Here is an 87,065-nt window from a genome sequence, read left to right on the forward strand (position 1 = left end):
GCGGTGGCTGTCACGTCCGGGATGGGAACGGGTCGGTGGCTGTCACGTCCGGGATGGGAACGGGTCGGTGGCTGTCACGTCCGGGATGGGAACGGGTCGGTGGCTGTCACGTCCGGGATGGGAACGGGGCTGATGGCCGTCACGTCCGTGATCGAGACGGGGCGGTGGCGGTCCTGTCCATGATCGAGACGGGCCCGTGGCGGTCATGTCCGTGATGGTGACGGGTTGGTGGCCGTCGCGTACGGGATGGTGACCGTCACGTACAGGGTCGCGCTCACCTGTCGGCCGGTGCCGGCGTCTGTTGCGGGGCTCGGCGGATCGTACGCGGCGCCACTTCGGACAACCCCTGGCTCGTACGTGATCACTGTCGGCGTGGATGACGCTGGGTGGGGCGGCGTGCGGGGCTGAGCGGTGCTGGGCCTGAAAGGGGTGGTCGGGCGGAGGGGGGATCGGCCGACGGTGCTCAGGCACCGGGGGAGCGGCCGATGGGTGCTGCCCGAAAGCTGGCCAGGGCATCTATCAGGTCCAGGTTACGCCCCGCACGATGAGTGCTCCTTTCCGAACGGTTGCTCGCGGATTGAGCAATGTCCCGTAACTAACCACATCACGTATGTGGTCGCTCCGCCCAACGTATCGTTTCCCTTCGCACATCGCACACTCCGCAATTATTGTGTTACACATCGTTAGTCAGGGAGGAGACGAGATGGCGGCGACCAGTCACACCTCGACGAAGCCTCGCGGCGGTGTGTCGAGTCTGGTCGGCCGATGGCCGCTGCTGGGCCAGGGGCGGCTGCTCGTCGCCTACGTCAGCGCCATCGTCCTGCTCGACCTCGCGGCGATCGTGTTCTTCGCCGCCTCCACCGCGATTCGCTGGCCCGACGTGCTGACGTTCGCCGCGCTGATGAGCTGCGGGGCGGTCTGCATCGAGGCGACCCGGCGGCTCGGCATGCCGGCCGGAGTCTCGCGTGACCTGCTGTCGGCCTGGTGGCTGCCGGTCGCGCTGCTGCTGCCGCCGCTCTACGCGTTGCTGGCGCCGATCGTGTTGCAGGCGTTGCTCCAGTTCCGGGTGCGGGCGACCGTGCTGCACCGGCGGGTGCTGAGCTCGGCGGCGATCGGGCTGGCCGGGGGCGCCGCGTCCCTGACGTACCACCGGCTCGTGCCTGATCCGCTGCTGCTGGCCCAGGGGAGTGGGAGCGCGATCATGCTGGCGGTGGCGGCGGCGCTGGTGTTCGCGCTGCTCAACACCGGATTGGTGGCCGTCGCCGCGCACACCGCCAATCCCGACTCGCGCTGGCGTGAGGTGCTGTGGGATCGGGAGAGCGCGCTGCTCGACGTCGTGGAGCTGTGCCTCGGCGTGATCGTCGCCATCGCGTGCGCGCTCAACCTCGCCCTGCTCCTGCTGGCGCTGCCGCCTGTCGTCCTGCTTCAGCGCAGCCTGCTGCACGCCCAGCTTCAGGCGGCCGCGCGTACCGACCCGAAGACGGGGCTGCTCAACGCCGCCGCCTGGCAGCGGGAGGCCGACACCGAGATCGTCCGGGCCCGGCGCACGGGTGAGACGCTGGCGCTGCTCATCGTCGACATCGACCACTTCAAACGGGTCAACGACGCTCATGGGCACCTGGTCGGCGACCAGGTGCTGATCGGTGTGGCGGGCATGTTGCGCAGCCAGCTGCGCGACTACGACGTGGTGGGGCGTTTCGGCGGCGAGGAGTTCGTCGTCCTGCTGCCGCGTGCCGACCTGCTGGAAGCCCGGCAGGTCGCCGAACGCCTCCGCACCCGTATCGGCCGCATGTCCGTCCCCGTGGACGAGGCTCTCATCACGGTGACCATCTCGGTGGGGGTGGCGCTCATGAACGTGCACGGTGACGACCTCATAGACCTGCTGGCCGCCGCCGACCTCGCCCTCTACCGCGCCAAGGAGCTGGGCCGGAACCGCGTCTGCATCCCGGCCGCACCTCCACGCCCCCGCCTACCGGGAGAGACGTCGGCCTGACGGCCGGTGGGCGTGTGGTTGGGAACCGGCCCGCCTGAGTGTGGTGCGGGCCGGGTCGTGGCCGGGGCTGGGCGGTTCGGTCGTGGCGCTGGGGTGAACGGCTGCCGGGGGTGAGCACGGGGTTGGTGCCGACCCAGGTGTGCGGGGCCGGAGCGTGCCCTCCGGCAGGGTGCTGGCCGGCGAGTGCCGACCGGCAGGAGTGTGCCCGGGGTGTGCCGACCGGTGCAGTGTGCCCGAGGGTGTGCTGACCGGGCGGGTGCTGACCGGCATGGGGCGACCGGAGGCGCCGTTCCATGCCGGCCCAGAACGGTTCGGCGCGCATCGGGGCGACGGCCTCGGCGGGGAACCCGGCGGCCTCGACGAAGAACTGGGCGAGCGCGTCGCCGGGGCGCGCGACCGGCTGCGCCGATGGGGAGGGGGCGCGACCGGGGGCGCGACCGGGGTGTGCCGGCGGGGAGGGGTGCGATTGGGGCGCGCCGACCGGGGAGGGGTGCAATCGGGGCCCGCTGACCGGGGAAGGGTGCGAACGGGTGTGCCGCCCGGAGAGGAGCGACCGTGGGGTGTGCCGACCGAGTGGGGGTGACCGGGGTGCTGCTGGGGTGTGGGTGGGGGATGGGGGTGCTGGGCGGCGGAAGTGTGGGGCGGGAGCCCCTAAGCTAGGTGGCATGCCGGAGTACATCTACACGCTGCAGCGCGTGCGCAAGGCGCATGGCGACAAGGTTGTCCTTGACGACGTCACGCTGTCGTTCCTGCCTGGAGCCAAGATCGGTGTCCTGGGGCCGAACGGCACCGGGAAGTCGACGCTGCTCCGGATGATGGCAGGCCTGGAGCAGCCGTCCAACGGTGAGGCCAAGCTGATGCCGGGGTTCACGGTGGGGATGCTCCAGCAGGAGCCGCCGCTGAACGAGGAGAAGACCGTCCTCGGCAACGTGCAGGAAGGCGTCGCGGAGACGGTGGCGATGCTCCAGCGCTACAACGACATCGCGGAGCAGATGGCCACCGACTACAGCGACGAGTTGCTGGAGGAGATGGGCAAGCTGCAGGAGCAGCTTGAGCACCGTAACGCGTGGGATCTCGACAGCCAGCTTGAGCAGGCGATGGACGCGCTGCGCTGTCCGCCGCCGGACGCCGAGGTGACGAAGCTGTCGGGTGGTGAGCGCCGCCGGGTCGCGCTGTGCAAGCTGCTGCTGGAGGCGCCCGACCTGCTGCTGCTCGACGAGCCCACCAACCACCTCGACGCGGAGAGCGTCCAGTGGCTGGAATCGCACCTGGAGAAGTACGCGGGCACCGTGCTGGCCGTCACCCACGACCGCTACTTCCTCGACAACGTCGCCACCTGGATCCTGGAGCTCGACCGGGGCCGCGCCTACGCCTACGAGGGCAACTACTCCACCTACCTGGAGGCCAAGGCCCAGCGGCTCAAGGTCGAGGGCCAGAAGGACGTCAAGCGCAAGAAGCGCCTGGAGGACGAGCTGGAGTGGGTTCGTTCGAACCCGAAGGCCCGCCAGACGAAGAGCAAGGCCCGTCTCCAGCGCTACGAGGAGATGGCGGCCGAGGCGGACAAGCACCGCAAGCTGGACTTCGAGGAGATCCAGATCCCGCCGGGCCCGCGTCTGGGCACCACGGTGATCAAGACGGACGATCTCACCAAGGGCTTCGGCGACCGGCTGCTCATGGAGGGCCTGACGTTCGACCTGCCGCGTAACGGCATCGTCGGCATCATCGGCCCCAACGGCGTCGGCAAGACGACGCTGTTCCGCATGATCACTGGCAGCGAGACGCCTGACAGCGGGTCGATCGTCGTCGGCGACACCGTCAAGATCTCGTACGCGGACCAGAGCCGGGGCGGCATCGACCCGGCCAAGAACGTGTGGGAGGTCGTCTCCGACGGGCTCGACCACATCAAGGTCGGCAATGTCGAGATGCCGTCGCGCGCCTACATCGCCGCGTTCGGCTTCAAGGGGCCGGACCAGCAGAAGAAGGCCGGCGTCCTGTCGGGCGGCGAGCGCAACCGGCTCAACCTGGCGCTGACCCTCAAGCAGGGCGGCAACGTGCTGCTGCTGGACGAGCCCACCAACGACCTCGACACGGAGACGCTGTCGTCGTTGGAGAACGCGCTGCTGGAGTTCCCGGGCTGCGCGGTCATCACCTCTCACGACCGGTGGTTCCTCGACAGGATCGCGACCCACATCCTGGCGTGGGAGGAGGGGTCCAACTGGTTCTGGTTCGAGGGCAACTTCGCCGACTACGAGAAGAACAAGATCGAGCGGCTCGGCGCCGACGCGGCCCGTCCGCATCGGGTGACGTATCGGAAGCTGCACCGCGACTGATCGGCTGACGGCTGGCATCGCGCCGCACGGCAGGTCCGTAAAGGGCCTGCCGTGCGGCGTTTTCGCGTTCGGCCAGGGGTGGGCCGATCGGCAGGGCGGTAGACCGGTTCGTGCTGGATCACGCGGGCATGACTAGAATGCAGTTCTAGGATTGGCCCGAAGGGAGTCCGCATGGAGCTGGAGCTCGACGGTATCGAGATCGCGTTCGACCACACGGCGGTGGCCGCCCCCCGCATCAGGGACCTGCTGCCCATCTACCGCGACCTGCTGGGCGGCCGCCATCTGGGCGGCGGGGGCGACAACCGGGTGGCCGGTTACCGCACCTTCCAGCTGACCTACGCCAACGGCAGCAAGGTCGAGCTGATGGAGCCGCTGGCCGGGTCCACGTTCTTCGACAGCTTCTTCGAGCTCACCCGCGGCCGGGGCGGCGTGCACCACCTGAACTTCCACGTCAGCGACCTCGACGCGGCCGTGGCCCGGCTGACCGAGCGGGGTTACCGGCTGCACGGTCTGAACGTGTCCGACCCGCGCTGGCGGGAGGTGTTCCTGCATCCGAAGGAGGCGCACGGGGTGCTCATCCAGCTCGCCCAGCCGGGGTCGCGCGAGCCGGGTGAGCCCCGGCCGTCGCTGGAGGAGGTGCTGGCCGGCAACGGCAGGAACGGCAACGGCATCCCCAGCCCTTGAGCGCCCCGCCCCACGCCCGCCCACCGTCCGCCCCGCCCTGCCCCACGCCCGTCCATCGTCCGCCCCGCCCTGTCCCACGCCCGTCCATCGTCCGCCTGGGCCCACCGCTTGTGCCGCCCAACGCCGCCCAATGCCGCCCCGCCCGGCCGCCCGCCGCCACGGCGCCCGCCGCCCACCGCGCCCACCGCCCGCCCCGCCCCACCGCGTGCGTCGGGCGGGCGATGTCAGGCTCTTGAGTCCGAGTAGAACGCCCGCCCCGCCCCACCGTGTGCGCCGGGCGGGCGGGCGTCGGGCTCTTGAGTCTGAGCAGAACCAAAATCTAGAATAGGGTTCTAAATCCGACGAGATTGGGGACCCCATGAAGGCGGTACCGAAGCCGACTCCGGACACCCAGCCGTTCTGGGACGGCACGGCGGCCGGGGAGCTCAGGATCCAGCGCTGCCGGACCTGCGAACGGCACTACTTCTACCCCCGCCCGAGCTGCCCCCACTGCGGCTCGGGCGCCGTCGAGTGGGTGCGGGCCAGCGGCCGGGCCAGCCTCTACTCCTACGTGATCAACCACCGCCCGGCCCCCGGCTTCGAGGAGGGCGGCCCGTACGCGATCGCGGTGGTGGAGCTGGAGGAGGGGGTGCGGATGATGACCAACATCGTCAACACCGGGATCACCCCCGAGAACCTGCCTCTCGACCTTGACCTGAGGGTCGTCTTCGAGCGGCGCGGCGACGTGCACGTGCCGCTGTTCGAGCCCGCCGGAGGCGCCGCGTGAGCACCGGCGGCATCGTCATCGCCGGCGCCGCCGAGACCGACGAGGTCGGGCGGCTGCCGCAGCACTCCACGCTGTCCCTGCACCTGGAGGCGGCCCGCAACGCGCTGGCCGACGCGGGCATGACCAAGGACGACATCGACGGCATCGCCACCGTCGGCACGCCCGGCCCGATCCAGGTGGCGCACGCGCTCGGGATCACGCCGTCGTGGCTGGACGGCACGGGCGTGGGCGGCTCGTCGTTCCTGTTCCACGTACGGCACGCGGCGGCGGCCATCCGGGCGGGCCTGTGCACCACGGTGCTGATCACGCACGGCGAGTCCGGCAGGTCGCGGGTGGGGGCGGGCAGGTTCGGGCTGGGCGCGGACTCGCTGATGGGCCAGTTCGAGCTGCCGTACGGGGTGGTGGGGCCGCCGTCGACGTTCACGCTGACGGCGTTGCGCTACATGAAGGAGACCGGGCTCACTCACGAGCAGCTCGCCGAGGTGGCGGTGGCGCAGCGGCGCTGGGCGCACCTGAACCCGCGGGCGATGTACCGGGATCTGATCACCGTGGACGACGTGCTGGCCTCGCGGCTGGTCGCCTACCCGTTCCACCTGCTGGAGTGCTGCCTGGTGACCGACGGGGGCGGGGCGCTGGTCGTCACGTCGCGGGAGCGGTCGCGGCGTGACCCGGTGCACCTGCTGGGCGCCGGTGAGGCGATGGACGCGCCGATGATCTCCCAGATGGAGGACTTCACCCGTCGAAGGGGTTCCGGCTGTCCGGGGAGGCGGCGTTCGCCGAGGCGGGTATCTCGCACGACGACGTGGACCATCTGATGGTGTACGACGCCTTCGCGCACGTGCCGATCTACGGGCTGGAGGATCTCGGGTTCGTCAAGCGGGGCGAGGCGGGCGCGTTCATCGCGGAGGGGCACACCTCGCCGGGCGGGCGGCTCCCGCTCAACACGAACGGCGGCGGCCTGTCGTACACCCATACCGGGATGTACGGGATGTTCGCCATCCAGGAGGCGGTCAGGCAGTTGCGCGGCGAGGCGGCGGCGCAGGTGCCGGGCGTGGAGGTGAGCGTGGTGCTGGGCAACGGCGGCATGTTCGCCTCGGCGGCGACGCTGGTGCTGGCCAACCGCCTGCCCTGATCCGCTGGCCGGGCATCGATCTTTCGTTCACGATGGGGGCGCGGATCCCCCATCACACGGAAGGTCGATGCCATGCGTGCACGCGCGTGGGCGGTGCTGGTCGCCGCCCTCCTGATGGCCCTGCCCGTGACCACCCCGGCGGCGGCGCAGGCGGAGGTGAGGTTCCACGCCGACTCCGGTGACTCCTGCCCGCACGGAGTCACCGCAGGCGTGCTGGACTGGCTGGAGGGCCCGGTGGTCAAGCCGGCCGTCCGCGTCGAGGGCACCCTGTCCGACACCGGGCCGCTGTCGTGGTGCACCGCGGACGGCCTGTACTCCCGGGCCACGTTCACCGCCTACGACGGCGCCGCCGTGGTCGACACCGAGTCGGTGAAGGCCGACGACGGCGAGGTGTCGTTCACCTTCGAGCTGGCCGACCCGGCCGGGGTCGCCGGGATCGACCAGGTGGTGGTGCGCGTGTGCCGCTTCAGCAACACGCCGATCGGGATCAGCTACTGCGGCCCGGCCGCCACGTACCAGATGCCCTGAGGCGAGGGCTCGGCGCCGTCACTCGCCGATGGCGCCGAGCCGGGCGTGGCCCTTGAGCAGGTTGCGGGCGATGGTGCGGCGCTGGATCTCGTCGGTGCCCTCGAAGATGCGCAGCAGCCGCAGCTCCCGGTACCACCGCTCGATCGGCAGCTCCTTGGTGTAGCCCATGCCGCCGTGGATCTGCAGCACCCGGTCGACGACCTGGTTGGCCATCACGGCCCCGTTGAGCTTGGCGATCGAGGAGGCGTGCCGGGCGTCCATGCCCTCCTGCACCCGCCAGGCGGCGTACAGCGTGAGCCACTTGGCCGCCTCGATCTCCACCTGCGAGTCGGCGATCATCCACTGGATCGCCTGATACTCGGAGATCGCCTGCCCCATCGACTTGCGGATCTTGGCGTAGTCCACGGCCATGCCCAGCATGCGCTCGGCCGAGCCGATGGCCCGCGCCGGGATCATGTACCGGCCCTGCCCGATCCACTGCATGGCCAGCTCGAACCCCTTGCCGAGCTCGCCCAGGACGTTCTCCTCCGGCACCCGTACGTCCTCGAACACCAGGGAGGCGGGACCCCATTCGCCCATGGTGGGGATCGGCTCGGACTTCCAGCCCATGTCGCGGTCGACCAGGAAGCACGTCACCCCGTACGGCTCGGCCACGGCGAAGACCATGACGAAGTCGGCCTCGCTGCCGCCGGTGATGAACGTCTTCTCGCCGCTGATCAGCCATTCGGAGCCGTCGCGCACGGCGCGGGTGCGGATGTTGCGGGCGTCGGAGCCGGCGCCGGGTTCGGTGATGGCGAAGCAGGAGCGCCGCTCGCCCTCGATGGTGGGGATGAGGTAGCGCCGTTTCTGCTCCTCGTTGCCCGCGTAGAGGATGTTGTCGGCGCTGCCGCCGAAGCTGAACGGCACGAACGTCCGGCCGAGCTCCATCGCGATGATCGCGGACATGATCGGCCCGAGCGCGGCCCCGCCGTACTCCTCGGGCGTGTTGATGCCCCAGAAGCCCATCCGCTTGGCCTTGAGCCGCAGCTCGCGCAGCACGTCGGCGGGGACTCCCGGCAGGCCGGCGCGTTCGTTGCGCAGCACCTCGGGCTCCAGCGGCATGACCTCCTTCTCGACGAACGCCCGCACGGTGTCCCTGATCTGCCGTTCCTCGGTGCTGAGCGAGAAGTCCACGCCGCCTCCACATTTCTAGAACCGTCCTCTAGGAAGAGGTTCCAACGCCGGTCCGCGACGTGTCAAGAACATGATTCTAGAATTCGACGGAGTACGATGTCCTCCATGGCACGCAAGTCCTCCTGGGAGTGGAGCCGCACCGCCCAGACGCGCAAGAGCATGCTGCAGGCGGCGCGCGAGGTGTTCGGCGAGCACGGCTTCGCCGAGGCCAGCGTCTCGGAGGTGGTGGCCCGCGCCGGATTCAGCGTCGGCAGCCTCTACCACCACTTCGGCGGCAAGACCGAGCTGTTCCTGGCTCTCTACGAGGACCACCAGGCCGCCCACGAGCAGGCGTCGGCCACCAGCGTGTCGCGGGCCAAGCAGTCGGGCGTCTGCGACCCGGTCGAGCTGCTCATCGCCGGCGCCCGCGCCTACCTCGACGGCGCCTGGGAGCGCCGCGACCTGGTCAGGCTCTTCATCGACGGCGACGGCCCGCCCGGCTTCGAGCTGATCCGCCGCACCCGGGGCCGCGAGTGGGTGCGGCAGAACGCCGTGCTGCTCGGCGCCGGCGGCGACCCGCTCGACAGGTTCACGGTCGCGGTGCTGACCAGCATCATCGGCGAGGCCGCCCGCGAGGTCGCCACCAGCGACACCGAGGAGGAGGCGCGCGAGGTGGCCGAGGCGGCGATGGCCCTCATCCGCCGCCTCGACCCGCTCAAGCCCCTGAGCTGATCCCGGGGCTGATCACGGGCTGATCACTGCCCGGCCCCGGTCGATCACCACGGTCCCGTCGTCCTTCGCCGTGCGGAACAGCACGGCGGGCCCGTCCACCCAGATCGACACCGTCAGCGACTCCCCGGGCAGGACCGGGCTGCTGAACCGCCCCGACATGGCGCGGAACCGCGCCGGGTCCGAGCCCGCCACCGCGTGCAGCAGCGCACGCCCGGTGATCCCGTACGTGCACAGCCCGTGCAGGATCGGCCGGTCGAACCCGGCCCGCGCGGCGAACTCCGGGTCGGAGTGCAGCGGGTTGTAGTCGCCCGACAGCCGGTAGAGCAGCGCCTGGTCGGGCCGCGTCGGGTAGGTCACCTTGTGGTCGGGCGCCCGGTCCGGCGCCGCCCACTCCTCGCGGGGACCGCGCTCGCCGCCGAAGCCGCCTTCGCCCCTGATGAAGACGGCGCTGCGGCTGGTGACGACCGGCTCGCCGCTGCCGGGGTCGACGGCCAGCGCCTCGGTGGTGACCAGCGCGCCCGACCCCTTGTCGTAGATGCCGGTGACCTTCGACGTCGTACGCACCGCGCCCGCCGCCGGGAGCTCGCGGTGCAGCTCGAAGGACTGCTCGGCGTGGACGAGCATGGCCGGGTCGTAGTCGCCGAGCCGCCGCCCGGGGGCCTGGGCCGCGAGCACCGCGAACGTGGGCAGCACCCGCTGGCCCTTCTCGGTGGCGAAGGCCAGCTCGTCCGTGCCCGCGCCGACGCCGAGCGCGTACAGCATGGTGTCCTTGGCGGTCCACCTCCGCTCGTGGGGCTCGCCCTCGACGCCGACGACGGAGTGGTCGAGCGGCATGTCAGGCCTCCCGTCCGGGGATCTGGCCGTTGGTCAGCGCGTTCGGCGCCGCCTTGTCGACCAGCGCCGGGATGACCGCGCCGAGCTCGGCCGGGTCCCAGCGGCCGCCCTTGTCCACGGCCGGGCCGGCGTGCCAGCCCTCGGCCACGCTGATCACCCCGGCGCGCACGTTGAACACCCGGCCGGTGATGCCGCGCGCCTCCGCGCTCGACAGCCACACGACCAGCGGCGCGATGTCGTCGGCGTCGGCGTTCGCGCCGCTCGGGATGAGGCCCTCGGTCATGCGGGTCAGCGCGGCGGGCGCGATCGCGTTCACCGTGACGCCGTAGCGCTCCAGCTCCCTGGCGGCGATCACGGTCAGCCCGGCGATGCCCGCCTTGGCCGCGCCGTAGTTGCCCTGGCCGGGGTTGCCGTAGATGCCGGAGGACGAGGTGGTGTTGATGATCCGGGCGTCGACCGCCTCGCCCGCCTTGGCCCTGCCCCGCCAGTAGGCGGCCGCGTGCCGCAGCGGCGCGAACGTGCCGCGCAGGTGGACCCGGATGACCGCGTCCCACTCCTCGGCCGACATGTTGACCAGCATGCGGTCGCGCAGGATGCCGGCGTTGTTGACCAGCACGTGCAGGTCGCCGAAGCGCTCGATCGCGGCCCGGACCAGCCGTTCGGCGCCGTCGAAGTCCGAGACGTCCTCGCCGTTGACGATCGCCTCCCCGCCAAGGGCCTCGATCTCGGCGACGACCTCGGCGGCGGCGCCGGACGAGCCGGTCCCGTCCACCTCGGCGCCCAGGTCGTTGACCACCACCTTGGCCCCCTGCCTGGCGAACTCCAGCGCGTGGCCGCGCCCGATGCCCCTGGCCGCGCCCGTGACGATCACCACGCGGCCGTCAACGATCCCGCTCATGTGTCTCCTCGCTCCTTCGCAGACGATGCGAACAAAATTCTAGTAAGCAAATCTAGAAATGGTAGGCCCAGGCCACGACGGACCTCACGCACCGACCCGGTAGCGTTTGTCCCGTGGTTCAACACTCCCTCGCACAGCGGCACGTCTTCCTTCGCATGGTGAGATTCGCGGACATCGACTCCCAAGGACATGTGAACAATGTCCGCTTCCTCGACTACCTGGAGGACGCCCGCTGGGGGATGTTGCACGTCGACCCGTTCAAGGCGGGCGAGGTTCCGTTCAAGGGCCTGGTCGTGTCCCGCCACGAGATCGACTACCGCCGCCCGCTCGGCTACCGCGCCGAGCCCGTCCGCGTCGAGACCTGGGTCACCGAGATCCGGCCGGTCCGCTTCACGCTCAGCTACGAGATCCGCGACGACGACGACCTGTACGTGACCGCGAGCTCGGTGCTCGTCGCCTACGACGTGGAGCGCGAGGCCCCGCGTCGGCTCACCGCCGACGAGCTGGCCTACCTCAAGCGCTTCGCTTGAGCGAGCCGACCCCGCGGCGCTGGCTGATGCTGGCCCTGGGGGTCAACGCGCACGCCGGCGTCACCCTGGGCCTGTCCGGGCTGCCCCTGGTCATCCCGGACATCCAGCGCCATTTCGGCGTCTCCCTGCCGGTCGCCGGCATCATCGGCAACGCGCCGGGCATCGGCGTGCTGTTCGCGCTGGTGGCCTGGGGCTGGCTGGCCGACCGGCACGGCGAGCGGCTCGTCCTGGGCGTCGGCGTCGGGCTGGCCGGGCTGCTGTTCGCCGCCGTCTCACTCGCCGAGCGGACCTGGGCCGTGGTCGTGCTGCTCGCGCTGGCCGGGGCCGCGGGCTGCGCCGCCCTGGTCGGCGGCGGGCGGATCGTGCTGGGCTGGTTCGAGCCGCCCGAACGCGGCGTCGCCATGGGCGTGCGCCAGGTGTCCTACACGCTCGGCATGGCCGTCGCCGCGTTCCTGCTGCCGCCCGTGGCGCGGGCCCACGGGATCTCCGGCGTCCTCATGGTCTGCGCGGGCGTGTGCCTGCTGGCCGCCGTCCTGGCCGCGCTCTTCCTGGCCGAGCCGCCGCACGCCCGCACCCGCGTCGTCGCCGCGCCCGCCGGCTCCCCGTACAGCCGGCCCGGGCTCTGGCGCGTGCACGCCACCAGCGCGCTGCACGCGGTGCCCCAGGTGATCGTCGGCACCTACGGCGTGGCCTGCCTGGTCAACCTGTACGGGTGGGGCGGGGTGGACGCCGGGTGGCTGTTCGGCTTCGCGGCCATCGGCGGCGCGATCACCAGGGTCGCCGTCGGCCGCTGGTCCGACGTGAGCGGGCTGCGCATGGCCCCGCTGCGGCTGCTCACCTACGCCACGGTCGCCGTGCTGGCCCTGCTGGTCCCGGCCACGCTCACCGGGTCCTGGCTGGGCTCGGCCGCGCTGGCCGCGGGCGCGGTGATCACCGTCGCGGGCAACGGGCTCGCCTACCTCAAGGCGGGCGAGCTCGCCGGGCCCGCGGCGGCCGGCCGCGTGCTGGGCCTGCACAACACCGTCCAGAACGTGGTCCTGCTGGCCGTGGCGCCGCTGGCCGGACTGCTGATCACCAGCTCCGGCTACTGGGCGGCCTTCGCGGCCGGCCTCGCGTGCGCGCTGCTCTCCATCCCGGTCATCCCGGTACGCGACGAGAAGAGGGAAACTAGCTGACCTGGCGCTGCAGCCACACCGCGTGATCCGGAGGCAGCAGGCCGCCCTCGACCGGGCCGGTGGCCAGCAGCACGTTCTCGTGGGGCGGCAGCCGTACCGGACGGGTGCCGCAGTTGAGCGCGCACACCAGCGGCCCGCGCGCGAACACCAGCGCGTCCTCGTCCGAGGCGAGCCACTCCAGCTCGTACGGGATCGTGCGGACCAGCTCGCGGCGGCAGGCCAGGGCGCGCCGGTAGAACTCCAGCGTCGAGCCCGGGTCGCCGGTCTGGCTCGCCACGCTGAGCGCCGCGAACGAGCCGGGCTGCGGCAGCCACGGCGTCACGCCCTCGGGCGAGAACCCGTAGGAGTCGCCGCCGGGGGACCAGGGCATCGGGACCCGGCAGCCGTCCCGGCCCGGCAGCTTGCCCTCCGACTGGATGAACACCGGGTCCTGCCGCGCCTCCGGTGGAATGTCCTGCACCTGAGGGAGGCCAAGTTCCTCCCCCTGGTAGAGATATGCCGACCCGGGCAGCGCAAGCATGGCGAGCAATGCGGCTTTCGCCCGGGAAAGTCCGGTCCCGGGGTCGGCGGTCTCGTACCGGGTGACGTGCCGCACGACGTCATGGTTGGACAGCACCCAGGTGGCGAACGGCACCGTCGCCAGCGTCTCGTCGATGACCTTCCGGAACGCCGTCGCCGACCAGGGAGCCTGGAGCCAGGCGAAGTTGAAGCTCTGCTGCAGCTCGTCCGGCCGCACGTACAGCGCCAGATCCTCCAGGGTGTCGGTCCACACCTCGCCCACGGCCATCCGCTCGCCCGGGTAGCTGTCGAGCAGCTCGCGCCACTCCCGGTAGACGCCGTGCACCTCCGGCTGCCCCCACACCGGCGAGTCCGACATGAACGACTGGTCCTCGACGTCCGGCAGCCCCTCGGCCTTGAACAGCCCCATCGCCACGTCGATGCGGAACCCGTCGACGCCCCGGTCCAGCCAGAACCGCAGGATGTCCAGGAACTCCGCGCGCACCTCGGGGTTGCGCCAGTTGAAGTCGGGCTGCCCCGGGGCGAACAGGTGCAGGTACCAGCTCCCGTCCGGCAACCGCGTCCACGCGGGGCCGCTGAAGGTCGACTGCCAGTTGTTGGGCCGGTCGCGGAAGATGTAGCGGTCGCGGCCCTCGCCGCGCAGCGCCGCCTGGAACCACGGGTGCGCCTCGGAGCTGTGGTTGGGCACGATGTCGACCAGCACCCGCAGCCCGAGCGCATGCGCGTCGGCCACCAGCGCGTCGAAGTCGGCCAGCGAGCCGAACAGGGGATCGACGTCGCGGTAGTCGGCCACGTCGTAGCCGCCGTCGGCCATGGGGGAGGTGTAGAAGGGGGTGAGCCAGACGGCGTCGACGCCCAGCTCCTTCAGATGGGTCAGGCGCTCGCGCGCGCCGGCCAGATCGCCGACGCCGTCTCCCGAGGCGTCGGCGAAGCTGCGAACGTAGATCTCATAGACGACGGCGTCGCGCCACCAGGGGATGTCCATGTGGCGTGTCATGCCCGTTATGCAGGGGAGTTCACCAAGCTCTGCGCCGCGTACACGAGGTAGTCCCACAGGCGCTTGTCCTGGTCCTCGGGCAGCTCCAGCGAGTCGACGGCGTCGCGCATGTGCTTGAGCCACGCGTCACGCTCGGCCTCGCCGATCACGAACGGCACGTGTCGCATCCGCAGCCGGGGGTGGCCGCGCTGCTGGCTGTAGGTGTTGGGGCCGCCCCAGTACTGGATCAGGAAGCCGCGCAGCCGGTCTTCGGCGCCCGTGAGGTCTTCCTCCGGGTAGAGCGGGCGCAGCAGCGGGTCGTCGGCCACCCCTTCGTAGAAACGGTGGACGAGACGCCGGAACGTCTCCTCACCCCCGACGGCCTCGTAGAAGGAGATCTCAGTCACGTCTCCAGCCTATGCGTTGGGGACCATGGCGATGCCCGCGGAGTCGAGCGCCGCCTTCACCCGCACCCTCAGCTCCCGCGCCACCGGAGCCTGCTGCGCGGGCAGCGTCTTGGCCGCCAGGCGGAACACCAGCATGCTGTCGGAGAGCTGCTCCACGCCGAACACCTCCGGCGGCTCCACGATCTTCGACTCGCGGAACTCGGAGTCGGCCCAGATCTCCTCGGCCACCTGCTCCAGGATCAGCCGGACGGTGGTGATGTCGCTGTCGTAGCCGACCGGGACGTCCATGTAGGCGCGCGACCAGCCCTGTGACTCGTTGCCGACGCGGGTGATGGTGCCGTTGCGCACGTACCAGACCCGGCCGTCGGCGTCGCGCAGCCGGGTCACGCGCAGGGTGACCGCCTCGACCGTGCCCACCGCGGCGCCCGCGTCGATCACGTCGCCGACCCCGTACTGGTCCTCCAGCAGCATGAACATGCCGGCGATGAAGTCCTTGACCAGCTCCTGGGCGCCGAAGCCGATGGCCACGCCGAGGATGCCGACGCTGGTGAGCAGCGGCGCGATGGGGATCGTCAGCCGGTCGAGCACGGTCAGCACCGTGGTGCCGAGGATCACGATGGTCGCTACGTGCTTGAGCACCGAGCCCATCGTCTCGGCGCGTTGCCTGCGGCGCTCGTGCAGCAGGGCGTCGATGCCCTCGGGCGCGGGGCCGCGCCGGAAGCGGCTGGCCAGCGAGCTGCGGGTGGCGGCGCGGTTGACGACCCTGGTGATCAGCCGGTGCGCGATGTTGCGGATCACGAAGCCGATGATCAGGATCAGCGCGATCGTGATCGCGCTGGCCACGAACGGGGCCCAGGTCGCGTTCTGGAACCAGCCGACCAGGGCCTTGCAGAGGAACGTGTCCGCGTTGCAGATGTCCGCCATCTGGCTGCCTACCTTGTCCAAATCGGGCAGTCCGGTCGATTCCGGAGTCTTTGGCGGCGGGGACAGCACGAGCACGGAGGGGCCCTCCTAGGAAGCGGTTCGGTCGGCGGCATAGGGCCGATTCGCCCCAAAAGATACCGCCGACCGAACCGGCCGCCGTCACATCACGCCGGGGAAGACGGGGTCGCCGGGCACCTGGGCCGCGGAGGGCGGTGCCTGACGCTCCGATGACGGACGGCTCGGACGGGACACGCACCCGGAAGCGCGTCCCGTTCCGTTTCCGGGGAGGGGGTCCCCGACGTCTCCCGGCACTGCCCGGGAGACGTGGTCTGGTTACTCTCTGTGATGGCCGGAGCCGACGGGGTGGCCAGAGGCCCCCGGAACCGGGGACCCTCCGCACCGGCCGCCCCGCCGGCTCCGTGGAGCCGCCGTGGGGACGGTGAACCGCGGTGGCTGCGCTCCACCGGGATCACCGCCCTGTCACTCCCCCACGGCGGCGAGCACGCGGGCGACCTTGGTCGCCGCGCCGGCCGGATCGTCGACGGTGTGCATCCGCTCCCCCCAGGACCAGCAGTACCACCAGTCCGGCAGGTCGGCGGCCTGCGCCGGCCGACAGGTGACGTTCTCGGTCAGGCTCGTCGCGTTCGGATTGATCACGCGGACGAAAACGCGTCCACTCTGTGTTCTGACCACTCGCGCGAGCAAGCCGCGGGCGTCGAGTTCGGACACCAGACGCTCCAAATGCCCGAAGTTGTCGTCCCCCACCTTTCGTCCCTCCCTGTGATTCCGGAGCCGGTGCGCCAAAGATGACTCATGGCGGCGGACGGCGCAACGCGGCCCCCTGCTCACAGGGAGTTGCCTTCTCACTCGGGGGATGTAAGAAACAGTCCGCGGTAGGACGATCCTTAACCGTAAGCTTCAGAAGAGCGTTTTCTTCCTGTCATCAATAGTCCATAGTCGTGGTTAGGCGGACTGCAACCTAGACGCTACTCAGAGTGACTAGGCTGTGAGCCGGTCAGGACTCAGCGTGAGAGGGGCCGGGATGTCCGGCAGACAGCACAGGGAAACGGAGCAGGCACGGCGGATCAGGGCCAAGGGCCTTGCCGTCGGGCGCACCGCTGCCCAGATCGCTGAAGAGATCTACGAGGCGTGCAGCGCCCAGTACGGCACGACCCGGGTCAAGGCTCAGCGGCTGGCGTGCGGCATCGCGCTGGCCGACGTCATCGAGCAGATCCGGGCGCTGTTCCAGCGTGACGACAAGGCGGCGCCGGGCATCGGCGAGACGCTGCTGTCGGCCTACGAGAGCGGGCTGAAACGCCCCGGCCCCGAATACCTGCACTACCTGTGCACCGTCTACCGGGTCGAGCCGGCCGCGCTCGGCTTCGACGGGCCGTGCATCTGCGGCCACAACCACCGGATGCCCGGCACGGTGGCCCTCGATCTGGAGGGGCGGCACGGCGCCGCGCTGGCGGTGCCGCCGGATCTGCCGAAGCCATCGGCGCATCCGGACCGGATCTCCGACAGCGAGGAGGATGAGAACATCCTCCGGCGCACGCTTTTACAGCTTCTGTCCAGCGATCCGGGTGAGGCCAAGCTCGACGGGCCGGTGCTCGGCGCCTGTGAAGGCATCCGGCGGCGGATGGACTACACGCTCGTGTCGGCCACCGTCTCCCCGGCGATGCTCGACCAGTGGGAGGAGGCGACGCTCGCGTTCGGCCGGCAATACACGACCACGGCTCCGCTCCGGCTGCTGTGCGACGTGCTGCTGGAGCTGAGCGCCGTGCGCAACGCGATGTCGCGGCGGCAGCCGATCGACCTCCAGGAGCGCCTGTGCCGCATGGCCGCGCAGCTCGCCGGGCTGAGCGGCATGATCATGATAAACCTCGGTGACCAGCGGCTCGCCCGCTCGTTCTTCCGCACCGGGCGCACGGCCGCCGACGAGACCGGCGACCGCGCCCTGCGCGCCTGGGTGACCGCCCGCGAAGCGCTCGTCCCGCTCTACTACGGCGACGCCCGCGAAGCGCTCACGCTGGCCAAGAAGAGCCGCGACCTGGCCGGCCAGACGCCCTGCGTCGCCCAGGCGATGGCGCCGGTCGTCGAGGCCAGGGCGCTGGCCATGCTGTCGGGCACCGACAGCAAGAAGGAGGTCGTCGACCAGGCCAAGCGGGCGCTGGCCCGGGCCCGCAGCGCGTTCGCCCACATGAAGACCGACGACCAGGAGGACATGGCGTTCGGCTACACCGAGAAGCAGCTCTACTTCTACCAGGGCGACGTGCTCACCAAGCTCGGCCAGACCCTGGAGGCCGAGGTCGTCCTCGACCAGGCCCTCGACAAGTATCAGGACCACATCCTCGACCAGACGCTGATCAGGTTCGACCGGGCGCAGTGCCGCGTCATCGAGGGCGACCTCGACGACGCGATCAGGATCGGCCGGGAGGCGCTGCGGCTGCTCGGGCCCGAATACCGCACCGACTTCATCATGCGGCCGGCGCTGGCGCTGGAGCAGGCGATCGTCGCCAAGAACCCCAACCACCCGGACCTGCCGGCCTTCAGGGAGGAGCTGCGGCAGCCCCGCCAGCTCCACAAGGAAGGGAGTGGCGGTGCATGAGTCTCCGGATACGCCGCTACCGCTGGTCTGACCTCGACACCATCCAGACCCTGCACAAGATCTGCCTCGCCGAGGTGGGCCTGACGCCGGGCGACGGTGTTTACTACGACGACGACTTCCCCCGCATCCAGGAGCTCTACCTGGCGTGCGGGGGCGACTTCCTCGTCGGCGAGGCCGACTCGCACGTGGTCGCCATGGGCGGCCTCAAGCCGGTCGACACGGAGACGGCCGAGGTGTGCCGGCTCCGTGTCCACCCGGCGCACCAGCGGCGCGGTTTCGGCGCCGCCATGCTGTCGGCGCTGGAGGCCCGGGCCGTCGAGCTCGGCTTCCGCTGCCTGCGCGGCGACACCACGCTCAACCAGGGGGCCGCCCTGGCCCTGTATGCCCGTCAGGGCTGGCGTGAGACCTCCCGCCGCCAGATCGGCCCGCTCACCGTCGTCTACGGTGAGAAGCGCCTCGTTCCGGCGACCGTCGAGCTGTAGCTCCGGTCCGCCCCTCCCGGACGCGCCACCTGCCTTGTTCCCCGCCTCTCCGGACGGTGCCGGAGGGGCGCGGCGATATGGAGGGGAATCGGCGTTTCGGCTGAGCCAGAGGATAAGGTTGCCCGGTCCTTCGAGTGAGGGTCTTCACTCCAGGTGGTAGAGGAACATCACCAGACGCTGGCTGTACTCCGGCGGCTTCACATCGTAGTGGCATGCTTCCTGGCATGGCAGTCGTGCCCGCTCCCCGCCCCCTTACGGGAGCCGTGCTTCTGTTGTTCGTCAGCGCCGCATGGGGGTCGGCGTTCCCGCTGATGAAGGATCTCATCGAGCGGTTACCGGTGGACGACCTGCTCGCCGAGCGCTACTCGCTGGCGGCCGTCACGCTGCTGCTCATCCGGCCCCGCTGCCTGCGCGGGCTGTCACGGGGGACGTGGGTCAACGGGATCGTCCTGGGGGTCATGTTCGGGGTCGGGCAGGCGGCGCAGGCCGTCGCGCTGGACAGCCTGTCGGCGTCCGTGTCGGGGTTCGCCGTCGGCTGCAACGTGGTGATCACGCCGCTGATGGCGCTGGCGCTGTTCCGGGTCCGGGTGCCGGTGCGGGTCTGGATCGGGGTGGGGCTCGCGCTGGCCGGGATGACCGTGTTCACGCTGCTGCGCAACTCGGAGGACCACCCTGTCGAGATGCTGGCGCTCGGCGTGACGCTCTCGGCCGCGGCGCTCTACTCGGGCCACACGCTGATGCTGGCGCGGCTGTCGAGGAAGGGCGAGGGCTTCAACGCCTACGCGCTGACCGTCATCCAGCTCGGCTCCATCGGGGCGCTGACGGGCGTGCTGGCGGTGCGCGACGGGGTCTCGCTGCCGGCGTCCGTGCCCGACTGGGCGGTGCTCGCGCACCTGTCGGTCATCTCCTGCGCGCTGGGCTTCCTGGCTCGCTCGTACGGCCAGGCGCACGTGCCCGCGGTGCCCAGTGCGGTGCTGATGTCGTCGCAGCCGTTCTGGGTGGCGGCGATCGCCGTCATCTGGTTCGACGAGGCGCTCGGCTGGAGCATGGTGGTGGGCGGCGGGCTGATGGCGGTCTCGATGCTGCTCGCGGTGCCGTCGTCCGGCGCGGTCGACGAGACCGACGCCGAGCGCCGCCGTCTGCTCGTGGTGTCGCGGCGGGCCTCGCGGGTGCTGGGCGAGCTCAAGGTCAAGCGCGGCGACCCGCTGAACCTGTCGGGCGAGGTCGCCCCGGTGCTCGTCAAGCGCTCGTGCGCGAGCATCGGGCAATGTCCGCGGACCGAGCATTCGCTCAAGGGCGTGCGCGAGCCGAGCCTGGAGCGGCTGATCGAACGCGCGACTTTGATCGTGCGTTCCAAGAACCTTTCGCCTCCCGGCTGCTGCCAATCGGTGACCTTGCTGGGCCGATGCCTGTGCGAGCTGATGGCGGAATCTGAAGAAAGGGGATCTTCTCAGCCTTTGCCCGGCTGGTTTCGTCCCCAATAGGCACAAATCACCACAAAACTAAGAGCACAAATGGCTATTATGCCCTCACTTATTCATCGTTAATCTTGATAATCGGTGGAGTGTCCGAATAATAGAATTACCCCCAGTGGAGAGGTGCACCATGAAACGCATCGCCGTCCGCAAACCCGGTACCGCGCGGTTGGGTGGGACCTCCAGCGTCATTCACAAGGGGTGATCGAGGAAAGGTCCCACCTCGAGGTCGTGGGCGGTCCGTCCGCCCGCACGCGAGAGGCGCGGCCGCTGATGCCGATGATCGACGGGCATCGGCGGCCGCGCGGTCCTTACACCGTGGGAGCGGCGCTGCTGGCCCACCTGGTCCCGGCCGTTGTGGAACGGTCCGCCGACCTGGTGGCCCGCCACGACATCGAGATCCGCGCCGTCGCGCCCGAGCTGCGGCGCCTGGTACCCGCCCGGCGGGTGACCGTCGACGCGGGCCTGCCCGAGGACGAGCGCATCCTGGTGCCCGCCCCCCGCCGCACGCTCCGGCTGGCCAACGGGATCGCCGAGTTCGTCCGTACGGCCGTGCCGCCCGGCCATGACCTGGCCGTCTGCAACGGCGACCAGGCCGACCCCACCGATGTCGAGCTGATCGGCGTGCTGATGCGCCGCGTGCCGCCCGCCACGCTGGCCATCACCCTCTACTCCGGCGGCCCCGAACCGCCTCCCGACACCCGTGACGCCGCCGAGCTGTGGACCCTCGTGGACCGGTGCGTACACGAGGGGTTCCTGCACGCGGTGGCCGAGCTCGCCGGGCGCGGGCTGACGCTGAGCGAGCCGGGCGGCGAGCAGTGGTGGCGGTTCGCGCAGCGGGCCGCGACGGCGCTCGGCGGGCTCGGGCGGCGGGAGGAGGCGCGGGAGCTGTGGGAGCAGGCCCGCCGCGCCAGCCATGACCCGGCCGTGCACGCCGCGAGCGCGTACGGCCTGGCCATGCTGGACGCCCGCGACCCCGACCCCGAGCGGCGCGACCTGGGCCGGGCCCGGGGCTGGATCAACGAGGCGATCGCCATCTCGACGCTGCTGCCCGACCCGGCGCAGCGGGCGTTCAAGCTCGGCTTCGACCGCAACGGGCTGGCGCTGATCGAGTTCAGGCAGGGGCGGCCCGACCGGGCGCTGGCGCTGGTCGAGTCGGCCATCGAGCTGGCCCGCGAGCTGGGGGAGCGGCATCCGGTGCACCGCATGGTGCTGCTGGCCAACCGGGCGCAACTGCTGGCGGCGACGGGCCGGGCCAAGGAGGCGCTGGAGGACTACGCCGCCGCGATCGCGATCGACCCGATGTTCCCCGACCACTACCTGGACCGCGGGAACCTGCTGGCCAGGCTGGGCCGCGACGCCGAGGCGCTGGCCGACTACGAGACGGCGCTGCGGGTGGGGCCGCCGCTGCCGGAGGCGCACTACAACCGGGCGGAGCTGCGCATCGCCGCCGGTGACGTGGAGGGGGCGCTGGCCGACCTGGGCCGGGTCGTCGAGCTCGACCCGTCCTTCGTGGACGCCTACGTCAACCGCGCCGGGCTGCTGGCGGCGCTCGAACGCGACGACGAGGCCAGGGCCGACGTCACGGCGGGGCTGGCGCTGAAGCCGGACAGCCCGCACCTGCTCACGGTGCTCGGCCAGCTCGAGACGGCCGCCGGGCGGCTGCCGGAGGCCAGGCGGGCGCTCGACGCGGCCATCGGCCTGGCCCCCGGGCTGGCCGCCGCGTGGGGCAACCGGGGCGTGCTCCGCTACGAGGCGGGCGACCTCGCGGGCGCGATCGCGGACCTGACCCAGGCGATCACGCTGGAGCCGCAGCCCGACCTGTACGCCAACCGCGCCGTCGCGCTGCGGGCGCTGGGCCGCACGGCCGAGGCCGAGGCGGACGACGAGCGCGCCTCCCGGTGACATCATGGCCGCATGGCAGGACGAACCGGGCGATCCGCAGGGGTGTACGCGGCACTCGGGCTCCTCTGGTGGGCCACGATCCGGCTCGCCCGGAGGGGGATGTCCTGCGGCGACTGGCCGTGCCTGGCTCCCAGCGTCGCCGCGCTCGTCCTCATCACCGCGGCGTTCCTGGCCGGAGCCGCCTGGGTGCTGGGCCGCGTGGGCGTGGCGCACGGCCGCCGGGTGGCGGTGCGGGCCGCCTGGACGCTCGCGGTGCTCCGGCTGGCCGGCGAGGCGCTGCCGTCGTGGACCGCCTCCTGGCCGCAGGCCGTCACCGCGGCGGCGGCGTTCGCGGTCGCGGGCGGCGCCGCCGGGTTCGCCACCACGCCCGGCCTGGCCGCCCGGTGGCGGCGGCTGACCGCGCTCGGGGTGCTGGCGCTGGTGCCGCTCGCCCTGATGGCGATCTGGCTCCGCGCGCCACTCTGAATGCCGCCGGAATCCGGTTACGGTGGGCGGGTGGGCTTCAACGCGCTGCTACGTGATCTGCAACGAGGAGCCGGCGCCCAGGCGGCCGGCATCAGCCGGGGCCACGGCGGCCCGCCCGCGCGCACCGTCGCCGTCAGGTCGGGGCCGCACCGGCTGCGCTGCGCCTCGCTGCTCAAGCCGCTGTACGCCTGGGTGACGGCCGGGCGCATCCCCGACGCCGAGCGCTGGCGCCGCCACGCCGAGCCTGCCGTGGTGGTCTCGTCCAACGCCGACACCCGCAGCCTGTGGCTCGCCGTCGGGCCGCTGGTCATCCTCGACGACATCTACCAGCGCACCGGCGTCGCCTGGTCGATGCACAACGGCGACCCGTCGCGGTTCGGCTCCGTCGAGGTGGCCGCCGAGGAGGTCGCTACCGCCTACGCCGCGCTCGCCCAGGCGGCGCTGGCCGGCGACCCGGTCGCGGGCGACGTGCTGGAGTGGATGCGCCGGGTGGAGGGCTCGCAGGCGTTCGGCGCGCGCGAGGTGCTGGAGGCGCCGGAGGCCGGGGTCAAGTGCGGCTGGTTCGGCGAGCCGGACGAGACGTGCCTGCGCACCCACGCGGTCGCCGTGCTGCCCAGCGGCGGCACCCGGGCCACGGTCGTGGTCGCGCTCACCGCCCAGCCCTACACCGACGCGCACGAGCGCGAGACCTACCACGCCAGGGCGGCCGACGGGCAGCCGGTCGAGGGCGAGCACGAGCGGATAGCGGGGCCGCTGCTGCGCGCCCTGATGGCCGAGACGCTGGCCGAGCTGGGCTACCGCGACACGCCCTGACCCAGCTCGGCGACCACCGCGGCCAGCGTGGGCGGGTCGACCCGCTCGGGCAGCTCCCGGGCCCACAGGTGGCCGAGGTAGGCCTCGCGCTCCTCCGGGGTGAGCCCGCGCGGCTCGACCGGGGGCCGGGCGGCGTCGAAGCGCGCCAGGAAGAACGCCTCGGTTTTGACGTAGCGCACGCCCAGCCAGGTGAAGTCGCGCTCCACGGGGACGTGCCGGTCCAGCACGGCCGAGCCCGGCAGCCCGGTCTCCTCGGTCAGCTCCCGCCTGGCCGCCTCCAGCGGCGTCTCGCCCGGGTCGAGCCCGCCGCCCGGCGGCTCCCACACGTCCTGGCCGCTGACCTTGTCGTACCAGTGCATGAGCAGCACCCGGCCGTCGCGGTCGAGGCAGACGACCCGGGCGGCGGGGCGGTCGCTGGTGAGCTCCATCCGGTCAGCGTTTCATGGCTCCGTCCGCTATGGCATCGGCAGCCTCGCTGATCGCGATGCCGACGATCTCCAGCCGGCGGACGAGCTCGCGCTCCTTCATCGCCTCGGCCGTCAGCTCGCCGGAGAAGATGCGCGAGATCTCGTACTGGTACATGCGCCGGATCGCGCTGCCCGTCTTCTTGGCCTCCAGCGCGTCCTGCACCACGGCCGACGGGCTGGAGACCAGGTCGCGCACCGCGTTCTCCAGCGCGTCGATGCCGACGATGACCTGGTCGAGCAGGGGCGTGAAGCGAATCTGGTCCTTCACCTGGTACAGGTGCGACTCGCGGACGAAGTCGCGCAGCGAGTCGAGCACGTCGTCGATCGAGCGCGACAGCCGGAACAGGTCCTCCCGGTCGATGGGCGTGACCAGGGCTGACTTGAGCTCCTCTACCAGGCGGCGGCGCTCCTCGTCGCCCAGGTGCTCGATCGAGCGCATCTGCTCGTGCGCGCCCGTCCTGCCCACCTCGCCGCCGATCATCGCCATGGCCAGCCAGGCGCCCTCCTTGGTCGCCGCCAGCTGGCCGAGCAGCGCTTCGGACAGCGCGCTGTCCATCCGCCCGGCCAGCAGGTCCCGGATCCGGCGCAGCCGCCTCACCCCGCAACTCCCTTCGCCGCGTACGCCGCCAGTGCCGCGAGCGCCGCGCTGGCCGGCAGCGTCAGCAGCCACGCGGTCACGATCTTGACGGCGGCGTACCAGCGGACCCGGCCGCCGCCGTGGTTGACTCCGGCGCCGATCAGCCCGCCGGCGATGGCCTGGGTCATGCTCACCGGCATGCCGAGGGCCGAGCAGCCCAGCACCGCGGCCCCGGCCGACAGCTCCGCCGACACCCCGTGCAGCGGGCGGAAGGCGATGATCTCCCGGCTGAGCGTGCGGCCCGCCTTGGGCAGGCCGTACAGGGCTCCGAGGCCGAACAGGACGGCCACCAGCGACGTGTACGGCAGTGGCGCGCCGGAGAAGCCGAGCGCGATCATGAAGACGGCCAGCATCTTCTGCCCGTCGTTGGCCGCGTACGCGACGGTCTGGAGCAGGAAGCCGGCCCGGTGCCAGTTCCACAGGCCGCGCGCGGTGGTGAGCTTGAGCAGCACCACGGTCATCGCCCAGGCCAGCAGCCCGCCGACGACGGGGGCGGCCAGGCCGAAGGCGAGCACGAGCGCGACGGACCCGCCCGAGACCGGCAGCCCCCAGCCGAGCCCGGCCCCGGTGAGGCCGCCGACGACGGCCAGCGTGAGGCTGGTCGGCCGGCCCTTGGCGCTGAGCACGAGCACCACGGTCAACGCGCTGAGCACGGCGATGATGGTGGCGATCCGGCCGCCGGGGCCGTCGAAGGTGGCCAGCCGCGTCACGAACGTCAGCGCCACCTGGTGCGTGACGAGCGGGACGAGCGCGACGAGCACGACAAGCGTGAGGATGCCCGTGACGGGCCGGACCGTGGGCAGCTTGAGGCCGGTGGCCAGCAGCGCCCCGCCGTCGTTCATCCCGGTCACGACGGCGAACAGGCCCGCGATCGCGACCAGCACCACCGCGTCGAGCGGCACACACACCCCCTGGCAAGAAACGTCCGTAATGTCCTAATACCTACCCAAGATCGGGTGGATCAGCGCACCCGCCCGGCCGGTAGGCTCTGACCACCATGAACGCTGCCGAATACGTCCTCACGCTGTCCTGCCCGGACCGCCCCGGGGTGGTGGCCGCCGTCGCCGGCCTCCTGGCGCGGCACGGCTGCAACATCACCGAGAGCCAGCAGTTCGGCGACCGGGAGCAGGCGCGCTTCTTCATGCGCGTGCAGTTCACCGCCACGCTGCCCGGCGACGAGGTGCGCGCCGCGTTCGCCGCGCTGGCGCCGGAGTTCGGCATGCAGATCCAGCTCCGCGACACGGCCACCAGGCCGCGCGTGCTCATCATGGTCAGCAAGTTCGACCACTGCCTCAACGACCTGCTCTACCGGGTGCGCTCCGGCAGCCTCGACATCGAGATCGCCGCCGTCGTGTCCAACCACCCCGACCTGCGCCCGCTCACCCAGTCGCACGGCATCGACTACCACCACCTGCCCGTCACCCCCGACACCAAGCCCAGGCAGGAGGCCGAGGTGCTGGCGCTGGTCGAGCACTACCGGATCGACCTGGTGGTGCTGGCCCGCTACATGCAGGTGCTGTCGGAGGACCTGTGCGCCAAGCTCGCCGGGCGGGCGATCAACATCCACCACTCGTTCCTGCCGTCGTTCAAGGGCGCCAGGCCCTACCATCAGGCCCACGGGCGCGGCGTCAAGCTCATCGGCGCCACCGCCCACTACGTCACCTCCGACCTCGACGAGGGGCCGATCATCGAGCAGGAGGTGGCCAGGGTCAACCACAGCCACTCGCCCGAGGACCTGGCCGCCATCGGCCGCGACGTCGAGTGCACGGCCCTGGCCAGAGCCGTGAAATGGCACGCCGAGCAGCGGGTTCTTCTTGACGGACACAAGACCGTCGTCTTCCCCCGCTGACGTTAACCGGCCGCCGGAGGGGGCACGGCGACGGCATGCCAGAACAACCGAACTCCACGCCGCCGGCCCAGGACCAGCCCTACCCCGGACACACCGGGCAGATGGCGCCCGAGCCGCGCGACGAGATGCGCGGCTACACCGGCCGCGGCCTGCTCGACGGCAAGCGCGCGCTGGTGACCGGGGGCGACTCCGGCATCGGCCGGGCGGTCTGCGTCGCCTTCGCCAAGGAGGGCGCCGACGTCGCCATCGCCTACCTGAGCGAGCACGAGGACGCCAACCACACCAGGAAGCTCGTCGAGGAGGCCGGGCGGCGCTGCGTGCTCATCCCCGGCGACCTCGCCGACCGCGACAACTGCCTGCAAGCCGTCGAACGGGCCGTCTCCGAGCTCGGCGGCCTGGACATCGTCGTCAACAACGTCGCCTACCAGGCCCCGGTCGACTCGCTCGACGAGCTGACCGACGAGCAGTGGGAGCACACGTTCGCCGTCAACATCCACAGCTACTACCGGGTCACCAAGGCCGCCCTGCCGCACCTGCGCGAGGGCGCCGCCATCATCAACACCTCCTCCATCAACGGGCTGCGCGGCAACAAGACGCTCATCGACTACGCCGCCACGAAGGGGGCGATCAACGCCTTCACCTACTCGATGGCCCAGAACCTGGTCGAACGCGGCATCCGGGTCAACGCCGTGGCTCCCGGCCCGGTCTGGACCCCGCTCATCCCCGCCACGTTCCCGCCGGAGAAGGTCGACGAGTTCGGCAAGCAGGTGCCGATGAAACGGGCGGCCGACCCCGACGAGATCGCGCCCTCGTACGTCTTCTTCGCCGCCGAACGGCTCTCCTCGTACTACACCGGCGAGATCCTGGCGCCGATCGGAGGGGAGACGCTGCCCGGCTGATGAGAGTTTTCTCATCAGAGCCTCAGACTCGTCTCCTCGGAAGACGGCATGCTCGGTGCCATGAAACGTCGAGCACCCCTGGTCATGATCGTGGCCGGCGTGGTCCTGGCCGGGTTCATGGTGTACGGGTTCACGCTGGCCGCGGGCAGCGGGCCGGAGCTGGGCGGTCCCGTCGTCGTGTCGCGCAGCGCCGGCTCGGAGGGCGCCGCCACCCCGGAGCGGACCGCGGCGCCGCAGCCGGCCCCGGAAACCACGCCGGAAGCCACGCCGGAGGCGACCCGGGAGACCACCCCGGAGGCCACGCCGGAGGGGACCCCCGCCGGGACGCCCGAGCCGGCGGCCTCGCCGTCCAAGCGCAAGACCAAGGCCGAACCGGTCAGACCGCCGTCACCCAGACCAGGGGGCGACGACGATGACGATGACGACGGCGGCGATGACGACGACTGATCAGGCTCCGGCATGCGCGTGACCGCCAGGGGCCGGATCGTGGGCTGGATGCTCGCGGTCGTCGGCCTGGCCCTGTTCGTCTCCATCTTCGCCACCTGGACCATCCTGCTCAACCGGCTCGACGGCCGGATGGAGTCCGAGCTCAGCAACGAGGCCGAGAAGCTGCGCCGCTACGCCGTCACCGCGCTCGACCCGCAGACCGGGCGGCCGGTCGACGACGTGGCCAAGCTGATGTCCGGCTACCTCGCCTACAACCCGCCCGACCGGTGGGAGACGTTCTTCAGCATCGTCGACGGCGCCCCCGACAAGGCCAGCGGCGTCACCCCGCCCGCCACGCTCGACAACGACGCCGCGCTCGTCGCCAAGCTGGCCACCGCGACGGAGCCGGTCGACGGCAGGTGGGAGAGCGCCGCGGGCGCCGTCTGGTACGCGGTCATCCCCGTCACCGTGGCCGGCGACCCGCGCCAGGGCCACTTCGTCATCGCGCTCTTCTACGACCAGCACCGCGACGACACCATGGACGCCATCCGGGTGCTGTCGCTGACCGCGCTGGGCGCGCTCGCGCTGGCCGGCACCGCCGGCTGGTTCGTCGCCGGCCGGGTGCTCGCCCCCGTCCGGCTGGTGCGCCAGACCGCCGAGCAGATCAGCGACTCCTCCGACCTGACCCGGCGGCTCGACGTGCCCGGCAACGACGACGTGGCCGCGCTCGCCGCGACCTTCAACCACATGCTCGACCGGCTTGAACAGGCGTTCGCCGTGCAGCGCCACTTCGTCGACGACGCCGGGCACGAGCTGCGCACCCCGATCACCGTCATCCGCGGCCACCTGGAGCTCATGGGCGACGACCCGGCCGACCGGGCCGAGACGCTCGCCCTGGTCACCGACGAGCTCGACCGCATGAACCGCATGGTCGACGACCTGCTCACCCTCGCCAAGGCCGAACAGCCCGGCTTCCTCGACGTCGACGAGGTAGAGCTGGCCGACCTCACCGTCAGCGTCGTCGCCAAGGCCCGCGCGCTGGGCGAGCGGCGCTGGCGCGTCGACGAGGTGGCCGAGGCCCGCATGCCCGCCGACCGGCAGCGGCTCACCCAGGCCCTGATGCAGCTCGTCGCCAACGCCGTCCGCCACACCGGCGACGGCGATCTCATCGCCGTCGGCTCGGCCGTCCGCGGCTCCTCGGTGGAGCTGTGGGTACGCGACAGCGGGCCCGGCGTGCCACCCGCCGACCGCGAGCGCATCTTCCGCCGGTTCATGCGCGGCTCCGGCCGCACCGGCGGGCACGACGGCGCCGGGCTCGGCCTGGCCATCGTCACCACCATCGCCGAGGCGCACGGAGGCACCGTCAAAGTGGTGGACGCCCCCGGCGGCGGGGCGTGTTTCGTCATGACCATTCCGCTCCGGGAGATGCTGTGAACCGCATTCTGATCGCCGAGGACGAGGCCAGGATCGCCTCCTTCCTGGAGAAGGGGCTGCGCGGCAACGGGTTCGTCACCGCCGTCGTCGAGGACGGCGTCGCGGCCTACGACGTCGCCAGCAGCGGCGCGTTCGACCTGCTCATCCTCGACATCGGGCTGCCGCTCAGCGACGGGTTCACCGTGCTGCGGCGGCTGCGCGAGGCCAAGGTCGCCATCCCCGTCATCATCCTGACCGCCCGCGACAGCGTCACCGACACCGTCGCCGGGCTGGAGGGCGGGGCCGACGACTACATCGCCAAGCCGTTCGCGTTCGAGGAGCTGCTGGCGCGGGTCCGGCTGCGGCTGCGCGCCGACCGGGCGCCCGAGGTGACCGTGCTGCGCGTCTCCGACCTGGCGCTCGACCTGCGGACGCGGCGGGCGTACGTGGGGGAGCGGTCGGTGGACCTGTCCACGCGCGAGTTCGCGCTCGCGGAGGTGTTCTGCCGCCACCCCGACCAGGTGCTGACGCGCGAGCAGCTGCTGAGCCACGTGTGGGGGTTCGACTTCGACCCCGGCTCGAACGTGGTCGACGTGTACGTGCGCTACCTGCGGCGCAAGATCGGCGCCGACCGGATCGAGACCGTCCGGGGCACCGGCTACCGGCTGCGGGCTTCGTGACAGGTCTCTCATGTGGTGCTCACGGTGGGCCAACCGGTGCGCCGGAAGGTGGAGACGTCCACAGGAACGGCTCCACAGGAGGCACCGATGGTACTGGCACTACGGCGGCTGATGCTCGCCATCGCGATCGTGTCCGGGCTGGGCATCGCGGGCATGTCGCTCGCCGCTCCCCACGCGCTCGCCGCGAGCACCGCGTACGTCGCCGCTGACGACGGCGACGACGACGGCGACGACGGCGGCGACGACGACGGCGGCGACGATGACGACGGCAGCCGTCCCCGTGGCGGCGTCGACACCGGGCAGGGCGGCACGGTCCGCGACGACGATGATGACGACCGGCCGCGCGGCGGGGTCGAGACCGGGGCGGGCGGCACGGCGAAGGCCGATGACGACGACGACCGGCCGAGCGGGGGCGTGGAGACCGGGGCGGGCGGCACGGCGGCCGTCGAGGGCGACGCCACCTGGTCGATCGACCAGCAGCCCGTGTCCGCGCAGAGCGCCGACGGCTCCGACGTCACGACCGTCCTGCTGGCCCTGGGCGGCATCAGCCTCCTGCTGGGCGGCGCGTACCTGGCGTCCCGGAAGCTGGGTGGGAGCTGAGGTGGCGGCGCGACGGACGCGGGCCGCACTCGCCGCGGGCGTCATCGCCGTGACGGCCGCCGCCTCGCCCGCCGGTGCGGCGGGCACGACACTCCCACAGGCCGGTCCGGTGGTCGCCGTGGCGGACGCGGCGAACCCGGTCCGGTTACGCATCCCGGCCATCGGCGTCACCACCCCGGTCGTCCCGCTGCGCCTCGACGCAAGAGGGCGGCTGATGGCGCCCGAGCGGTTCGACCGGGCGGGCTGGCACCGGGCCGGGCCCGAGCCGGGGGAGAAGGGCGTGTCCGTGATCGCCGGCCACGTCGACTCCCGCACCGGCCCCGCCGTCTTCTACCGGCTGCGCGAGCTCAGGCGGGGCGCGCGCGTGCACGTCGACCGGGCCGACGGCACCACGGTGACGTTCACGGTCACCGGCCAGGCCCGCTACCCGAAGAACCGCATCCCCGACGCGAAGGTGTACGGACCGGGCAAGGGCGCCGAGCTCCGCCTGATCACCTGCGGCGGCGCGTTCGACCGCGAGCGCCGCAGCTACCGCGACAACGTGATCGTCTTCGCGTCCTAGACATCCGCCGTGCCGCCGGGGCAGCCCCCGGCGGCACCCGCATGAGAACACCCTCACCATCGCCTCACTGACGCTTCACCGCCGCTCGCCAGGCTGTTCACCGACAGCTCAGAAAGACGGAGGAACACCTTGCGGGCGACCACGATTCTCGGGTTCGCGATGGACCTGGCGGCGATCATCACGCTCGCCTACGGCCTGTACTTTCGCCGGCATCACCGGCGCGACCTGCTGTTCGCCTACGTGGCGCTGAACGTGGGCATCTTCGCCGTGGTGTCCCTGCTGCTCGTGCAGCGGGTGGACCTGGCGGTCGGGTTCGGCCTGTTCGGCGTGCTGGCGATCATCCGGCTCCGCTCGGACGAGATCACCCAGGAGGAGATCGCCTACTACTTCGTGGCGATCGCGCTCGGCCTGGTGAACGCCATCGCCGCGACCTGGCCGCTGACCGCGCTCTTCCTGGACGTGGTGCTGCTGACCGTCATGTACGTGGCCGACCACCCCAGGCTGCTGGGCCGCACCCGCCACCAGGTGGTGACGCTGGACGTCGTGCACTCCGACCCGGCCCTGCTCCGCGCCGACCTGGAGAGCCGGCTCGGCGCCCAGGTGCTGCAGTGCTCCGTCACCCAGGTGGACTACGTCAGGGACGTGTCCGTGGTCGACGTGCGCTACCAGGTGCCGCAGCCGCGCGGGACGAAGGCGGGGGCGTGGCGATGACGGACGCGGGGATCGTGCTCGCCGGGGTGGCCGCGGGGCTGCCGCCGGTCACGCTGGAGGAGGTCATGGCGACCTCCCGGCTGATGTCCCGGGTGGACCGCAAGTATCTGGTGAGCGCCGCCACGATGGCCCGGCTCGCGGCCGAGCTCGGCGACCGGTTCGCGGTGCTGCGGATCGGCGGCCGGCGCCAGTTCCGCTACACCTCGACCTACTTCGACACCCCCGACCTGCTCACCTACCGCCAGCACCGGCAGGACCGCCGTCTGCGCTACAAGATCCGTACGCGCACGTACCTGGACGGCGGCGGCCGGTGGCTGGAGGTCAAGCTCAAGGGCGTCTCGGGCAGCACCGACAAGCACCGCATCCCGTACGACACGGGCCCGTCCGACGCGCTCACCCAGGAGGCGCTCGACTACGTCGCCGACACGCTGGCGGGCGGGCTGCGGCTGGCCAGGCCGGAGTCGCTCGGGCCGGTGCTGTCCACCGACTACCGCCGGGTGACGCTGGTCGACCGCTCCGGCTCGGCCCGGCTCACCTGCGACACCGGCCTGGTCTGCGGCGACGGGCGGCGCGCCCTGGCCACCCGCCACGACCGGGTGCTGCTGGAGTCGAAGTCGGCGGGCGGCGACGCGGCGGCCGACCGCATCCTGCGCCGCCTGGGCGTGCGGCCGGTCAGCGTCAGCAAGTACTGCCTGGGCGTGGCGGCGCTGCACGGCGTCACCGCCAACCCGTGGCACCCGGTGCTGCGCCACTACTTCCCCAGGCAGCCCGCCCGTCAGGGACGGTAGCGGGCCTGGGCGTCCCGGCTACAGGCGCAGGTGCTTGGCCAGGAACGTGAGCGTGTCGGCCGACAGGTCGACGCTGCGGCTGATCGAGCGGGCGCCGTGACCCACCTCGGTCTCGTTGCGCAGCAGGATCGGCCGGTCACCCGTGGACGCGTGCTGCAACGCCGCGCACATCTTCCACGCGTGAAGGGGATGCACACGCGTGTCGGACTGGAAGACCGTGAACAGCGTCGCCGGATAGTTCACCGACTCCACGACGTGATGGTAGGGCGAGTAGGCCAGCAGCCAGCGGAACTGCTCGGGGTCCTCGGCGGACCCGTACTCCACGTTCCACGTCGCGCCGAGGCCGAAGCGCTCGTACCGCACCATGTCGAGCAGCGGCGCCGAGCAGACGGCCGCCGCGTACAGCTCAGGACGCTGCGTCAGCGCGGCCCCCACCAGCAGGCCGCCGTTGGAGCCGCCCGAGATGCCGAGCCGGTCGGCCGTGGTCACCCCGGTCGCGATCAGGTGCTCGGCCGCCGCGTGGAAGTCGTCGAACACGTTCTGCTTGTTGCCGAGCATGCCCGCCCGGTGCCAGTCCTCGCCCTCCTCGCCGCCGCCGCGCAACTGGGCGATGGCGTAGACGCCGCCCGCCTCCACCCAGGCCAGGATCGAGGCCGAGTAACCAGGCGTCATCGACAGCCCGAACCCGCCGTAGCCGTACAGGATGGTCGGGCGCGGACCCGAGCCGGACACCGGCGAGATCACCAGCATGCGCACGTCGGTGCCGTCCTGCGACCGGTAGACCACCTGCTCGGTGCGGACCGGCGGCACCTCGACCGCGCCCGGCGAGGCCGCCCACAGCGTCGTCTCGCCCGTGCGGGCGTCGTAGCGCTGGATCGACGGCGGCGTGGTGTTGTCGGTGTAGCCGAACCACGCCTCGTGGCCGCCCTCCGGCCGCTCGGCCAGGCCGCCGATCGTGCCCAGGCCCGGCGTCGGCACCTCGCCCAGCCGCTCGCCCGTCTCCAGGTCGTGCACGGTGATCTCGCTGATCGCGTGGCGCGTCCAGCTCACCAGCATGACCGGGCGCTCCAGGTCGTCGAGGATCGCGAAGTCCGCCAGCACCGCCTCCGGGTCCTGCGGGATCAGGTCACGCCAGCCCTCGAACCCCGGCTCGGCCGGATCGGCGACGCACACCCGGGCACGCGGCGCGTCACGGTCGGTGTGCACGTACAGCCGGCCGTCGCGGCCGAACACCAGCCCCGTCTGCGCGTCGACGCCCTCCTGGACCACGCGCAGCTCCGGCCGCTCCGGCGGCGAGAGCGTCAGGTCGGCCACCCACAGGTCGTTGCGCGGCGCCGTGCCCTCGCTGGCCGACACCTGCAGCCAGCGGCCGTCACGCGACACCGAGACGCCGTAGTAGTTGGTCATCTTCATGCCCTCGCCGAAGATCAGCACGTCGTCCTCGGTGGACGTGCCCACCCGGTGCAGGTAGACGCGGCGGTGGAACTGCCGCTCGTTCTCCGGCACCTCCGTGGCGGGCAGCCGGCGCACGTAGTAGTAGGCCTCGCCGCCCGGCAGCCACGCCACCGGCGAATAGCGGCACCGGTCGATCGGCCCCTCGACGCGCTCGCCCGTCGCCACGTCCAGCACGTACAGGACCGACTCCTCGGTGCCGCCCACCGAGATCTGGTAGGCCAGCAGGCGGCCCTCCTTGTCGGGCTGCACCGTGTCGAGCGTCGTCAGCCCCGTCGGGTCCAGCGCCATCGGGTCGACCAGCGCCCGCTCCGCGCCGTCGCCGTCGGCCACGTAGTAGACGGCGTGCTCCTGGTCCGGCGTGCGGCGGCTGAAGAAACGCCGCTCGCCCCGCCACGCGGGCGTGCCCACCGACCCCGAACGCAGCAGCTCCCCGATGCGCTCCTTGAACCGCTGCGGCTCCGCCTCCCGCTTGAACAGCTCAGCCTGCGCGAGCAGCCATCTCTCCGTCTCCGGGCTGTCCGGATCCTCCAGCCAGCGGTACGGGTCGGGCACCGGCGTGCCGTGGACCAGATCGACGGTCTCCTCGCGGGGGGCGGCTGGATAGGGCTCTCGCGTCATGCTCGAACCCTACGGCAACGGCGAACGCTCCGGGGATGGCGTAAAGCCCAGGTGATGCGGGCATAAAACGTACCGTGCGTCCCTCTGGTCATTCCGGCTGGAGGTTAAGGGGTGGCGGGGACCACGCGGGAAACGCCAGACTGCTGACAGGACGGTGCCGTGGTGTCCATCCGCTGGACCGTCCGGCGGAGGTCCACGTGACGGTAACGTCCAAGCCCCAGGAGGGGCGAATAGCCGGGACATGCCACGGCATGTCTCCTCTGGTTCGCGCGCAGCGGGGAGAGGCCCGATGATGCGCCAGGTTCTGCTGCTGAACGCCACCTACGAGCCCCTGACCACGCTCTCGCTGCACCGCGCCATCGTGCTCGTGCTGCGGGAGAAGGCCGACGTCGTGCACCGCGACGGCCGCGGCGCCGTGCTGCGCTCCGCGACCTGCACGCTCGACGTGCCCTCGGTGATCAGGCTCAGACGATACGTCCGCATCCCCTACCGGTCCCGGATCCCGCTGACCAGGGCCGCCCTCATGCGGCGCGACGACTACCGCTGCGCCTACTGCGGGCAGCGGGCCGAGACCATCGACCACGTCATCCCCAGGTCCAGGGGCGGACCCCACTCGTGGGAGAACTGCGTCGCCTCGTGCTCGCAGTGCAACCACCGCAAGGCCGACAAGTTCCTGGAGGAGCTGGGGTGGACGCTCCGCGTCGCCCCGGCGGTGCCACGGGGCGCCCACTGGAGGCTCATCGGCGCCTCGCTCGTCGGCGACCCCCAATGGGCGCCCTACCTGGAAGCGGCGGCATGAGCCCCCTGCGCGCCCTCGCCCCGCCCTGACGGCTTGCACTGACGGCTTGCACTGACGGTCTGCACCGGCGCCCTGCACTGACGGCTTGCCCTGCGCCCTGGCACCATGCACGCATGTGGACCATCACGACCGACGTCGAGGCCTACGCCCGCGAGGCCGAGCCGTTCCTGCTGACCGACCCGGTCGGCAACACGGTGCTCCTCACCGTGCTCGCCGACCTGAGGCAGGGCATGCCCGCCGACGGCGCCCGCTTCGGCTGGTGGACCGACGGCGGGCAGGTGCGGGGTGCGGCCTTCCACACCCCGCCCCGGCCCGTCTGCCTCGGCCTCATGCCCGCCGAAGCCGTCCCCCCGCTGGTCGAGGCGCTCGGCGGCGACATCCCCGAAGTCGTCGGACCCCTCGAACTCACCCGGGCCGTCGCCCGCGCCCTCGGCCGCACCGGCGACGTGCTCGCCGAACGCCTCTACCGGCTCGGCACCCTCACCACCCCCGGCGTGCCCGGCGCCGGCCGCCTCGCCACCGGCGCCGACCTGCCCGTCCTCATCGCCTGGACCCAGGCGTTCTTCGCCGAGGTGCGGCTCAACGCCGGCGAGGACCTCGTCACCCACACCGCCCGGCGGCTCGCCGCCCGCGAACTGTTCCTCTGGGAGGACGACGGCGCCCCCGTCTCGCTCGCCGCGCTCTCACCCGCCGCCGGCGGCGTCTGCCGCATCGGCCCCGTCTACACCCCGCCGTCCCGGCGCAGACGAGGGTACGGCGCCGCCGTCACCGCCTTCGCCAGCCGCACCGGCCTCGCCGAACGCTGCGACCAGGTCGTCCTGTTCACCGACCTGGCCAACCCCACCAGCAACGCGATCTACCGCTCGATCGGCTTCGAACCCGTCTCCGACTACGCCCAGGTGACCTTCCAGGCTTAACCTGGTGGCATGCCGCGATACGACTACCGCTGCCGCGCCTGCGGCTCCACGTTCGAGCTGTCCCGCCCCATGTCGGCCGCCGACGACCCGGCCACCTGCCCCGACGGCCACGCCGACACGGTCAAGCTGCTGTCCACCGTCGCCATGACCGGCTCCGCCGCCACCCCCCGCCCCACCGGCGGAGGCGGCGGCTGCTGCGGAGGCGGCTGCTGCGGGTAACCCCCACGGTCACAGCGCCGACGCCGTGACCGCCCCCACGGCCAGCTCGGCGACATGCTCCACCGTCGCCACCCCCGTCTCCATCGTGGGGCTGCGCTCCGACAGCACCGCCACCAGCACCTCGTGCCCGTGCACCACGAGCCGCCCCACGCTGTTGACCGTCCACAGGCCGTCGTGCGCGTCGGCGGGCAGCCAGCCGTTCTTCAACGCCACCCGCTTGCCCGCCGCGCTCACCCCCCACGCCTGCGACGGCTCCACCGACGACATCAGCCCCAGCGCGTACCGCCGGTTCGCCGCCGACACCGGCCCCGCCGGATCGGTCAGCCGCTCCAGCACCCGCACCTGATCCGACGCCCGGCTCAACGTCGCCCCCCAGTACAGGCCCGCGCCCGGCGTCGTGTGCCGCACCCCCTGCGCGTGCAGCATCCGGGCCAGGCCCCGCCGCCCGCCGATCGTCAGATACAGCTCGTGCGCGCAGTCGTTGTCGCTATAGCGGATCATGCGCGAGGCCAGCGTCCGCTCGTACGCGTCGAGCCCGCGACGCTCACGCTGCCGCCGCAGCAGCAACGCCAGCAGGATGTCCACCTTCGCCACGCTGGCCAGCATGAACGGCTCCCGGTCCCGGAACGCGTACCGCACGTTCGCCGTCCGGTCGAACACCGCCACCGCCACCCGGCCCGGCCGGCCCGCCACGTACCGGCCCAGCGCCCGATCCAGTCGCTCCCGCTCCCGCGCCGGCAACGCCCCCTCGGCCACCACCACCCGGGGGACCTGCTGCGCCACCACCCCCTGCGCGACGGCACGCGGCGCCCCGGCCCGCCCCTCGGCGCAACCAGACACGACGACCAGCAGGACGCCTATCAGCGAGATCCCCCGAGCGCGCATGCACGCGAGCCTGCCACCCCCGATGCCAACCCCCGGGGTCCCCAACGGTCAAGCCACCCCCACGTTTCCCCCCACCCGTCTTCTTCCTCGACGGGCCCCACCCCCCGTGCGCCCGGCCCGGACGACCACCGGAGAGGGAGCCCGAGCCTCGGACGGGGCGGCACTTACGGCAGAGGGCTGGCAGGGCGACCGCCTCCAGAGAAGCCCACTCGGAGGGGCGTTCCGGGGAAGGGCCGCTCCCCGGGAAAGGACCGCCTCCGCGGCCCGCGCCCCGGGCGGGGGCGGGCGCTCTCGACCGAGGGCCACGGCAGGGTTGCCGCCTCCGAAGGGCCCACGCGAAGGGACGCGCGCAGCAGGGCCGTTCCGGGGCAGGGCCGGTTTCTGGGGGAGTGCCGCCGTCTGCGGTCCCCGCCTCGGGCGGGGGCTGCGCTCACGGCAGCGGGCTGACGGGGAGGCCGCCTCCGCAGGAGCCCGTGCGCCGGGAGCCGCGCGGAGGAGCCCGCGCGGACGGGGCCGCACGGACGGGCCGCACGGCGGGGGACCGTTCCGGGGCAGGGCAGTTCCCCGGGGCAGGGCCGCTCCCCGGGGAGCGGCCCTCGTCTGGGGCCGGGCCTGTGGGGGCGGGTGGCGCGGACGGCGGGAGGCTCCGAGAGGGAGGGGCCACCCGAGCGGGACCATCCCAAGGGGTCCAGCAACGGCTGCCCCGGCTGGGCGTCACGTCCGAAAGGCTGCGGCGCGCCTGAGGTGGGCGCGCCGCAGCACAAGGCAGGACCGTCAGGCCGGGATCTGGGTGGGCCTGGGGCGCTTGCGGCGCTGGAAGGGGAGGAAGCGGTCGGCGAGGTGGGGGCGGGAGGGGGTCAGGGTGGGCTCGACGGCGATGATGCGGTCGAAGCGGAACGCCCTGATGCCCCGGCGCATCCGGCAGACGCCGACGAGGTACCAGTGTTCGCGGTGCACCAGGCAGGTGACGGGCTCGACGTCGCGGCTGGTGACGGTGCCGGAGGCGTCGCGGTAGTGGAGGCGGACCATCATCCGGCTGGTGATGGCGTCGGCGATGAGCCGGGCGCGGGAGGCGACGTCGACGGGGAGCGGGTCGGTGAGGGTCGCGAGCGTGGTCGCGATGACGGCGTCGTCGAGGTCCAGATGGTCGAAGGCGTGCTGGAGGCCGCGCCTGGCGGTGACGGCCTGGGGGCCCGATCCCAGGTGTGCGAGGGACAGGGCGAGGGCGGCGATCTCGGCGGTCGTCAGCGGGCGGGTCTGGGGCTTCACGACTGTAGCCATACCCCAAGAATAGGTAACGCCACCGACAGTTTTCGAAAACCTGTACGGCATCGCCGTACAGGTTGACGAGGTCAGCGGGAGAGCTGCGACAGGTCGCGGGACGCGCCGGTGGAGGCGGACGTGGTCATGGCCGCGTACGCCTGGAGAGCGGCGCTGACCGGACGCTGGCGCTCGCGCGGCCGGTAGCCGCCGAGGTCGGCGAGCAGCCGTTCGCGGCGGGCGGCCAGCTCGGCCTCGGGGACGCGCAGCTCCAGCTTGCGGGCCGGGATGTCGATGTCGATCAGGTCGCCGTCCTCGACGAGCGCGATCGCGCCGCCCTCGGCGGCCTCGGGGGAGGCGTGGCCGATGGACAGGCCCGAGGTGCCGCCGGAGAAGCGGCCGTCGGTGACGAGCGCGCACGCCTTGCCCAGGCCCTTGCCCTTGAGGAACGAGGTCGGGTAGAGCATCTCCTGCATGCCGGGCCCGCCCTTGGGACCCTCGTAGCGGATGACCACCACGTCGCCCTCCTTGACGCGCCCGCCGAGGATGCCGTCGACGGCGTCCTCCTGCGACTCGAACACGACCGCGGGCCCGCTGAACTTCCAGATCGACTCGTCGACCCCGGCGGTCTTCACGACGGCGCCGTCGCGCGAGATGTTGCCGTAGAGGACGGCCAGGCCGCCGTCGGCGGTGTAGGCGTGCTCCAGGTCGCGCACGCATCCGGCGGCGCGGTCGAGGTCGAGGTCGTCCCAGCGGTTGTCCTGCGAGTAGGGCTTGACGGTGCGGACGTTGCCCGGCGCGGCGTGCCACAGCTCGACGGCCTCGGGCAGCACGGTCGGGGAGGCCGGGTCCCAGGCGGCGAGCGTCTCGCCGAGGGTGCCGCCGTTGACCGTGGGCACGTCGCGGTGGAGCAGCCCGGCGCGGTCGAGCTCGCCGAGGATGGCGGGGATGCCGCCGGCCCGGTGGACGTCCTCGATGTGGTACTTGTTCGTCGCCGGGGCGACCTTGCACAGGCACGGCACGCGCTGCGAGATCTCGTTGATCTCCTTGAGCCCGAAGTCGACCTCGGCCTCGCGGGCGGCGGCCAGGATGTGCAGGATCGTGTTGGTGGAGCCGCCCATCGCCACGTCGAGCGCCATCGCGTTCTCGAAGGCGTCGCGGGTGGCGATCGAGCGCGGCAGCACCGACTCGTCGTCGTCCTCGTAGTAGCGCCGGGTGATCTCCACGAGCGTGCGGCCGGCGTCCTCGAACAGCTGCTTGCGGCGCTTGTGCGTGGCCAGGATCGTGCCGTTGCCGGGCAGGGCCAGGCCCATCGCCTCGGCCAGGCAGTTCATGGAGTTGGCGGTGAACATGCCGGAGCACGAGCCGCAGGTGGGGCAGGCGTTCTCCTCCAGCTCCAGCAGCTCGGCGTCGGACACCGACTCGTCGGCGGCGGCGATCATCGGGTCGATGAGGTCGAGCTTGCGGCCGGGCGTCTTGCCCGCCTCCATCGGCCCGCCGGAGACGAAGACCGTGGGGATGTTGAGCCGGAAGGCGGCCAGCAGCATGCCCGGCGTGATCTTGTCGCAGTTGGAGACGCAGATCAGCGCGTCGGCGCAGTGGGCGTTGACCATGTATTCGACGGCGTCGGCGATCAGCTCGCGCGACGGCAGCGAGTAGAGCATGCCGCCGTGGCCCATCGCGATGCCGTCGTCGACGGCGATCGTGTTGAACTCGCGCGGGATGGCCCCCGCCTCGCGGATCGCCGCGGACACCACGTCACCCACGTCGCGCAGGTGCACGTGACCGGGGACGAACTGGGTGAAGCTGTTGGCCACCGCGATGATCGGTTTCCCGAGGTCGCTCCCGGCTACGCCGGTCGCCCGGAGCAGGGCCCGGGCACCGGCCATGTTCCTGCCGTGGGTGACTGTACGTGACCTGAGGGCGGGCATCGGCGTTCTCCCATCGCTAGCGTCTACACATGGTACGGCCAACCGCTCGGTAGCTGAGACGGTTGTCCACAGCGCGGACACCAGCGACGGGTGGAGTGTCAGCCCTCGCCGTAGCGCGGAGGCAGCACCTGCTCGGCGATCTCGTAGATCCGGTCGATCTCCGTGTCGGTCAGCGCGCGCTCCCGCTTGGTGATCCACCTGCGGGCGCGGCCGCCCTCGTAGACGTCGACGCCCCGGATCGTCATGATCTTCCAGGGCACGGGCGGGCCGTAGATCGCCAGCGACGGCGTGACCGAGACCTCCCGGCCGTAGGACTTGCTGATCAGCTCGCTGGCCTGGGCGGCCTCCCACTTGGCCTCGGTGATGCGGGGCTTCATGTCGAACGGGCCGTGGAAGAGCTTCTTGCCCATCTGGACCCGTACGGGAAGGCGCTTGTCCCACTTCTCCGAGTCGACCGCGTAGACGCCCGTGGGGCCGACCACGAGGTGGTCGATCTGCGCCTCGCTGCCCGGGATCGCCCTGGCGTGGAGCGTGCGGTAGCCGCCGCGCTCCAGCTTGCGCAGCTGGGCCTCCGTGCGGCGCTCGGCCACGGAGGACCGCCGCCACGCCGGCACCGTCGAGTTGGAGCGGGCCCGGTAGACCGTCTCCAGGATCGCCGCGACCACGGCCGCGGTCGCGCCCGCGCGCCAGTCGCTCACCAGGAAGCCCACGACGACGCCGACCGCGAGCGCCACCAGCGCCCTGTTGCGCAGCCGGCGGAACCTCGGCTGCTGCAGCAGGCTGCGCACGGACGCGCGCTCGACCGGCGCGAACGTGGAGGTGGGCGCCGAAGGTTTGGCGGCGGCGGTCTGCTCGCTTTCGGGTCTGTCGCTCACCCAGATGGGAGAGGTGCTGTGACCGTCTTCACGCTGAGGGTCGGAGTCCACGCAACTCACCGTAGCCCGAGGTTTCGATCGATTCCTAGTGTTGCCTTGTCCATAGTTTTATGGCCCAGCTCACCGTGTTCTACGCCCGATTTCCGGGTACTTATACCTTCCTCTCTAGAGAGGTGCGCCCCGGCTCCTGCAAGATTACAGGTGGCCGTGCGACAAGCGGAGGGCGTACAACCATGCGCATGCGTACGGTGCTCATCCAGACCGACACCAGCGTGGCCGCCGAGCTCGCGCCGGGCGAGACCGCCACGTTCGGCCGCGGCGCCCAGGACGTCCCCGTGGACATCGTGGTGGCCGACCGGGCCGTGTCCAGGCTCGCCGGGCGCATCCAGGCCGTCGAGGACTACTGGCTCATCAGCAACCTCACGCCCGACCGCACCTACGTCGTGGAGAACCCCGAAGGCGGCGGCGAGTTCGTCAAGGTGCCGCCGCGCCGCCTGTCGATGCCGGTGCCGTTCGAGTTCTCACGGGTGATCCTGCCGGGCGAGCACGGCACGACCGGCTTCCTGGTGTTCGCGCCAGAGCACCTGTACGGGACGGCCGCCGCGCCCGCGGCCACCGGCGAGGCCACCCGGGGCGTCTACCCCCTGGACAGGACCGCCAAGTACTTCCTCATCCTCGTCGCGCTCTGCGAGCCCCGGCTGCGCGACCCGTCCAGCACCGTCGTGCCCACCGTGCCCCAGCTCATCGAACGCCTGGCCGGTCACGGCCTGACCAGGAGCGGCGTCAACTTCCACATCGACTACCTGGCCAGGACCAAGCTCCGCGTCAAGCAGGCCGACGACGCAGGCAAGGCCGACTGGCAGCGGGCCGCGCTCATCAACCTGGCGCTCCGCTTCGACCTGGTCAGGGACGCCGACCTGCGGCTGCTGCCGGGGCCGTCAGCGGCGGGCGGTCACTTGTCCTGATACTGGTCGCGGTAGCGCAGGACCTCCTCGACGTGCTTCTTCCACTTCGACGGCACGCCCATGTCGCGGCGCACCGGGTCCACGCCCGTCACGAACAGCGCCGAAAGCCGCGCCGCCGGGTCCATCGGCACGTCGGCGACCTTCGGGCCGAGCGCGCAGAAGAACCGGCCCATCGCCGGGATCGACAGCTCGGGGCTCAGCGGCGGCTTCGGGATCGGGTCCTCCAGGCCGCCCGGCTGCCAGTGCTGCAGCACCGAGGGCGTCCAGCGGGCGATGCCGTACTCGTTGCTTTCCGGGTCGTTCAGGTCGGGGTCGAAGTCGCTCTGCACCTTGAGGATCGCGGCGATCAGCGCGGGGGAGAGCCCGTCGACGTCGTGGCACCAGGTGCCGGCCTCGATGATCAGCTCCCGGTACTGCGGCGGGATGCCGGCGTCGGTGCGCAGGCCCGCCGCCACCGTGCTGCCCGTGCTGCCGCTGCTCACCGTGCCGCCCTGGGGTGTCCCGCCGCCCGGGGTGCGCAGGGCGAGCACGGCGGCGGTCACCGCCACGGCCAGCGCCAGCGCCGCCCCGGCGACCGTGACCGCGCGCATCCGGTCGACCGGCTGCTTCTCCAGGATGTCGGGGGCGGGGGGCTCCGGCGGCTCGCCGGCGGCGGGCCGGAACGGCGGCACGGTGTGCTCCGGCCCCGCGTGCTCGTCCCCGGGGCGGGGCTCGTGGAGTCCGTGGATGGCGGACGGGGTCGTGGGGGAGCCGCGATCACCTGACGGCTCGCTCGCGACACCCGGGGGGATCGTCTCCACGGGCGGCTGGACCTCGGCGGCGCCGTGGCCCTCCGCCGGCCCGGCCGGGAGCTGGCCGGCCGGAGGAGGATCGACCGGGAGCGGATCGGCGGCGAGCGCGGCGGCGAAGGCGGCGGCGGTGGGCCAGCGGCGCTCGGGGTCCGGGTCGATGGCCTTCATCACGGCAGCGCCCACGTGCTCGGGGACGTCGGGCCGCAGCCGGTGGGGCGCGAGGCGGACCGCGCCTGAGCCGGGGATCCGGCCGGTGAGCAGGTGGTAGGCCATCGCGCCGAGCCCGTGGACGTCGGCGCGCCGGTCGGGGGAGCCGTCCATGCGCATCTGCTCGGGCGCCATGTAACCGGGCGACCCGGCCGCGATGGTGTGGCTGGTGGCGTCGGCGAGGGAGCGGGCCACGCCGAGGTCGGCCACCATCAGCCGCTCGCCGCCTCCGGCCAGCGAGCGGAACAGCACGTTGGACGGCTTGAGGTCGCGGTGCACGATGCCCATCCGGTGCAGCACCTCGACGCCCTCGGCGACCTCGCCGATGATGCGGACGGCCTCGCCGACCGGCAGCGGCCCGTCACGCAACCGGCCAGACAGTGAGCCCATGTCGGCATAAGTCATGACGAAATACGGCCGCCCGTCGGGCAGCTCGCCGATGTCGTGCACCTGCACGATGCGCGGCGAGTCGGCCTGCCGCAACAGCCGCGCCTCCTTGACGAACCGCTCGCGCACCTCCGGCTCGGCCGCCCAGTTGTCGGCCAGCACCTTGATCGCCACGTACGAGTCGAGCCGCTCGTCCATGGCCAGCCAGACGGTCGCGAAGGCGCCCGAGCCGAGGGGGCGTTCGACGGGATGCCGGCCGATCGTCTCTGGAGCTACCACCGTGATGTTGACCTCGTCTTGGGGATCTTGTGTCAAGACTCTCATGGGAGGGTCTGGCCGGACAGACGAACCGGGATTACGGTCTTGGTGTGGACAGCGCGCTGGAGATCCTGCTCTTCCTCGTCGGGATGTCGCTGGCCCTGTTCCTGCTGATCAGCCTGCTGGTCATGGTGCCGGGCCGGGGCTCGGCACGCAGGGCGGAGGCGGCGCCGGTGTGGTTCGGCGGGCCGGGGCGCGGCGAGCACGGCGTGAGCACGTCCGGCCTCGTGCTGGTCGACCGGCCGCCGAGCTGGCTGCCCGAGCCCGGCGCCGACTGGGCGACGGCCGCCGAGACGGCCGAACCCAGCAGACGGGTCGGCGGCGCGTCGGCGGGCTGGTGATCGCGATGCGCACGCTCACCGCCCCGCAGGCCGACGACGTCAGGCGCGCGCTGCACGCCGCCGAGCGGCGCACCGGGCTGCGCTTCGGCCTCTACCTCGGCCCGCCCCGCGGCGGCCGCCGCCACTTCGCCGAGAAGCTGCACGCCGCGCTCGGCGCCGAGTCGCCCGACGCGGTCGTCGTCCTCGTCGACGTACGGGGCCGCGCCCTGGAGATCGTCACCGGCGAGAACGCCCGCCGCCGCCTCCCGGACGCCGCCTGCCGGCTCACTGGCATGTCCATGGCCACCGCCTTCGGCGCCGGCGACCTCGTCGGCGGCATCCTGTACGGCATCGGCGCGCTCGCCGAACAGGCCACCGCCAGACGGTAGGCGGAAGGCGCCACCTGCGCCCCCGCGGAAGGCGGCGCCCTCACGCTCCTTCCTAGCCGAGGGGGCCGCCGGGGTCAGCCTGGAGGGTTTCAGGGGGTCTGCTGTTCCAGCAGCTCGACGATGTGCCGGCTGACCCCGGCCAGCAGCGTGGCCGGGCCGAGCGGCGCGGCGGCCACGGCCGAGAACAGCGACGGCAGCCCCGGCAGCGGGAAGCCGTCGTCCTTGGCCGCCGCCGCGCCGACCGGGTTCTTGTCCAGGACGGCCCGGCTGCGCTCCCACGCCTCCAGCACCTCCTCCGGCGACGGCACCCCGAAGCCGTGGCCCACCGGTGCCGCGTGGCGCAGCCGTACCAGCGGGGTGTCCGCGAACGCCAGCGCGGTGCGGGCCCGCACGTGCAGGTCGGCACGCGGCTCCGGCTCGATCCAGTCCATGGCCGTGCAGGGGTTGCGGCAGCCCGCCACGCAGACGGCGAGCGCCCCGGCGACCTGGCTGTGCTGCCGGTCGAAGTACGCGCGCCAGCCCTCGGCGGGCTCACCGGCGACGCGGAGGGTCCGGTTGGTGGCGGACTGCTCGGACTTGGTGTGGTCGCAGTCGCGGTCGCCGATCACGCCGAACCTGCTGCCCGTCGCGCTCAGCCCGGCCGGCCAGCGCGCCGGGTCGCCGGCGTGGCCGAGATGCGGCTCGAAGGCGAGCAGCGGCAGGTATTCGGCCGCGATGTGCACGGCGGCGATCATCGGGCTCAGCTCGCGCCGGTGCCACCGGACGGCGATGACCTCGAGCAGCAGCTCGTAGGCGGGGCGCAGCGACTCCAGCGCGCCCCTGGGCTGCTCGCGCGGCGTCTGCGGCATGTGGCAGGCGCGCGCCTGGCGCCGCAGCCCGGCGGGAACCGCCTTGGCGTCGGCGGCGAAATCCTCGGCGTCGAGTGACAACAGCCGCTGCCCGAACTCGCAGACCTCGGCGATGCGCTCGCCGGGCGCCAGCGCGCCGAGGTCCGCGAAGGCGTAGCGCCTGGCCAGTGCGATGAACAGGTCACGGGTCGTCTCCACTTGATCACCCTCTCACGGTGCGCGAACCATCCTGAAACCTTAGAGATGGCCGCGGACGCACCGGCACGCTGGACTGTCAGCCATGGACATGCATTGGACTGTGTCAAGTTACGTGCACCTCGACGACGAACGCGACGGGAGCTGATCACCACGTAGTCTGGGCAGGGTGTCCGTTGCGTCGCGTGGAGTCCTGTTCGGTGTCGCGGCGTACGTCCTGTGGGGGTTGTCGGCGCTCTACTGGCCGCTGGTCGAGCCGACCGGGCCGATGGAGATCCTGGCGCTGCGGGTGGTCTGGTCGCCGGTCGCGATCGGCCTGCTCGTGCTCGCCCTCGGCCGCGCCCGCCGGGTGCTGGAGATCCTGCGGCGGCCCCGCGACGTGGCGCTGCTCACCCTGGCCAGCCTGCTGACCTCGGTCAACTGGGCGCTGTTCATCTGGGCGACGATGAACGGGCACGTGGTCGACGCCTCGCTCGGCTACTTCATCACGCCGCTGGTCAGCGTCGCCTTCGGGGTGATCGTCTTCCGGGAGCGGTTGCGGCCGTGGCAGTGGGCCGCGATCGTGCTCGCCGCCGTCACGGTCGTCGTCCTGACGATCGAGTACGGGGGGCCGCCCTGGATCGCGCTGGGCCTGGCGGTGACGTTCGGCAGCTACGGCCTGATCAAGAAGCGGCTGGCCGTGGGCTCCATCGAGGGGCTCATGGTGGAGACCGCGGTGCTGTTCCCGTTCGCCCTGGTCTGGACGGTGTGGCTGCAGGCGTCGGGGCAAGCAACGTTCGGGCACGTGTCGTGGGGCAACACGCTGCTCGGGATCGGCTCCGGGTTCGTCATGATGGTGCCGATGCTGCTGTTCAGCGCCGCCGCGACGAAGATCCCGCTGAGCGTGACCGGCATGCTGCAGTACATCGAGCCGATCGTGCAGTTCCTCGTCGGGCTGCTGGTCTTCCGCGAGCCGATGCCGGCCACCCGCTGGCTGGCGTTCGGGCTGCTGTGGGTGGCGCTGGCGGTGCTGACGGCCGACGGGCTCAGGCCACGGGGTCGGGGTCGCGGCGCTCGCCCACCTCGAGCGCGCTCCGCTCGATCATCTCGAACTGCCGCATCAGACGTTCGAGGTCAGGAGGGGACACCGTGAACGTGTCGTGCACGGCCTCGCCCGCGGCGGTGTAGCTGAGCTCGTGGCCGCACGCCCCGTCCCACACGCCGGTGATCACCCGCATGGCCGGGGGCAGCCGGTCGACCTGCACGCGGCGCACCTTGACCCCGGCCTCGATCTGCTCGCGAGCCAGCGCGTCGAGCGCGTCGGTCCACTCGTGGTAGATGAACACCCGGCGGATCTCCACGCCACGCTTGAGCGCCTCGACCTGCGCCTGCCAGTATTGCCTGCCCACGGGCTGGAGCCACCACGACAGGTCGACCGACGGCACGCTGGTGACGCACATCGACTCGCGTGACTGCTCGATCAGCTTGAGGAACACCCCGGCGTCGCCGTAAGGGGCGCGGAAATGGCCGCGTTCCAGGTCGGCGAGCGTGCGCAGGCACTCCTCGAAGGCGTTGCGGCAGGCGTCCTCGGCGGGGGTGCCCTTGTACTCGCGCTCGACGTGCTTGGCGGCCCGGAGCATGGGCTCCATCAGGTCTGGCAGCCAGGGGATCTTCTCGATGGTGGAGACCATGTGGCCGACCCGGGTCTCGTGGTCGATGCGGCGCTTCTCCCGCAGCAGGGTCTGGATCTGCAGGGTGATGACGCCGCCGATGAGCCCGGCCACGGTGCCCAGCGCCTGCGCGGCGTCCTCACGGACGTAGAAGATCACCGCCAGGAGGACCGACAGGCCGGTGCCGATGATCAGGACGGGGTCGACGATGATCGAATGCCTTTTGGCGGGCCTCTTCACCAGGGGGCTCCCAGGGCAGGGCGTGGGGGGACAAGGCGCAAATATAGTCGATCATGGTGAGAGTCACGGGCAGGGTGCCCGGATGCACTGTATGTCGCCCGGCGGCTCCGACACGGTCGGTTCGCTGGTCGGCTCCTCGGACGGCGGAGTGGTCGGCTGCTCCGTCGGCTCCGGCTCAGGCTCGGGGTCGGGCGGCGGAGTGGGCGTCGTGGTGGGCGTGACGGTCGGGCCGGTCGTCACGGTGGACGTGGGCGTCGGGGTGGGCGTGGCCTGGCTGGGCCGCGTGCCGGGGGAGCGCTTGGACGGCGGCGCGAGCTTCGTGCCCGGCGACGGCGCGGCGCCGGTGGTGACGCCCGCCGACGCCTGCTGGGTGAGCGCCGGGACGACGCCCTGCTCGCCGCCCGCGGTCTGGGCCGGGCGCAGCCACACCCCGCCCGCGACGGCGGCGCTGACGATCACGGCGGCGGCCACGGCCAGCACGGCCGGGGCCAGGCGGCGGCGGCGCGGCTCTGCGAACGAGGCGGGCGCGTCGAAGGCGCGGCGGGCGGCCTCGGCCATCTGCTCGGCCGACTCCCAGCGCCGCTCGGGCGCCTTCTCCAGCGCCTTCGCCACGACGTGGCGCGGCCCCGGCGGCACCTCCGACGGCAGCGTGGGCGTGGCCGCGTGCAGGTGCTTGTAGATGATCTGGACGGGCGTGTCGCCCTCGAACGGCAGCCGGCCGGTCAGGCACTCGAAGCCCACCACGCCCAGCGCGTAGACGTCGACCGCGGGCGTCACCTCGCTGGCCGTGGCCAGCTCGGGCGCGCAGTAGCCGGCCGAGCAGAGCATCGCCCCGGTGGCGGTGAGCTGACCGGCCGAAGCCGAATGCGCGATGCCGAAGTCGGTGAGCGCCACCGAGCCGCCTGGCCTGATCAGCAGGTTGGCCGGCTTGACGTCGCGGTGCACGATGCCCTGCCGGTGGGCGGCGGCCAGCGCGTCGCCGACCTCGGCGATCAGCCGCATGGTCGCCGCCGGGCTGAGCGGGCCGCGGCTCAGCACCCGGTCGAGGGACTCGCCCTGGACGAACTCCATCACCAGGAAGCTGAGCCGGCGCTCACCGATCTCGCAGGTGCCGTAGTCGTAGACGTCGACCACGCCCGGATGGCGGAGCGTGGCCATGGCCCTGGCCTCGTTGTGGAAGCGCCGCAGGAACGTGGCGTCCTCGCTCAGGGCCGGCATCAGCACCTTGACGGCGACGGTGCGGCCGAGGACCGTGTCGTCGGCACGCCAGACCTCGCCCATGCCGCCACCGCCCAGGCGGCTGGTCAGCGTGTAGCGGTCGTTGAGCGTGGTCCCGGAACCGAGCACGTTATCGAGGCTAACACCGCCGCTCGGCTGCACACGCCCTTTCGCCGCCGCTCAGAGCGCGACCGTCGTGGCGCCCTCAAACGGCGAACACGGGCGCCAGCTCTGCCCAGCGCTCCGCCGCGCACAGCACCGGCGGGCGGTCGAGCGGGGCGGGCAGCACGACCTCCCGGCCGCCGCCGAGCGGGCGGCCGGTCCAGGCGTCCACCCAGTCCCCCTCAGGGAGATACACGGAAATTTCCGAAACGTCGGGATCGGTCACCGGCGCCACCAGCAACGCGTCCCCCAGCTTGAACTGCAACGGACGCCGCCACACCGCCGGATCGCCCGGATGGTCGAAGAACAACCCGCGCATCAGCGGCGCCCCGTCCAGCGCCCGGCGCGCCTGCTCCGCCAGGTAGGGCACCAGCCGCTCGCGCACCTCCACCAGCCGCCTGAACACCGGGATCACCCGCTCGTCCCCGGTCTGCGCCGCGACGTTCCACGGCGTCCGGTCCCGGATCGGCGTGCGATGGTGGTTGAACTCCGAGTGATACTGCATGATCGGCATGAACGCCGCCGCCCCGGCCGCCCGCAGATAGAGCTCCGCGTCCGGCACCGGGCCGGAGAACCCGGCCAGGTCCCAGCCCCAGTAGACGATCCCGCACGCCGAGGCCGTGATCCCCGCCCTGATCGAGGAGCGGAACGCCTCCCACGTGGAGTCCTCGTCCCCCGCCCAGAACGCGCCGTGCGCCTGCGACCCGGCGAACCCGGCCCGGCTGAACGTCACCGGCGCCTTGCCGTGCCGCCGCAGCAGGTCGCCGAACGCCCGCGCGTAGTGCACCGGGAACAGCCCGTTGCCGTCGTCGCCCCGGCGGCCGTCGGCGTAACGCAGGTCGTGACCCCAGGCGTGCTCGCCGCCGTCGGTCTTGAACCCGTCGATCCCCACCTCGTCCACCAGGTACGCGCGCTTGGCCGTCCACCAGTCGCGCACCCGCGCCGACGACAGGTCCGGCATGAGCGCCAGCGGGAACCACCAGCCCCGGTTCCGGTACGGCCGGCCGTCGGCCTCCTTGACCCCGTAGCCGCGCTCGACGAGCTGCCTGGCGTCCACGGCCGCCTGGTGGCGCGGGTGCGGGCGCGTCTTCTGCAGCGGGATCTGCCACAGCAGCACCTTGACACCGCGTTCGTGCAGCTCGTCCACCATGCCCTTCGGGTCGGGCCACGGCCCGTCCGCCGGGAAGGCGTAGTCGGCCAGCCGGTGCGGCTCCTCCGACGCCTCGTAGCGGGCCCCGCGGAACGCGGTGAACGTCGTCTCGTCGCTCCACGCCTCGATGACCAGCGCGCCGACGGGGATGCGGTGCTCGCGGTGCCGGTCCATCTCGGCCATCACGCGCTCCTGCGTGTTCCACTCGTTGCCGCTGGCCCACAGGCGGAACACCCACGACGGAAGCTCTTCCGGCCGGCCCACGTCGTCCAGGAAGCGCCGCAGCACGTCCGCCGGGGCGCCGCCCTCGTACAGGTCGACGGCCAGCTCGCCGTCCGGGCCGAGCTCCGCCTCGACGCGCAGCCGTCCGGGCACGCTCGCGCCCACGTCGTACCAGGTCCGGCGGCTCGTGACCACGTGGAATCCCCACGTCGCCCGCGCGCCGACGACCAGGGCGAACGGCATCGGCAGGTACGTCCTGCCGTGCGCGCCCTGCGCCTTGTACTGCTCGAACACCACCGCGTCCAGCTCCCGGCCGCGCTGGTCCACCGCGTCGAACCGCTCGCCGAACCCGACCACGTGCTCGCCGTCGCGCAGCTCCAGCTCGAACCGGACGCGCAGCGGCCCGTCGCCGTCGGCCAGCCACCGCACGCTCCCCGGCACCACCCGGTCGCCGCCGCGCACGTCCAGCTTGCCGCCGGCCGCGCCCCACACCGCCGCCGTCACCTCGAACCACCGGGAGGCGCGGGTCCGCCCCTCCCCGTCGGCGGCCCGGAACCGGTAGGCGTAGCGCCGCCCGGCCTCCAGCGGCGGCGTCCGCACCGCCCACGACCCGGCGGCGGCCCGCGCGGCCCGCGCCTGCGCGGCGGCCAGGTGCCCGCCGTCGGCGCCCGCCTCCCGCGCGCCGGGGCCGCCCTGCGGCGCGAGCGCGAGCTCCAGCGGAGCCCCGCCGTCCGTCACCCACTCGCACACCACCGACGCCACCGCGGGCGACGCGCGCACGCGCAGCTCCACGGCCTCACCGGCGAGCGGACGCGCCGGGACGCGCTGGTCCTCGGTGACCGCGTACGGGTGCCCGGACCCGAAGGGACGATGCCGGATCATGCCCGCACCCCCAGCTCGTCGGCGAGGATCAGGTACATGCCGTGCGACCACAGCAGCGGCGTGGCCACCGGGCCCCACCGGTCCAGCCACTCCTGGCGGCGTTCCGGCCAGAGCAGCAGGCCGGGCACCTGTTCGGGCAGGTCGCCCGCGGGCGTCGCCTGCGCGGCCATCCAGTCGAGGTGATGCCGCGCCTGGCCGGGCCGCCCGGCCCGCGCGTGGTTCCAGCCGAGGAACCCGGCCAGCAGCACCCACCGGCCGCCGCCGTAGAAGGTGTCGTCCAGGTAGCGGTAGACGCCGCCGTCGCGGGCGAGCTGCCGCTCCACCTCCGCCACGGTCGCCGCCCCCACCGGGTGCCCGGCCGCGTACAGCCCGAACGGCTCCACGCACGCCAGCAGGCTGCCGTCCACGGCGTCGCTGCTCAGCCACTTGCGCAGGTGCCCGCCCGGGGCGACGCCCTCGGCGGCCACCAGCGCCGCGACGCCCGCCACCGCCGCCGAGGCGGCCTCGGCCTCGGCCGCGCTCAGCACGTCCAGCTCCAGGGCCGCGCGCAGCCCGGCGTGCACCGCGCCGAGCGTCGCCACGTGCCGCTGCTCGACGTGCTCCTCCCACCAGTCGTAGCAGGGCCGGTCCCAGAAGGCCGACAGGTAGCGGGCGGTGGCCCGCACCCCCTTCTCCACGCCCGGGACGGCGCGCCCGTGCCGGGCGGTGTGCTCGCGCAGCGCCCACAGCCAGGTGCCGTAGCCGTCGAGCTGGAAGTCCCACCACTCGTCCGTGCCGTCCACGCCGTCCAGCGTGAACCGGGTGGGCAGCATCTCGGCCTGCGCGACCGGCTCGCCGCGCGCGGCGCGGGCGACGAGCGCGTCCACCTGCCCGGCGCGGTCGCCGACCACCCGGGCGCTCCAGGCGTGGAAGGCGTCGGCCCCGGCCACATCGCCGTGCCTGCTCACCCCCTCGGCGATGAACGAGCCGTCCCGCAGCCACGAGTAGCCGCGGTAGGCGGAGAAGGTCGGCGAGGCCGGGTAGGCGCCGGTGGGCGACTGGAGCCTCTGGATCACGTCGAGGCTGTGCGACACGAGGGTCACGGGAACTGGTCTCCTGAAAGGGTCGGGGATCTAGCCGAGCAGTGCGTCGACCTCGGCGGCGGCCGCCTTGAGCGCGTCCGGCACCGGCTTGCGGCCGGAGGCGGCCTCGCTCAGCTCCTTGGTCACGGCGTCCTGCATCTCCTGCTGGCGCTTGATGACCGGCGGCAGCGCGATCGACTCCAGCGCGTCGAAGACCGCCTGCCGGTTGGCGGGCTCCGGGTCCTTGAGATAGCCGGCCAGCACCTGCTGGTCGGCGACCGGCGGCAGCTCCCACGACGAGGCGATGCGGGTGGCGGCCGAGACGTCGGACGACGACAGGAAGCGGGCCCAGGCGTACGCCTCCTTGCCCAGCTTGGTCGTGGACGAGACGGCGACCGCGTTGTGGAAGACCGCGCTGGCCTTGCCCGCGTCACCGGGTTCGACGACGACGTCCCACTCGAACGGCACGTCCTTCAGCCCGGCGAACTGCCAGATGCCGTTGTGCCACATCGCGAGCTTGCCGGACTTGAACAGGTTCGTGTCGTAGTCGGCGGTGCCGCCGATCTCCGCCTCGGTGGGCATCGTCCTGCCGACCTTCGACACCAGCCACTCGGCCGCCTTGACGCCCTGCGGGCTGTCGAAGGCGGACTTCTTGCCGTCGGCCGACAGGAATTCGCCGCCTGCCTGCTTGAGCGTCTTGTAGAACTCGAAGAACTGCACCGGCTGGAAGTCGCCGTAGACGCCCTTCTTCTTGTCCGTCAGCTTCTCGGCCGCCGCCTGCTCGTCCGCCCACGTCCAGTCGGCGGTGGGCAGGCCGACGCCGGCCTTCTCGAACAGGTCCTTGTTGTAGAAGAGCACCACGGTCGAGAACGACGCGGGCAGCGCGTACTGCTTGCCGTCGCGCTTGAAGGCGTTCAGCGACTCGGCCGCGTACGCCGACAGGTCGCCGTCTCCGCCCACGGCGCCCAGGTCGAGCAGCGAGCCGGCGCCGGCGTAGGTGACGAAGTTCTCGTAGTTCAGCTCGAAGGTGTCGGGCGCGGTGCCGCCCGCGATGCTGGTCTGGAGCTTGGTGAAGTACTCGTCGAACGGCGCGGTCTCCACCACGACGTCGATCGACGGGTTCTGCTTCTCGAACGCGGCCACGATCGCGTCGAGGTCCTTCACGTGGTCCGGCGCCGCCGAGAACGTGAAGTAGCGCAGCGTCGTCCTGCCGCCCTCGCCGCTCGGCGCCTTCGTGGCCGACCCCTGGGAGCAGGCGGAGGCGAGCAGCGCGGCCGCGAGCGCGGCGGCCACCTTGGTACGTGTCTTCATGGGGGGTTTCCTTTACTTGAGCCCGCTCTGCGCGACGCTGGCGATGACGTGTTTCTGGGCGAAGACGTAGAGAACGAGGATCGGCACGACGCTGATCACCGAGCCGGCCATGACCACGTCCCACTCGGTGGTGAACTGGCCGTGCAGCGTGGCCAGGCCCAGCGGCAGCGTCATGAACTCGGGCGACTTGATGATGATCAGCGGCCACAGGTAGCTGTTCCAGCTGGCCATGAAGCCGAAGATGGCGAAGGTGGCCAGGGCCGGGCGGATGAGCGGCAGGACCACGTACAGAAAAATCCTGAAATGTCCGGCTCCGTCGAGCACGGCCGCCTCGTCGAACTCCCGGGGCACCTGCCGGATCGCCTGCCGCAGCAGGAACACCCCGAACGCCGAGGCGATCGTCGGAGCCAGCAGCGCGAAGTAGGTGTCGACCAGGTTGAACATCCGCATCTCGATGAACAGCGGCACCACCAGCACCGGCAGCGGCATCATCAGCGTCGCCAGGTAGACCGCGAACAGCGCCCCCCGCCCCGGGAACGGCAGCCGGGCGAACGCGTACGCGGCCATCGCGCTGGTCACGAGCTGCAGCAGCGTGGACGCCGCGCCGATCCACGCGCTGTTGGCCACGATCCGCCAGAACGGCAGCGTCTCCAGCAGCTTGCCGTACGCGTCCAGGCTCGCGCCCTCCGGCGTGAAGTCCGGCGGCACCGCCAGCACCGCGTCGCTCGGCGTGATCGAGGTGATGAGCGCCCACGCGAACGGGAACAGCATCACCACCGCGCCCAGCCCCACCGCCAGGTAGCGCAGCGCCCTACCCATAGGTCACCCACCGCTTCTGCCCGCGGATCTGCACGATCGTCACCAGCAGCACGAGCGCGAACAACAGCCACGAGAGCGCCGAGGCCGCCCCCGCCCGGCCGTAACGGAACGTCAGGTCGTAGATCTGCGACACCACCACCTGTGTCGCCCCGCCCGGCCCGCCCCCGGTCATGATCTTGACCTGGTCGAACACCTGGAACCCGTTGATCAGCGAGATCACCACGACGAAGAACGACGACGGCGACAGCAGCGGCAGCGTGATGTGCCGGAACCGGCGCACCGCCGACGCCCCGTCGACCATGGCCGCCTCCTGGTACTCCTTCGGGATCGCCTGCAGCCCCGCCAGCAGGATGATCATCACGAAGCCCAGGTCCTTCCACGCCGAGGCGAGGATCACCGACGGCATCGCCCAGGCCGGATCCGTCCACCAGCCCGGCCCGCTCACCCCGACCAGGCCCAGCGCCCAGTTCACGATCCCGCTCGCCGGGTTCAGCAGCCACTTCCACATCAGCGCCACCACGACCCAGCTCGTGATGACCGGCAGGAAATAGATCCCGCGCAGCAGGCTCCGGCCCGCCATCGCCCGGTTCAGCAGCAGCGCCAGGCCCAGCCCGCCCAGGTAGACCAGCGGCAGGTAACCGGCGATGAAGTACAGCGTGTGCCCGAACGCCGCCCGCGTCCCCGGATCGCCGATCAGCTCCAGGTAGTTGCCCAGGCCCACCCAGCGCATCTCCGTGATCAGGTCCCACTCGTGCAGGCTCGTCCACAGCGACGCCACCATCGGGACCAGCGTGTACAGGGTCAGCGGCACCAGGCTCGGCAGCAGGAACACCGCGACGGTCCCCGCGTGACGCCACCGCCGTCGCGGCGCCCTCCGCCCGTGCGTGGCCCCCGCCTCGGGCGGGGCCGCGGTGAGTGTCATCAGCTCGCTCCCTCTCCGGTACGCGCGCCGCGCGCGAGATCGCCCGCGCGGTCACGGACGGCGCTCACGGCGTGGTCCCGATGAGGCGGGCGCGCACCAGGCGGCCCTGCTCCCCGGCGGCCCCGGCCGCGTCGAACGGCGTCGCCAGCACCAGCGCCGCCGCCCCCTGCGCCCAGCTCGTCTCGTCCCAGCTCTCCACCTCGACCGCGATGTCCCGCCGCCCCGGGTAGAGCTGCGCCCGAAGCGCCCGATCGAACCCCACCTGCCAGAACGGCCACTCTGCGGTGCCCTCGCCGAGCACCACCACGACCTCCGGGTCCACCACGTTCACCAGCCCGGCCGTGGCCCGCCCCAGGATCTCCCCGGCCTCGGCGAACACCTCCCGCGCCACCGCGTCCCCCCGCACGGCCGCCCTCCCCAACGCCGCCACCGCCCCCAACGCCCCCCTGGCCCCCTCCCCGAGGGGGTCGCCCCCCTTGAGAGGCCCGCTTTCCGCGAAGGGGGCGCCCTCACCGTGGGATGCGACCTCGGAAGGGGTGGTGGTTTTGGCCCGGGCGGCGGCGAGGAGGCCGGTGGAGCCGACGAAGGCCTCCAGGCAGCCCCGGGCCCCGCACCCGCACGGCGGCCCGCCAGGGTCCACGCACAGGTGGCCGAACTCGCCGGCGCCCCCGCGCGCCCCCCGGTACACGCGCCCGTCGGCGACGATGGCCGCGCCGACGCCACGCCCGATGGTCAGCACGAGGAAGTCCCGGTGCGTCCGCCCCCTGCCGTACAGCCGTTCGGCAGCCGCGAGCGCGTTGACGTCGTTCTCGACGAGCACGGGCAGGTCGAGCCGCCGCCGCAGCCGTTCGCCGACGGGCATGGCCTGCCATCCCAGCGTGGGCGCGTTGACGGTGCCGACGCCCTGGTCGTCGACGGAGCCGGGCACGCCGACGCCGACGCCGAGCAGCGGCGGCCCGCCGGTGATGGCGGTCAGGACGGAGGCGACGGCGTCGGCGAGGTCGCCGGCGGCGTCGGCGGCGACGGGGTCGAAGGGCCGCACCCAGGACCCGAGCACCTCGCCGTCCAGCCGCACGTCGACGAGGACGAGGTGGTCGGCGGTGACCTTGACGCCGAGGGCGCGCCCGGCGCCGCCGACGAGGCCGAGCCGCTGGGCGGGCCGCCCGCCCCGGGACGGCTTGAGGTCGAGCTCCTCGACCATGCCGTGTCCCATCAGCTCGCGGGTCAGCTGCGTGACGGTCGCGGGGCTGACGTCCAGCTCGCGCGCGATCTCGCTGCGGCTGAGCGGCCCGACGGTGCCGAGCAGGGCGAGGATCGCGGTCCTGGTGAGGTCGCCGCGGTCGCTTCCGGCCATGCCACCACTTTCTTTAGTCATAAAGTTAGTGGTGAAGAATATGAGCCCGAGGCCGCCCGCCTGTCAAGGGACAACAGAAAACCCCGGAAGGCGCACGGCCTTCCGGGGTCTGTGTGCGGGGGACTAGGAGGCGTCCCTCGCCTGGTTGCGCAGCGCGCGGCTGACGCCGTCGGCGCCCTCCAGGATGAGCCGGCGCAGCGCCTGCGGCGGCTGCTCGGCGGCCAGGTAGTCGCGTGCGGCCTGGACGGTCGCCTCCTCGATGATCAGCGTCGGGAAGCAGCCGACCGCGAACGTCGACGCCTGGTCGAACGTCCACTCCCGGTAGATCCGCCCCACTTCGGCGAAGTACTTCTCCCGGTACGGCTCCAGCAGCTCGGGGTGGTGCGGGTCCTGGAAGCCGCCGATCGTCGTACGGGCGATGTGGTTGGCCAGCTTGCCGCCGATGATCCGCTCCCAGGCGGCGGCCTTGGCCTCGGCGGTGGGCACGGCGGCCCGGCACTGTGCCGCCGACCGCTCGCCGGTGGCCGTCGGGTCGCGCTTGAGCTCGGCCTCGATGTCGGCCTCGCCGAGCTTGCCGCCCACGACGAGCGCGTTGACCAGGGTCCAGCGCAGGTCGGCGTCGACGGTCAGTCCGTCGGGCACCTCGGAGCCGTCGAGGATGGCCGCCAGCATGGCCAGGTCGGCCTCGGAGGTGGCCACCGGCGCGAACGCCTGGAGGTAGGCGAGCTGGTGGTCGGAGCCGGGCTCGGCGGAGCCGATGAGCGAGCGCAGCGCGTCGGCCAGCAGGGCCAGGCCCTCGCCGCGCCAGGCGGGCTCGGCGTACTGCTGGACGGCCTGCCGGGCCTGCCGCAGCACCGCCTGGAGGACCGTGAGGTCCTTGACGGTGGCGATGCCCGAGATGACCAGCTTGACGTAGTCGCGGGTGGACATCTCGCCGTCGCGGGTCATGTCCCAGGCCGCCGACCAGCACAGCGCGCGCGGCAGCGACTCGGTGAACGCCGCGATGCCGCCGTCGACGAGCGTGCGCAGCGACCGCTCGTCGAGCCGGATCTTGGCGTAGGTGAGGTCGTCGTCGTTGACGAGGACCAGGTCGGGCTGCTCCTCGCCGATCAGCTCGGCCACGGTGGTGCGGGCGCCGACGACGTCCAGCTCGACCCGCTTGGTGCGGGTGAGCGCGCCGTCGCGCAGCGCGTACAGGCCGATCGCGACGCGGTGCGAGCGCAGCGTCGGGTAGTCGGCCGGGGCCTCCTGCAGCACCTCGAAGGAGGTGAAGCGGCCGTCGGCGACCTCGAACGACGGGCGCAGCGTGTTGACCCAGGAGGTCTCCAGCCACTCCTTCGACCACGACGACAGGTCGCGCCCGGAGGTCCGCTCCAGCGCGCCGAGCAGGTCCTTCAGCTCGGTGTTGCCCCAGGCGTGCTCGTCGAAGTAGTCGCGCACCCCGGCCAGGAAGTTGTCCAGCCCGACGTAGGCGACGAGCTGCTTGAGCACCGAGGCGCCCTTGGCGTAGGTGATGCCGTCGAAGTTGACCTCGACGGCCTGCATGTCCGGGATGTCGGCGGCGATCGGGTGGGTGGAGGGAAGCTGGTCCTGGCGGTAGGCCCAGGCCTTCTCCACGTTGGCGAACGTGGTCCACGCGCCGCCGCCCCACCGGGTGGCCTCGGCCTGCGCGAGCACGGACATGTAGGTGGCGAACGACTCGTTCAGCCACAGGTCGTCCCACCAGCGCATGGTGACCAGGTCGCCGAACCACATGTGGGCCATCTCGTGCAGGATGGTCTCGGCGCGCCGCTCGACGACGGCGTCGGTGACGCGGGAGCGGAAGACGTAGTCCTCCAGGAACGTCACGCAGCCGGCGTTCTCCATGGCTCCGGCGTTGAACTCCGGCACGAAAAGCTGGTCGTACTTGCCGAACGGGTAGCGCACGCCGAACACCTTGTGGAAGAAGTCGAACCCCTGCCGGGTGACTTCCAGGATGTTGTCGGCGTCGAGGTGCTCGGCCAGCGAGGCGCGGCAGTAGACGCCCAGCGGGATGCCGTCGTGCTCGGAGGTCACCTTGTGGTAGGGGCCCGCGACGAGCGCCGTGATGTAGGTGGACATGACCGGCGTGGCGGGGAACGTCCACTGCCTGGCCGCGTCACCGGCGGGCTCGACGCTGTCCGCGGCGGCGTTGGAGACGACCTCCCAGCTCTCGGGAGCGCGCACGGCGAGCTGGAAGGTGGCCTTGAGGTCGGGCTGGTCGAAGCAGGCGTACATGCGGTGCGCGTCGGCCGTCTCGAACTGGCTGTGCAGGTAGACGTTCTGGTCGACGGGGTCGACGAAGCGGTGCAGGCCCTCGCCGGTGCGCATGTAGGCGCACTCGGCCTCGACGCGCAGCTCGTTGGCGGCGGCGAGCGAGGGCAGCGGGAAGCGGCCCTTGTCGGCGTCGTAGCTGCCGGGGTCGAGCTCCTCGCCGTTCAGCGTGACCTTGCGCACGCGCGCGCCGTGCAGGTCGACGAAGGTGGAAGCGCCGGGGCTGGTGCTGCCGAAACGGACCGTGGTCACGCTGTCGAAGCGCTCGTCCCCCGTCGTGAGGTCGAGTGCGACCTCGTACGACTCGACCTTCAACAGCCGGGCCCGCTCGCGCGCTTCGTCCCGGGTGAGGTTGCCTGCCAAGTTGCGCTCCTTTTCACCACTTCGTTGGGGTTTGTCGGTATCCTGCCACGCCAGGAATAGGACGCCGACCTCCCCAGGTTATGACCACACATGACTGAGAAGACTCCTGTGGATCTCTGGTTCGATCCTTTCTGCCCGTTCGCCTGGGCGACGTCGCGGTGGCTGGTCGAGGTCGAGAAGGTCCGTCCCGTCGAGGCGCGCTGGCACATCATGAGCCTCAACGTGCTCAACGAGGACAAGGACGTCCCGGAGGCCTATCGGGAGCAGATCGCCAAGGCCATCGGCCCGGTGCGCGTCGTCGCCGCGGCGGCCGCCAAGTACGGCGACCACGTCGTCGGCCCCCTCTACACCGAGCTCGGCACCCGCCTGCACAACCAGCGCGCCATCGACCGGCTCGACGACTTGCGCGCCACCGTCGAGGACGCCCTCGCCGGCGCCGGCCTCGACCGCGAGCTCGCCGCCGCGATGGACTCCGACGCCCACGACGAGGCCGTACGGCGTTCGCACAACGAGGGCATCGGCCTGGTCGGCCAGGACGTCGGCACGCCGGTCATCCGCGTCGGCAGCAACGCGTTCTTCGGCCCGGTGATCAACTCCATCCCCCGGGGCGAGGACGCCGGCCGGCTCTGGGACGGAGTCCTGCTCGTGACCGGCTTCGAGAACTTCTTCGAGCTCAAGCGCACCCGCGACGGCTCGCCGCGCTTCGACTGAACACCCCTCGCCGGTAGAAGAAGCTGCGTCCGGGGGTGGCAGTGCTCATCCCCGGATGAGTGGCCGCCTCGCATTGTGACGCGGAGCACGCCAGGATGGCGTCATGCGTCAGCTTTACATCGGCGGTGCCTGGACCGCCTCCGTCTCGGGAGAAGCCGTCGAGGTCGTCAACCCGGCCACCGAGGAGATCATCGACCGGGTGCCCGCGGGCGCGTCCGGAGACGTCGACGCCGCCGTGCGCGCGGCCGCGCGGGCCTTCCCCGCCTGGTCGTCGCTGCCGCCCGCCGACCGGGCCAAGCCGCTGGCCGCCGCGGCCGAGCTGATCGTGGAGCGCGCCGACGACATCGCCAGGACCATCGCCGCCGACATGGGCTCGCCGCTCGGCTTCGCGCTCAAGGTGCAGACGCTCATGCCCGCCGGCGTCCTCGCCTCCTACGCCCAGCTCGCCGAGACCCACCCGCGCGAGACCCGCGTCGGCAACTCGCTCGTCGTCAAGGAGCCGGTCGGCGTCGTCGCCGCCATCACGCCGTGGAACTACCCGCTGCACCAGATCGTCGCCAAGGTCGCCCCGGCGCTTGCGGCCGGCTGCACGGTCGTGCTCAAGCCCAGCGAGGTCGCCCCGCTGGCCGCCTACGCGCTGGCCGACATCCTGCACGAGGTCGGCCTGCCGCCCGGCGTGTTCAACCTGGTCAGCGGGCGCGGCCCGGTCGTCGGCGAGGCCCTGGCCGCCCACCCGGACGTCGACCTGGTCTCCTTCACCGGCTCCACGGCGGCCGGCCGCCGGGTCGCCACGCTGGCCGCCGACGGCGTCAAGCGCGTCGCGCTGGAGCTCGGCGGCAAGTCCGCCAACCTCATCCTGCCCGACGCCGACCTCACCGCCGCCGTCAAGGCGGGCGTCGCCAACTGCTTCGTCAACGCCGGCCAGACCTGCTCCGCCTGGTCACGCATGATCGTCCACCGTGACCAGTACGACCAGGCCGTCCGCCTGGCCGTCGAGGCCACCGCCAAGTACACCGTCGGCGACCCGTTCGACGAGGCCACCAGGATCGGCCCGCTCGTCTCCGCCGCCCAGCGCGACCGCGTCGTCCGCTACATCAACCGGGGCCACGAGGAGGGCGCCCGGCTGGTGGCCGGCGGCACCGAGCGCCCGCTGCCCCGCGGCTTCTACGTCGAGCCGACCGTCTTCGCCGCGGTCGAGCCCGGCATGACGATCGAGCAGGAGGAGATCTTCGGCCCGGTCCTGACGATCATCCCCTACACCGCCGAGGACCAGGCCGTCGAGATCGCCAACGGCACCCCGTACGGGCTCGCCGGCGCGGTGTGGGCGGGCACCGAGGAGCGCGCGGTCGCCGTGGCGCGCAGGCTGCGCACCGGGCAGGTGGCCGTCAACGGGGGCCGGTTCAACCCGATGGCCCCCTTCGGCGGCTACAAGCGCTCCGGGATCGGCCGCGAGCTCGGAGAGCACGGCCTGGAAGAGTTCTTCGAGGTCAAGTCGATGCAGCTGTAGGGCTAGTAGAGCCCGCCGGTGGCGCGGATGCTCTGCCCGGTCACCCAGCCGCCGTCCGGCCCGGCCAGGAACGCGATCACCGACGCCACGTCCTCGGGCCGGCCGAGCCGGCCCAGCGAGGTCAGCGCGACCGTCTGGACCAGGGCCTCCGGCGGGTTGGACGAGCGCAGCATGTCGGTGTCGGTCGCGCCGGGCAGCACCGTGTTGGCGGTGATGCCGCGCCCGCCGAGCTCGCGCGCCGCCACCTTGGCGAACTGCTCGACCGCGGCCTTGCTGGCGGCGTAGACGGCCACGCCGGGGGCGGCCAGCTCGGTGTTGAGCGTCGAGACGTTGACGATGCGCCCGCCGTCGCGCATCACCCGGCCCGCCCACTGGATGGCCAGGAACGTCGCGCGGGCGTTGACCGCGAACACCCGCTCGTAGACCTCGTCCGTCACCTCGGAGATCAGCGCCTGGCCGGTCTCCGCCGCGTTGTTGACCAGGATGTCGAGGCCCGGCAGCCGGGCCTCCGCCTCGGCGAACAGCCGCCGCAGGTCGTCCTTGTCCGCCTGGTCGGCCTGGACCGCGTGCGCGCCCGTCTCCTTGGCGACCCGCTCGGCCGCCTCCCTGTCGTGGCGATAGCTGAACACCACGCTCGCCCCGTCGGCCGTCAGCCGCTCCACGACCGCTCTGCCGATGCCGCGTGAGCCGCCCGTCACCAGTGCGCCCTTGCCGGAAAGCACAGTCATACGGCCAACTTACGCCTTTTGCATGATCTTGCGAGCCTCGTTCTTCGGCAGCCGGTCGACGTACAGCTTGCCGCCGAGGTGGTCGGTCTCGTGCTGGAAGCAGCGCGCCAGCGAGCCCCTGGCGGTGATCCGCACCGGCCGCTCCAGCCGGTCGACCCCCTCGACCGTCACCCCGGCGGCCCTGGCCACCGGAGCGTAGATCGGCCTGCCGGTCCGCCGGTCGGGCACCGACAGGCAGCCCTCCTCGTCGAGGACCTCCGCCGGGTCGTCCACGGTCAGCACCGGGTTGATCAGGTGGCCCTTGCGCCCGCTGATGTCGTAGACGAACAGCCGCCGCGACACGCCGATCTGCGGACCGGCCAGGCCCACCCCGTCGACCGCGTACATGGCCTGGAACATGTCGTCGATCAGCTTGCGCAGCTCGCGGTCGAACGCCTCGACGGGCTCGGCGGGCGTGCGCAGGACCGGGTCGCCGATCGAACGGATCTCGCGCATGGCGGCTCCTCTCGTAAGGACTACTGGGCGGTGCTGACCCTTACTCTAGCGAGCGGGCGCGGGCCAGGAGCCGCGTCGGCCGGGCTGTGGAAGACTGGTGGCGTGCGTGTCTACATCGGTGCCGACCATGCCGGCTATGAGCTCAAGAACCATCTCGTGTCCTGGTTGAAGGACCACGGGCACGAGGTGACCGACTGCGGTCCCTTCGTCTACGACGCCGAGGACGACTACCCGGCGTTCTGCCTTCGGGCCGCGGAGGGCGTGGCCGGTGACCCGGGCAGCCTCGGCGTGGTCATCGGCGGCTCGGGCAACGGCGAGCAGATCGCCGCCAACAAGGTGCGCGGCATCCGGGCCGCGCTCGCCTGGAGCGACGACACGGCCCGCCTGGCCCGCGAGCACAACAACGCCAACGTGATCGCCGTCGGCGCGCGCATGCACTCGGCCGACGAGGCCACCGGCTTCGTCGAGACGTTCCTGGCCACCTCGTTCTCCGGCAGCGAGCGCCACAGCCGCCGCATCGCCCAGCTGGAGACGTACGAGACCATCGGCCAGCTCCCGTCGCTGCCCCAGGAGTAGCCGCCGAGGGCGGCTAGGAGCGGCGCCGGGCCTCGCGCCTGGGCGTCTCGTCACGCAGGGGCCGCCGGTCGGCGGCCTCCTGCTGCTCCTTCGACGGGCGCGACACGTCGCGCGCCCGCATCGCGGTGATCGCGGTGATCTGCAAGCTCTGCAGGGCCATGCCCCGACCCTACGTCAGAACGTCAGCCCCGCCCACGGCTTCGGGCTCCACGACATCGCCGTCGTCAGCGCCCGCACCGCGCCCGGGGTGCGCTCCTCCAGCAGCCCCGCCGCGTGCTGCTCGGCCAGCGCGCCGTCGCCCAGGTAGGCGGAGCCCAGCGACGCGACCTTGAGCACCAGGTCCGGCTCGTCGTCCACCGGCTTGCACGCGGCCCCCGAGGTGTCGGCGGTCAGCCGCCAGCGGCGGGCGTTCCACGGGCACACGTCGTCCTCGACGTCGATCACCACGTCGACCGGGGCCGCGTAGGAGCGCGACACCAGCGCCTCGGCCACGTCGACCAGGCGCACCCACAGCTCGTCCGTCCAGCGGGCGCGCAGCCGGCGCGAGTCGGCCATCAGCGCGAACAGCGGGTCGTCCACCGGCCGGCTGTCGACGACCACCTTCGCGACCAGGTCACGGTCGAGGACGCTGCGCCACAGCAGCGCGCAGGCGGCCGGATCGGCGGCGAACAGCTCGTGCAGCTTCAGCTCCCCGTCGGGCACGCCGCTGGCGTCCATGCCGGGCCTGATCCGGAACGTCGCGTAGCCGCGCACCCCCTGGTCGTCCTCGGCGATCACCGAGCGGAGCGCGCCCGCGCCCTGCTGGTCGAACTCCTCGTCGGCCAGCGCCGCGTCCCAGAACTCCGCCCGGCGCTCGTACATCCCCGGACGCCGGGGCGACACGGCGGCGAACAGCGCCTCGAAGTCGCCGCGCGCCTCGGCGGGCCTGACCACCCGCAGCCGCAGCGACGGGTCCTGCGGCGCGTCGCGCACGAACGCCGAGCCGGCCCTGTCGATGGTGAACGACATCAGCTCCGCCGCCCTGCCGTAGCCGAACCGGCCGTAGATGGGCGCCTCGGAGGCGTAGAGCGCGGCCACCGACTCGCCACGCTCGCGCACGTCGGCGAGCTGCCTGCGCATCAGCGACGACAGCACGCCACGGCGGCGGTGCGAGGGGAGCACGCTGACCGCGGTCACCCCCGCGACCGGGAGCACCCCGCCGGGAACCGTCATCCGCAGGCTGTACACCCCCGTGCAGCCCACGATGGTGTCGCCGTCGAACGCCGCGAGCGTGCGGTCGAACTCGGTCTGCTTCTTCCAGCGGTCCAGCTGGCGGGGATGCGGGGTCCAGCCGAACCCCTCGCCCAGCACGTCGGAGAACGCCGGCCACTCGGCCTCGGCTATCGGGCGGATCTGAAACGTCATCCGTCCACCGTACGAGGCGCCGCCGCGCCGCGGCCACCGGGTATCCGGTCCCGATGATCAAGGCTCTGGTCAAGTGGGCTGCCCAAACGTGGTCCAGACCGATACAGTCAGGCGCATCATGAGTTCCCGTCCGGCGCCGCTGATCCCGCCACGGCTCCGCGCTCTGCTCGTGCGGGTGCCGCTGCTAGTGCAGGCCGTACGGCTGGTGCGGCGCCCGCTGGCCCGCGACCGCAACCTGCTTCTCACGCTGACCGTGGTGTCGCTGGTGATCGGGCTGCTGGCCGCCGAGGTGTCCACGGAGTGGTTCTCGCCGTCGCTGCTCATCCTCGTCACCCTCGTGGGCGGGCTGCAACTGCGGCTGCGCAGCCTGGTCAAGCTGCTCGTCGCCGTGGCCGTCGCGCTCGGCTACGTGGCCACGCAGCTCGGGCCGGGCAGCGTCGGGCTCGGCCTGCTCGTGACGATCGGGTTCACCACGGTGCTGGCCGTGCTCATGGCCCGCACCCGGGGCAAGCTCGGCGTGCAGGGACTGCGCGGCGACGCGATGCTGCTGGAGCTGCGCGACCGGCTCAGGAGCCAGGGCGAGCTGCCGCCGCTGCCCAAGGACTGGGGCGGCAAGGTGGTGCTCAAGCAGGCGGGCGGCTCCTCGTTCGGCGGCGACTTCCTGGTGTCGCTGCGCGACGGCGACCGGGTCGACATCGCGCTCGTCGACGTGTCCGGCAAGGGCGTCGACGCCGGCACCAGGGCGCTGCTGCTGTCGGGCACGTTCGGCGGGCTGCTCGGCTCCGTCGACGACTTCCTGCCCGCGTGCAACGCCTACCTGCACCGCCAGCGCGGCGACGAGGGCTTCGTCACCGCCGTGCACGTCCGGCTCGACCTGGCCACCGGCGACTACACGATCACCTCGGCCGGGCATCCGCCGGTCGTCAAGTTCGACGCCGGGACCGGCAACTGGCAGGTCGCCTCCGCCAAGGGCGTGGTGCTCGGCGTGGTGCCCGACCTGCACTGCGAGCCCGACAGCGGCACCCTGCGCAAGGGCGACGCGCTGCTGCTCTACACCGACGGGCTCATCGAGCAGCCGGGCCGCGACATCGACGCCGGGCTCGACCGGCTGCTGGGCGAGGCCGAGCGGCTGCTGCCCTCCGGGTTCCGCGACGGCGCCAGGGCCCTGGTCAACGCCATGGCCTCGGGCCACAACGACGACTGCGCGCTGGTGCTCATCTGGCGTCCGTAGTGACGAATCACACGGGTGCGGTCGTGATCGCGGTCACTGGCCGCCGGCCCGGCATCCTGAGATCGTCATAGAGTCGCGGGCTCCGGGGGAACGGCGCGGCTCCTCCGGGGCCCGCCCGCACACAGGCCGCCCGCTCACAAGCAGGCCGCACACAAGCGGCCCGCACACAAGCGGCCCGCTCACAGCCAGCCCGAGTCGCTGGCGATGCGCACCGCGTCGACCCGGTTGCGCGCGCCGGTCTTGCACATGATCCGCGACAGGTGGTTGCGCACGGTGCCCACCGACAGGAAGAGCTCGTCGGCGATCTCCGCCGACCGGGCGCCGCCCGCCGCGATCCGCAGCACGTCGATCTCCCGCCTGGTCAGCGGATTGACCGGCGACTGCAGGGCGGCCACGGCCAGCTCGGAGTCGATCGCCCGGCCGCCCGCCGCGATCCGCCGCAACCCCTCGGCGAGCTGCTCCGGCGCCACGTCGAGCGTCATGAACCCGCGGGCGTGCGCCGCCAGCGCCCCGCGCACCTGCCCCGGATGCGGCTGGGCCGACAGGATCAGCACCGCGCACCCGGGCGCCTTCTCCCGCAGCGCCTCCGCCGCGCCCAGCCCGCCCACGCCCGGCAGGTCGGCGTCGACCACCGCCGCGTCCGGCTCGCACTCCAGCGCGCGAGGCAGCACGTCCTCGGCGCTCGCCACCTCCGCGACCACCCGCAGGTCCGGCTCGGCCTCCAGCGAGGCCACCAGACCACGCCGCACCAGCGCCAGATGCTCGGCGACCAGGATCCGGATCAAATCGCTCCCTCCGTCACGTCCCAGGGTGATCGTCCGACTGCGGACTGTCAACGGCGGTTCATGTGCAGCCCCCGTCCAGGTGTGCGGAGTTCGACTACCCTTGGGTAGGTCGGGACTTCCGTCTTCCCTGGAGCGCGCGTACATGGATTGGCTCTTCGTCGCGGGCATCGTCATCTTCTTCATCGGACTGATGGCGTCCATCGCGCTGCACGAGGTCGGCCATCTCGTGCCCGCCAAGCTCTTCGGCGTCCGCGTGACGCAGTACATGGTCGGCTTCGGCTCCACCGCCTGGTCCTGGCGTCGTGGCGAGACCGAGTACGGCATCAAGTGGCTGCCGCTGGGCGGCTACATCCGCATGATCGGCATGCTGCCGCCCCGGCCCGGCGACGACCCGACCAAGCTGCGCGGCAGCTCGACGGGCCCGTTCCAGAGCCTCATCGAGACCGCCAGGGAGGCCGCCCAGGAAGAGGTGCGCCCCGGCGACGAGGAGCGGGTCTTCTACCGGAAGAAGTGGTGGCAGAAGGTCATCATCATGTCCGGCGGCCCGGCGATGAACTTCGTGCTCGCCTTCGTCCTCTACACGCTGCTGTTCGTCGGCATCGGCATGCCCACGCTGGTGCCGGTCGTCTCGCCCGACACCACCACGTGCGTGATCCCGGTCAGCGAGCAGCGCACCGAGTGCCGGCCCGGCGACCAGGCGACGCCCGCGGCGAAGGCCAAGCTCAAGGTCGGTGACCAGCTCGTCTCCTTCGACGGCCAGAAGATCGGCTCGTGGGCCGACGCGACCCGGCTGATCCGCTCCCACGGCGCGGGCGAGGTGGCGCTCGGCATCGTGCGCGACGGGAAGCCGATGACGCTCGACGTCACGCTCATCGCCCAGGACCGGCCCAAGCCCGACGACCCCAAGGTGATCGAGAAGAACGTCGGCTTCCTCGGCGTCATGCCCACCGAGGTCATGCAGCAGCAGAGCATCGGCGCGGTCGCCGGCCACATGGCCGAGCTCACGGGCAGGGTGGCGCAGTCGCTGGTCAACCTGCCGGAGAAGATGGTGGGCGTGTGGCACGCCGCCTTCTCCGGCGAGGAACGCGACCCCGAGGGCCCGGTCGGCGTCGTCGGCGCCGGGCGGATGGGCGGCGAGATCCTCGCCTCCGACCTGACCGGCATCCAGAAGTTCCACATCTTCGTCAACCTGCTGGCCGGCTTCAACCTGGCGATCGGCATGTTCAACCTGATTCCGCTGCTGCCGCTCGACGGCGGCCACATCGCGGGCGGCCTGTGGGAGGGCCTCAAGCGGGCCTACGCCCGGGTCCGCCGCCGCCCCGAGCCCGCGTACGTGGACATCGCCAAGGTGCTGCCGCTCACCTACGCGCTCGCCTTCGTCATGATCATCATGGCCGGGCTGCTGGTCTACGCCGACCTGATCAACCCGCTGAGGCTCACCGGATGACCGCGGACCCGCTCGACGAGCTCCGGCGGCTGTGCCTCGCGCTGCCGGAGACGACCGAGCGGCTCAGCCACGGCGAGCCCACCTGGTTCGTGCGGGGCAAGAAGACGTTCGTCATGTACGCCGACCACCACCACGACGACCGCCTGGCGTTCTGGTGCGCGGCCCCGCCCGGCGTCCAGCAGGAGCTGGTGGCCGAGGACCCGGCCCGCTTCTTCCGGCCCCCGTACGTGGGCCATCGCGGCTGGCTGGGCGTCTACCTGGACGTGGACGTCGACTGGGCGGAGATCGGCGAGATCGTCGCCGACGCCTACCGGCAGGTCGCGCCCAAGTCCCTCATCGAGCGGATGCCACCGGCCGGCTGAGCACCCGGGCGACCTGGTCGGGGTGGGTGAGCTGCGGATAGTGCCCGGCCCCGGCGATCTCGGTCACCGGATGCCCCGGGTCGGCCGTGAGCGGGTCGGCCGAGCCCGTCACGATCTCGACGGGGACCCGCACCCGTGTCAGCAGCGCCCGCGTGGCGTCCCGTGCGGCCGACGCCGCCCGCAGCGCCGCGACCACGCGCCGCGCCACCCCCGGGCGGTGCAGGTCCAGCGCGGCGCTCGCCACCTCCGGCCCTTCGGGCACGCCCAGCGTGGCGGCCAGCCGGGCGGCGGACATGCGGCGCAGCAGGGGCGCGGCCACGGCCGAACGCGCCGCCCACGACGCCGGAGCCTGGAGGAACGCCGGGGCCACGAGCACCAGCCCGCCCACCCGCTCGGGATGCTCGACCGCGAACCGCAGCGCGGGCCCGCAGGCCAGCGAGTGCGCCACCAGCGTCGGCCGCGTCCGCACGCTGCCCATCAGCCCGGCCAGCCACGCCTCCACCGGCCGGTCCGACGGCGCGGACCGGCCCAGCCCGGGCAGATCGGGCGCGAGAACCGGCCCCGGCAGCAGGGCGGCCACCCGCGCCCACACGTCGGCGTTCACCGGCAGCCCGTGCAGCAGCACGTGCCCTGGGTCGCGGGCGTCCCCCATCACCCACGTACGGTCCCGGAACCCGTACGGGCGCAGCCACGGCGTCGCCGCGCCGAAGCGGGCCGCCACCAGGTCGTCCGCCCACGCGCGCAGGGCGTCGGCGACCGGCGGCATCTCCAGGCCGGCCCGGGCGGCGAGGGCGCGGGCCGAGGCCGTCGGGTAGCGGTCCGACGACAGGAACGACAGCGTCTCCGGATCGGCGCCGGTGAGCGCCTGCGGCAGCCGCCGCACCAGGCCGACGGGGATCGTCCGGCGCGGCGCGCGCGCGCCGAGGTGCCGGGCGACCAGGCCGATCAGCTCGGGCAGCGGCGGCGTGTCGTCGTCGAGCACCCAGTGGTCCTCGCCCGCAGGGGCGGCGGGGATCTCCGCCAGGAAGCGCGTGAAGTAGTCCATCGTGACGACCGGCAGGAAGACGTCCGGGCCGCCGGGCAGCGCCGGGAGCCGCCCGTTCCACAGGTCCCCGACGAGGGAGGCCAGGCCGAGGTGCTGACCGGGGCCGATCACCGTGCTGGGGTTGACGACGGTCAGCGGGACGCCCAGCTCGCGCGCCCTGGCATGAACGGCGAGGTCGGCCTCGGCCTTGGACGCCTCGTACGCGCCCAGCCGGGCGTAGTCGGGGCGGACGCCGCTCACCCGGTAGCCGCTGATGTGCACGAGCCGTCGCAGGCGGGGGAGCGTGGCGGCCCATTCGAGCACGTGGAGCGCCCCGGTCACGTTCACGGCGCGAGCCTCCTCGACGCCGAGGCCGAACGCGAAGCGCGCCGCGGCGTTGTAGACGTCGCGTGCCCGGGGGAGTCCGGTGAGCGGGCGGGTGACGTCGGCGGTGACGACGCTCAGCCCGCCGGTGGCGACGCCCCGCTCGGCCAGCCACGGGGTGAGGGTGTCGGTCCGCACGGCCGCCGCCACCCGCTGCCCGCGGCCCAGCAACTCGGCGACGAGTGCCCGGCCGACGAAGCCGGTCGCGCCGAAGACGATCGCGTCCAAGGAAGCTCCTCAATAGATCGGTCTACATATTTTCTGGCCATAAAAAGAGCCGCCTCCGTGGTGGGAAGGCGGCCCCAGGGGTCAGCGCAGCAGCCCGGCGAGCACGGCGGCGACGCGGTCCAGCGGCTCCCGGCTGCGGTGCGCCTTGGCCAGCAGCAGCGCCCCCTCGATCAGCGCCAGGACCGTGACGGCGAGATCGTCGGCGTCCGGCCGCCCCGCGAGCCGCGTACGCAGGGCGGCCTCCCACGACGTGTAGACCTCCGAGCACGCCTGCTGGAGCGGGTCGCTGGCGGCGGCCATCTCGAGCGCCACGGTGGCCACCGGGCAGCCCTTGCGCCAGCCCGACTCCTCCAGCCGATCGCCCAGCAGCCGCAGCACCTCGTCCACGGCCAGGTCGTCGAAGGCCGACCCGATCGCCGCCCCGGCCCGCCGGATCGACTCGCCGACCAGCTGGTCCTTGCCCTCGGGGAAGTGGAAGTACAGCGACCCGCGCGGCGCCCCGCTGGCGGCGATCACCTGGTTGAGCCCGGCATTGGCATAACCGCCCGCCTCGACCAGCTCCTGGGTCGCCTCCAGGATCCGCAGCCGAGTCTCGGCCCCCTTCTTGCCCATGCCGAAAAACTAGACCGATCTACATATTATGTCAACGCCGAGCCGGCCGGCCTCGTCAGTGCATCGAGATGTGGACGTGGTCGTAGTGGTTCTCGGTGATGCTGCCGCGGTTGGACATGGCGTTCCAGCCGGAGCCGTGGTTGATCCGCTGCTTCCAGATCACGTACTTGACGCCGAGCTTGTCCCGGTTCTTCACGGTCCATTCGGCGATGCGGTCGCCGAGGGCGTTGTTGGCCGCGGTGGGCATGGAGCCGCCGGCGCTCATCATGAAGTCGCAGGCCCGACCCAGCGGATGCTCGCCGCTGGAGCCCGATCGGAAGCAGCCGACGCTGAACGGCAGCTTGAAGCTCTTCTCGATCTGCGCCTTCATCGCCCGGGTGCGGGCGGTGATGTTGTCAGTGCCGCTCGGCAGCTGCGGGGCCCAGGTGCCGTCGGAGCGCCGCCCGGTGCTGAACGGGATCAGGTCCTCCAGCTTCTTCTCGATGTCGCCGATGACGTCCTCGGCCTCGTCACGCTGCTTGGCCACCTCGGTCGTGTCGGCGCTGAGCCGGCGGGCCAGGGCGGCGGCCGCGTCGGCGGCCTTCTTCTGCTCGTCGCGGGCGGCGGCCACGCCGGCCACGATGGCCTGCTGCTCGGCGGTGAGCTGTTCGACCACGGCCGCGCTGGCCCCGTCGGGCGGCACCATGTAGTAGGGCAGCCCCAGCGTGCCGCTCTGGTAACGAAGTCTGGCGAGCTCGGCCACCTTCAGCTGGGCGGCGGCGAGCGCCTGGTCGGCGGCGGCGAGCCGCTTCTTGGCCGCCTCGGCGGCCTCGCGGGCCTTGGCGAGCTCGACGCGTTTGGCGTTGTAGCGCTCGATGAGCTGGTCGACCTTCTTGTTGAGCTGCTTCAGGTCGCCGCGGAGCTGGCTCTCGGACGGCTTGGGCTCGGCCGCGGCCGGTGCTGACCAGGTGGCGAACGTCATCGCTGCCGCGGTGACGACGCCGATGGCAAGTCGCGTGGGGGACGCTGACGCCACGTGCGGGGTTTCCTCTCCCTCTGCCGGCCGGGTTAGCTGACGGGTTCGGGCATGGGAGTCGCTTCCCTACCACCGAAGTGGATTCACCCCAGGTGCGGATGGGTCCCCGGCTCCCGGGCAACTCGCCCGGGATTAGGCGTACACGGTGCTATGACCGTGCTTGAAGGGATAGTAGTGGTAGATCACGAGTAATGCGACATCAATCGGAAATCAATTAGTGATCTACCTGTGATCGAAGCATGCGTGCCGCCTCTTCCGGGAGCACGTCGTTGACGAAGGCTCCCATGGCCGACTCCGATCCCGCCAGGTACTTCAGCTTGCCCGGCGCCCGCCGGATGCTGAACAGCTCCAGATGAAGATAGCCCAGCTCACGGTCCTGCCGGACCGGCGCCTGGTGCCAGGCCGAGATGTACGGCATCGCGACGCCGAAGAGCCCGTCCAGCGCGCGCAGCACCGAGGTGTAGAGCGGGGCGAACGCCGCCCGCTCGGCCTCCGACAGCGCCGCCAGGTCCGGCACCCGGCGATGCGGGTAGAGATGCACCTCGAACGGCCACCGCGCGGCAGCGGGCACGAACGCCGTCCACAGCTCGTTGGCGGCCACCACCCGGGTGCCCGCCTCCCGCTCGGCCGCCAGCACGTCGGCGAACAGGTTGCGCCCCGGCCGCCGCCCCGCGTAGCGCCTGGCGGCGCCGAGCTGCAGCTTGGCGCGCGGCGTGACGTACGGATAGGCGTAGATCTGGCCGTGCGGGTGGAAGAGCGTGATGCCGATCTCCTCGCCCCGGTTCTCGAAGCAGAACACCTGCTCCACGCCCTCGATCGAGGACAGCTCGGCCGTGCGGTCGGCCCACGCCTCCATGACCAGCTCCACCCGGTCGTCGGAGAGCTGCGAGAACGACGAGGAGTGCTCGGAGGTGAAGCACATCACCTCGCACCGCCCCACACCCGGCCGGACCTCGCTCAGCCCGCCCACGTCCGCGTAACTGCCGAGATTGCGGGAGAACGACGGGAACCGGTTCTCGAACACGACCACGTCGTAGTCGTCCGCCGGGATCTCCGACGCCCGCGTGTCGGACGACGGGCACAGCGGGCACTCGTCGGCCGGAGGCAGGAACGTGCGCGTCTGCCGGTGCCCGGCCACCGCTATCCACTCCTCGGTCAGCGGGTCGTAGCGCAGCTCCGACGCCACCGGCCGGGGATCGAGCGGCCGCCGGTCGATCGCGCTCCGGTCGGCGTCGTCACGCCGGTCGAAGTAGATCAGCTCCCGGCCGTCGGCCAGATGGGTGATGGTGCGCTTCACTGCGAGCCCTCCGCGATGATCAGTTCGCCGGCGCGTTCGGCCAGCTCCGTACGTGCCTCCTGGGGCAGCCCGGGGTCGCTGATGACCACGTCGGCCTCGCGCAGCTCCGCGATCGTGCTGATGCCGACCGTGTTCCACTTGGTGTGGTCGGCGGGCACGACCAGCCGGTGCGCGGCGTTGACCAGCTCCCGGTCGGTCTCGGACTCCAGCAGGTTGGGCGTGGTGAACCCGGCCCGCACGCTCATCCCGTGCACGCCCAGGAACAGGGTGTCCACGTGCAGGCGCCGGATCGCGGCCACGGCCACCGGGCCGACGAGCGCGTCGGAGGGGGTGCGGACGCCGCCGGTGAGCACGACCGTGCGATCGGCGCGCGGATTGCGGTGGAAGACCTCGGCCACGGGGACCGAGTTGGTGATGACGGTCAGCTCCGGCACCCCGATCAGGTGACGGGCCAGCGCCCACGTCGTGGTGCCGGCCGACAGGGCGACCGCGGTGCCGGGCCGGACGAGCTGGGCGGCGCGCCGCGCGATGGACTCCTTCTCCTGCTGCTGGCGGGCCGACTTGGCGGTGAACCCCGGCTCCTCGGTCGAGCCGGGGCCGAGCGTCGTGGCGCCGCCGTGCACCTTCTCCAGCAGCCCGCGCTCGGCGAGCACCTCCAGGTCGCGGCGGATCGTCATGTCGGAGACGCCGAGCTCGCGCACGAGATCGGCCACCCGGACCCCGCCTGCGCTGCGGACGCGTTCGAGAATCGCCTGCTGACGCTGCTGTGCGAGCACGCCCCCGCTCCTTCCAACAGATTCCACCAAATTATGACACGAATATGTTGGGGAATGTTAGGTCCTCGGGACGCTTGTCCAGCGCCCCGATGCGGGAGACATTGAGAGAGCCCATCACCAGGAGGGATGCGACATGGCCAAGCGCGCACGCAAGGGCAAGGCACGCAAGAAGAAGAAGGCCAACCACGGCAAGCGCCCCACGGCGCGCTGACTCACCCGGGCAGCTCGCTCAGCGCCTCGTCGATCCGCTCCTGCGGCAGCGTGAAGTCCGTCATCTCGCCCGACAGGTAGCGGTCGTAGGCGGCGAGGTCGAAGTGCCCGTGCCCGCACAGCGCCGTCAGGATGACCTTCGCCTCGCCGCTCTCCGCGCACCGCCGCGCCTCGGCGATGGTCTCGGCCAGCGCGTGCGTCGGCTCCGGCGCGGGCACGATGCCCTCCGTCCTGGCGAACGTCACCCCGGCCTCGAAGCACTCGGTCTGCGACCGGGTCACCGCCTCGAACAGCCCGAGCTCGTACAGGTGCGACAGCAGCGGCGACATCCCGTGATAGCGCAGCCCGCCGGCGTGGATCGGGTCGGGCACGAACCCGTGGCCGAGCGTGTGCATCTTGAGCAGCGGCGTCAGCCCGGCCGTGTCGCCGAAGTCGTAGGCGTAACGGCCGCGCGTGAACGACGGGCAGGCGGCCGGCTCGACGGCCCGCAGCACCGGCCCGCCCTCCCCGGCGAGCTTGCCGCGCAGGAACGGGAAGGCCAGCCCGGCGAAGTTCGACCCGCCGCCGGTGCAGCCGATGACCAGGTCGGGCCGCTCGTCGAGCTGCGCCAGCGCCTCCTCGCCGATCACCGTCTGGTGCATCAGCACGTGGTTGAGCACCGACCCGAGCGCGTACCGGGTGTCGGCCGCCCCGGCCGCCGCCTCGACCGCCTCGCTGATCGCGATGCCCAGGCTCCCCGGCGAGTCCGGGTGGTCGGCCAGCACCTTGCTGCCGGACATCGTCACCGGTGACGGGCTCGCGTGCACCGTCGCGCCGTACACCCCCATGAGGGAGCGCCGGTAGGGCTTCTGGTCGTAGGAGGCCCGTACCATCCAGACCTCGCACTCCACCCCGAACTGGGCGCACGCGAACGCCAGCGCGCTGCCCCACTGCCCCGCCCCGGTCTCGGTGGTGAGCCGGCGCACTCCCTCACGCGCGTTGTAGTACGCCTGCGGGACAGCTGTGTTGGGCTTGTGCGACCCGGCGGGCGAGACGCCCTCGTACTTGTAGTAGATCCTGGCCGGGGTGCCCAGCGCCCGCTCCAGCCGGCGCGCCCGCACCAGCGGCGTCGGCCGCCACAGCCGGTAGACGTCGAGCACCTCCTGCGGCACCGGCACGAACCGCTCCTGGCTCACCTCCTGCCCGATCAGCTCCATCGGGAACAGCGGCGCCAGATCGTCCGGCCCCACCGGCTCCCGGGTGGCCGGATGCAGCGGCGGAGGAGGCGGCGCGGGCAGGTCGGGAACGATGTTGTACCAGTGGCTGGGGATCATCCACCCAGTCTGCGCCGCCGCGCGCCGCCGTTCCAGTCGCCTTCCCGCATGGCCAGGCGCCCCGGATGATCGGCCCGTACGAGCACGTCCGCCGTCTCGGCGGGCCGCGCCTCCCGCTCATAGCGGTCATATGCCGGCAACCGCCACCGTTCGGACTCGGGCGTGCGCCGCTCCAGCGCACCCGCCGACAGCCACAGGTGCACGCTCAGCTCGACCGGCAGCCCCCGCCCCAGCAGCAGCGTCCCGTCCAGCAGCAGCACCCCGCCCGGCGCCAGCGTCTCGTACGGCAGCCGGAAGGCCCGGTCGATGCGGCTGTCCCACAGCGCCGGCAGCACCCGCCCCGAGCCGCCCGGGCCCAGCGGCTCCAGCACCTCCCGCAGCAGCCCCTTCACGTCGAGCCAGTCGTCGTAGAACACGTCTGGATCGGTCCGCCCGTGCTCCAGCCGCAGCGACGCAGGCCGCAGGAAGTCACCCGCCGACACCCGCAGCACCTGCCGCCCGCGCACCCGCAGCGGCGCCGCCAGCCGGTCGGCCAGCTCGCCGGGCGCCGCCGCCGGAGCCCCGTCGACGACCACCCGCGCCCAGCCGTCGCCCGGCCCCGCCGCGATCGCCTCGGCCAGCTCCTCGACCAGCGCCTCCATCGAGATCGGTCGTGCACGCATCACGTCCGAGCCTACGGGCTCCGATGCGCGTGCTCCTGCGTTCCTGGACCCGGCCCGATCACTCGGCCACGATGAGGCCATGACGCAGAACGGATCGGCGCAGCGGCCCGCGACGGACGGGGACAAGGGCCGTCAGCTGAACTGGCCGGCGACCGTGAGCGCCCTCGCCGCCTCGGTGGCGGCCGTGGTCGCGCTGATCGCATACCTGGCCCCGCCCGCCGCGCAACCCATCGAGAAAGAGACTTCGCCCCCGTCCGAGTCCCCTTACTCCCCGTCGCCCGACCGGGAGACCAGCCGCCCGCCTTCGGACCCGCCGCCCCCGGATCCGGAGACCACCCGCGCTGCTCCCGTCACGTCCGTGGTGCTGCCCCCGGTTCCCCCCATCGGCTGCGCCGAGGCGACGGCCGCACTCAACGCCTACAGCCGGAACGCCGGCGACACCCGCAGCAGCCAGGCAGGCGCGGCCCAGCAGGCGTACTCGGAGCTGATGGGCGTGGCCCTGAACGCCCACGGGGCGGTCGGGCAGAAGGTCACCAGGCTGGCCAGAGAGTTTCAGGAGCTGAACTTCCGCCTGACCGGCATGGTCATGAACGACCCGAACGAGGTGCTCGCTGACATCCGGACCGACATCGCGGAACTCAACAGACTGTGCGCCCCCGCCTGAGGCGGCAGGGGGCCCGAGCTGGCCTTACGGCTGTGGAGCGGACGACGGGAATCGAACCCGCGTAGCTAGTTTGGAAGACTAGGGCTCTACCATTGAGCTACGTCCGCGCGAACCGGTCGAACTCTGGTCTAGACTTCATCCGGTCGTCAGGGCGTAAGCGTACCGGAGTCCCGGAGCGTGTGCGTACCCGGCGCCGACGGGGCGTGGCGCAGCTTGGCAGCGCGCTTGCTTTGGGAGCAAGAAGTCGCAGGTTCAAATCCTGTCGCCCCGACCCAGCTCGAAGGCCCCATCCGATCCCGGGTGGGGCCTTCTGCGTGACTGAGTGGGTGGCGGTCAGAGGCTCCGTACGTTCTCGGCGACGTACTGGAAGCCGTCCTGTTCGCGCCGGACGATCTCGAACGTGACGCGTTCGCCCGTGCGCAGGCTCCGGTACCCCTCGGCGATGATGTCGCTGAAATGCGCCCAGGCGTCGTGCCCGTCCGGAAGGGAGGGCGAGGAGAGGACGCCCCACCCTTCCTCGTCGTGCCAGACCTTGACAGTGCCGTGAACTGTGCCATGAACCGTGCTGTCGGACATGCCGCCCATCCTGGCACGGGCGTCCCCCGGTCGGGGGAGCGCGGTGGCCCGCGGGCGGGAGGCGGCGCGAGTGCGTGATCACGACGATGGACCCATGCGTACGAATCCCGTCGTCGTCCCCCGCTGGCCGGTGGTGGCCGCGCACGCCGCCGCCCTCGTGGCGCTCCCGTCCGGGCTGTGGCGGATCGGCCTGGTGCTCGGCTTCCCGCTCGGCTACACGGAGGAGGGCCTGCGCGCGTTGCTGGGGACGGGGGCGGCGGGGCCGGCGTACCTGGTGGCGCTGAGCGTGCTGACCGAGGGGGCGGGGCTGCTGACGCTCGGCCTGGTGCGGCCGTGGGGCGAGGTGGTGCCGCGCTGGGTCCCGTACGCGGGAGGCAGGGTGATCCCGCGCCGCGCGGTGCTCGCGGCGGCGTGGGCGGGCGTCGTGGTGCTGGCGGTGCTGTGGACGCCGTTCCTGTTCTGGTGGGCGGTGCCGCACGGCGACATGACGGCCACCGGGCACCTGCTGGTGGGGTTCGTCTATCTGCCGCTGGTCGCGTGGGCGCCGCTGCTGGCCGCCGTCACGCTGGCCTACCAGCGGCGGACGCGCTGAGGGCGGGTCAGGACTCGTCGGTGCGGAACAGGGCCCACACGGCCTTGCCGCCGCGTGCCAGCGGGTCCCAGCCCCAGCACTGGCTGTACGTCTCGACGATGTAGAGGCCGCGCCCGTTCTCGGAGATGAAGTCGGGCTCCTTGGGCGTGGGCACGTCGTCGCTCGGGTCGGCCACGGCCAGCAGGACGTGCGGCGCCACGCGCATGAGCAGCAGCGTGATCTCGCGCCCGCCCCGGGCGTACATGGCGTAGCGGACCGCGTTCGTCACCAGCTCGGAGACCACGAGCGCCGCGTCGTCGCTCAGCTCGGACAGGCCCCAGCCGCTCAGCGTGGTGCGGGTGACGTCCCTGGCGGTCTTGACCGAGTCGGCCTGGAAGGGCAGCGGGCACGCGGTGGTGTACGGCTTGCCCGAGGTGAGGAGCTGGTCGAAGCCCACCTCACGGGTGATCTGCAGGCAGTCGGCAGTGGCCAGAGGATCCTCCACCATCCCGCCGATACCTCCCAGTCGCCTTCGGTTTAGTGCATGTTTGGCCCAATATGCACTAGGCCATCATGGGTCACGATCCCGTGTCGCTGCAAGACCCAAATGCACGTGCATGTGCAATGTGCAGCAGCATGAGCGATTTCCGCATACGTATCCGAATCGGACACCAGGTTGAGACCTTGTCATACCCGGCAAACAGATGTCACTGTGTGTGCGGACCTTGATAGGAGGCAAAGTGACGCAGAACCAGCCGGGTTCCGGGCCTACGGCGCTGCGCATCCTCCTGGGCTCCCAGCTGCGCAGGCTCAGGGAAAGCAGGGGCGTCACGCGCGAGGAGGCGGGCCACCTCATCCGGGGGTCCGAGTCCAAGATCAGCCGTATGGAGCTGGGCCGGGTCGGGTTCAAGGAGCGTGACGTGGCCGACCTGCTCACCCTGTACGGAGTGGTCGACGACGGGGCCCGCGCCGCCGTGCTGGACCTGGTCGCGACCGCCAACGAACCCGGCTGGTGGCACCGCTTCAACGACATCCTCCCCACCTGGTTCCAGGCGTACGTCGGCCTCGAGGAGGCCGCCGCCCGGATCAGGACGTACGAGGTCCAGTTCGTGCCGGGACTGCTCCAGACCAAGGAGTACGCGCGCGCGGTCGTCACGGCGGGGTCCGCCGGGGTCGGCGCGGAGGAGATCGCGCGGCGGGTCGACCTGCGGCTCGAACGCCAGCGCGTGATCGACAGGCCCGACGGCCCGGTCTTCTGGGCGGTGATCGACGAGGCGGCGCTGCGCCGGCCCATCGGCGGCGCCGAGGTCATGAAGGCGCAGCTGCAGCACCTCATCGACCTCATGCGCCAGCCGAACATCACCATCCAGATCATGCCGTTCAGCTTCGGCGGCCACAGCGCGGAGGGCGGCGCGTTCAGCATCCTGCGCTTCCCCGACAGCGACCTGCCCGACGTGATCTACGTCGAGCAGCTCGCCAGCGCCCTCTACCTGGACAAGCGTGAGGACGTGGACCGCTACACCGAGGTCATGGAGAGGTTGTGCGCCGTCAGCACGACCCCGGACGAGACCATCGAGCTGCTGCGCGTCATCGCCGAAGAGTTCTGAGAGCTACCTGCTCTGCCCTAGACTGACGGACGGCGTTTGGATCCGCCGTGGCGGAGCATGCCCAGCGCCAATACGTGGGCGCGGCGCGCGAGCCGTACCGAATGGACGCGCCCGCGATCACCAGAAGCTTGATCAAGGAGACCACCCCGTGAAGACCGCTGTCGAGGAGCTCAGCCCGACCCGGGTGAAGCTCACTGTCGAGGTGCCGTTCGACGAGCTGCGCCCGAGCATGGATGCGGCGTACAAGAAGGTCGCGCAGCAGGTGCGCGTCCCCGGGTTCCGTCCTGGCAAGGTCCCGGCCCGCATCATCGAGCAGCGCTTCGGCCGGGCGGTAGTGCTGGAGGAGACCCTCAACGACGCGGTGCCCAAGCTCTACGGCCAGGCCGTGGACGAGGTAGACGTGTTCCCGGTCAGCCAGCCCGACATCGAGGTCACGAAGATCGAGGACGGTGAGCAGATCGAGTTCACCGCCGAGGTCGACATCCGGCCCAACTTCGACGTCCCCGACTACAAGGGCGCCGAGGTCACCGTCGACGCCGCCGAGGTCTCCGACGCCGACATCGACGCCCAGCTCGACTCGCTGCGCCAGCGTTTCGCCACGCTGACCGGCGTCGAGCGGCCCGCCGCCACCGGCGACTTCGTCGTCATGGACCTGCGTGCCGAGATCGACGGCCAGAACATCGAGGAGCAGCAGGCCAGCGAGGTCTCGTACGAGGTCGGCGCCGGCTCGGTGCTGCAGGGCCTCGACGCCGCCCTCGAGGGCATGTCCGCGGGCGAGGAGAAGACCTTCAGGACCGAGCTCGTCGGCGGCGCCAACGCCGGCGAGGAGGCTGACGTGATCATCAACGTCAAGTCGGTCAAGGAGAAGGTCCTGCCCGAGCTCGACGACGAGTTCGCCCAGCTGGCCAGCGAGTTCGACACGCTCGACGAGCTCAAGGCGAGCATCCGCGAGCAGGCCCGCCGCAACAAGCTCATCGAGCAGGTCGTCCAGACCCGCGAGAAGGCCCTCGACACGCTGCTCGACAAGATCGACATCCCGATCCCCGACAGCGCGCTCAAGGCCGAGATCGACGCCCGCAAGCACAACCTCGACCACCAGATCGCCGAGAGCGGCCTGAGCCGTGACGCCTTCTTCCGTCTCTACCAGACGACGGAGGAGGAGCGCTTCGCCGAGTTCGAGACCAGCTCCGCCAAGGCGATCAAGGTCGGCTTCGTGCTCGACAAGATCGTCAAGGCCGAGGAGCTCGGCGTGACCGAGCAGGAGCTGACCAACTTCGTGGTGCGCCGCGCCATGGAGATGGGCGTCCAGCCCAACCAGCTGGCCCAGCACCTGGCCGACAACGACCAGCTCACGCTGGCCATGGTCGAGATCGTCCGTGACAAGGCCAAGTCCGTCATCGGTGACGCCGCCAAGGTCGTCGACACCGAGGGCAACGAGGTCGACCTCAAGGCCATCTACACCGAGATCAACGGTGAAGAGGTCGTCGAGGAAGAGGACGAGTCCGAGGAGAAGGCCGAGGCCTGATCCCCGCCCCAGCACGCGCGAAGCCCCCAAGCCCCTGGCCTGGGGGCTTCGCGCGTGCCGGAGACCCGACCTGCGCCGTCAGCGAACAGTACGTGGACCGGGCATGACCGGGGGGCGGCGCGCGTTAGGGTCACAAGCAAAGCCCATCGATTACGACGCATCGGAAGGTGACGCTGTGACCAGCCCGCCGACCTTCTATCAGCCTGAGTCGCGAGGCCGTGAGAACGGCACGTCCTTCCGGCTTGAGGACCAGCTTTACCAGCGCCTGCTGCGCGAGCGCATCATCGTGCTCGGCCAGGAGGTCAACGACGAGATCGCCAACCGGATCTGCGCCGAGCTGCTCCTGCTGGCCGCCGACGACCCGGATCGCGACATCAGCCTTTACATCAACTCGCCCGGCGGCTCCGTGAGTGCCGGCATGGCGATTTACGACATGATGGAGTACGTGCCCAACGACGTCTCCACCGTGGTGATGGGCATGGCGGCCTCGATGGGGCAGTTCCTGCTCTCGGCGGGGGCGCCGGGCAAGCGCTACGCGCTGCCGCACGCCCGCGTCATGATGCACCAGCCCTCGGGCGGCATCGGCGGCACGGCGGCCGACATCGCCATCCAGGCCGAGCAGATGCTCTACGTGAAGAAGACGCTGGCCGAGCGGATCGCCTTCCACACCGGCCAGCCGCTGGAGCAGATCGAGGCCGACTCCGACCGCGACCGCTGGTTCACGGCCGACGAGGCCAAGGACTACGGCTTCATCGACCATGTCGTGCGCAGTGCTCGGCAGGTGCCCTCGCAGGGCCCGGTTTCCTAGGGGTATCTACTGTGAACATCGAAAGCCGCTACGTGCTCCCGCAGTTCACCGAGCGCACGTCCTACGGGACCAAGACCATGGACCCGTACACCAAGCTGTTCGAGGACCGCATCATCTTCCTCGGCGTGCAGATCGACGACGCGTCGGCCAACGACGTCATGTCGCAGCTGTTGACGCTGGAGTCCCTCGACCCCGACCGTGACATCAGCATCTACATCAACTCGCCGGGCGGCTCCTTCACCGCCATGACGGCGATCTACGACACGATGCAGTTCGTCCGGCCGGAGATCCAGACCGTCTGCCTCGGCCAGGCCGCCTCCGCGGCGGCCGTGCTGCTGGCCGGCGGCACCCCGGGCAAGCGCTTCGCGCTGCCCAACGCCCGGGTGCTGATCCACCAGCCGTCCACCGAGGGCGGCGGCCAGGGCAGCGACATCGAGATCCAGGCCCGCGAGATCCTTCGCATGCGGACCCTCCTTGAGGACATCGTGGCGAAGCACTCGGGAAAGACCTCTGCCGAAGTCCGCAAGGACATCGAACGCGACAAAATTCTCAACGCGGATGAGGCAAAGGCGTATGGTCTGATCGACGACATCATCCCGTCCAGGAAGAAGCGAGCTCAGGCTGTGGCTTCCTAGACGAGACGACCCGCACCGGAGCGGTGCCCAATAGGGCACGTTCCGGTGCGACTCGCCGCTAGGGGGCTCACTGAGGGCCCAGAAGACGGTAACGTCGAAACCTGAGCGGTTCGGCCTAGTCCGGAGGATGTCCGGCGACACTGCTCGATGAGCAGGGCGGTCCCACGCAAAGGAGTATCTGGGGTGGCACGCATCGGCGACGGGGGAGACCTGCTGAAGTGCTCGTTCTGTGGAAAGAGCCAGAAGCAAGTCAAAAAGCTCATTGCCGGTCCAGGCGTCTACATCTGCGATGAGTGCATCGATCTCTGCAACGAGATCATCGAGGAGGAGCTCTCCGAGTCCTCCGAGCTCAAGTGGGACAACCTGCCCAAGCCGAGGGAGATCTTCGAGTTCCTCGACGCCTACGTCATCGGTCAGGACAAGGCGAAGAAGGCGCTCTCGGTGGCGGTCTACAACCACTACAAGCGGGTGCAGTCCGGCGACCGGGGCAGAGACGACGGCCTGGAGCTGTCCAAGAGCAACATCCTGCTGCTGGGCCCCACGGGCTCGGGCAAGACGCTGCTCGCCCAGACGCTGGCGAAGATGCTCAACGTGCCCTTCGCCATCGCCGACGCCACCGCCCTCACCGAGGCCGGTTACGTGGGCGAGGACGTCGAGAACATCCTGCTCAAGCTCATCCAGGCCGCTGACTACGACGTCAAGAAGGCCGAGACGGGCATCATCTACATCGACGAGGTCGACAAGATCGCCCGCAAGAGCGAGAACCCGTCGATCACCCGCGACGTCTCCGGTGAAGGCGTGCAGCAGGCCCTGCTGAAGATCCTCGAAGGCACCACCGCCTCGGTGCCCCCGCAGGGCGGCCGCAAGCACCCGCACCAGGAGTTCATCCAGATCGACACCACCAACGTGCTGTTCATCTGCGGTGGCGCCTTCGCCGGCCTCGAGAAGATCATCGAGTCGCGCATCGGCAAGAAGGGCATCGGCTTCAACGCCGTCATCCGCTCCAAGGAAGAGATCGACTCGGTCGACATCTTCGCCGACGTGATGCCCGAGGACCTGCTGAAGTTCGGCATGATCCCCGAGTTCGTCGGCCGCCTGCCGGTCATCACCTCGGTGCACAACCTCGACCGCGAGGCGCTCATCCAGATCCTCACCGAGCCGCGCAACGCCCTCGTCAAGCAATACCGCAAGCTCTTCGAGCTCGACGGGGTCGAGCTGGAGTTCACCGACGACGCGCTCGAGGCCATCGCCGACCAGGCGATCCTGCGCGGCACCGGCGCCCGCGGCCTGCGCGCCATCCTGGAGGAGGTGCTCCTGTCGGTCATGTACGAGGTACCGTCCCGGCAGGATGTGGCCCGCGTGGTCATCACCCGCGAATCGGTCCTGGAGCACGCCATCCCGACGCTCGTCCCGCGCGACCAGCTCGCCGCCAAGCAGCAGCGGACCCCGCGCGAGAAGTCGGCCTGAGCCGCCGCTGAGCCGCCGCGACAGCGGCAACGCCCCGTGGACCCGGTCCATGGGGCGTTTCCCTTTCCCGTCTCCCTAGAATTGGTCACTGTGACAACGCCAGAGCTGCCTACCCAGTACACCCCGGCCGACGTCGAGACCCGAAGCTACGAGCGATGGGTGTCCGAAGGCTACTTCCACGCCGACCCGGGCAGCTCGCGGGAGCCGTACAGCATCGTCCTGCCCCCGCCCAACGTCACCGGCGTGCTGCACATCGGTCACGCGCTCGACCACTCCATCCAGGACGCCCTGAGCCGCCGCGCCCGCATGCGCGGGCACGAGACGCTGTGGCTGCCCGGCATGGACCACGCCGGCATCGCCACGCAGAACGTCGTCGAGCGCAAGCTCGCCGCCGAGGGCCTGTCCCGCCACGACCTGGGCCGCGAGGCGTTCGTCCAGCGGGTCTGGGAGTGGAAGGAGGAGTCCGGCGGCCAGATCCTCGGCCAGATGCGCAAGCTCGGCGACGGCGTCGACTGGTCGCGCGAGCGCTTCACCATGGACGAGGGCCTGTCCCGGGCCGTCCAGACCATCTTCAAGAAGCTCTTCGACGACGGGCTGATCTACCGCGCCGAGCGCATCATCAACTGGTGCCCGCGCTGCCTGACCGCGCTGTCCGACATCGAGGTGGAGCACAGCGAGGACGAGGGCGAGCTCGTCTCGATCCGCTACTCCGACGAGATCGTGGTCGCCACCACCCGGGCCGAGACCATGCTCGGCGACACCGCCGTGGCCGTCCACCCGTCCGACGAACGCTACGCGCACCTGGTCGGCACCCTGGTCGAGGTGCCGCTGACCGGCCGCATGATCCCGGTGGTCGCCGACGAGCACGTCGACCCGGCCTTCGGCACCGGCGCCGTCAAGGTGACGCCCGCGCACGACCCCAACGACTTCGAGATCGGCCGCCGCCACTCGCTGCCGTCGCTGACCGTCATGGACGAGCGCGGCGTCATCACCGCGCACGGCCCGTTCGAGGGGCTCGACCGGTTCGAGGCACGGCCCGCCGTGGTCGCGGCCCTGCGCGCCGAGGGGCGCATCGTCGCCGAGAAGCGCCCGTACGTCCACTCCGTCGGCCACTGCTCGCGCTGCAAGACTGTGGTCGAGCCGCGGCTGTCGCTGCAGTGGTTCGTCAACGTGGCGCCGCTCGCCAAGGAGGCCGGCGACGCGGTGCGCGACGGGCGCACCCGTATCCACCCGCCGGAGCTGGCCAAGCGCTACTTCGACTGGGTCGACGACATGCACGACTGGTGCATCTCCCGGCAGCTGTGGTGGGGCCACCGCATCCCGGTCTGGTACGGCCCGGGCGGCGAGGTCGTCTGCGTGGGCCCCGACGAGACCCCGCCGGAGGGCTACGTCCAGGACCCGGACGTGCTCGACACCTGGTTCTCCTCCGGCCTGTGGCCGTTCTCGACGCTCGGCTGGCCCGACGCCACGCCCGAGCTGGCCCGCTTCTACCCGACCTCGGTGCTCGTCACCGGCTACGACATCCTGTTCTTCTGGGTCGCGCGGATGATGATGTTCGGCCTGTACGCGATGGACGGCGAGCCGCCGTTCCGCGTGGTGGCCCTGCACGGCATGGTGCGCGACCAGTACGGCAAGAAGATGTCGAAGTCGTTCGGCAACGTCGTCGACCCGCTCGACTGGGTGGAGCGCTTCGGCGCCGACGCCACCCGCTTCACGCTGCTGCGCGGCGCCAACCCCGGCGCGGACGTGGCGGTCAGCGAGGAGTGGGCGGCGGGCTCGCGCAACTTCTGCAACAAGATCTGGAACGCCACCCGGTTCGCGCTGATGAACGGCGCCACCGTCGGCCCCCTCGAAGGGCTTACGCTGACGGCGGCCGACCGGTGGATCCTGTCGCGGCTGCAGAGCGTGATCAAGGCGGCCGACGAGGCGTTCGAGGAGTTCGAGTTCGCCAAGGCGTCCGACCTGCTCTACCACTTCGCCTGGGACGAGGTCTGCGACTGGTACCTGGAGCTGGCCAAGATCCAGCTCGGCGAGGGACTGGAGCACACCCGGCTGGTTCTCGGGCACGTGCTCGACGCGCTGCTGCGGCTCATGCACCCGCTCGTCCCGTTCGTCACCGAGGAGCTGTGGCGGGCGGTCACCGGCGGGGAGTCCGTCGTGGTGTCCTCCTGGCCGCAGGCCGATCCGAGCTACGCCGATCCCGCGGCGGAGGCGGAGATCGTCGCGCTGCAGGAGCTGGTGACCGAGGTGCGCCGGTTCCGCTCCGACCAGGGCCTCAAGCCCGGCCAGAAGGTGGCCGCGCGGCTGGCGCTGGCCGGCACCCCGCTCGCGGGGCAGGAGTCGGCCGCCCGGTCGCTGCTGCGGCTCACCGAGCCGTCGGAGACCTTCAACCCGACGGCCAGGTTCGCCGTGGGCGGGGTGGGCGTCGAGATCGACACGGCGGGCGCGATCGACGTGGTCGCCGAGCGCAAGCGGCTGGAGAAGGACCTGGCCGCCGCGCGTAAGGAGGCCGCCCAGGTCGCCGGCAAGCTCGGCAACGAGCAGTTCATGGCCAAGGCGCCAGCCGACGTGGTGGCCAAGGTGCGGGGGCGGGCCGACCAGGCCGCCGCGGACATCGAGCGCCTCGAGTCCCAGCTCGCCGCGCTGGGTTTGAGCTAGCCGGACGAGGGGAAGGTTCATTCGTTACCGAGAATGGACCTTCCACGGTCCAGAGGCTGCTACAGTTTTCCACGCGGGGCGGTTCAGCCCCCAAACCCCTTGCAACGGATCTCCGGGCAACCGGCCGTGTCAGAGCGTGATTGGACACGGCGCGAAAGTTCGGGTAAGTTACGAGGGTTGCCTCGGAAGGGGCGTCCGGAAGCTACCGGATCGGGCGGTTTGACAAGGATCGTCCGGATCTGATAAGCTAGCGGAGCTGAAACGAGCGCCTCCGGCGCTGAGACCCACGGTCTCGGTCAAGGAAGTACGCGTCCGTTTCTTGAGAACTCAACAGTGTGTCAAAAGCCAGTGCATGAAGTTTTTCATGCAACACCTCGTCAAATATGACGGAGATAATGTTGCC

87 protein-coding genes, 2 tRNA genes and 1 riboswitch are annotated in these 87,065 nt (G+C 71.7%); of the genes, 48 read left to right on the forward strand and 41 right to left on the reverse strand.

Translation table 11 applies throughout. The features are described from left to right. Positions 1 to 703: 703 nt before the first annotated feature. The 7 genes from ACWDXC_RS37690 (at position 704) to ACWDXC_RS37720 (ending at position 7,433) form a co-directional block, all read left to right on the forward strand. A complete protein-coding gene (locus tag ACWDXC_RS37690) occupies positions 704 to 1,993 on the forward strand; it encodes a GGDEF domain-containing protein (RefSeq protein WP_449990444.1) in 1,290 nt (429 codons plus the stop codon). A gap of 665 nt (positions 1,994 to 2,658) precedes the next feature. Next, on the forward strand, positions 2,659 to 4,323 hold the full coding sequence (gene ettA / locus ACWDXC_RS37695; protein ID WP_449990447.1) for an energy-dependent translational throttle protein EttA: 1,665 nt from the start codon (positions 2,659 to 2,661) through the stop codon (positions 4,321 to 4,323). Between the two features lie 171 nt (positions 4,324 to 4,494). Continuing rightward, the gene (locus ACWDXC_RS37700; RefSeq protein ID WP_449990449.1) at positions 4,495 to 5,007 is read left to right on the forward strand and encodes a VOC family protein; all 513 of its coding nucleotides are present in this window, start codon (positions 4,495 to 4,497) and stop codon (positions 5,005 to 5,007) included. Positions 5,008 to 5,365: 358 nt separating this feature from the next. After that, positions 5,366 to 5,773 carry a Zn-ribbon domain-containing OB-fold protein gene (locus ACWDXC_RS37705; protein ID WP_449990452.1) on the forward strand — a complete coding sequence of 136 codons (408 nt, stop codon included), beginning with the start codon at positions 5,366 to 5,368 and terminating at the stop codon, positions 5,771 to 5,773. Then, positions 5,770 to 6,588 (forward strand): hypothetical protein, encoded by an 819-nt coding sequence (locus tag ACWDXC_RS37710; protein ID WP_449990455.1) that lies wholly within the window; start codon positions 5,770 to 5,772, stop codon positions 6,586 to 6,588. Before ACWDXC_RS37705 ends, ACWDXC_RS37710 begins: the two co-directional genes overlap by 4 nt. After that, entirely contained in the window at positions 6,561 to 6,905 is a 345-nt protein-coding gene (locus tag ACWDXC_RS37715) for a thiolase C-terminal domain-containing protein (protein ID WP_449990600.1), read from the forward strand. Before ACWDXC_RS37710 ends, ACWDXC_RS37715 begins: the two co-directional genes overlap by 28 nt. Positions 6,906 to 6,977: 72 nt before the next feature. After that, positions 6,978 to 7,433, forward strand: coding sequence for a hypothetical protein (locus tag ACWDXC_RS37720; protein WP_449990457.1), 456 nt, complete (start codon positions 6,978 to 6,980; stop codon positions 7,431 to 7,433). Positions 7,434 to 7,451: 18 nt separating this feature from the next. On the opposite strand, the gene ACWDXC_RS37725 is transcribed toward ACWDXC_RS37720, so the two are convergent. Then, positions 7,452 to 8,606, reverse strand: coding sequence for an acyl-CoA dehydrogenase family protein (locus ACWDXC_RS37725; protein ID WP_219503961.1), 1,155 nt, complete (start codon positions 8,604 to 8,606; stop codon positions 7,452 to 7,454). Positions 8,607 to 8,711: 105 nt separating this feature from the next. Between ACWDXC_RS37725 and ACWDXC_RS37730 the strand changes: the two genes are divergently transcribed. Beyond that, entirely contained in the window at positions 8,712 to 9,317 is a 606-nt protein-coding gene (locus tag ACWDXC_RS37730; RefSeq protein WP_449990460.1) for a TetR/AcrR family transcriptional regulator, read from the forward strand. 12 nt (positions 9,318 to 9,329) lie between these two features. On the opposite strand, the gene ACWDXC_RS37735 is transcribed toward ACWDXC_RS37730, so the two are convergent. Together ACWDXC_RS37735 and ACWDXC_RS37740 are read right to left on the reverse strand one after the other, a co-directional pair. Beyond that, on the reverse strand, positions 9,330 to 10,151 hold the full coding sequence (locus ACWDXC_RS37735; RefSeq protein ID WP_449990463.1) for a MaoC/PaaZ C-terminal domain-containing protein: 822 nt from the start codon (positions 10,149 to 10,151) through the stop codon (positions 9,330 to 9,332). Position 10,152: 1 nt separating this feature from the next. Then, entirely contained in the window at positions 10,153 to 11,049 is an 897-nt protein-coding gene (locus tag ACWDXC_RS37740) for an SDR family oxidoreductase (RefSeq protein WP_449990465.1), read from the reverse strand. Positions 11,050 to 11,204: 155 nt separating this feature from the next. Here ACWDXC_RS37740 and ACWDXC_RS37745 point away from each other — a divergent pair, with 155 nt between their 5' ends. Next, positions 11,205 to 11,579: an acyl-CoA thioesterase gene (locus tag ACWDXC_RS37745; protein WP_219503980.1), complete on the forward strand. Its 375-nt coding sequence runs from the start codon at positions 11,205 to 11,207 to the stop codon at positions 11,577 to 11,579. After that, positions 11,576 to 12,754 carry an MFS transporter gene (locus ACWDXC_RS37750; protein ID WP_449990468.1) on the forward strand — a complete coding sequence of 393 codons (1,179 nt, stop codon included), beginning with the start codon at positions 11,576 to 11,578 and terminating at the stop codon, positions 12,752 to 12,754. Before ACWDXC_RS37745 ends, ACWDXC_RS37750 begins: the two co-directional genes overlap by 4 nt. On the opposite strand, the gene ACWDXC_RS37755 is transcribed toward ACWDXC_RS37750, so the two are convergent. The 4 genes from ACWDXC_RS37755 to ACWDXC_RS37770 all read right to left on the reverse strand — a co-directional run bounded on the left by ACWDXC_RS37755 (position 12,747) and on the right by ACWDXC_RS37770 (position 16,309). After that, entirely contained in the window at positions 12,747 to 14,270 is a 1,524-nt protein-coding gene (locus ACWDXC_RS37755; protein WP_449990471.1) for a glycoside hydrolase family 13 protein, read from the reverse strand. The two genes, ACWDXC_RS37750 and ACWDXC_RS37755, sit on opposite strands and share 8 nt — an antisense overlap. A gap of 5 nt (positions 14,271 to 14,275) precedes the next feature. Next, a complete protein-coding gene (locus tag ACWDXC_RS37760) occupies positions 14,276 to 14,656 on the reverse strand; it encodes a globin (RefSeq protein WP_308125712.1) in 381 nt (126 codons plus the stop codon). A 9-nt stretch (positions 14,657 to 14,665) separates the two neighbouring features. Continuing rightward, complete coding sequence (locus tag ACWDXC_RS37765) at positions 14,666 to 15,580, reverse strand: mechanosensitive ion channel family protein (protein ID WP_219503983.1); 915 nt, start codon at positions 15,578 to 15,580, stop codon at positions 14,666 to 14,668. A 480-nt stretch (positions 15,581 to 16,060) separates the two neighbouring features. Beyond that, complete coding sequence (locus tag ACWDXC_RS37770) at positions 16,061 to 16,309, reverse strand: hypothetical protein (protein ID WP_308125713.1); 249 nt, start codon at positions 16,307 to 16,309, stop codon at positions 16,061 to 16,063. 313 nt (positions 16,310 to 16,622) lie between these two features. Between ACWDXC_RS37770 and ACWDXC_RS37775 the strand changes: the two genes are divergently transcribed. From ACWDXC_RS37775 to ACWDXC_RS37800, 6 genes are all read left to right on the forward strand, one after another. After that, the gene (locus ACWDXC_RS37775) at positions 16,623 to 18,188 is read left to right on the forward strand and encodes an XRE family transcriptional regulator (protein WP_449990474.1); all 1,566 of its coding nucleotides are present in this window, start codon (positions 16,623 to 16,625) and stop codon (positions 18,186 to 18,188) included. Then, positions 18,185 to 18,670 carry a GNAT family N-acetyltransferase gene (locus ACWDXC_RS37780; protein WP_357590138.1) on the forward strand — a complete coding sequence of 162 codons (486 nt, stop codon included), beginning with the start codon at positions 18,185 to 18,187 and terminating at the stop codon, positions 18,668 to 18,670. Before ACWDXC_RS37775 ends, ACWDXC_RS37780 begins: the two co-directional genes overlap by 4 nt. A gap of 263 nt (positions 18,671 to 18,933) precedes the next feature. Then, complete coding sequence (locus ACWDXC_RS37785; RefSeq protein WP_449990477.1) at positions 18,934 to 20,154, forward strand: DMT family transporter; 1,221 nt, start codon at positions 18,934 to 18,936, stop codon at positions 20,152 to 20,154. Positions 20,155 to 20,346: 192 nt separating this feature from the next. After that, the gene (locus ACWDXC_RS37790) at positions 20,347 to 22,050 is read left to right on the forward strand and encodes a tetratricopeptide repeat protein (RefSeq protein WP_449990480.1); all 1,704 of its coding nucleotides are present in this window, start codon (positions 20,347 to 20,349) and stop codon (positions 22,048 to 22,050) included. Between the two features lie 12 nt (positions 22,051 to 22,062). Further along, complete coding sequence (locus tag ACWDXC_RS37795; RefSeq protein ID WP_449990483.1) at positions 22,063 to 22,515, forward strand: hypothetical protein; 453 nt, start codon at positions 22,063 to 22,065, stop codon at positions 22,513 to 22,515. 30 nt (positions 22,516 to 22,545) lie between these two features. Next, positions 22,546 to 23,328, forward strand: a complete 783-nt coding sequence (locus ACWDXC_RS37800) for a hypothetical protein (RefSeq protein WP_449990486.1) — start codon at positions 22,546 to 22,548, stop codon at positions 23,326 to 23,328. On the opposite strand, the gene ACWDXC_RS37805 is transcribed toward ACWDXC_RS37800, so the two are convergent. Genes ACWDXC_RS37805 through ACWDXC_RS37815 form a run of 3 tightly spaced genes read right to left on the reverse strand, consistent with a single transcriptional unit; the run spans position 23,310 to position 25,334 of the window. Beyond that, the gene (locus ACWDXC_RS37805) at positions 23,310 to 23,756 is read right to left on the reverse strand and encodes an NUDIX hydrolase (protein WP_449990488.1); all 447 of its coding nucleotides are present in this window, start codon (positions 23,754 to 23,756) and stop codon (positions 23,310 to 23,312) included. The two genes, ACWDXC_RS37800 and ACWDXC_RS37805, sit on opposite strands and share 19 nt — an antisense overlap. Before the next feature lie 4 nt (positions 23,757 to 23,760). Next, entirely contained in the window at positions 23,761 to 24,393 is a 633-nt protein-coding gene (locus tag ACWDXC_RS37810; RefSeq protein WP_219504010.1) for a DUF47 domain-containing protein, read from the reverse strand. Beyond that, on the reverse strand, positions 24,390 to 25,334 hold the full coding sequence (locus ACWDXC_RS37815; protein ID WP_449990491.1) for an anion permease: 945 nt from the start codon (positions 25,332 to 25,334) through the stop codon (positions 24,390 to 24,392). Before ACWDXC_RS37815 ends, ACWDXC_RS37810 begins: the two co-directional genes overlap by 4 nt. 95 nt (positions 25,335 to 25,429) lie before the next feature. On the opposite strand from ACWDXC_RS37815, the gene purU reads away from it, so the two are divergent. The 9 genes from purU (at position 25,430) to ACWDXC_RS37860 (ending at position 32,360) form a co-directional block, all read left to right on the forward strand. After that, on the forward strand, positions 25,430 to 26,281 hold the full coding sequence (gene purU, locus ACWDXC_RS37820) for a formyltetrahydrofolate deformylase (protein ID WP_449990494.1): 852 nt from the start codon (positions 25,430 to 25,432) through the stop codon (positions 26,279 to 26,281). Between the two features lie 35 nt (positions 26,282 to 26,316). Beyond that, positions 26,317 to 27,180 carry an SDR family oxidoreductase gene (locus ACWDXC_RS37825; protein ID WP_219504016.1) on the forward strand — a complete coding sequence of 288 codons (864 nt, stop codon included), beginning with the start codon at positions 26,317 to 26,319 and terminating at the stop codon, positions 27,178 to 27,180. A 60-nt stretch (positions 27,181 to 27,240) separates the two neighbouring features. Further along, on the forward strand, positions 27,241 to 27,627 hold the full coding sequence (locus ACWDXC_RS37830; RefSeq protein WP_449990497.1) for a hypothetical protein: 387 nt from the start codon (positions 27,241 to 27,243) through the stop codon (positions 27,625 to 27,627). Between the two features lie 12 nt (positions 27,628 to 27,639). Then, positions 27,640 to 29,040: an ATP-binding protein gene (locus ACWDXC_RS37835; RefSeq protein ID WP_449990500.1), complete on the forward strand. Its 1,401-nt coding sequence runs from the start codon at positions 27,640 to 27,642 to the stop codon at positions 29,038 to 29,040. Continuing rightward, the gene (locus tag ACWDXC_RS37840) at positions 29,037 to 29,699 is read left to right on the forward strand and encodes a response regulator transcription factor (protein ID WP_219504024.1); all 663 of its coding nucleotides are present in this window, start codon (positions 29,037 to 29,039) and stop codon (positions 29,697 to 29,699) included. Before ACWDXC_RS37835 ends, ACWDXC_RS37840 begins: the two co-directional genes overlap by 4 nt. Positions 29,700 to 29,786: 87 nt before the next feature. Then, positions 29,787 to 30,299: a hypothetical protein gene (locus tag ACWDXC_RS37845; RefSeq protein WP_449990504.1), complete on the forward strand. Its 513-nt coding sequence runs from the start codon at positions 29,787 to 29,789 to the stop codon at positions 30,297 to 30,299. A 1-nt stretch (position 30,300) separates the two neighbouring features. Continuing rightward, positions 30,301 to 30,861 carry a class F sortase gene (locus ACWDXC_RS37850; protein WP_449990506.1) on the forward strand — a complete coding sequence of 187 codons (561 nt, stop codon included), beginning with the start codon at positions 30,301 to 30,303 and terminating at the stop codon, positions 30,859 to 30,861. A 159-nt stretch (positions 30,862 to 31,020) separates the two neighbouring features. Next, positions 31,021 to 31,572 carry a DUF4956 domain-containing protein gene (locus tag ACWDXC_RS37855; RefSeq protein WP_449990602.1) on the forward strand — a complete coding sequence of 184 codons (552 nt, stop codon included), beginning with the start codon at positions 31,021 to 31,023 and terminating at the stop codon, positions 31,570 to 31,572. Continuing rightward, positions 31,569 to 32,360, forward strand: a complete 792-nt coding sequence (locus ACWDXC_RS37860) for a polyphosphate polymerase domain-containing protein (RefSeq protein ID WP_449990604.1) — start codon at positions 31,569 to 31,571, stop codon at positions 32,358 to 32,360. The genes ACWDXC_RS37855 and ACWDXC_RS37860 overlap by 4 nt, the downstream gene beginning before the upstream one ends. Positions 32,361 to 32,378: 18 nt before the next feature. Here ACWDXC_RS37860 and ACWDXC_RS37865 read toward each other — a convergent pair whose 3' ends face one another. After that, positions 32,379 to 34,433 carry a prolyl oligopeptidase family serine peptidase gene (locus ACWDXC_RS37865; protein ID WP_449990508.1) on the reverse strand — a complete coding sequence of 685 codons (2,055 nt, stop codon included), beginning with the start codon at positions 34,431 to 34,433 and terminating at the stop codon, positions 32,379 to 32,381. Positions 34,434 to 34,725: 292 nt separating this feature from the next. Here ACWDXC_RS37865 and ACWDXC_RS37870 point away from each other — a divergent pair, with 292 nt between their 5' ends. The 3 genes from ACWDXC_RS37870 (at position 34,726) to ACWDXC_RS37880 (ending at position 36,368) form a co-directional block, all read left to right on the forward strand. Continuing rightward, entirely contained in the window at positions 34,726 to 35,232 is a 507-nt protein-coding gene (locus ACWDXC_RS37870) for an HNH endonuclease (RefSeq protein WP_219504114.1), read from the forward strand. 113 nt (positions 35,233 to 35,345) lie between these two features. After that, positions 35,346 to 36,149, forward strand: a complete 804-nt coding sequence (locus ACWDXC_RS37875; RefSeq protein WP_449990511.1) for a GNAT family N-acetyltransferase — start codon at positions 35,346 to 35,348, stop codon at positions 36,147 to 36,149. Between the two features lie 9 nt (positions 36,150 to 36,158). Further along, positions 36,159 to 36,368: an FmdB family zinc ribbon protein gene (locus tag ACWDXC_RS37880; RefSeq protein WP_219504038.1), complete on the forward strand. Its 210-nt coding sequence runs from the start codon at positions 36,159 to 36,161 to the stop codon at positions 36,366 to 36,368. A 9-nt stretch (positions 36,369 to 36,377) separates the two neighbouring features. On the opposite strand, the gene ACWDXC_RS37885 is transcribed toward ACWDXC_RS37880, so the two are convergent. The 4 genes from ACWDXC_RS37885 to ACWDXC_RS37900 all read right to left on the reverse strand — a co-directional run bounded on the left by ACWDXC_RS37885 (position 36,378) and on the right by ACWDXC_RS37900 (position 41,319). Continuing rightward, positions 36,378 to 37,253 (reverse strand): serine hydrolase, encoded by an 876-nt coding sequence (locus ACWDXC_RS37885; protein WP_449990514.1) that lies wholly within the window; start codon positions 37,251 to 37,253, stop codon positions 36,378 to 36,380. 774 nt (positions 37,254 to 38,027) lie between these two features. Then, positions 38,028 to 38,534, reverse strand: a complete 507-nt coding sequence (locus tag ACWDXC_RS37890; RefSeq protein WP_357590159.1) for a helix-turn-helix transcriptional regulator — start codon at positions 38,532 to 38,534, stop codon at positions 38,028 to 38,030. A gap of 71 nt (positions 38,535 to 38,605) precedes the next feature. After that, entirely contained in the window at positions 38,606 to 40,444 is a 1,839-nt protein-coding gene (gene ilvD, locus ACWDXC_RS37895) for a dihydroxy-acid dehydratase (protein WP_364178725.1), read from the reverse strand. Between the two features lie 98 nt (positions 40,445 to 40,542). Further along, complete coding sequence (locus tag ACWDXC_RS37900) at positions 40,543 to 41,319, reverse strand: nuclease-related domain-containing protein (protein ID WP_308126235.1); 777 nt, start codon at positions 41,317 to 41,319, stop codon at positions 40,543 to 40,545. 239 nt (positions 41,320 to 41,558) lie between these two features. Between ACWDXC_RS37900 and ACWDXC_RS37905 the strand changes: the two genes are divergently transcribed. After that, positions 41,559 to 42,284, forward strand: coding sequence for a winged helix-turn-helix domain-containing protein (locus ACWDXC_RS37905; protein ID WP_219518694.1), 726 nt, complete (start codon positions 41,559 to 41,561; stop codon positions 42,282 to 42,284). On the opposite strand, the gene ACWDXC_RS37910 is transcribed toward ACWDXC_RS37905, so the two are convergent. Next, complete coding sequence (locus ACWDXC_RS37910; RefSeq protein WP_449990519.1) at positions 42,272 to 43,984, reverse strand: serine/threonine-protein kinase; 1,713 nt, start codon at positions 43,982 to 43,984, stop codon at positions 42,272 to 42,274. The genes ACWDXC_RS37905 and ACWDXC_RS37910 overlap by 13 nt on opposite strands. A 53-nt stretch (positions 43,985 to 44,037) precedes the next feature. Between ACWDXC_RS37910 and ACWDXC_RS37915 the strand changes: the two genes are divergently transcribed. Together ACWDXC_RS37915 and ACWDXC_RS37920 are read left to right on the forward strand one after the other, a co-directional pair. Next, positions 44,038 to 44,328, forward strand: a complete 291-nt coding sequence (locus ACWDXC_RS37915) for a hypothetical protein (protein ID WP_219518701.1) — start codon at positions 44,038 to 44,040, stop codon at positions 44,326 to 44,328. A gap of 5 nt (positions 44,329 to 44,333) precedes the next feature. Beyond that, on the forward strand, positions 44,334 to 44,696 hold the full coding sequence (locus ACWDXC_RS37920; protein ID WP_449990521.1) for a TPM domain-containing protein: 363 nt from the start codon (positions 44,334 to 44,336) through the stop codon (positions 44,694 to 44,696). Positions 44,697 to 44,785: 89 nt separating this feature from the next. Here the strand turns inward: ACWDXC_RS37920 and ACWDXC_RS37925 are convergent, their stop codons facing one another. Beyond that, a complete protein-coding gene (locus ACWDXC_RS37925) occupies positions 44,786 to 45,742 on the reverse strand; it encodes a hypothetical protein (protein ID WP_219518708.1) in 957 nt (318 codons plus the stop codon). A gap of 166 nt (positions 45,743 to 45,908) precedes the next feature. Here ACWDXC_RS37925 and rarD point away from each other — a divergent pair, with 166 nt between their 5' ends. Continuing rightward, positions 45,909 to 46,871 (forward strand): EamA family transporter RarD, encoded by a 963-nt coding sequence (gene rarD, locus ACWDXC_RS37930; RefSeq protein WP_449990524.1) that lies wholly within the window; start codon positions 45,909 to 45,911, stop codon positions 46,869 to 46,871. Here rarD and ACWDXC_RS37935 read toward each other — a convergent pair. The 9 genes from ACWDXC_RS37935 to pepN all read right to left on the reverse strand — a co-directional run bounded on the left by ACWDXC_RS37935 (position 46,765) and on the right by pepN (position 59,384). Beyond that, positions 46,765 to 47,628, reverse strand: a complete 864-nt coding sequence (locus tag ACWDXC_RS37935; RefSeq protein ID WP_449990527.1) for a hypothetical protein — start codon at positions 47,626 to 47,628, stop codon at positions 46,765 to 46,767. The two genes, rarD and ACWDXC_RS37935, sit on opposite strands and share 107 nt — an antisense overlap. A gap of 63 nt (positions 47,629 to 47,691) precedes the next feature. Then, the gene (locus ACWDXC_RS37940) at positions 47,692 to 48,975 is read right to left on the reverse strand and encodes a serine/threonine-protein kinase (RefSeq protein WP_449990530.1); all 1,284 of its coding nucleotides are present in this window, start codon (positions 48,973 to 48,975) and stop codon (positions 47,692 to 47,694) included. A gap of 76 nt (positions 48,976 to 49,051) precedes the next feature. Further along, complete coding sequence (locus ACWDXC_RS37945) at positions 49,052 to 51,262, reverse strand: glycoside hydrolase family 31 protein (RefSeq protein ID WP_449990532.1); 2,211 nt, start codon at positions 51,260 to 51,262, stop codon at positions 49,052 to 49,054. Next, positions 51,259 to 52,344, reverse strand: coding sequence for a glycoside hydrolase family 15 protein (locus ACWDXC_RS37950; protein ID WP_449990535.1), 1,086 nt, complete (start codon positions 52,342 to 52,344; stop codon positions 51,259 to 51,261). The genes ACWDXC_RS37945 and ACWDXC_RS37950 overlap by 4 nt, the downstream gene beginning before the upstream one ends. A 30-nt stretch (positions 52,345 to 52,374) precedes the next feature. Next, positions 52,375 to 53,634 carry an ABC transporter substrate-binding protein gene (locus ACWDXC_RS37955; protein ID WP_449990537.1) on the reverse strand — a complete coding sequence of 420 codons (1,260 nt, stop codon included), beginning with the start codon at positions 53,632 to 53,634 and terminating at the stop codon, positions 52,375 to 52,377. Between the two features lie 12 nt (positions 53,635 to 53,646). Continuing rightward, positions 53,647 to 54,453, reverse strand: a complete 807-nt coding sequence (locus tag ACWDXC_RS37960) for a carbohydrate ABC transporter permease (RefSeq protein WP_219519792.1) — start codon at positions 54,451 to 54,453, stop codon at positions 53,647 to 53,649. After that, entirely contained in the window at positions 54,446 to 55,375 is a 930-nt protein-coding gene (locus ACWDXC_RS37965; RefSeq protein ID WP_449990540.1) for a carbohydrate ABC transporter permease, read from the reverse strand. The genes ACWDXC_RS37960 and ACWDXC_RS37965 overlap by 8 nt, the downstream gene beginning before the upstream one ends. 64 nt (positions 55,376 to 55,439) lie before the next feature. Next, positions 55,440 to 56,729 (reverse strand): ROK family protein, encoded by a 1,290-nt coding sequence (locus ACWDXC_RS37970; RefSeq protein WP_449990543.1) that lies wholly within the window; start codon positions 56,727 to 56,729, stop codon positions 55,440 to 55,442. Between the two features lie 123 nt (positions 56,730 to 56,852). Continuing rightward, complete coding sequence (gene pepN / locus ACWDXC_RS37975; RefSeq protein WP_449990545.1) at positions 56,853 to 59,384, reverse strand: aminopeptidase N; 2,532 nt, start codon at positions 59,382 to 59,384, stop codon at positions 56,853 to 56,855. A 90-nt stretch (positions 59,385 to 59,474) separates the two neighbouring features. On the opposite strand from pepN, the gene ACWDXC_RS37980 reads away from it, so the two are divergent. Continuing rightward, positions 59,475 to 60,095, forward strand: coding sequence for a DsbA family protein (locus ACWDXC_RS37980; RefSeq protein WP_219520008.1), 621 nt, complete (start codon positions 59,475 to 59,477; stop codon positions 60,093 to 60,095). A gap of 103 nt (positions 60,096 to 60,198) precedes the next feature. Then, positions 60,199 to 61,602, forward strand: a complete 1,404-nt coding sequence (locus ACWDXC_RS37985) for an aldehyde dehydrogenase family protein (RefSeq protein ID WP_449990547.1) — start codon at positions 60,199 to 60,201, stop codon at positions 61,600 to 61,602. Between the two features lie 2 nt (positions 61,603 to 61,604). Here ACWDXC_RS37985 and ACWDXC_RS37990 read toward each other — a convergent pair whose 3' ends face one another. Both ACWDXC_RS37990 and def read right to left on the reverse strand, forming a co-directional pair. Continuing rightward, entirely contained in the window at positions 61,605 to 62,330 is a 726-nt protein-coding gene (locus ACWDXC_RS37990) for an SDR family oxidoreductase (protein WP_449990550.1), read from the reverse strand. A 9-nt stretch (positions 62,331 to 62,339) separates the two neighbouring features. Further along, the gene (def, locus tag ACWDXC_RS37995; protein WP_449990553.1) at positions 62,340 to 62,825 is read right to left on the reverse strand and encodes a peptide deformylase; all 486 of its coding nucleotides are present in this window, start codon (positions 62,823 to 62,825) and stop codon (positions 62,340 to 62,342) included. Positions 62,826 to 62,927: 102 nt separating this feature from the next. On the opposite strand from def, the gene ACWDXC_RS38000 reads away from it, so the two are divergent. Next, entirely contained in the window at positions 62,928 to 63,401 is a 474-nt protein-coding gene (locus ACWDXC_RS38000; RefSeq protein ID WP_364178769.1) for a ribose-5-phosphate isomerase, read from the forward strand. A 13-nt stretch (positions 63,402 to 63,414) separates the two neighbouring features. Here ACWDXC_RS38000 and ACWDXC_RS38005 read toward each other — a convergent pair whose 3' ends face one another. Continuing rightward, positions 63,415 to 63,561 carry a hypothetical protein gene (locus tag ACWDXC_RS38005; RefSeq protein WP_219515938.1) on the reverse strand — a complete coding sequence of 49 codons (147 nt, stop codon included), beginning with the start codon at positions 63,559 to 63,561 and terminating at the stop codon, positions 63,415 to 63,417. Between the two features lie 14 nt (positions 63,562 to 63,575). After that, the gene (locus ACWDXC_RS38010; protein WP_449990557.1) at positions 63,576 to 64,805 is read right to left on the reverse strand and encodes a GNAT family N-acetyltransferase; all 1,230 of its coding nucleotides are present in this window, start codon (positions 64,803 to 64,805) and stop codon (positions 63,576 to 63,578) included. Between the two features lie 118 nt (positions 64,806 to 64,923). Here ACWDXC_RS38010 and ACWDXC_RS38015 point away from each other — a divergent pair, with 118 nt between their 5' ends. Next, positions 64,924 to 66,036, forward strand: a complete 1,113-nt coding sequence (locus tag ACWDXC_RS38015) for a PP2C family protein-serine/threonine phosphatase (protein WP_219515955.1) — start codon at positions 64,924 to 64,926, stop codon at positions 66,034 to 66,036. 179 nt (positions 66,037 to 66,215) lie between these two features. Here the strand turns inward: ACWDXC_RS38015 and ACWDXC_RS38020 are convergent, their stop codons facing one another. After that, positions 66,216 to 66,821: a response regulator transcription factor gene (locus tag ACWDXC_RS38020; protein ID WP_449990560.1), complete on the reverse strand. Its 606-nt coding sequence runs from the start codon at positions 66,819 to 66,821 to the stop codon at positions 66,216 to 66,218. Between the two features lie 142 nt (positions 66,822 to 66,963). Here ACWDXC_RS38020 and ACWDXC_RS38025 point away from each other — a divergent pair, with 142 nt between their 5' ends. After that, a complete protein-coding gene (locus ACWDXC_RS38025) occupies positions 66,964 to 68,268 on the forward strand; it encodes a M50 family metallopeptidase (protein ID WP_219515970.1) in 1,305 nt (434 codons plus the stop codon). Then, positions 68,265 to 68,630, forward strand: coding sequence for an MmcQ/YjbR family DNA-binding protein (locus tag ACWDXC_RS38030; protein ID WP_449990563.1), 366 nt, complete (start codon positions 68,265 to 68,267; stop codon positions 68,628 to 68,630). Before ACWDXC_RS38025 ends, ACWDXC_RS38030 begins: the two co-directional genes overlap by 4 nt. Here the strand turns inward: ACWDXC_RS38030 and ACWDXC_RS38035 are convergent. From ACWDXC_RS38035 to ACWDXC_RS38055, 5 genes are all read right to left on the reverse strand, one after another. Further along, positions 68,602 to 70,266: an alpha/beta fold hydrolase gene (locus ACWDXC_RS38035; RefSeq protein WP_449990566.1), complete on the reverse strand. Its 1,665-nt coding sequence runs from the start codon at positions 70,264 to 70,266 to the stop codon at positions 68,602 to 68,604. The two genes, ACWDXC_RS38030 and ACWDXC_RS38035, sit on opposite strands and share 29 nt — an antisense overlap. An 81-nt stretch (positions 70,267 to 70,347) precedes the next feature. Continuing rightward, positions 70,348 to 70,878: a TetR/AcrR family transcriptional regulator gene (locus ACWDXC_RS38040; RefSeq protein ID WP_364178785.1), complete on the reverse strand. Its 531-nt coding sequence runs from the start codon at positions 70,876 to 70,878 to the stop codon at positions 70,348 to 70,350. 55 nt (positions 70,879 to 70,933) lie between these two features. Next, positions 70,934 to 71,893 (reverse strand): coiled-coil domain-containing protein, encoded by a 960-nt coding sequence (locus ACWDXC_RS38045; RefSeq protein WP_449990569.1) that lies wholly within the window; start codon positions 71,891 to 71,893, stop codon positions 70,934 to 70,936. A gap of 7 nt (positions 71,894 to 71,900) precedes the next feature. Then, positions 71,901 to 72,042, reverse strand: a riboswitch (cyclic di-AMP (ydaO/yuaA leader). Between the two features lie 65 nt (positions 72,043 to 72,107). Further along, positions 72,108 to 73,190 carry a galactose-1-phosphate uridylyltransferase gene (gene galT, locus ACWDXC_RS38050; protein ID WP_449990571.1) on the reverse strand — a complete coding sequence of 361 codons (1,083 nt, stop codon included), beginning with the start codon at positions 73,188 to 73,190 and terminating at the stop codon, positions 72,108 to 72,110. Further along, a complete protein-coding gene (locus ACWDXC_RS38055; protein ID WP_449990573.1) occupies positions 73,187 to 73,966 on the reverse strand; it encodes a DeoR/GlpR family DNA-binding transcription regulator in 780 nt (259 codons plus the stop codon). The genes galT and ACWDXC_RS38055 overlap by 4 nt, the downstream gene beginning before the upstream one ends. 133 nt (positions 73,967 to 74,099) lie before the next feature. On the opposite strand from ACWDXC_RS38055, the gene ACWDXC_RS38060 reads away from it, so the two are divergent. Beyond that, positions 74,100 to 74,177, forward strand: a complete 78-nt coding sequence (locus ACWDXC_RS38060) for a 50S ribosomal protein bL37 (protein WP_371825749.1) — start codon at positions 74,100 to 74,102, stop codon at positions 74,175 to 74,177. 1 nt (position 74,178) lies between these two features. Here ACWDXC_RS38060 and ACWDXC_RS38065 read toward each other — a convergent pair whose 3' ends face one another. Both ACWDXC_RS38065 and ACWDXC_RS38070 read right to left on the reverse strand, forming a co-directional pair. Then, entirely contained in the window at positions 74,179 to 75,489 is a 1,311-nt protein-coding gene (locus ACWDXC_RS38065) for a TrpB-like pyridoxal phosphate-dependent enzyme (protein ID WP_449990576.1), read from the reverse strand. After that, positions 75,486 to 76,151, reverse strand: a complete 666-nt coding sequence (locus ACWDXC_RS38070; RefSeq protein ID WP_449990578.1) for a uridine kinase — start codon at positions 76,149 to 76,151, stop codon at positions 75,486 to 75,488. The genes ACWDXC_RS38065 and ACWDXC_RS38070 overlap by 4 nt, the downstream gene beginning before the upstream one ends. Positions 76,152 to 76,230: 79 nt before the next feature. Between ACWDXC_RS38070 and ACWDXC_RS38075 the strand changes: the two genes are divergently transcribed. Further along, a complete protein-coding gene (locus ACWDXC_RS38075) occupies positions 76,231 to 76,815 on the forward strand; it encodes a hypothetical protein (RefSeq protein WP_449990580.1) in 585 nt (194 codons plus the stop codon). 33 nt (positions 76,816 to 76,848) lie between these two features. Here the strand turns inward: ACWDXC_RS38075 and ACWDXC_RS38080 are convergent. Beyond that, positions 76,849 to 76,922 (reverse strand) — tRNA-Gly (locus ACWDXC_RS38080). Between the two features lie 90 nt (positions 76,923 to 77,012). On the opposite strand from ACWDXC_RS38080, the gene ACWDXC_RS38085 reads away from it, so the two are divergent. After that, positions 77,013 to 77,086 (forward strand) — tRNA-Pro (locus ACWDXC_RS38085). A 62-nt stretch (positions 77,087 to 77,148) separates the two neighbouring features. Here ACWDXC_RS38085 and ACWDXC_RS38090 read toward each other — a convergent pair. Next, entirely contained in the window at positions 77,149 to 77,391 is a 243-nt protein-coding gene (locus tag ACWDXC_RS38090; RefSeq protein ID WP_449990582.1) for a cold-shock protein, read from the reverse strand. 94 nt (positions 77,392 to 77,485) lie between these two features. Between ACWDXC_RS38090 and ACWDXC_RS38095 the strand changes: the two genes are divergently transcribed. Next, the gene (locus ACWDXC_RS38095; RefSeq protein ID WP_449990585.1) at positions 77,486 to 77,983 is read left to right on the forward strand and encodes a hypothetical protein; all 498 of its coding nucleotides are present in this window, start codon (positions 77,486 to 77,488) and stop codon (positions 77,981 to 77,983) included. 7 nt (positions 77,984 to 77,990) lie between these two features. Here ACWDXC_RS38095 and ACWDXC_RS38100 read toward each other — a convergent pair whose 3' ends face one another. Further along, positions 77,991 to 78,470, reverse strand: coding sequence for an ATP-binding protein (locus ACWDXC_RS38100; protein WP_219516045.1), 480 nt, complete (start codon positions 78,468 to 78,470; stop codon positions 77,991 to 77,993). A 232-nt stretch (positions 78,471 to 78,702) separates the two neighbouring features. On the opposite strand from ACWDXC_RS38100, the gene ACWDXC_RS38105 reads away from it, so the two are divergent. The 6 genes from ACWDXC_RS38105 (at position 78,703) to ACWDXC_RS38130 (ending at position 86,662) form a co-directional block, all read left to right on the forward strand. Beyond that, complete coding sequence (locus ACWDXC_RS38105; RefSeq protein ID WP_219516053.1) at positions 78,703 to 79,569, forward strand: helix-turn-helix domain-containing protein; 867 nt, start codon at positions 78,703 to 78,705, stop codon at positions 79,567 to 79,569. A 148-nt stretch (positions 79,570 to 79,717) separates the two neighbouring features. Continuing rightward, entirely contained in the window at positions 79,718 to 81,094 is a 1,377-nt protein-coding gene (gene tig / locus ACWDXC_RS38110; protein WP_364184508.1) for a trigger factor, read from the forward strand. Positions 81,095 to 81,269: 175 nt separating this feature from the next. Next, positions 81,270 to 81,902 carry an ATP-dependent Clp protease proteolytic subunit gene (locus tag ACWDXC_RS38115; protein WP_219516065.1) on the forward strand — a complete coding sequence of 211 codons (633 nt, stop codon included), beginning with the start codon at positions 81,270 to 81,272 and terminating at the stop codon, positions 81,900 to 81,902. Positions 81,903 to 81,913: 11 nt separating this feature from the next. Continuing rightward, positions 81,914 to 82,537, forward strand: coding sequence for an ATP-dependent Clp protease proteolytic subunit (locus ACWDXC_RS38120; protein WP_219516066.1), 624 nt, complete (start codon positions 81,914 to 81,916; stop codon positions 82,535 to 82,537). A 183-nt stretch (positions 82,538 to 82,720) separates the two neighbouring features. Next, on the forward strand, positions 82,721 to 84,004 hold the full coding sequence (clpX, locus tag ACWDXC_RS38125; protein WP_049576077.1) for an ATP-dependent Clp protease ATP-binding subunit ClpX: 1,284 nt from the start codon (positions 82,721 to 82,723) through the stop codon (positions 84,002 to 84,004). A 90-nt stretch (positions 84,005 to 84,094) separates the two neighbouring features. Then, entirely contained in the window at positions 84,095 to 86,662 is a 2,568-nt protein-coding gene (locus tag ACWDXC_RS38130) for a valine--tRNA ligase (protein WP_449990591.1), read from the forward strand. Positions 86,663 to 87,065: the final 403 nt, after the last annotated feature.

The organism is Nonomuraea sp. NPDC003214 (assembly GCF_053590035.1).

Excerpts from the sequence above, each read along its gene's own strand:
- ACWDXC_RS37690 (WP_449990444.1), top strand. The coding sequence starts at position 704 with ATGGCGGCGACCAGTCACACCTCGACGAAGCCTCGCGGCGGTGTGTCG.
- ettA (WP_449990447.1), top strand. The coding sequence starts at position 2,659 with ATGCCGGAGTACATCTACACGCTGCAGCGCGTGCGCAAGGCGCATGGC.
- ACWDXC_RS37700 (WP_449990449.1), top strand. The coding sequence starts at position 4,495 with ATGGAGCTGGAGCTCGACGGTATCGAGATCGCGTTCGACCACACGGCG.
- ACWDXC_RS37705 (WP_449990452.1), top strand. The coding sequence starts at position 5,366 with ATGAAGGCGGTACCGAAGCCGACTCCGGACACCCAGCCGTTCTGGGAC.
- ACWDXC_RS37720 (WP_449990457.1), top strand. The coding sequence starts at position 6,978 with ATGCGTGCACGCGCGTGGGCGGTGCTGGTCGCCGCCCTCCTGATGGCC.
- ACWDXC_RS37730 (WP_449990460.1), top strand. The coding sequence starts at position 8,712 with ATGGCACGCAAGTCCTCCTGGGAGTGGAGCCGCACCGCCCAGACGCGC.
- ACWDXC_RS37735 (WP_449990463.1), bottom strand. The coding sequence starts at position 10,151 with ATGCCGCTCGACCACTCCGTCGTCGGCGTCGAGGGCGAGCCCCACGAG.
- ACWDXC_RS37740 (WP_449990465.1), bottom strand. The coding sequence starts at position 11,049 with ATGAGCGGGATCGTTGACGGCCGCGTGGTGATCGTCACGGGCGCGGCC.
- ACWDXC_RS37745 (WP_219503980.1), top strand. The coding sequence starts at position 11,205 with ATGGTGAGATTCGCGGACATCGACTCCCAAGGACATGTGAACAATGTC.
- ACWDXC_RS37755 (WP_449990471.1), bottom strand. The coding sequence starts at position 14,270 with ATGACACGCCACATGGACATCCCCTGGTGGCGCGACGCCGTCGTCTAT.
- ACWDXC_RS37765 (WP_219503983.1), bottom strand. The coding sequence starts at position 15,580 with ATGGCGGACATCTGCAACGCGGACACGTTCCTCTGCAAGGCCCTGGTC.
- ACWDXC_RS37775 (WP_449990474.1), top strand. The coding sequence starts at position 16,623 with ATGTCCGGCAGACAGCACAGGGAAACGGAGCAGGCACGGCGGATCAGG.
- ACWDXC_RS37780 (WP_357590138.1), top strand. The coding sequence starts at position 18,185 with ATGAGTCTCCGGATACGCCGCTACCGCTGGTCTGACCTCGACACCATC.
- ACWDXC_RS37795 (WP_449990483.1), top strand. The coding sequence starts at position 22,063 with ATGGCAGGACGAACCGGGCGATCCGCAGGGGTGTACGCGGCACTCGGG.
- ACWDXC_RS37805 (WP_449990488.1), bottom strand. The coding sequence starts at position 23,756 with ATGGAGCTCACCAGCGACCGCCCCGCCGCCCGGGTCGTCTGCCTCGAC.
- purU (WP_449990494.1), top strand. The coding sequence starts at position 25,430 with ATGAACGCTGCCGAATACGTCCTCACGCTGTCCTGCCCGGACCGCCCC.
- ACWDXC_RS37825 (WP_219504016.1), top strand. The coding sequence starts at position 26,317 with ATGCCAGAACAACCGAACTCCACGCCGCCGGCCCAGGACCAGCCCTAC.
- ACWDXC_RS37830 (WP_449990497.1), top strand. The coding sequence starts at position 27,241 with ATGAAACGTCGAGCACCCCTGGTCATGATCGTGGCCGGCGTGGTCCTG.
- ACWDXC_RS37835 (WP_449990500.1), top strand. The coding sequence starts at position 27,640 with ATGCGCGTGACCGCCAGGGGCCGGATCGTGGGCTGGATGCTCGCGGTC.
- ACWDXC_RS37845 (WP_449990504.1), top strand. The coding sequence starts at position 29,787 with ATGGTACTGGCACTACGGCGGCTGATGCTCGCCATCGCGATCGTGTCC.
- ACWDXC_RS37855 (WP_449990602.1), top strand. The coding sequence starts at position 31,021 with ATGGACCTGGCGGCGATCATCACGCTCGCCTACGGCCTGTACTTTCGC.
- ACWDXC_RS37860 (WP_449990604.1), top strand. The coding sequence starts at position 31,569 with ATGACGGACGCGGGGATCGTGCTCGCCGGGGTGGCCGCGGGGCTGCCG.
- ACWDXC_RS37865 (WP_449990508.1), bottom strand. The coding sequence starts at position 34,433 with ATGACGCGAGAGCCCTATCCAGCCGCCCCCCGCGAGGAGACCGTCGAT.
- ACWDXC_RS37870 (WP_219504114.1), top strand. The coding sequence starts at position 34,726 with ATGCGCCAGGTTCTGCTGCTGAACGCCACCTACGAGCCCCTGACCACG.
- ACWDXC_RS37875 (WP_449990511.1), top strand. The coding sequence starts at position 35,346 with ATGTGGACCATCACGACCGACGTCGAGGCCTACGCCCGCGAGGCCGAG.
- ACWDXC_RS37880 (WP_219504038.1), top strand. The coding sequence starts at position 36,159 with ATGCCGCGATACGACTACCGCTGCCGCGCCTGCGGCTCCACGTTCGAG.
- ACWDXC_RS37885 (WP_449990514.1), bottom strand. The coding sequence starts at position 37,253 with ATGCGCGCTCGGGGGATCTCGCTGATAGGCGTCCTGCTGGTCGTCGTG.
- ACWDXC_RS37890 (WP_357590159.1), bottom strand. The coding sequence starts at position 38,534 with ATGGCTACAGTCGTGAAGCCCCAGACCCGCCCGCTGACGACCGCCGAG.
- ilvD (WP_364178725.1), bottom strand. The coding sequence starts at position 40,444 with ATGCCCGCCCTCAGGTCACGTACAGTCACCCACGGCAGGAACATGGCC.
- ACWDXC_RS37905 (WP_219518694.1), top strand. The coding sequence starts at position 41,559 with ATGCGTACGGTGCTCATCCAGACCGACACCAGCGTGGCCGCCGAGCTC.
- ACWDXC_RS37920 (WP_449990521.1), top strand. The coding sequence starts at position 44,334 with ATGCGCACGCTCACCGCCCCGCAGGCCGACGACGTCAGGCGCGCGCTG.
- ACWDXC_RS37945 (WP_449990532.1), bottom strand. The coding sequence starts at position 51,262 with ATGATCCGGCATCGTCCCTTCGGGTCCGGGCACCCGTACGCGGTCACC.
- ACWDXC_RS37955 (WP_449990537.1), bottom strand. The coding sequence starts at position 53,634 with ATGAAGACACGTACCAAGGTGGCCGCCGCGCTCGCGGCCGCGCTGCTC.
- ACWDXC_RS37960 (WP_219519792.1), bottom strand. The coding sequence starts at position 54,453 with ATGGGTAGGGCGCTGCGCTACCTGGCGGTGGGGCTGGGCGCGGTGGTG.
- ACWDXC_RS37965 (WP_449990540.1), bottom strand. The coding sequence starts at position 55,375 with ATGACACTCACCGCGGCCCCGCCCGAGGCGGGGGCCACGCACGGGCGG.
- ACWDXC_RS37970 (WP_449990543.1), bottom strand. The coding sequence starts at position 56,729 with ATGGCCGGAAGCGACCGCGGCGACCTCACCAGGACCGCGATCCTCGCC.
- ACWDXC_RS37980 (WP_219520008.1), top strand. The coding sequence starts at position 59,475 with ATGACTGAGAAGACTCCTGTGGATCTCTGGTTCGATCCTTTCTGCCCG.
- ACWDXC_RS37985 (WP_449990547.1), top strand. The coding sequence starts at position 60,199 with ATGCGTCAGCTTTACATCGGCGGTGCCTGGACCGCCTCCGTCTCGGGA.
- ACWDXC_RS37990 (WP_449990550.1), bottom strand. The coding sequence starts at position 62,330 with ATGACTGTGCTTTCCGGCAAGGGCGCACTGGTGACGGGCGGCTCACGC.
- def (WP_449990553.1), bottom strand. The coding sequence starts at position 62,825 with ATGCGCGAGATCCGTTCGATCGGCGACCCGGTCCTGCGCACGCCCGCC.
- ACWDXC_RS38005 (WP_219515938.1), bottom strand. The coding sequence starts at position 63,561 with ATGGCCCTGCAGAGCTTGCAGATCACCGCGATCACCGCGATGCGGGCG.
- ACWDXC_RS38010 (WP_449990557.1), bottom strand. The coding sequence starts at position 64,805 with ATGACGTTTCAGATCCGCCCGATAGCCGAGGCCGAGTGGCCGGCGTTC.
- ACWDXC_RS38015 (WP_219515955.1), top strand. The coding sequence starts at position 64,924 with ATGAGTTCCCGTCCGGCGCCGCTGATCCCGCCACGGCTCCGCGCTCTG.
- ACWDXC_RS38025 (WP_219515970.1), top strand. The coding sequence starts at position 66,964 with ATGGATTGGCTCTTCGTCGCGGGCATCGTCATCTTCTTCATCGGACTG.
- ACWDXC_RS38030 (WP_449990563.1), top strand. The coding sequence starts at position 68,265 with ATGACCGCGGACCCGCTCGACGAGCTCCGGCGGCTGTGCCTCGCGCTG.
- ACWDXC_RS38040 (WP_364178785.1), bottom strand. The coding sequence starts at position 70,878 with ATGGGCAAGAAGGGGGCCGAGACTCGGCTGCGGATCCTGGAGGCGACC.
- ACWDXC_RS38060 (WP_371825749.1), top strand. The coding sequence starts at position 74,100 with ATGGCCAAGCGCGCACGCAAGGGCAAGGCACGCAAGAAGAAGAAGGCC.
- ACWDXC_RS38065 (WP_449990576.1), bottom strand. The coding sequence starts at position 75,489 with ATGATCCCCAGCCACTGGTACAACATCGTTCCCGACCTGCCCGCGCCG.
- ACWDXC_RS38070 (WP_449990578.1), bottom strand. The coding sequence starts at position 76,151 with ATGCGTGCACGACCGATCTCGATGGAGGCGCTGGTCGAGGAGCTGGCC.
- ACWDXC_RS38075 (WP_449990580.1), top strand. The coding sequence starts at position 76,231 with ATGACGCAGAACGGATCGGCGCAGCGGCCCGCGACGGACGGGGACAAG.
- ACWDXC_RS38090 (WP_449990582.1), bottom strand. The coding sequence starts at position 77,391 with ATGTCCGACAGCACGGTTCATGGCACAGTTCACGGCACTGTCAAGGTC.
- ACWDXC_RS38095 (WP_449990585.1), top strand. The coding sequence starts at position 77,486 with ATGCGTACGAATCCCGTCGTCGTCCCCCGCTGGCCGGTGGTGGCCGCG.
- ACWDXC_RS38100 (WP_219516045.1), bottom strand. The coding sequence starts at position 78,470 with ATGGTGGAGGATCCTCTGGCCACTGCCGACTGCCTGCAGATCACCCGT.